Source organism: Micrococcus flavus (genome assembly GCF_014204815.1).
GTDB lineage: Bacteria > Actinomycetota > Actinomycetes > Actinomycetales > Micrococcaceae > Micrococcus > Micrococcus flavus.
Map to the genome: position 1 here is coordinate 444731 of NZ_JACHMC010000001.1, position 111195 is coordinate 555925.

Genomic DNA, 111195 nt, shown 5'->3' on the forward strand with positions numbered 1-111195 from the left:
GACGCGCGGGATCCCCAGGGTGGCACCCGTGGAGTCCGGCGCGGAGAGGATCAGCGGGTTGAGCACGATGATGTAGCTCATCGCCAGGAACGTGGCGACGCCGCCGCGCACCTCCTGGCCGGGGGTCGAGCCGCGCTCGGAGATGGCGAAGTACCGGTCGAGCCCGGAGCGGGCGGCGGGCGGGTGGGCGGCATGAATCGAGGGCCCCGGCGCGGGGACCCCGGCGGTGCGGGAGGACATGCCGCACAGCCTAGTGATCCCCCGGCCCCCGCCCGTCCTTCTGCACGGTCCGGGTCGGCGTGGGGCAGACTCGTCCGGGATGAACCGTCCTCGCCTGCCCGCGGCCCTCGCCGCCGCCGTCCAGATCTACGCCCCCTCCACCGTGTACGCGGTGGGCCTGGGTGCGATGACCCCGGCCATCGCCTCGGCCGCTCTCGCGCTCGGCCTCGGGGCGGCGCAGGCGGCCGCCGTCGTCGTGCTGGTGGGGCTGGGCTCGCTGCTGGCCAACACGCCGGTGTCCCTGCTGGCGGCGCGCGCGGGGGAGCGGCGGACTATGGTGCTCTCCGCAGCGCTCGGCACCCTGGGTGCGGGGCTGGCGTGGGCGGCCACCGCCCCGCTGACCGCCGGCGGCGTGCGCGCGGGGGGCCTCGACGACCCGGCCCGCCTCGCCGTGCTGCTGCTCGGCGTGCTCACGGTGGGCGCCGCCGGCGCCGGCTTCAACCTGGCGCGGCAGTCCTACCTGGCCGTGGCGGTCCCGGCCACGCACCGGGCCCGCGCGATGTCCACGCTCGGGGGCACCATCCGGATCGGCGTGTTCCTGGGCCCGTTCCTGGGCGCCGCGCTCCAGGCGCTGCTCGGCCTGAGCGGGGCGTTCGCCGCGGCCACGGCCATGATGGCCGCCGGTGCCGTCCTGTGCGTGCGGATCCGTGAGCTGTCCGCGCCCGACGACGACGGCGCCCCCTCCGCCTCGGGGGGAGCCCCCTCCGCCGCCGGCTCCGCCCGCCGACGACCCCGCCTGGCGGACGTGGCCCGGGCCCGGCGTGGCGTGCTGGCGACCGCGGGGTTCGGCGTGGTGGCCGTGGCCGGGGCGCGGGCCGCCCGCAACGCGGTCATCCCGCTGTGGGCGGCGCACCTGGGGATGACCCCGGCGGCGGCCTCGCTCGTGTTCGGGATCGCCGGGGCCGCGGACCTGCTACTGTTCTACCCCGCGGGCCGCCTCATGGACCGGCGCGGCCGCCGCGCGGTGGCCGTGCCGTGCCTGACGCTGCTCGGCGCCGGGTTCCTCGCGGTGTCCCTGACGTCGGAGCCGGTGGGGTTCGCCGCCGCCGCGCTGCTGCTGGGCGTAGGCAACGGGTTCGGCGCCGGGATCGTGATGACCCTGGGCGCGGACTTCTCCCCGCCGGACGCCCGCCCGGAGTTCCTGGGGCTGTGGCGCTCCATGTCGGATGCGGGCATGCTCACCGGCCCGCTGCTGGTCTCCGCGGTGACCGCCGCGGCGGGCCTGGGCGTCGGCGTCGGGGTCATGGCGGTGGTGTGCGCCGGCGGGGCCGCGGTGTTCGCCCGGGTCCTGCCGCACGGCCCCGGCCCGGTGGACGACCCGGCGCCCCTGGGGCGGCGCTGATCCGGCTCAGCCCGCCGCGGCGCCCTGCGTCGGGTCGTCCGAGGGCTCCGGCGGCAGGGTCTGGCCGGAGGCGTGGTCGTCGAAGATCATGTACGTCTGCGTGTCCACCACGGCCGGCAGCGGCTGGAGCCGTTCGAAGATCACGTGGCGCAGGTCCGCGGTGTCCCGGGCGCGGACCAGCAGGATGACGTCCATGTTCCCGCCCACCAGGGACACGTGCCACACCTCCGGGATCGCCAGCAGGGTGGCGCGCAGCTCGCGCCAGTCGTGCTGGCGCAGCTTGAGCATCACGTGCGCGGATGCCGTGAAGCCGGTCTTGACGGGGTCCACCCGGGCGGAGAAGCCGGTGATCACGCCGGTGTCCTGCAGGCGGTTCAGGCGGGAGTAGCAGTGGGCGCGGGAGACGTGCACGCGCTCGGCGAGCGCCGCCACGGACAGGCGGCCGTCCTGGGAGAGCTCGCGGACGATCGCGCGGTCCACGCGGTCGAGGGGGGACGGGGCCATGGCGGTCACCTCCGGGTCGGACCTGCGCGGGCCCGGCGGGGCGGGGCGCGTGCCGTCAGGACCCGACGCACCGTCCTCGTGACCCGGGTCACCTCGACAGGATGTCTCTCCAGGATGCCCGGAAAGAGCATCCTGTCCGGTGATTATCCCACATGCGGTGACGAAGTGTTGTCTCCGCTGCACACTGGTGCCCACAGATCGAGAGGACACCCATGACCAGCACCAGCCCCGCCGCGCCCGCGGGCGACGGCGCCCCCGCGCCCGACGCCGGCACGCGGGCGGCCGCCGCCGCCGCGTTCGGCATCTCGCTCGAGGAGTACCTGCTCCCGGCGTCCCGCCGCATCCAGCTGATCTCCGAGGACGGCAACGTCCTTCCGGTGGACCAGCAGGGCACCTCCCCGGGCCACGAGTACCCCCTGCCCTCGGACGAGGAGCTCCTGGCGGCCTACCGCCACCTCGTGATCGGCCGCCGCGTCAACGACCAGGCCTACGCGCTCGTGCGCCAGGGCCGCATGGCGGTCTACCCGTCCTCGCACGGCCAGGAGGCCTCCGAGGTCGCCGCCGCCGTGTGCCTGGGCGAGGACGACTGGCTGTTCCCCACCTACCGGGACACCGTGGCCGTCCTGGCCCGCGGCGTGGACCCGCTGCAGGTCATGGTCGCCTACCAGGGCACGTGGCATCAGGGGTACGACCCCAAGGAGCACCGCGTCTCGGTGCAGTCCACGCCCCTGACCACGCAGATGCTGCACGCGGTGGGCATGGCCAAGGCCGCGAAGCTGCGCGGCGAGGACGTCGTCACCCTCGCCATGGTGGGCGACGGCGGCACCTCCGAGGGCGACTTCCACGAGGCCCTGAACTTCGCCGCGGTGTTCAAGCTGCCGGTGGTCTTCTTCGTGCAGAACAACAAGTACGCCATCTCGGTGCCGTTCGCGAAGCAGTCCGCGGCGCCGTCGCTGGCGCATAAGGCCGTGGGCTACGGCCTGGCCGGCGAGCGCGTGGACGGCAACGACCTCGCGGCCCTCCTGGCCGTGCTCGGCCGCGCCGTGGACCTGTGCCGCGAGGGCAAGGGCCCGTTCCTGGTGGAGGCGGACACCTACCGCATGCAGTCCCACACCAACGCCGACGACGCCACGCGCTACCGCGAGGCCGCCGAGGTGGCGGAGTGGGAGGCCCGCGACCCGCTGCGCCGCATGACCGCGTACCTCACCTCCACGGGCGCCCTCACCGAGGAGCTCGCGGAGCGGTACCGCCAGGACGCCGACGACGTCGCCGCCTCCCTGCGCGACGCCATGAACGCGGAGGCCGAGCTGGACCCGCTCGAGCTCTTCGACCACGTGTACACCGTGCAGACCCCGCAGCTCGCCGCCCAGCGCGCGCAGCTGGCCGAGGAGCTGTCCCGTTCCGAGAACCAGGAGGCCTGAGATGGCGGCACTGACCTTCGCGGCCGCGCTCAACGCGGCCCTGGCCGACGAGATGGCGGCCGATCCCATGGTGGTGGTGTTCGGCGAGGACGTCGGCACCCTCGGCGGCGTCTTCCGCATCACCGATGGCCTCACGAAGCGCTTCGGCGAGGAGCGCTGCTTCGACACCCCGCTCGCGGAGTCCGGCATCGCGGGCCTCGGCGTGGGCATGGCCCTCGGCGGCGCCCGCCCCGTGATGGAGATGCAGTTCGACGCGTTCGCCTACCCGGCGTTCGAGCAGATCGCCTCCCACGCGGCGAAGATGCGCAACCGCACTAAGGGCGCCGCGCCCATGCCGCTGACCATCCGCATCCCGTACGGCGGCGGCATCGGCGGCGTGGAGCACCACTGCGACTCGTCCGAGTCCTACTACGCCCACACGCCGGGCCTGAAGGTGTACACCCCGGCCTCGGTCAAGGACGCCTACCTCATGCTCCGCTCGGCGATCCGCCTGGACGACCCGGTGATCTTCATGGAGCCCAAGAAGATGTACTGGACCAAGGCGGACCTCGACCTGGACGAGCTGCGCGCCGAGTTCGACGCGCAGTGGGCCCGTGTGGAGTCGGAGGCCGAGCACGGCGAGGCCTGGGCGCGCGCCGCCGTCGTCCGCCCGGGCACGGACGTCACCCTGGTCTCCTACGGCCCCTCCGTGCCCACGTGCCTGGCCGCCGCCGACGCGGCCGCCGAGGAGGGGTACTCGGTGGAGGTCGTGGACCTGCGCACCGTGAACCCGCTGGACGAGGACACGATGGCCGCGTCCGTGGCCAAGACCGGCCGCGCCGTGGTGGTCGCCGAGCCGCAGGGCTTCGCCTCCGTCGCCTCGGAGCTGGTGGCCCGCATCCAGCAGCGCTGCTTCCACTCCCTGGCCGCCCCCGTGGGCCGGGTGACCGGCTGGGACATCCCCTACCCGGCGCCCAAGCTCGAGGAGCACCACCTGCCGTCCGTGGACCGGATCCTGGACGCGATCGAAGACCTGAACTGGGACCTCGACGCCGAGGCCCCCGCCGCCGAGGAGGCCCGCGCATGAGCAGCACGTTCACCCTTCCGGACCTGGGGGAGGGCCTCACTGAGGCCGACCTCGTCCGCTGGCTCGTCGCCGAGGGCGACGAGGTGGCCGTGGACCAGCCGATCGTCGAGGTGGAGACCGCCAAGGCCCTCGTGGAGGTGCCCTGCCCCTACGCCGGCACGGTGCTGACCCTGCACGGCGCCGAGGGCGAGACCATGATCGTGGGCGAGCCCCTCATCACGGTCGGCTCCGCGGACGAGGTCGACGCCGCCGGCCCGGCCGAGACGCCCGCCGCGCCCACGGCGGAGAAGCCCGGCGCCCTGTCCTACCGCGAGGAGGAGCGCGCCGGGGTCATGGAGCCCGGCACCGCCCAGCCCGCCCCGGACAAGGCCCGCGGCGGCGACGGCGACGTGGCCGGCTCCGACGCGGAGGCCTCCGGCAGCGTCCTGATCGGCTACGGCACCTCCGGCCATGGCGCCAAGGGCCGAACGCGCCCGTCCAAGCGCGTGCGCGGCGGGGCCCCCGCGGCGGCCGCGACGACGCCGGCCGCCCCGGCCGACGGCGCCGCCCGCGCCCCGCGCGTGAGCTCGCCGATCGTCCGCAAGCTGGCGCGCGAGCGCGGCGTGGACGTGGCCGCCCTCACCGGCACCGGCCCGGACGGCCTGATCACCCGAGCGGACGTGCTGGCCGCGGCCGAGGGCGGGGTGGGCGCACCGGCGTCGCCCGCGGCGTCGGCGGCGCAGGACGCAGCCGCGGCCCCGTCCCCCGCGGCCGCCTCCGCGACATCGGCCGCCCCGGCGGCCACCGCCGGGGTCGGCGGGACGGACACCCGTTCCGGGCTGACCGTGGCCTCGCGCACCCCGCTGACGGGCGTGCGCCGCGTGATCGCCGACCAGATGGTGCGCTCGCGGACCGTGGTCCCGGACGTCACCGCGTGGCTGGACGTGGACGTCACCGGGCTGCTCGAGCTGCGCTCGGCGCTCAAGGCGAAGGGCCCGGAGAATGTGCCGTCCCTGCTGGCCCTGATCGCCCGCTTCACGCTCGCGGGCCTGCAGCGGTACCCCGTGATGGCCGCCCGCATCGAGCACGCTGAGGACGGGCGTGAGGAGGTCGTGGAGTTCGACGGCGTCCACCTCGGCCTGGCCGTGCAGACGGACCGGGGCCTGATGGTCCCGTCCGTGGAGCACGCCGAGCGCCTCTCCGCCGAGGAGCTCACCCGTGCGATCGGCGAGACCATCGCCCGGGCGCGCGAGGGCAAGTCCGCTCCGGCCGAGCTGACCCGCGGCACCTTCACGCTGAACAACTACGGGCCGCTGGGCACGGACGGCGCCACGCCGATCCTCAACCACCCCGAGGTGGGCATGCTCGGCATCGGCCGGATCATGGACCGCCCGTGGGTCGTGGACGGCCAGATCGTGGTCCGCAAGGTCGCCGAGATGACCGTCTCCTTCGACCACCGCGTCACCGACGGCGCCACCGCGAGCGCATTCCTCACGTTCGTGGCGGACTGCCTGAACGACCCGACGGCGGCCCTCGCCCGGATCTGACCGGGTCCGGGTCCGCCCGGTCCCCGCGGGCAGCCAGCCCCTGCACGACGGCCCCGCCGGCCCCCGCCGCCGGCGGGGCCGCGGTGCGTCCGGGGGCGGCGCGTCCGGAGCCTCAGCGGATGCGGCGGGCGTCCATGCGGCGCAGCAGGCTCAGCAGCAGCCCGACCAGCACGGCCGCGGGGGAGGCGCTGAGCAGCACCCCGCCGACCGCGGCCAGGGGGTGGGCGGCCCCGGCCACGGCGGGCGCCGACAGGGTCAGCGCGAGCAGCACCCCGCCCGCCGCGAGGCCGCCCAGGCCCGCCGCCCACAGCAGCGCCTCGACGGTCCGCTCGAGGGCCGAGGCCCGGCGTCGACCGGCCCGGAGGCCGCGCCGCCACGGGGCCACGAGGACGGCCCACAGTCCGGCCACGGCGACGGCCGCCGCCATGTCCGAGGGCCGGTGCCACGCCTCGAGGTAGGCGGCGGCGCCGGTGAACGCCGTGGCCGCGGCGCCGGCCACGGCCGCGGCGGGCCGCCACCGGGACGGCACCAGCAGCAGGACCGTGGCCGCGGCGGCGGCCACGAGGGTGGTGTGGCCGGAGGGCAGGGAGTTGCCGCCGGCCCACGGCACCCCGTTCTCCAGGGCGGGGCGCGGCAGGACGTGCTTGAGGACCTGGGTGGTGGCGTTGGCCCCCACCAGGGCCACGAGCGCGAGCACGCCGCGTCCCCGTGTCCGCCGGGAGGGCAGGCAGGCCAGCGCGGCGAGTCCCGCGCCCACGGCCAGCGCGGGCGGCAGCAGCCGGACGAGGCGCGGGGCGAGACCGACGGCCGGGACGCCCCAGCGGTCCTCGACCGCGGCGAACAGCTGGTACTCGAGCAGCTGGCCGGTGCTGGTGGTCACCAGCAGGGTGTACAGCAGGGCCACCGCGGCCGCGCAGGACGCCGCGGCCAGCGCCCACACGGGGTCCGCGCGGCGGGCGGGACGACGCGCGGGTGCGGCCGGGGCCGTCCCGTGGGGGTCGCGTGCGTCGTGGGGGTCCATGCCCCCATTCTGGCCGAGTCGGCGCGGTCATGCAGGCTCCACCGGGTGGTCACCGGACCGTCCCGCCCCCGTGGCCCCCGGGTGCCGGGCCGCCCCTAGCCTGGCCGCATGGACCGTCATCACCCCGCCCCCGGCGCGGCCGACGCACGAGCCCGTATCGTCCTCGACCCGCACGGGCTCGCCACGGCCCGCGCGGCGCTCGCGGTCTTCGGGCCCGTCCAGCGCCAGGAGCCCATCGAGTGGGCGGCCGAGGAGCCGCTCGCCCCGGACCTCGCCGACTTCTACCGACACGTGGGCCCGGAGTGGGTCGAGATCGACACCCTGGGGCTGCCCTTCCTCCTGTTCCCGCTCGAGCGGCTGTGGGACGAGCAGGCCGGGTACCGCTGGAGCCGACGCACCGGTGCGCTGCTGGCCGACTGGGACGAGGACTGGACGGTGGTGGCCACCCAGGGGGCCGATCCGTTCATCCACCAGGCCTCCACGGACCGCGTCCTCATGGCCCTCGGCGAGGACGGTTGGGAGGACCGCCTCGACGAGCCCGTCCCCGTGTTCACGGACGTCGTGGAGATGACCCTGGCCCTGTGCGCGGTGGGCGCCGCCTGGGCCGGGGCGGACGAGCCGTTCACCCCGGACTGGCACGTGCGCCCCGAGGTGACGGACGCCGTCGTCGCGGGCTTGACGGGGGTGCTGGGCACCGCCGAGCGGGCCGTCCCGCTCGCCCGCTCCCTCGGGTACCCGGCCGCGGGCTGACCGGCCCTTCGGGCCCCGTGGCGGGGCCCGTTCCTAGACTGTCCCGCATGGATCCCGCCGCCGCCCTGCCCCCGCTGCCCGGCTCGCCGGGCGGCCCCGCCCTCCCGGACGTGGAGGAGCTGCTCGAGCACGCCGTGGCCGTATCCCTGCCGATGTCCGTGCGGTTCCGGGGCACGGACGTGCGCCGCGCCCTGCTGCTGCGCGGCCCGGCCGGCTGGGCCGAGTTCTCCCCGTTCCCCGAGTACGGCCCGGTCGAGGCCTCCCGGTGGCTGGCGGCCGCCGTCGAGGCCGGCTGGCAGGGCTGGCCGGCGCCCGTGCGGGAGGCGGTGCCCGTCAACGCGACCGTCCCGGCGGTGGCCGCGGACGACGTCGAGGGCGTCCTGGCCCGGTACGGCGAGGGGATCGCCGCGGTGAAGGTGAAGGTGGCAGAGCACCGCCCCGGCGGCGGCCTGGTGCCCGGGTCCCACAGCGCGGACCTGGCCCGGGTGCGCCGGGTGCGGGAGCTGCTGCCGGACGCGGCGGTGCGCGTGGACGCCAACTGCGGGTGGACGGTGGCCCAGGCCGTGGCCATGCTCACCGAGCTGCAGGACGTGGGCCTCGAGTACGCCGAGCAGCCGGTGCCGGGCATCCGGATGCTGGCCCGGGTGCGGCGGATGCTGCGCGAGCGCGGGGTCGCCACCCCGATCGCCGCGGACGAGGCCGTGCGGAAGGAGACGGACCCGCTCGCCGTCGCCCAGGCGGACGCGGCCGACCTGATCGTCGTGAAGGTCCAGCCCCTCGGTGGGGTGCGCCGCGCCGCGGCGATCGTCGAGGCGGCGGGGCTGGACGCCGTCGTCTCCTCGGCCCTGGACACCTCCGTGGGCATCGCCGGGGGAGCGGCGCTGGCCGCGCACCTGCCCCGCCTGCCGCACGCGTGCGGCCTGGGCACCGCGGCGCTGTTCGCCGCCGACGTCGTCTCCCCGCCCTGGCGCCCGCGCGGCGGTGCCCTGCCCGCCCCGGGCGGGGTCGCGCCCGCGCCGGACCCGGACCTGCTCCGGCGCGTGCGGGACGACGCGGACGGGCAGCGGTGGTGGGCCGAGCGCGTCCGCGCGGCCCACGCCGTGCTCGCGGGCACGGCGCCCGACGGGACCCGAGGTGCGGGGGCCGACGGCGTCCAATAGGGCACGGCCCCGGGACTCAATGCCCTGGACGAGAGGAGTTCGGCTCCGATTCACCTCCGCGCCGTCGGACGCTTCCTCGGGTGCGCCACGGTGGGCGACGAGACGAGGCCCCCGGCCCGTCGCCGAGCGCGCCATCTCCCGTCGCTCCGCCCTCGCCGGCGGCACCGGCCTGGCCGCGGCGGTCGTGATCGGCGGCCAGGTGGCCCAGGCCCCCGAGGCGCTCGCGGACAACGGCCGCCCGCCCCGCGGCGGCGGCAAGCTCGACTTCGAGCCCATCGCGCCCGTGATGCGCACCGTGGACGACGTCACCGTCCCCGCCGGCTACGACTGGGGCACGATCATCCGCTGGGGCGACCCGCTGTTCGCCGACTCGCCCGAGTTCGACATCCGCCACCAGACCGGCGCGTCGGCCGCGGCCCAGTTCGGCTACAACAACGACTACCTGAACATCATCTCGGACGGCGGCAACGACCGCCGCGGCTACCTCGTGTCCCACCACGAGTACACGAACGAGTACATCATGTTCTCCCCGGAGTACATCGCCTCGAACCCCCAGGACGTCGTCGACGCCGGCATCCAGTCCCACGGCCTGTCCATCGTGGACCTGGAGCGCGCCGAGAAGGGCGGCAAGTGGGACTACGTGCGCGGCGGCCGCCGCAACCGCCGCATCACGGGCACCACGCCGTTCCGCGTCACCGGCCCCGCCGCCGGCAGCGACCTGCTGAAGACCGTGGAGGACCCCACGGGCACCCGCGTGCTGGGCACCCTGAACAACTGCGCCGGCGGCACCACCCCGTGGGGCACCGTGCTCTCCGGCGAGGAGAACTTCAACCAGTACTTCGTGGGCCGCGGCACCCCCGAGGAGGCGCGCTACGGCATCGGCACCAAGCCGACCTCCCGCGGCTAGGAGCGCCACTACGACCGCTTCGACCTCACCAACGAGGGCTACGAGAACGAGGCCCACCGCTTCGGCTGGATCGTCGAGGTCGACCCGGAGGACCCGACCTCCACCCCGGTCAAGCACACCCTCCTGGGCCGCTTCAAACACGAGGCCGGCACCGCGATCCTCTCCGAGTCCGGCCGCGCCGTGGTCTACTCCGGCGACGACGAACGCCACGACTACCTCTACAAGTTCGTCTCCGCCAAGACGTTCCGCAAGGGCGACAAGAAGCACAACATGACCCTGCTGGACTCCGGCACGCTGTACGTCGCCACGTTCCACGGCGACTCCCCGGCGCGCGAGATCGACGGCGTCGGCACCCTCCCCTCCGACGGCGCCTTCGACGGCCGGGGCGAGTGGATCGCCCTCGCCACGGACAAGAAGTCCCTGGTGCCCGGCATGTCCCTCGAGGAGGTCCTCGTCTTCACCCGCCTCGCCGCGGACAAGATGGGCGCCACCGCCATGGACCGTCCGGAGGACGTGGAGACCAACCCGGTCAACGGCAAGGTCTACATGGCGCTGACCAACAACACCAAGCGCACCGCGGTGGACGAGGCCAACCCGATCGTGGGCAACCGCGACGGCCACGTCATCGAGCTCACCGAGAAGCACGGCGACCACACCGCCACCCGCTTCGACTGGGTCATCCTGCTGCTCGCCGGCGACCCGGCGGTGTCCTCCTCGGCCTACTTCTCGGGCTACCCGAAGGAGCTCGTCTCCCCGATCTCCTGCCCGGACAACGTGGCCTTCGACTCGGAGGGCAACCTCTGGATCTCCACCGACGGCCAGCCGGGCACCATCGGCTACGCCGACGCCCTTCACAAGGTCACCCTGGACGGCCCGGAGCGCGGCCGCGTGCAGCAGTTCCTCGCCGTCCCGCGCGACGCCGAGACCTGCGGCCCGGTCATCCACGACCGCGACAACTCGGTGTTCGTCAACGTCCAGCACCCGGGCGAGGACGGCACCTGGGGCGCCCACACCTCCTACTTCCCGGACTTCCTGAACCCGGCCGGCCCGGTGCAGGTCGGCGACGAGGTCGCGGCCCCGCGTCCGTCGGTCGTCCAGGTCTTCAACGTGACCGGCAACAACGGCGTGGGCCAGGGCTCCGGCACGCAGAAGGGCGCCCAGGGCCACGGCAAGGGCAAGGGCGGCAACGGCGAGGGCAACTCCGCCTTCGGCCACGCCCAGGGCAAGGGCCCGAAGCGCTGATCCGGTGCGGATGACCGACCGCTCGCGACATCGCCGCCGTTCTGCCCGGCGGTGATGTCGCGCAGGCTGGGTCCTCCCCACGGGACCCCCTCGACGCCGCCGCGGCCGCACGCCGCGGCGGCGTCGCCGTGCCCGGGGCCCGCCTAGACTGGCGACCACCATGTCTTCCGTCGATTCGACCACCCTGGCCCGCACCGTGGCCGCCGCCCTGATCGAGGGCGGCATGCGGGAGGCCGTGATCTGCCCCGGCTCCCGCTCCGCCCCGCTCGTCTACGCGCTCGCGGAGCACGAGCGCGCCGGGCGCCTGCGGCTGCACGTGAGGATCGACGAGCGCTCCGCCGGCTTCCTGGCCCACGGCCTGTCCCTGTCCACCGGGCGCCCGGTGGGGGTGCTGACCACCTCGGGCACCGCCGTCGGGAACCTGCTGCCGGCCGTGATGGAGGCCTTCCACGCGGGCACGCGCCTCGTGGCGCTCACCGCCGACCGCCCCGCCGAGCTGCACGGGACCGGGGCCAACCAGACCACCGTGCAGGAGGGCCTGTTCGCCCGGCACACGCGGGCCGCGGCCTCCGTGGACGGGGACCCCGCTCCGGGAGTGCACGCCGACGAGCACCTGCGCGCCGTCTCCTCGGCCGTGCGGGGGGCGCTGCTGCGCGCGGACGGGTTCGCGGCCGCGGACGCCGCGGTCGCCGTCGCCGTGGCCGAGGCCCCCGCCGGACCCGTGCACCTGAACCTGCGCTTCCGCGACCCGCTCGTCCCGGACGCGGACCAGCTCGCGGAGATGGCCGCCGTCGTGCCCGCGGAGGACGCCGGCCCGGACGATCCGCGCCTGCCGTGGCGTGCCCCGGGGATGGACCTCTCGGGCGGGCCCGAGCTGGACGTCTCCCGCCGGGACGCCCGCTGCACCGTGGTGCTGGCGTGCCACGGGGCCGGCCCGGTGGCGGCCGCGTTCGCGGTGTCGCTGGGGCTGCCGCTGCTGGCCGAGCCCAGCTCCGACGCCCGGTTCAGCGTCAACGCGATCGCCGCCTACCCGCTGCTGCTCGGCCCGGGCGGGGGCACGAGCCCGCGGGCCCACCCGCTCGCGGCGCGCATCGAGCGGGTGGTGCTGTTCGGCCGGCCGACCCTCACCCGGCCCGTCACCGCCCTGCTGCGCCGCCCGGACGTGGAGACCGCGCTGTTCGCCCCCGAGCCGGCGCCGTGGTTCGAGCCCGGCCGGCGCGCCGAGCGCATGATCGCGGACCCCGCCGAGCTGGCCGCGTTCGCCGGCCAGGGCCGGCCCGGTTGGCTGGTCGCGTGGCAGCGGGCGTCCATGCGCGCGCAGGCCGCCCTCGAGGACGTGCTCGCCCGCCGGGACCGGGACCACGGCCTGAGCCCGCAGTCCGTGGCGCACGTGGTGCCGGCGGTGACCCGCGGGCCGCTGGTGCTCGGCTCGTCCTCCCTCATCCGGGACGTGGACCTGACCTGGCGCCCGCCGGCGGCCCCGGACGTGCAGGTGTTCGCCAATCGCGGGCTCGCCGGGATCGACGGGACGATCGCCACCGCGGCCGGCGTGGCCCTGGGCACGGGCCGGCGCACCGTGGCCCTCGTGGGGGACCTCACCGCCCTGCACGACTCCGGCGGCCTGCTGCAGGGGCCGGGGGAGCCGGAGCCGGACCTGGACGTGGTGGTGGTCAACGACGCCGGCGGTGCCATCTTCGCCGGGCTCGAGCACGGCCAGGTGGCCCGCGCCGAGGGCATGGCCGACACCGTGGAGCGGTTCTTCGGCACCCCGCACACGGTGGACTTCGCCGCGCTGGCCGCCGCCCACGGCCTCGCGCACGTGCCCGTGGACACGCGGGTGGGCCTCGTGCACACGCTCTCCGACCCGGTCCGCGGCCGGCGCCTCGTGGAGGTCCGGTGCGACCGCGCGGACCGACCCGGGGTCACCGCCGCGATCGCCGAGGCCGTCGCGGCCACGTTCGAGGCGGCGCCGGAGTGCCACCCGGACGATCTGGCCCTGACCGAGGAGGAGTCATGACCGAGCACCCCGACCCCACGGCGGCCCCGTCCGCGCCCCACCGCGCCCGCCGCGCGGACGTCCTGATCTCCGGGGCCGGTCCGGCCGGCGCCACCGCGGCGGCGCACCTGGCGGCGGCGGGCCTGGACGTCGTCGTCCTGGAGAAGGCCGCGTTCCCGCGGGAGAAGGTCTGCGGGGACGGACTCACGCCGCAGGCGGTGCAGGAGATCCGGAACCTGGGGATCGAGCACCGCGGCGGGCCCGGCGACGACGGCGGCTGGCAGGTGGTCCGCGGCCTGCGCCTGCGCGCCGGGGAGCGGTCCGTGGACGTGCCCTGGCCGGCGACGGCGAGCTGGCCCGACTACGCCCTCACCCGCACCCGGAAGGACTTCGACGCGCTCCTCGCGGACACGGCCCGCGAGCGCGGGGCCACGGTGCTGGAGCGACACGCCGTCACGGGCGTCACCCGGGACGAGGCCGGACGCGTGGACGGGCTCACGGCCGAGCTGATCGCCCCGACCGGTCGCAAGACGGGGGAGAGCGTCACATGGCACGCGCCGATCGTGCTGGCGTGCGACGGGGTCTCCGCCCGCGCCGCCGTCTCCCTGGACGTGCACCGACGGACGGACCGCCCGATGGGCGTGGCCGTGCGGGCGTACTACACCGCCGGCCCGGTGGGCGCGGACGGCACCGTCCCGCGTCCGCCCGGGGACCGCGGCGAGTGGATGGAGTCCTGGCTGCGCCTGCCGGACGAGGACGGGAACCCGCTGCCCGGCTACGGCTGGCTGTTCCCGCTCGCGGACGGCACCGTCAACGTGGGCCTGGGCATCCTGGACACCTCCCCGCTGTTCGGCAGGCTCGACTACCGCGCCCTGCTGCGGCAGTGGTCCGGCGCCCTGACCGAGGACTGGGGGATCTCCGAGGACACCCGCACCTCGAAGATCCTGGGCGCGGCCCTGCCCATGGCGTTCAACCGCACCCCGCAGCATCTCCCGGGGATGCTGCTGGTGGGCGACGCCGCGGGCATGGTCTCCCCGTTCAACGGCGAGGGGATCGGGTTCGCGATGGAGGCCGCGCGGATCGCGGCGGAGCTGTCCGTCGATGCGCTCGCCGCCGGCTCGCCCGCCGCGGCGGACGCCGTCCTCTCCCGCTACCCGGTGATCACCCAGCACCTGTGGGGCGCGCATTTCCAGCTCGGCGCCCGCTTCGCGCAGCTGATCGGCCAGCCGCGCGTGATGCGCGCGGCCCTCGCCACCGGGATGGCCGCGCCGCCGCTGTTGCGCACCGTGGCCCGCGTGATGGGCAACGTGGTGGACCGCTCCGGCGGCGACGTCGTGGACCGCGCGGTGCGCATCCTGGAGTCCGTGACGCCGTCGCTCACCACCGCCGACGAGCCCCGGCCGGGTAGGCTTGACCGGTGACCACGTCTGAGCCCGGCTTCGCCCTGCCCTCCGGATTCGACCTCCTGGCCGAGCACGGCCCGGTGGTCGAACCGGTCCTGACGGCGCTGGGACGGGTCGAGGAGCAGCTGACCGAGTCCCTGGCCTTCGACGACGAGTTCTCGCAGACGGCCACCCGTCACCTGGCCGCGGCCGGCGGCAAGCGCATGCGGCCCGTGCTGACCGTCCTCGCATCCCTGCTGGGGGACCCCGGCCTCGCCGCGGGCGAGGTCGGCGAGGTCGGCCCCGAGGTGCGGCAGGCCGCCGTCGTCATGGAGCTGACCCACCTGGCCACCCTGTACCACGACGACGTCATGGACGAGGCGCCCGTGCGCCGGGGAGCGCCGGCCGCGCACCGGCTGTGGGGCAACGCCCAGGCCATCCTGGCCGGCGACCTCGTCTTCGCCCGGGCCTCCCAGCTCATGTCCGAGCTCGGCACGCGCGCCGTGCGCATCCAGGCGGAGACCTTCGAGCGCCTCGTGCAGGGGCAGCTGTGGGAGACCCGCGGTCCCGCGGCGGGGCAGGACCTCCTGGAGCACTACTACCGGGTCCTCGGCGGCAAGACCGGCTCCTTGATCTCCGCGGCCGGCGTCCTCGGCGCGTTCCTCGGCGGCGCGGACGAGGCCGCCGTGCAGGTGATGGCGGACTACGGCGAGAGGGTGGGCCTGGCGTTCCAGCTGGCCGACGACCTGATCGACCTGACGAGCACCGCCGCCGAGCTCGGCAAGACCCCGGGGACGGATCTGCGCGAGCGGGTGCCCACCCTCAGCACCATCCTGGTGGGTCGCGCCGCCGCAGGGGACGGGCCGGACGCCGACGAGGCGCGCCGCGTCCTCGCGCTCATCGACGGCCCTCTGGACACGGACGAGCAGCTGGCCACGGCCGTCGCCGCCCTGACCGCCCATCCTGCCTTCACCGAGGCCGGGGCGGTGACCCGGCGCTGGGCCGAGGACGCGAAGACCGCCCTGGAGCCCCTGCCCGAGTCCGTGGTCAAGGACGCGCTCGCGGCGTTCGCCGACTACGTCGTCTCCCGCGCCGCCTGACCCTCCCCGCGCCGCCTGACCCTCCCCGCGCCGAAAGGGCCCCGACGATGACCCTCCCCTCCCGCCGTTCGCTCATCACCGGGGCCGCCGCCGTCGCTTGCGCCGCCGCCCTGCCCGCCGCCGCCTCCGCCGCCATGTCGGCGGAGGTCACCCTCGCCGTGTACCTCCGGGCCACCCCGACATGGGGCGCGGTCCGACTGCACGTGATCCCGCAGGGGGCCCTCGTGTCCCTGACGGGCCGCACGAGCGGCGGCTGGAACGAGGTCGTGCACCTCGGGCGCACCGGCTGGGTGGCGAGCATCTACCTCGTCCCGGCCGCGGGCGCGGCCACGCCCACGGACGAGACCACCCTGCACGTGTGGCTGCGGGCCACCCCGTCCTGGTCCGCCGCCCGGATCGTCGTGGTCCCTGCGGGGGAGTCCGTGGCACGCACGGGCCGGGTCTCCGGTGCCTGGGTCGAGGTCCAGTGGCAGGGGCGGACCGGCTGGATCGCGGACGACTACCTCCGGCCCCTGGCGACGACGGCGGCGGCGGACACGCGCCTGACGGCCTCCACCGTGCTGCACCGGACCTTCACGTCCGGCGACCAGTCCTCCGTCTACCACGTGTGGGCGGACGGCATCGACTGGTCGACGCCGGTCGGAGTGCTGTTCTACCTCGACGGCGACTACTTCACCCGGTCGACGTCCCGGATGCACAACCCCACCGCCGCCCCCCTCGCGGACATCGCGGCCGAGGCGAACCGCCGCAACCTGGTGTGCATCGCTGTCGACACCCCGGACGTCTACCGCACCGGCCTCGGGTACACGTGGTGGAAGGACAAGGCCCGGACCTCCGCGTACTTCCGCGCGTTCGCGGCGCACATGACGCGCACGTACCGGCTGGCCGCGGACCGGCAGTGGCTCTACGGCTACTCCGGCGGCGCGGAGATCATCACCATCAGCCTCATGGCGCAGGAGCAGGACGCGTGGGGGTTCGCCGGCGGCGGCGCCGTGATCCTGGCTGGCGGCGGCGTCCCGGCCACGTACAGCGAGACCCGCCTGACCCCCGCCTTCCGCGCCCTGCGGGCCACCTGGGTGGTGGGCTCGGAGGACACCGCGGGCGAGACCTACCCGCAGACGTGGTCGGCGCTGGGTGCGGCGACGGCGGGTCACCGGTTCTACGCCGACCGGGGCTTCACGCGGGCCCGGCTCGACGTCCTCCCGGGGCTCGGCCATCACGACTACGACCTCGCGGGCGTCCTGCAGGCCTCGCTGGACGCGGCCGGCGTCACGCGGCGGCGCTGAGCCCCCTGCGCCCCGCCCGGCCTCAGATCCGGGTGGGCCCCATGTCCAGGACGGCGGCGAGCTCGCGCGCCTTCGCGGCTCGGACCTCGGGCGCCACGGCGTGGCGCAGCTGCCGGTAGAGCAGGTCGTCCTCGTAGCGGGGGAAGACGTGCAGGTGGTAGTGCCACACGTGCTGGTTGCCGGCGGGCTCGTTGTGCTGGCGGGTGGAGACCCCGTCCGGCGCCCACGCCTCCTTCATGGCCAGGGCCACCTGCTTGGCGGTCAGGGCGATGCGCTGCAGCACCCGGGAGGGCAGGTCGTAGAGGTTCTCGTAGTGCTCGGCCGGGCACACCATGGCATGGCCCTCGTGGTCCCCGAAGCCGTCCACGGCGATCAGCACGATCACGTCCTCGTCCTGGTACACCGTGTCCGCGGGCTCGCAGCGGTTGCCCGGGTCGGCGGTGTCCCCGGCCACGAGCCCGCAGAACGGGCACACGTAGCCCTCGGGGGCGTGGGAGATCCGTGCAGAGGGGCCGGCCGGAGCGGTCATCGGTCCGCGGCCCCGTCGTCGTCCGCCTCGAAGGTCCACACCAGCAGGTCCGTGACGAACTCGCTGAACGTGCCGCCCTCGTCCTCCCACGTGCCCTCCTCGGCCTCGGCGCCCGTGGAGCGGCGGTGCACCAGCGGGTCCGGCAGGGACAGGTTCTCCACCGGCAGGCCCCACACCACGGTCTCCCCGGCGTCCTCGAGGAACATCAGGAACCCGTCCCTGACCTCGAGGTCGTCCGGGTCCCACACGTAGTGGTCCGTCTCCAGCAGGTCGCCGCAGTTGCCCAGGGCCCGGTAGAACTCCCGCAGCGCGGTGGGGAGCACGAGCTCCCCGCCCAGCTGGCCGGCGGCGGGGGCGGCGGCCAGGCGCGCGTCGATCTCGGCGTCGGTCAGGCCGTCGTCCTCCTGCCAGGGCTCGCCCAGCAGGTCCGGCACGAGCTTCTGGAACGCGGGCAGGTACACGGGGGCGGGGGGCTTGGGGGGCATGGCGTCAGTCTAGGCGGCGGCCCGCCGCCCGGCCCGGTCCGCCCGACGGCGCACCCGGCCCTCCCGGAGCTGGTCCAGCGTGAACACGGCCAGGGAGGTCCAGATCAGCCCGAAGCCGATCCACCGGGCGGCGGGCATGTGCTCGCCGAGCACCAGGACGGCCACGAGGAACTGCAGCATCGGGGCCACGTACTGCAGCATGCCGAGCGTGGTGAGCGTGAGCTCCTTGGCGGCCGCGGAGAACAGGATCAGGGGCAGCGCCGTCAGGATGCCGGAGGCGGCCATGAGCCAGAAGTGGCCGGGGCCCTCCGTCACCGTGGTCAGCGCGCCGGCGCGCGCCAGCAGCACCGTGCCGACGACGAACACGGGGGTGAGCACCGCGGTCTCCGCCGTCATGGTGGTCACCGGGTGCACCGGCACGGGGAAGCGCTTCTTCACGAATCCGTACAGCCCGAACGAGGACGCGAGCCCCAGCGAGATCCACGGCACCTGCCCCAGCGCCGCGGACATCACGACGACGGCGACCACCGCGATCCCCACCGCGGCCCACTGGCCGCGGCGCAGGCGCTCGCCGAGGAACACCACGCCGAGCAGCACGTTCACGAGCGGGTTCATGAAGTAGCCCAGCGAGGCCTGGAGGACGTTCCCGCTGGTGACCGAGAGGGCGTAGAGCAGCCAGTTCGCCGCGATCAGGGCGGCGGCCAGTGCCGTGGTGCCCCAGCGGACCGGCGTCCGCAGCGCGGTGACGAGCTCGGGCAGGCGGCGCATGAGCAGCAGCAGGACCAGGCAGAACAGCAGCGAGAACCCGATCCGCACCACCACGATCTCCACCGCGGAGGCCGGGTCCAGGGCCGCCATGTAGAGCGGCAGCAGACCCCAGATCAGGTAGGCGCCGAAGCCGTGGGCCAGGCCGCGGGGGGAGGAGGACTCCGCCGCGGCGCGGACGGTGGGCAGGGCCCCGGTGTCCGGGGAGGAGGGTGTGGGGGCGGAGGCGCGGCGGGTCACCCGATCAGGGTAGGCCCCGGGACGTCCACGCCCGGGGGCCCGCCCCTCCGCGGTGAGCGGACTCACGGCGGCCCGCGCGGGCGCGCGGGTAGACTCGGGGGCTGAATCCCAGGAACGGACGGGCCCCCGCGCGGCCCCGCGCCCCGGCGTCGCGCGCCCGCCGCGTCCTGCCTCCCCGACCGCCGTTGGAAGGACCCCCCGCCGTGACCGAACGCCCTGACCGCCCGCTGCGCATCGCCGTCGTCGGCGCCGGCCCCGCCGGCGTCTACACCGCGGACATCCTCACCAAGGAGGAGCGGGACTTCCGGGTCAGCATCGACCTGTTCGACCGCTACCCGGCCCCGTTCGGCCTGATCCGCTACGGCGTGGCCCCGGACCACCCGCGCATCAAGGGCATCGTGAACGCCCTGCACAAGGTCATGGACCGCGGGGACATCCGCTTCCTCGGCAACGTGGACGTGGGCACCACGGTGTCCCTCGAGGACCTGCGGCGGCTCTACGACGTCGTCGTCTTCACCACCGGCGCCGTCAAGGACGCGGAGCTGGACGTGCCCGGCGTCGAGCTGGAGGGCTCCTTCGGCGGCGCCGACTTCGCCTCCTGGTACGACGGCCACCCCGACGTGCCGCGCGAGTGGACGCTGGATGCGCAGTCCGTGGCCGTGATCGGCAACGGCAACGTGGCCCTGGACGTCGCCCGCATCCTCTCCAAGCACGCGGACGACCTGCTGGTCACCGAGATCCCGGACAACGTGTACCAGGCGCTGAAGGCCTCGCCCGTGACGGACGTGCACGTGTTCGGCCGCCGCGGCCCCGCCCAGATCAAGTTCACCCCGCTCGAGCTGCGCGAGCTGGCCCACTCCCGCGACGTGGACATCGTGCTCTACGAGGAGGACTTCGACTTCGACGCCGCCTCCGAGCAGGCCATCGAGGAGAACAACCAGGTCCGGACCATGGTCGGCACGCTGACCAACTGGCTCATGGAGCAGGAGGACCGCACCGAGCAGGCCTCCCGCCGCCTGCACCTGCACTTCCTCCAGGCGCCCGAGGCGTTCCTGGACGAGGACGGCGACGGCCGCCTGGACAAGCTCCGCATGCGCCGCATGGAGCTGGACGGCCAGGGCGGCATCACCGCCACGGACGACACCGTGGACTACGACGTGCAGGCCGTCTACCGCGCGGTGGGCTACTTCGGCTCGCCCGTCGAGGGCGTGGAGTTTGACGACGTCCGCGGCGTCATCCCCAACGCCGAGGGCCGCGTGCTCAACGCGCAGGGGCAGCCCGTGCCGGGCCTCTACACCTCGGGCTGGATCAAGCGCGGCCCCGTGGGCCTGATCGGCTCCACGAAGGGCGACTCGCTCGAGACGATCAAGCACCTGATCGAGGACGAGCCCGGCCTCTACACTGCCCAGGACCCGTCCGAGGACGCGATCCTGGATCTGCTGACCGAGCGCGGCGTGGAGTACACCACGTGGGAGGGCTGGCAGGCCCTGGACGCGCACGAGAGGTCCCTCGGCGCCGCCGCCACGCAGGCCGGCCCGGTGGAGCGCGAGCGTGTGAAGGTCGTGGACCGCGAGGAGATGACCCGCATCTCCCGTGCGGGCGCCGGCCTGGCCTGATCCGTCCGGCGGGCCGCATAGAGTGCTCCGGTGGCCCGCCTGCTGATCGACCTCACCCCACTGCGACGGTCGCCGGAGTTCCGACGGCTGTGGCTGGGGAACGTGCTGGCCTCGGTGGGGACGCAGCTGACCCTGGTGGCCGTCAGCCTCGAGGTGTTCGCCCTCACCGGATCGTCCTTCGCGGTGGGCCTGCTGGGCCTGGCGGCGCTGGTGCCGCTGGTGGTGGCCGGACTGTACGGCGGGGCGGTGGCGGACCGGTACGACCGCCGTCGGGTGGCCCTGGCCTCCTCCACCGTGATGTGGCTGACCGTCGGCGGCATCGCCGCGCACGCGTGGGCGGGGATCGAGTCCGTGGCGCTCCTGTACGCCCTGACGGCACTGCACTCGGCGGCGTCCGGCATCAACCAGCCCACCCGCGGCGCCATCATCCCCGCGCTCGTGGGCCCGGCCCTGCTGCCGGCGGCCAACGCCCTCGCCATGCTCACGTTCTCGGTGGCCATGATGGTCGGCCCCGTGCTGGGCGGGGTGCTCGTGGCCTCCGTGGGGTATGCGTGGACGTACTCGATCGACGTGGTCACGTTCCTGGCCGCGCTGTACGCCCTGTGGCGGCTGCCCGCCCTGCCCCCGGGTGCCGGGGACGGCGCGCCCGCGCCGACGGGCCGGGTGGGGCTGGCCTCCGTGGTGGAGGGGCTGCGCTTCCTGGCCACCCGACCGAACCTGCGCATGACGTTCGTCGCGGACATCGTGGCCATGGCCACCGCATTCCCGCGGGCGCTGCTGCCGGCCGTCGGCGGGCCGATCCTCGACGGGGGCGAGTCCGCCGTCGGGCTGCTCCTGGCGGGGATGGCCGCCGGGTCGTTCCTGGCCGGGCTGTTCTCCGGGTCCTTCACCCGGCTGCACGCGCACGGCTGGGGCGTGGCCGTGGCGATCGGCGTGTGGGGCGCCTCCGTGGCGGCCTTCGGCGGCGTCGTGTGGTGGGCGTCCACGCTGCCCGACGGCGACCCGCGCCTGGCCCTGGCGCTCGCCGTCGGCATCGGCTGCCTCATGGTGGGCGGCGCGGCGGACTCCGTCTCCGGGGTCTTCCGCAGCACGATCCTGCAGTCCGCGACCCCGGACCGGCTGCGCGGGCGGCTGCAGGGGGTGTTCATCGTGGTGGTGGCCGGCGGCCCCCGCGTGGGCGAGATGGTGACCGGCTCGGCCTCGCTGGTCCTGGGGGAGGGCCTCACCCTGGTGGTCGGTGGAGCGCTGTGCGTGGTCGGCGTCGTCCTGCTGATGTCCCGGCACCCCGACTTCCTCCGCTATGACGCGAGGAGCCCCACCCCCTGAGCGGGGGGCGGGGCTCCTCGGCGGACGGCGCGGCCGTCAGCGGCGGGTCACTCGGCGTCGATCGTCTCCGGCAGCGTGCCGCCCAGGCCGCGCCAGTGGGCGAGCAGCTCGCGGCGCGGAGCGGCCTGGAGGGCCTCGCGGGCGTCCTTCTCGGCCTGCTCGATCCGCTTGTCCAGGGCGCGCGGGGCGCCCTCGCGGACCACGTCGCGGTGGTGGCGCTTGACCGGCTCGTCCTCGGTGTACCGCTCGACGGGCTCGAGCTGCGCCGCGGTGGCGTCCTGGTTCGAGCGCTGGGCCTTGAGCGTGGCGGGCTTGAGCACCTGGCTGACCCAGCTGCCGTCCAGCAGGATCCCGCGCGGGGCGGCCAGGCCGTGGCGCAGGGCCAGGTCCAGGGCGTCGGCGGGGTCGATCTCGAGGCGGGCCGTGGTCAGGGGCACGTCGTCCACGGGTCGGCCGTCCACGCGCTGCCGGGCCACGGCCCGGGCGAGCGTGTAGTCGGACTGCCACACGGCGCCGCGCGGGTCGATCAGATAGAGCATGCGGACTCCTCGGTCGGCTGCGCCCGCCGGGCGGACGCGGGGGGCGGATCAGCGGAAGTTGATGAACTGCAGGTCGGCGTCCTCGAACTTCTTGAGCATCGCGATGACCTCCTGCAGATCGTCGCGGGACTTCGAGGACACGCGCAGCTCGTCGCCCTGGATCTGGGCCTTGACGGACTTGGGGCCCTCGTCCCGGATCAGCTTGGTGATCTTCTTGGCGGTGGGCTGGTCGATGCCCTCCTTGATGGAGGCCTCCAGACGGGTCTCCTTGCCGGAGGCGTAGGGCTCGCCCGCGTCGAGGGACTTCAGGGAGATGCCGCGCTTGACCAGCTTGGACTCGAACACGTCCAGCACAGCCTTCACGCGCTCCTCGGAGGAGGCCTTCATGAGGATCTTCTCCCCGGAGAAGTCGATCTCGGCGCCGACGCCCTTGAAGTCGTAGCGCTGGGCGATCTCCTTCTGCGCCTGGTTCAGGGCGTTGGACACCTCCTGCTTGTCCACCTTGCTGACGACGTCGAACGTGGAATCGCTGGCCATGGGTCCTCCTGGGTCTCGGGGCTCGGAATGCTCCGGCCAGCCTATCCGGCACGACGGGCCCGGGCGGAGGGCTCCGCGACGGTCACCGCCGCCGCGAGTGGCGGCCGGGCGCGGGAGTGCTGTACAGTCGACTCTCGCCTGATCGGTTGACCGTGTGATCCCACATGCATCGCCGACGCGGCGGCCCGGCAGATTACCCGAGCGGCCAAAGGGGGCTGACTGTAAATCAGCTGGCATTGCCTACGGGGGTTCGAATCCCTCATCTGCCACGGGAGCGAAGGCCCCGGGACCGGACACGGTCCCGGGGCCTTCCGCATGCCCGGGGCGTCTGATCCCGGGGAGGGGCTGGGCGCGGAGGGTCGTCTCGGGTAAGTTCTCGGACAGTCACCGGCTGTGATCCGCGCCACACGGAGGGGGTCCGGCCGCCTGCCACCGGACGACCAGGAGATCACCGTGAGCCCCACCCCCGACGCGTCCACCACCGACGTGTCCGCTGCCGAGTCCTACACCGCCGGTCCGCAGGACATCGACCTGCTGGACCAGACGCTCGCCCAGAACCTGGACGCCACCGCCGAGCGGTTCCCGGGCGCCGTGGCCCTCGACGAGCGCGTCACCGGCAGGCGGTGGACGTACGCCCAGCTCGCGGACGAGTCACGACGCGTGGCCAAGGCGCTGATCGCCGCCGGCTACGAGCGCGGCGACCGACTGGGCATGTGGAGCCCCAACGTGGCCGAGTGGGCCACCCTGCTCTACGGCGCCGCGCGGGCCGGGGTCATCCTGGTCAACCTCAACCCCGCCTACCGGGCGCACGAGCTCACCTACGTGGTGGAGCAGTGCACCATGCGCGGCCTCGTCGTCGCCTGCCCGGATGCGCGCACGGACCCGCCGCAGATCGCCCGGCAGGTGGCCCGGGAGGGCGCCCCCGCGCTGCGGCAGCTGATCCTCCTGCCCGCGGACGCGGACGCGGACGCGGATGCCGTGCCGGTCGGCGGGCCGGCCCCGGTCGCGCCCGAGGGGGCGGCGGCGGGCGGGGACGCCGTCGTCGCCGGCCGCGCGGGCGAGCCGGTGGCCGAGATCGGCTGGGCGGCCTTCCTGGCCGCCGGCGCCGAGATCAGCGACGCCGAGCTGGCCGCGCGCGAGGCGGAGGGCGGTCCGGACGACCCGGTCAACCTGCAGTACACGTCCGGCACCACCGGCTTCCCCAAGGGGGTGACCCTGACCCACCGCAACGTGCTCAACAACGGCTTCCACATCGGCGAGCTGCTGCGCTACACGGACGAGGACGGGGTGGTGATCCCCGTGCCGTTCTTCCACTGCTTCGGCATGGTGATCGGCCTGATCGCCGCCGTCTCCCACGGCACGGCCTCGATCCTCCCCTCGCGCTCCTTCGACCCCGCCGCGGCCCTGCGGGCGGTCACGGAGACCGGCGCGACGAGCCTCTACGGCGTGCCCACCATGTTCATCGCCATGCTGGCCCGGCCGGAGGTGGCCGACCTCGACCTCTCCACGCTGCGCACCGGCGTGATGGCCGGCTCCACGTGCCCCGTGGAGGTGATGGAGCAGGTCATCGAACGCCTCCACATGGCCGAGGTGGCCATCTGCTACGGCATGACCGAGACCGCGCCGGTGTCCACCATGACCCGGGCGGACGACTCGCTCGAACGGCGCACGCAGACCGTCGGACGGTCCATGCCGCACGTGGAGACGAAGATCGTCGACCCGGCCACGGGTGAGCCCGTGCGCCGCGGCGCCACCGGTGAGCTCTGCACCCGCGGCTACTCCGTGATGTCCGGGTACTGGGAGGAGCCCGAGCGCACCGCGGCCGTGATCGACGAGGACGGCTGGATGCACTCCGGAGACCTCGCCTCGATGGACGAGGACGGCTACGTGCGCATCGAGGGGCGCATCAAGGACCTGATCATCCGCGGTGGGGAGAACATCTCCCCGCGCGAGGTGGAGGAGTTCCTCTACCGCCACCCCGACATCCAGGACGTCCAGGTGATCGGCGTCCCGGACGAGCGGTACGGCGAGGAGCTGATGGCCTGCATCATCCTGAAGCCGGGCGCCGCCGCCCTCACGGCGGAGGACCTGAAGGAGTTCGCCGACGGGCGGATCGCCCACTACAAGGTCCCCCGCCACGTGAAGCTCCTCAGCGCGTTCCCCATGACCGTCTCCGGCAAGGTCCGCAAGGTGGGGCTGCGGGAGGAGGCCGCCGCCGAGCTCGCCGGGCGGTCCGGCGGGGGCGGCGCCGGCTGATCCTCCGGCGCGACCCGGCAGAGGGGCTCAGCACGCGGCCGGCAGCGGGTACACGTCCCACACCGTCCCCAGGCTGCCCGGCGCGGCCGCCCGCTGCAGGCGGTGCACGTGCCAGGCCCACGTGTTCGCGGACGAGCCCTCCGGTGCCGCCGGACAGGTGCCCCGGTGGTGCCACACCCCGTCCGCCCACACGAAGTCCAGGTGCGCGGCGATCCCCTCGTCCGTCTCGTCCGGCTCCTCGAGGACGAGCCCGGACATCTCCGCCACGGCGTACAGGCTCGTGGCGTCCGGGTCCAACACCAGGCCGCAGTCCTGCTCGAACGCGGTGATCCACGCGACCGCGTGGGCCATGCCCTCCTCGGCGGAGCCGGGCGGCGAGAGCACGAGCACGGAGCCGCGCTCGCCCGGGCGCAGCGTGGCGGGCGTCCCCGGCCCGTGGGGCTCGGCGGCGTCGGCGGTGGGGGCGGGGTGGTGCTGTGCGGTCATGGCTGTCCTCCGTAAGACTCGACGCCGGACCCGTCGGGTCCGGCGGGCGGGGTGGCGGCCGCCCCGGTCGGGACGGCCGTGGTCCACGTTCCCGGAGTGGGCACCGGTCCGCAGGTGGCGGATCGTTGCCGGGGGACGGCCGGGACCCGGCCGTCGCCTGTGCAGGAGCCGTCGGTCTTGCGACGCCGGCCTGGCAGCCCCGTGGCCCGGCGTCAGATCCGCCGGTGGTCGGCCGGGGTCAGCTTCGGTCCGAACGCCTGCTTCCGCTCACCCGAGAGCCCGATCAGCCGCACCACCCGCTGACGGTGCCCTGCCCAGGGCGCCAGCAGCCGCAGCATGCCGGCGTCGTCCGTGCGCCGACCCGTGAGCACCTGCCCCACGAACTGCGCCAGGTGGTAGTCGCCCACGGACACGATGTCCGCGGCGCCGTGGCTGCGCTGCAGGGCCTCGGCCGCCGTCCACGGCCCGATCCCGGGCACCCGCAGCAGCATCCGGGCCAGCCGGGCGGCCGCGGCCGCGTCCCCCGGCGGCGTCGCCTCGCCGAGGCGGTCCAGGGTCGACGCGCGGCGGGCCACCTCCAGCACCGCCCTCGACTGGGCGGGCTGCACCCAGGCGCGCGCATGCCAGTCCCAGGACGGCACGCGCAGCACCGCGTCCGGGGTCGGCGGCAGGAGCATGCCCGCCGGGGCGGGGCCGGGCGGCGTGGCGTCGTCGATCCGGTGGGACAGGCGCACGAGGGTGCGCCAGCCGTGCCGCGCCTGGTCGTGGGTGACCTTCTGCTCGAGCACCACCGTCATGAGCTGGCGGGCCAGCTGGCCGCCGGCCGGCAGGCGCAGGCCCGGCCGGCGTCGCCGGGCCTCCCGCACGTGCCAGGGGAGGACGGGCCGGCCCGAGTCGGGGGCGAGCAGCGTGTCGAAGGCGGCCCAGCCGTCGTCGTGCAGGCCCAGCAGGAGGTCTGCTCGGGCCGCCGCGAGCGCCGCGCCCGGGCCCCACGCGCGCGCCAGGACCCGCCCGCCGGCCTGCGGGGAGACCAGCAGCGTGGCGGGCAGGGTCCGGCCACGCCCGTCCGGCTCCCGGCGGGTCAGCCACACGCCCTCCGGGGCCGCCCGTACCGTGGGGTCCGCCGCGCCGCGCTGCAGGGGGCGCAGGGTGAGCGCCACGTCCACGGGCCCGGGGGGCTCCAGCAGGCGCGCGGCGTCGGGGTCGGTCATGGGGCGCACCGTACACGGCGCCCCGGACGCCGCACCGCGGGCCGGCGCCACATGGCCCCCGGTGTCCCGAGCCCGGCACGGCGTCCGCCCCCTCGCGTAGCGTGGTCACCGTGACTGACACGACCTCCTCCGCCCCCGGCGACCTGCGCTGCGCCCAGACCGTCCTCGACCTGATCGGGCACACCCCGCTCGTGAAGCTCAACCGTGTGACCGAGGGGGTGCAGGCCACCGTGCTCGTCAAGGTGGAGTACCTGAACCCCGGCGGCTCCGTGAAGGACCGCATCGCACTGCGCATGGTCGAGGCCGCGGAGCGGGACGGGAAGCTGGCCCCCGGCGGCACCGTGGTGGAGCCCACCTCCGGCAACACCGGCGTGGGCCTGGCGCTCGTGGCCCAGCAGAAGGGCTACCGGGCCGTGTTCGTCACCCCGGACAAGGTGGGCCAGGAGAAGCGCGACGTCCTCACGGCGTACGGCGCGGAGATCGTGGTGACCCCCACCGCCGTGGATCCGGCCTCGGAGGAGTCCTACTACGGCGTGGCGAACCGCCTGGAGCAGGAGATCCCCGGCGCCTACCAGCCCAACCAGTTCTTCAACCCGGCCGCCCCGGACTCGCACTACGAGACCACGGGCCCGGAGATCTGGCAGGACACCGCCGGGCGCGTGACCCACGTGGTGATCGGCGCCGGCACCGGCGGCACCATCACGGGAGTCGGCCGGTACCTGAAGGAGGTCTCGGCGGACCGTCCCTCCGGACCCGTGCGCGTGATCGGCGCGGACCCGGAGGGCTCCGTCTACTCCGGCGGCACCGGCCGCCCGTACTTCGTGGAGGGCGTCGGCGAGGACATCTGGGTGGGCAACTACGACCCGTCCGTGCCGGACGAGGTGATCGCCGTCTCCGACGACGAGGCGTTCGCCATGACCCGCCGCCTCGCCGCGGAGGAGGGCCTGCTGGTGGGCGGCTCCTCCGGCCTGGCCGTGGTGGCCGGCCTGCGTGTCGCGAAGGACCTGGGCCCGGACGACGTGATGGTGATCGTGCTCCCGGACTCCGGCCGCGGCTACCTGGCCAAGATCTTCAACGACGAGTGGATGGACGAGCGCGGCTTCCACCACGCCGAGCAGCCCACCGTGCTGCCCGGCTGGGCGCGCGGCCGCACCCGCTCCGCCGTGCCCGCCGCCCAGGACGGCGGGGACGGCCGCGAGGGCGCCGTCGGCGGTGCCGGCACGCCCGTCGAGGCGCTCGAGCAGGCGCGGGAGGAGACGCAGCACACCGTGGCGGACGCTTCCGCCCCCAGGACGACGCCGGCCGGCTCCCGCTGGGACGCCTCCCTCGCGGACGTGCTCGCGGACAAGGAGGACCTGTTCCCCGGCTCCGTGCCCACCCTCGTCACCGCGTCCCCGCAGACGACGGTGGCGGACGCCGTCGCCACCCTGAACCGGTACGGCGTGGACGGCCTGCCGGTGATCGCCGAGCCGCGCCACGACCTGCGCGTGGGCGAGGTGCGCGGCACCGTGTCCGCCGCCGCGCTCGCCGCCGGGCTCGCGGCCGGGCGCATCACCGGCGAGACCCCGGTGGGCGAGGCCATGGAGCCGGCGCTGCCCGGCGTCGGCGCCCGCACCGGTCTGCGCGCCGCCGCCCGCCGCCTCCAGGACGAGCGCACCCTGCTGGTCATGGACGCCGGCGTGGTGCAGGGCGTCGTGACGCTGCACGACGTCCTGGCCTACGTGACCGCCTGACCCGCACCCCGCCCCCGAACCCCGAGGAGGTCCCCTCGTGACCGAGCAGAACGTGAACGAGCAGCCCCATCCCACCGCCCCCGCCGCCGCGGCGGGCGACGCCGCCTCCGGGCCCCAGCAGGGCTTCGCCACCCGCGCCGTCCACGCCGGGCAGCACCTGGACGAGGTGTACGGGGCTGTGGTGCCCCCGCTGCACATCTCCAGCACCTACGCGCCCACGGCCATCGGCGAGCTGCGCCGCGGCTACGACTACGGCCGCGGCACGAATCCCACCCGTGACGCGCTCCAGGAGCAGCTCGCGGCCCTCGAGGCCGGAGTGGACGAGGACGGCACGCCGAGGGCCACCGGCCTGACGTTCGCCTCCGGCCTGGCGGCCGAGACCGCGCTCATCATGGGCGCCGGCGCGCCCGGCATGACCATCGTGATGGGCAACGACGTCTACGGCGGCTCCTACCGGCTGATCTCGAAGGTCCTCGCCCCGTGGGGCGTGCGGCACGCCGTGGTGGACATGGCGGACGCGGACCGGGTGGCCGCCGCCGTCGAGCAGGCCGCGGGGGAGGGGCCCGTGATGGTGTGGCTGGAGACCCCCTCCAACCCCATGATGAAGGTCTCCGACATCGCCGCGGTGGCGGACGTGGCTCACGCCCACGGCGCCCTGCTGGTCGTGGACAACACCTTCGCCACCCCGTACCTGCAGAACCCGATCGCCCTCGGCGCGGACGTGGTGGTGCACTCCACCACCAAGTACATCGGCGGGCACTCGGACGTGATCGGCGGTGCGCTCGTGATCCCGGACGCGGAGCTCGCCGAGAAGGTGAAGTTCCAGCAGTTCGCGGCCGGCGCCGTCAACGGCCCGTTCGACGCGTACCTCACCACGCGGGGGCTCAAGACCCTGGGCGTGCGCATGGACCGCCACCAGGCCAACGCCCAGGCGATCGCCGAGTGGCTCACCGGCCGGGCCGGCGTCGCGCAGGTGCTGTACCCGGGCCTGCCGGACCACCCCGGGCACGAGCTGGCGAAGACCCAGATGCGCGGCTTCGGCGGCATGGTGTCCGTCCGGTTCACCGGCGGCGCCGCGGCGGCCAAGCGGGTCGCCGAGGCCACCCGCCTGTTCCAGCTCGCCGAGTCCCTCGGCGGCATCGAGTCCCTGATGAACTACCCCGCGGAGATGACCCATGCTTCCGTGGCCGGCACCGAGCTGGCCGTCCCGAACGACCTCGTGCGCCTGTCCGTGGGCATCGAGGACGCCACGGATCTGATCGCGGACCTGGACCGGGCCATCGGCTCGCTCTGACCCCTCCTCGGTGGCGTACGGTGAAGTGATGAGCATCACCGCCTATATCAACGCCCATGTCGTCCCCGTGACCGCCGAGCCCTTCGACGGCACCCTGATCGTGGAGGACGGGAGGATCACCGCCCTCGGCCCGGACGTCGAGGCCCCCGCCGGGGCCGAGACGATCGACTGTGAGGGCCGGTGGCTGCTGCCCGGCTTCGTGGACGCGCACGTTCACCTGGGCATGCACGCCGAGGGCGAGGTCGGCGCCACCGCCGACGTCAACGAGATGACGGACCCGGTCATGGCCGGCGTCCGCGCGATCGACGCGATCGATCCGAACGAGCCCGGCTGGCGGGACGCCCTCGCCGGCGGCGTCACCACCGTCAACGTCAACCCCGGCTCCGGCAACCCGATCGGCGGGCAGGCCGTGGCCTTGCACACCCACGGCCGCACGGTGGACGAGATGGTCCTGCGCAGCCCCTCCGGACTGAAGTCGGCCCTCGGCGAGAACCCCAAGAACGTCTACAAGGAGAAGGGCCGGACCCCCTCCACCCGCCTGGGCACCGCGCTCGTGATCCGCCAGGCGTTCCAGAAGGCGCAGGGGTACATGGCGCGCCGCGCCGAGGCCGAGGCCGAGGGCAAGCCCTTCACCCGGGACCCCCACATGGAGGCCCTCGCCCTGGTGCTCGAGAAGAAGATCCCGTGGCGCCAGCACTGCCACCGCACGGACGACGTGGCCACCGCGCTGCGCCTGGCCGACGAGTTCGGCTACGACCTGGTCCTGGACCACGGCACCGAGGCGCACCCGATCGCGGACGTGCTCGCCGAGCGGGGCGTGCCCGTGCTGATCGGCCCCCTGTTCACCACGAAGTCCAAGCCGGAGCTGCGCGGGCGCTCGCTGCGCAACCCCGGCCGCCTGGCCCGCGCCGGCGTGGAGATCAGCATCATCACCGACCACCCGGTGATCCCGATCGACTTCCTCGTCTACCAGGCCGCGCTCGCGGTGAAGGAGGGCCTGGACCGGGACATCGCCCTGCGCGCCATCACGATCAACCCCGCGACGGTGCTCGGCCTCGACGGCCGCCTCGGGTCCCTCGAGACCGGCAAGGACGCGGACCTCGTCCTGTGGACCGGAGACCCGCTGGACGTCATGCAGCGCGCCCTGCGCGTGTGGATCGGCGGGCGGCAGGTCATGGAGTACGACGTCGACGCCCACCGGCCCGTGGTCGCCCCGGCCCGCCCTGTGGAGGACTGAGCGCTCAGCGGCGCACGCGGGAGCGCACGGGCGGCAGCCACAGGAGCACCGCGCCGAGCGCCATGACCAGGCCCAGCACGAGGAACAGCGCGTTGGGCCGGGTCGCCGCGGGGATGGCCAGCAGCACCGCGACGGTGGTGAGGGTGGAGATCGCCGAGCGGCGGCGGCGCAGGAGCCCGATCCAGCCCCACAGGGTGACGAGCGCGAGGGCGATCAGCACGCCGCCGAGGGTGTACTGGCCCGTGGCACCGCCGAGCGGGCCGACGGACTCCAGGCCGGTGAGCGGGTCGATGACCCTGCCGCCGCGGGCCTCCGCCCGGAGCCCGTTGGCGATGAACGTCCCGCCCAGGGCGGCCAGCAGCAGGCCCACGGCCAGCCACCACACGCGGGTCAGGCGCAGCAGCGGGTGGACGCGCCCGGCCTCGGCCGCGTCCCGTTCCTCGAGCTCGCGCGCCCGGCTCTCCCGCCGCTGCGCCCGCTGGGCCTCGTCCTCCTCCCGGACGCGGGTGCTCACCTCGGCGAGGCGCTCGGCGTCCCTCGCCTGCCCCTCGCGGAAGGCGCGTCCTGCCTCCCCGGCGGCGTGGCCCACGCGCTCGCGCACGGGCCCGACCCGCTCGGCGGCCTGCGCGGCGCGGTCCTTGAGGCCGGGCCGGTCCGCGGAGGGGGTGCGCCGAGCTCGCTCGTCACGTTCGGCGGTCTGGTTCTCACGGAAGGCCCGGGCGGCGCGGCCGGCGGCGCGGGCGATGCGGTCGCTGCTGTTCTCTGGCACGGCCCGAGCCTAACGGGCACGCCGCCCCCGGGGCCCGGGGCGGTCCGCGCGGCGGGGTGGGCGAGCGCACACCCGGCGAGGGCCGGGGGAGGCGGGACGTCGCGTAGACTGGGCGGACCGGATCCGGTCATTTCCCCCTGTGTTGAAGAGCGTGGACGCGTGAGCCATGCCGTTGGATGCAGATGTCGTGCAGATGTGTGTGAGGGGTCGCGAACGTCGCGGCCCGCGGGGGTTCTCCGGCTGGACGGTGCACCATTCCCAGCAGCCCCCGCGCCCCACGACGACGACCCGCGACCGTCGTCCTGGCGCGCGCCTGCGCATCCCCAGGAGGACGTCATGACGACCCAGAACGAGACCACCACCCCCGCCCCCGTGGAGGACCCCGAGCTCGTGGAGACCGAGGCCGAGGTCGATGCCGACGTCGAGACCCCCGAGCCCGCCGGCCCCACCTTCCTCTCCCTCGGCCTGGACGCCCGCGTGCTGGCCGCCGTCGAGGACCTCGGCTACGAGCGCCCCTCGCCCATCCAGGAGGCCACGATCCCGCTGCTGCTCGAGGGCCGCGACGTCGTCGGCCTGGCGCAGACCGGCACGGGCAAGACCGGCGCGTTCGCGCTGCCGGCGCTGTCCCGGCTCGCCGAGATCCAGGACGTCAACGGCCGCTCCGGCGCCCCGCAGATCCTGGCGTTGGCCCCCACCCGCGAGCTCGCCATCCAGGTGGCCGAGGCCTTCGACACCTACGCCAAGCACCTCGACGACGTGTCCGTGCTGGCCGTCTACGGCGGCTCGCCGTACGGCCCGCAGCTGTCGGCCCTGCGCCGCGGCGCCCAGGTCATCGTCGGCACCCCCGGCCGCGTGATCGACCACATCGAGCGCGGCTCCCTCGACCTGTCCCAGCTGCAGACCCTCGTCCTGGACGAGGCGGACGAGATGCTGCGCATGGGCTTCGCGGAGGAGGTGGACAAGATCCTCGCGGAGACCCCGAAGGGCAAGCAGACCGCGCTGTTCTCCGCCACCATGCCCCCGGCCATCCGCCGCATCTCCGCGCAGTACCTGAACGACCCGGAGGAGGTGGCGACGGCCCGCCAGTCCACCACCGGCACCAACATCCGGCAGCGGTACGTGCAGGTCGCGCACCAGTGGAAGTTCGAGGCCATGACGCGCATCCTCGAGACCGAGGACCACGAGGGCGTCATCGCCTTCGTGCGCACCCGCGCCGGCACGGACGAGCTCGCCCAGCGCCTGAACCAGGCGGGCTTCTCCGCGGTCGCCATCTCCGGCGACGTCGCGCAGAAGCAGCGCGAGAAGACCGTGGAGGACCTCAAGTCCGGGCGCGTGGACATCCTGGTGGCCACCGACGTCGCCGCCCGCGGCCTGGACGTGGAGCGCATCTCCCACGTGGTGAACTACGACATCCCCCAGGACGCCGAGTCCTACGTGCACCGCATCGGCCGCACCGGCCGCGCCGGCCGCACCGGCGACGCGGTGCTGTTCATGACCCCGCGCGAGCGCTTCCTGCTCAAGCAGATCGAGCGCACCACCCGCCAGTCGGTCGAGGAGATGCAGGTGCCCACCGTGGCGCAGGTCAACCAGGCCCGCCAGAAGGCCGTGGTCGCCTCGATCTCCCGCACCCTCGAGGAGGCCGACCGCGGCGATCTCGACACCTTCGAGGCGCTCGTCACGGAGTACGTGGACGAGCACGGCGTCAGCGCCGCCCGCGCCGCCGCGGCCCTGGCCCTGATGGCCCAGGGCGGCCGTCCGCTGCTCACCCCGGACCAGGAGATCCCCCAGGGCGGCGGCCGTGGTCGCCGCGACCGCGACGACCGTCCCGAGCGCGGCGGCCGCGGCGACCGGGCGGAGCGCCCCGAGCGCGACGGCGACGGTCGCGGCTCGCGCGGTCCGCGCCGCGAGCCGGCCGCCGGCAACGCGACCTACTGGATCGCCGTGGGCCACCAGGACCGCGTGCGCCCCGGCAACATCGTGGGCGCCCTCGCCAACGAGGTGGGCCTGCCGGCCTCCGCGATCGGCGCGATCGACCTGCGCGGCAACCACTCGCTCGTCGAGCTGCCCGCCGACCTGACCCCCGCCCAGCTGGAGGCCGCCGCGAACACCGAGATCGGCGGTCGCCGCCTGGGGCTGCGCAAGGACACCGGCCGCCCCACCCGCCAGGAGCGCGACGGCGGCCACGACGGCGAGCGCGGCGGGTTCCGCAAGGAGCGCGACGGGTTCCGGAAGGACCGGGAGGACCGTGGCGGCTTCCGGAAGAACCGGGAGGACCGCGGCGGCTTCCGCAAGGAGCGCGAGGAGCGCGGCGGATTCCGCTCCGACCGGGCCGGCCGCGGCGCCGGGCGCAAGCCGCGCTGGGGCGCCGAGGACCGCCGGGATCGCGGCCCGCGCCGCTGACCCGCTGCCCGGGAGATCGGGGCCGTGGCGGTCCGTCGGCGTGTGCCGCAAGTCGCCACGGCCCCGATTTTGCATCCGGGTGGAACGTGGTGTACAGTCTTACCTCGTTGCCCCGATAGCTCAGTGGTAGAGCGCCATCTTGGTAAGATGGAGGTCCCGGGATCGATTCCCGGTCGGGGCTCTGACGTGAGAGCCCGTTCTCTCGGCTTGCGCCGCGAGCGCGGGCGTTCTCATGTCGTGGCGGCGTAGCTCAGCTGGTTAGAGCGCACGACTCATAATCGTGAGGTCGAGGGATCGAGTCCCTCCGCCGCTACCACCAGGCGGAGGCCCGGACCAGTCGGTCCGGGCCTTCGTCGTCCCCCGGGCCCGGGCGTCCCGCGGGGCTCCCTAGACTGGCCCCATGTCCCGTCCCTCCCGCCCCCCGGCCTCCTCCGACGCCCGCCCCGGCTTCGTCTCCCCGTGGGAGAACGGCTCGCCCGTGTACCGCCGGATGGTGCTGGCGGGCTCGGGGCTGTTCCTCCTGGGGATCGTCCTGTCCGTGGTCGGCGCTCTGACCGAGCGGCTGCCGCTGTCCTGGGCGGCGCTGGCGATCCTCGCCGTCGGGGTCCTGGTGCATCTGACCGCGCAGACGGTGCGCCTGCGGGAGGCCGGCCGTCGGCAGGCCGAGGGGGAGCGCGGCCGGTCCCGCTGACGCAACCGGCCCGACCGATAGGCTGGGGCCCCGCCCGCCGCACGGGTCGGCGGACCCCTCGAGACCCAGGAGCACGCGTGAGCGACCCCCAGACCCTCGCCGGGCGCACCTATCCGCCGGCGCCCCCGTACCAGGTCGGCCGTGAGGCCGTGCGCGCGTTCGCGGACGCCGTGCAGGCCCGGCATCCCGCCCACCACGACGTCGAGGCCGCCCGCGCTCTCGGGCACGCCGACGTCGTCGCGCCCCCCACGTTCGCCGTGGTCGTGGCCCAGCGCGCCGAGGCGGCCGTGGTGGCGGACCCCGAGGCGGGGATCGACTTCTCCCGCGTGGTGCACGCGGACGAGCGCTTCGTCCACCACCGGCCGATCGTCGCGGGGGACGAGCTGACCGGCACCGTCCGCATCCACGCGGTCAAGGAGCTCGGCGGCAACCGGATGGTCACCACCGTCACGGAGATCACCGACGCCGGCGGCGCCCCCGTCGCCGACGTCACGTCCACCCTGCTGGTCCGGGGAGAGGAGTCCTGATGAGCGAGTCCACCGCCGCCCGTCCCGTCCTGGCCGAGCTGGAGAAGGGGCAGGCCATCGGCTCCCGCCGGGTCCCGCTGACCCGTGCGGACCTGATCGCCTACGCCGCCGCCTCGGGAGACCACAACCCCATCCACTGGAACCAGACCTTCGCCGAGTCGGTCGGCCTGCCGGGTGTGATCGCCCACGGCATGCTCACCATGGGCGCTGCCGTGCAGCTGGTCACCGACTGGGCGGGGGACCCGGGCGCCGTCGTGGACTACCAGACCCGCTTCACCGCCATGGTCCCGGTCGAGGACACCACGGGCCGCATCGGCGACGACGGCGCGCCCGTGCCCGGGTCCGTCCTGGAGGTCTCGGGCGTCGTGGGCGCGGTGGACGCCGCGGCCGGGACGGTGCGGATCGACCTCACCGTGAACGACCCCGCACAGGACAAGCCCCGCGTTCTGACGAAGGCGCAGGCCGTGGTGCGCCTGGCGGAGCCCGAGGAGACCGAGGAGGAGCACGCGTGAGCGAGCGCCTGGCCGACCACACCACCACCCGCGTCGGCGGGCCCGCCCGCGCGTGGGTGACCGCCCGCACCGAGGCCGAGGCCCTCGAGGCCGTGCGCGCCGCGGACGCCGCCGGCGACCCCCTGTTCGTCCTCGGGGGCGGCTCCAACACCCTGATGGCGGACGCCGGCTTCGACGGCACCGTCGTGCGTCTGGCCTTCGACGGGATCGAGGTGCTCCGCGAGGACGGCGGGGACGTCCTCGTCCGCGTGGCCGCCGGCCACGCCTGGGACGAGGCCGTGGCCTGGACCGTGGAGCAGGGCCTCGGCGGGGTCGAGGCGCTCTCCGGGATCCCCGGATCCGCGGGCGCCACCCCCGTCCAGAACGTCGGGGCGTACGGGGCGGACGTGTCCCAGGTGCTCGTGTCCCTGCGCGCGTGGGACCGGCAGGCCCCCGGGGGAGGGGCCGTGGTGGAGCTGGGCGCGGACGAGCTGCGCTTCGGGTACCGCGACTCGATCATCAAGCGCTCGATGGTGGAGGGCGGCGCCCCGAGTCCGCGGTGGATCGTCCTCTCGATCGACCTGCGTCTGCGCCGCGCCGCCGCCGGCGCCGAGCCCACGGCCCCCGTGCGCTACGCCCAGCTGGCCCGGGCCCTCGGCGTGGAGGAGGGCTCGCACGCCACCCTGCGGACCGTCCGGGAGCAGGTGCTGGCGCTGCGTGCGTCCAAGGGCATGGTGTGGGACGAGGCGGACCGGGACACGTGGTCCACCGGCTCCTACTTCACCAATCCCATCGTCCCCGCCGCGGTGCGCGCGTCCCTGCCGGAGGGCGCCCCGGCGTTCGCCGCCGGCACCGCCGAGGACGGCACGGAACTCGTGAAGCTGTCGGCCGCGTGGCTGATCGACCACGCCGGCTTCGGCAAGGGCTTCGGCCTGCCGGACGCGGAACCCCGCGAGGGGGACGTGGACGGCCGCGGCCCGGACGGCGCCGGCCTGGCCGGGGGCCGCGCGTCGCTGTCCACCAAGCACACGCTCGCCGTGACCAACCGGGGGGACGCGTCCACGGAGGACGTGCTCACCATCGCACGCGCGGTGCGGGACGGGGTGAAGGCCCGCTACGGCGTGGACCTGCACCACGAGCCGATGATCATCGGCACCGCCCTCTGACCCCACCCCCCCGTTTTCGTTCGGGAAACGGCGCACCCCGGGGCGTTTTCGTTCGGGAAACAGCACGTCCGGCCGGCCAATGGCACCGTTTCGCGAACGAAAACGTGCATTGCGCCGCCGTTTCCCGAACGAAAGCGCCGGGGGGTCAGAGGTTGCCGGTCGCGATCATGAGCATGCGGCGCAGCGGCTCCGCGGCGCCCCACAGCAGCTGGTCGCCCACCGTGAACGCCGAGAGGTACTCCGGGCCCATCTTCATCTTCCGCAGCCGCCCCACGGGGATCTGCAGGGTGCCGGAGGCGGCCACCGGGGTGAGGTCGCGCATCGACGCCTCCTTCTCGTTCGGCACCACCTGCGCCCACGCGGTGCCGTTCGCCACGATCTCGGTGATCTCGTCGATCGGCACGTCCCGGGTGAGCTTGAGGGTCAGCGCCTGGGAGTGGGAGCGCATGGCGCCCACGCGCACGCACAGCGAGTCGAACGGGATGCGCTCCTCCCCGCGCAGGCCGAGCACCTTGTTGGTCTCGTCGTAGGCCTTCTGCTCCTCGCGGGACACGCCGTTCCCGAGGTCCGCGTCGATCCACGGGATGAGTGAGCCCCCCAGGGGCACCCCGAAGCGGCTGGCGTCCAGTCCGCCGCGCTGCAGCTCGGTGACCTTGCGGTCGATCTCGAGGATCGCCGACGACGGGTCCGCCAGCTCCTCCGCCACGACGCCGCCCAGGGCGGCGTACTGGGTCAGCAGCTCCCGCATGTGCTGGGCGCCGCCGCCGGAGGCCGCCTGGTAGGTCATGGCGGTGCCCCACTCCACGAGCCCCTCGCGGAACAGCCCGCCCAGGCCCATGAGCATGCAGGACACGGTGCAGTTGCCGCCGATGAACTCCTTCACGCCGCCGGCCAGGGCCGCGTCGATCACGGGGCGGTTCACCGGGTCCAGCACGATCACGGAGGAGTCCTCCATGCGCAGGGTGGAGGCGGCGTCGATCCAGATCCCGTCCCAGCCGGCGGCGCGCAGCCGCGGGTACACGTCCTTCGTGTAGTCGCCGCCCTGGGCGGTCACGATGATCGGCAGGGCCTTCAGCACGTCCACGTCGAAGGCGTCCTGCAGGGCGCCGGGGTCCCCGGCCATGCCGTCGAAGGTCGGCGCGGGCCCGCCCGCGGCGGAGGTGGAGAAGAAGACGGGCCGGATCCGGGCGAAGTCGCCCTCCTCGGCCATGCGCTGCATCAGGACGGAGCCCACCATGCCGCGCCAGCCCACGATGCCCACGGTGGGCACGGCGGCCGGGTCGGCGGCGGTCACGGCGGCGGAGGCGGTGTCAGTCATGCCGTCCAGGCTACCGGTCGCCCGTCAGCGGCCGCGGGACCTCTTCCGCCGGTTCCAGGTGATGAGACCGCCCACCGCGGACAGCTGCGTGAGGACCAGCAGGAACACCAGACCGCCCACCGTCTTCCCCTGCAGCACGAGGATCAGGCCCAGCACGGCGCACGCGAACGCGAGCACCGGGAACGCCACGAGCGCCAGGAACGTCAGGGCCTGCGGGGTGAGCAGGCCGGGACCGTCGTCGTTCATGCGTCCCTCTCCCAGCGTTCGAAGCGATGCCGCAGGCCGTTGGAGGCGGTGTGCCAGTCGTCCGGGGCGGGGTCCGCCCCGACCAGGTGCCAGCGCGCGTCCAGGGCGGGAGCGTGGGTGTCGCCGTCGGCGTCCGTGTCGATCACGGTGACCTCGGCGAGCGTGGCCACGTCCAGGGCCTGCTCATAGAGGGTCGCCCCGCCGATCACCCACACCAGGTCCAGGCCGTCGGCCTCGTCGGCGGCGGCCAGGGCCGCGCCGAAGTCGGGGACGACGACGGCGCCCGCCGTCCGCGCGTCGGGCCCGTCCTCCGCCAGTGCGGCGAGGGTGCGGGAGACCACGATGTTGGTGCGCCCGGGCAGGGGGCGGAAGCGCGCGGGGAAGGACTCCCACGTGCGTCGGCCCATGATCACGGGGTGGCCGAGGGTGCGCGCCTTGAAGTGGGCGAGGTCCTCAGGCAGGTGCCAGGGCATGGTCCCGTCCCGGCCGATCACCCGCTCGGGGGTCTGCGCCCAGATCATGCCGACGGTCTGGCGGGGCGCGGCGTCGCGGGGGCCCATCAGACGGCTACCGGGGCGGAGATGGCGGGGTGGTGGCGGTAGTCGAGGACCTCGATGTCCTCGTACTCGTAGTCGAAGATCGACGCCGGGGTCCGGCGCAGCCGCAGCCGCGGGTACGGGTACGGCTCCCGGGAGAGCTGCTCGCGCACCTGGTCCTCGTGGTTGGCGTAGATGTGGCAGTCCCCGCCGGTCCAGATCAGCTCGCCGGGGGTCAGGCCCGTCTGCTCGGCGACCATCACGGTGAGCAGGGCATACGAGGCGATGTTGAACGGCACCCCGAGGAAGAGGTCCGCCGAGCGCTGGTACAGCTGGCAGGACAGGCGGCCGGGGCCGCCGTCGGGGTCCGGGGTGACGTGGAACTGGAAGAGCGCGTGGCAGGGCGGCAGGGCCATCTCGTCCACCTCGGCCGGGTTCCACGCCGTCACGATGTGTCGGCGCGAGTGCGGGTTCGCGCGGATCTGCTCGACGACCCTCGCGATCTGGTCGATGTGCCCGCCGTCGGGGGTGGGCCAGGACCGCCACTGCACGCCGTAGACGGGGCCGAGCTCGCCGTCCTCGTCCGCCCACTCGTCCCAGATGGTGACCCCGCGCTCCTGGAGCCAGCGCACGTTGGACTCGCCGCGCAGGAACCACAGCAGCTCGAGGGCCACGGACCGGAAGTGCACCCGCTTGGTGGTGATCAGCGGGAACGACTCGGCGAGGTCGAAGCGCAGCTGCCGCCCGAACACGCTGCGCGTGCCCGTGCCGGTGCGGTCGGTCGTGACGGCGCCGTTCTCCAGGACGTCGGCCAGCAGGTCCTCGTAGGGGGTGGGGATGCTCACCCGCGCCACTCTAGTCAGGACGGCGGGCGTCCAGCTCGTCCCGCACCGCGCTGTGGATCCGGTCGGTGTCCCAGCCCGCGGCGACGGCGGCGCGCACGGCCTGGGCCAGCGCCGCCCGCACCTCGTCCGCGGCGGGGGCGGGCGGGGAGTCCGCCACGCGGGTGCCGCGGCCGCGGAGGGTCCGCACGACGCCGGCCGCCTCCAACTGCCGGTACGCGCGCGCCACGGTGCCCGGCGCGATCCCGAGGTCCTGGGCCAGGGCGCGCACCGACGGCAGGGGGGCGCCCGGCGCCAGGTGCCCGGTCTGCACGAGGGCCGTGACGCCGGCCCGGATCTGCTCGAACGGCGGCACGGCCGAGCGCAGGTCCACCTCCAGTGCCGGTTCGCGCGCCGGCGTGGGGCCCGGGCCGCTCACGGCCGGTCCGTCCGCAGCACCCGCAGCGCCCGGGGCCGCCAGAGCACCAGGACCACCATGACGGTGAGGGTGAGCCACGGGCCCGCGGTGCCGAGGGCCTCGATCACGCGGGCCGCCCCACCCAGTGGCAGGGCGGACGGGTGGTCCGGAACGAACCGGGCGAGGACGTCTCGGGCGTCGCGGGAGGCGATGACCGCGTTGGCGGCGGCGACGATCAGCAGCCACAGCATCCACAGGCCCGTGCGCAGCATCCGGTGCGCGGCGACCTCGCGGGCGGCCCGGTCCTGCGCCGGGGTGAGCCCCTCGACGGCCCGCCGCCGGGCGGCTGCGCTCACCCCGGCGAGGACGGCCGCCAGGGTGGCCGCCCAGGCCAGCGCGAACCAGGGCAGCAGCTCGCGGCCTGCGGCGGTGGCGTGGTGGGCGAGCACGTCCGGGTCGGGGGTGCCCCGCCGCTCCACCGGCTCGATGAGCATCGGCGTGCTCGGCTCGGCGGCCAGCACGGCGAGCACCGCCACCAGTGCCGCCGTCAGCACCGCCGCTGCGAGGGCTGGGTCCCGCGGCACCAGCCGCCCGGCGGACCGGGGAGCCAGCGAGGCCCGCCGCACCACGCCCCGCGGCTCCGGGAACGTCAGCTGTCCTACCACGTGGACGGCCGCCACCATGAGCGGCCCGGCGAGCGAAAGCAGCCACGGACCCCACGCGGCCCACAGGGTCACGTCCACGGTCATCCACCCGCCGGCGTGCTCGGTCACCTGCCCGTTCGGGTCCGCGTGCAGGGTGCTGAAGATCAGCTGGTCGAGGCCGCCGGCGAACACCGTGAAGAAGAGGGCGGCCACCGCAGTGACGAGCCCGTGGATCCGCACGCCGCGCAGGGCGTCGGCGTGCAGCCGCCCCGAGGTGCGCAGGACGGCGTACACCACCGTCAGGACGAGGGCGGTGAACAGCGGGACGATGAGGGCGAATCCGGTCATGCGGGCCTCCGGGAGGACGGGGTCGGGCGGTCCCGACGCGTGTCACTGTATCAACACGCAGATACACCTGCCAGGGGTCCCCTCAGCCCTCCCATGCCCGCTTCATGGCCTCGAGCACGCGACTGCGGTCCCAGCCGGCCCCGCGCGCGAGGGCCACCGCACGCGCCACCGCGGCGTCCACCGCGTCCGCGCTCGCGGTCGGCGGCGCCGGCGCCACCACGGTCCCGCGTCGCCCGGCGGTCACCACGACGCCGTCGCCCTCCAGCTCCTTGTAGGCCCGGGCCACCGTGCCGGCGGCCAGGCCCAGGTCCGCGGCCAGCGACCGGACCGGAGGCAGGCGCGTGCCGGGCGTCAGGACGCCCTGGGCGACGCGGTCGGCGATCTGGGCGCGCAGCTGCTCGAACGGCGGGACGGGGGAGCGCAGGTCCACCTCGAGGGCGGCCCCCGCGGCGGCGGTCACGCGGCCGGCCCCGTCGCCGAGGGCTCCATGGTCCGGTGGGCTTCGACCTCCGCCCGGGACGGCTCCTCGCCCGCGGTCCGGCCGGTGCGCGGGTCCACGGACATCCCGGGCAGGAAGGCGAGGAGCAGGCCCAGTCCGAGCAGGAGCCAGGGCTGCTGCCACGTCTCGCCGGTCGCCCACCCCGGGGAGCCGGCGGCCACCACACGTGCCTGATGCAGCAGCGGCCAGGCCTGACCGGCGAACGCCACCACGGCGCCGGTGCCCAGGGCCAGGAACCGGTTCACGGCCGAGCGGCGCAGCACCGCGTCCTCGACGGCGTCGGCCCGGGTCAGCGGACCGCGTCGACCCGCCCCGTGCGCGGCCGCGAGGGCGAGCAGTGTCACCACCGCCACGGGCAGGAGCATGCCGGCGGCGGCCGCCGCGTCCACCCCGCGCGCCTGGACGTGGCCGATGACCAGGGGCAGCTGGTGGTGGGCCGTCCATGCCGCCGCCGGCACGGCCACGACGGCGGCCAGCGCCAGCAGGACCCGGCGCCACCGGGACGCGGCCCCCAGTCCGGGCCCGGCCGGCGCGGGAGTGGTGTGGTGGCGCCGCACCCGCACCTCGGCGGCCGCCAGCACGAGCATGCCCAGTAGGAATGGTCCCGTCGTGACCAGTGCCGACGCCGAGGTCCGGGCCGCCGCGCCGTCACCGGCAACCAGCAGGAACCCGCCCGTCGACAGGAGCAGGGTGCTCAGGAGCGTGAGGGAAAGAGCTGTCATGCCCGAGCGATCCCGCAGCGCCCGGACGGCCCGCGCCGTGCCCGGGGCTGCGGACGGGGCAGGCGTCCAGGGCCGCCCGTCCAGGCCTGCCGCGCCGGGGGCCTCGGCGAGGACGGCCAGCGCGGGGGAGCGCCACAGTGCGGCCGCGATCAGCGTCACGATCATCAGTCCCACGGCGGGGAGCGCGAGGGAGGAGACCGACGTCGAGACGCCGGCGACCGCCTGGGACGCCTCCGGCCATCGCTCCCCGGTGGGGTCGAGGGCGTGGCCGCGGGCGGTGCGCTCCAGGCGGTCCCACGTCCACACGACGCTGAGGCCGATGCCCACGACCGCCACGAGGGCGGTCCGCAGGATCCGGTTGACCGCCACGCGCCGCACGGCCAGGTCCGTGGCGGGGTGCAGTCCCGCGAGGACGGGGCGGCGCAGCACGGCCCGGACGGCCAGCACCGTCGTGGCCACCCATCCGGCCAGCACCAGGAGGAGGATTCCGGCGATCGCCGCGCCGGACTGGGCGCCGTCGACGGCGACCACCTGGGTCTGCCACTCGGCCGGCCCCGCAGGGAGCGCGTTCCCGGCCTGGGCGACGTCCACCTCCATGGTGATGCGCCGCGCGGGGACCGCCGCCAGGCCGGAGGCCGCCAGCGCCGCGACGGCGCCGGCGGACGCGAGGGTCGCCGCGGCGCAGGTCCACGTCAGTGCGCGGGGCAGGACGTCCCGGAGCTCGAGTGCGGTGAGGCGTCCCTGCCGGACGGGACCCGTGGACCGCGGCCAGGTGTGCTGGCCGATCCACCAGACCAGCAGGAACAGCGCGGCCGGCGCCAGGGCCGTCAGGAGGGGCCAGAGCGCCGGCTCGGGGAACGGCAGGGCCTCGACCCCGGTCACCCGGGTGACCAACGGGTCCAGCACCACCGCCCCCGGGCTGTCGGGCGCCGGCCTGTCGGCGCCGGCGTCGAGGACGCCGTCGGCGGGCTCCTGCCGCGGGGAGCAGCTCACCAGGAAGGCGATGAGCGCCACCATCAGGCCGTGGACGCGCGCCGAGCCCACCGGACTGGCGCCGCGCGGGGTCCAGGCGAACCAGCGCAGCAGCGCGTAGAGGACGGCGAGCCCGAGGCCGGCGGGCGCGAGCAGGGCGAGGGCTGCGAGGGGACTGACCGTGGACATGCGTGCGCCTCCGGGAACGGGGACACCGACGGCATCCGATGCGCCGAATGTACCGCCCGATCAATACAAAGAAAAGAGGGAGATCACAGCCGCGCCCGTGGAGCGGCTCAGACCTCGCGCACCATGTCCCGGTACTCGGGGTAGCGGCGCAGGTAGTCCTCCACGTACGAGCACTCGGGGGAGACCTTCTCGCCCTCGGCGCGCAACCGGTCCAGGACGATCGTCACCAGCGCGCGGGCGTAGCCCTGGCGGCTGTGGGCCTCGTCGATGATCGTGTGCTGCAGGCGGACCACGGTCTCGTCCTCGCCGCCATCGGCCGCGGGGACCTCGTCCTGGGTGTAGCCGAGGAAGCCGATGAACCGGCCGTCCTGGCGCATCTCGAACCGACCGCGGTCGGGGTCGCGGGTCACGGCGAGGCGCTCGTGGACGATCTTCTCGGGCTGCTGCGTCGATGCGGTGTCCATGACCCGAGCCTAGGCCCGAGGATGCGCGTGCTCAACGCCGCACATCCGGACCGGGGCGGGACTCAGTCGTCCCAGGGGTCGTAGACCTCCACGGCCACGACCGCGCCGTCCGCGTCGAGGCCCTGGTGGAGGACCAGGACGCCGCCGGGACGCAGGTGCGGGTCCTCGCGGGGCAGCGCCCGCAGCACATCGCCCGCCGGCCGGGCCGCCCACCCGTCGATCTCCGCCAGGAGCGCGGCGATCACGGGACGGTGCACGCACACCACGAGCGGCTGCCGGCGTCCGAGCAGGTCGCGCATCGCGCGGCGCGTCCGCTTGGGCTTCTCCCGCGCCGTCGTCTCGGTGAACGCGGACTTCGTCTTCAGGGGCAGGCGGGTGTGCTTCACCACCGGGGCGAGGGTCTCCACACAGCGCCGCCAGGGCGAGGACACCAGTCGCTCTGGTGCCCACACGCCCACCAGGTCCCGCACCGCCAGCGCCTGGCGCCGCCCCGTGGCGGCCAGCGGACGCTCCTGCTCGGCCCGCGACCACGAGGAGCGGGGTTTGGCCTTGGCATGACGCAGCACCAGCAGGGGCGTGGTCCGCAGGCGGCCTCGGCGGTGCAGCTCCAGGAGCGCATCGAGGGGCTCCGCGTCCGTCTCGTTCGTCAGGATCCCGCGCGCCGCGTCCGGGGACATCCAGCGGACCTCGTCCACCTCGTCCCCGTCCGGCACGGCCCGTTGGCCCGCCACCTCGGCGGCCCAGTACCAGACCTCCTTCGACACCTCGCCCTTGCCCTTGCGGGCGGGCAGGGTGTAGCGGGTGACCGCCAGGGGGACTCCGGGCCGCAGGTCGAGGCGCACCTCCTCTGCGAGCTCGCGCACCGCGCACTCGGGCAGGGTCTCACCCGGGTCCAGCTTGCCCTTCGGCCAGGACCAGTCGTCGTAGCGCGGGCGGTGGATCACCATGACCTCGAGCCCGTCGGCGCCCTGCCGCCAGGGGAGCATGCCGGCAGCCAGGACCTCGGCGGCGGGACCGGTCACGGCCCGGTCCTGCGTGGACCAGGCGGCCGTGCGGTCAGGGGAGTCGGTGGACATCAGCGAGCGGTTCCTCCAGCGCGGGTCCCGGCCGATGCCGGGGAGGGGCGGGACAAGGATATAGGGGACGGTCGGCGATCCCGCTCCCGCCTATCGGCCGGTCACCCCGCCGCGGGCCGGTACTGGACGTCCGCCGCGGCGAGCACGAAGCCCAGGGAGTCGTACAGCCGCACGGCCGGGACGTTGCCCGCGTCCACATACAGGTCGACGCCGGCCACCGACCGCTCCGCCATGTGGTGCAGGCCGGCCAGGGTGAGCGTCCGACCCAGCCCGCGACCCTGCGCGGCCGGGGACACCCCGACGGCGTACACCTCGCCCTCCGGCTCCCCGCCGGCGTCGTCGGTGACCTTGGTCCAGTGGTAGCCCACGGCCGTGCCGTCCTCGTCCTCGGCCAGCAGCAGCCCCTCCGCGGAGAACCACTCCTGGGCCATGCGGGCCTCGAGGTCCGCGCGGGTCAGCGAGCCCTGCTCCGGGTGGTCGGCGAAGGCGTCGGCGTTGAGCCCCAGCCACGTGTCCTCGTCCCGCCCCGGCGCGAACGGGCGGATCCGTACGCCCGCCGGCAGCACGGCCGGCGGCAGGTCCGCGAGGCCCGCGGCGTCGATCCGCATCCGTCGCAGCTCCCGCGCCGCCTCCAGGCCGTGCCGCCGGGCCAGCGCGGCGGAGCCGGGGAGGTCCCCGTGCGCCCACGCGCTGGTCTCCGCGCCCTCGTCGCGATCCCGGACGGCGCGGGCGGCGGCCGCGGCGAGCGCGCCCCCCAGCCCCGCGCGCCGGTGCGCGGGGTCCACGGCCAGCTCCACGACGCCGGGCCCGTCCTCCGCCGCCTCGGGCACCAGGGCGGCCGCCCCCGTCAGCGTCCCGTCGGCGTCGCGGGTGACCCCCCACCAGCGCTGGCCGCCCCGGGCCAGCACGGCACGGGTCTGGTCGTTCAGCGGCGGGTGCCCGTCCGCGGCCTGGACCCGGTCGGCGAGGGCCAGGACGGCCGGGACCTCCTCGGGGCGGGGGACGTGCACGGCGGGGGAGGCGGAGGTCTCAGGCATGCCGACAGCCTAGGTGGGGGAGCCGGCCGCGGTCTCGCCGGCATCGCCCCGCGGGGCGAACCGGTAGCCCACGTTGCGGACCGTCACGATCAGCTGCTCGTGATCTGCGCCGAGCTTGGCGCGCAGACGTCGCACATGCACGTCCACGGTGCGGGTGCCCCCGAAGTAGTCGTAGCCCCACACCTCCTGGAGCAGCTGCTCCCGCGTGAACACCCGGCCGGGACTCTGCACGAGGTGCTTGAGCAGCTCGAACTCCCGGAAGGTCAGGTTCAGGGAGCGCCCGTCCACGCGGGCCCGATAGCCTGCCGCGTCCACCTCGAGCCCGCCCGCCGTCAAGGGCCGGTCGTCCGGGGCCGGGCCCGGGCCCGCGCCGGGGACGCGCAGGAGTCGGATGCGGGCATCCACCTCGGCGGGTCCGGCGGAGGCCAGCACGACGTCGGCCAGGGACCACTCCGGTCCGACCGCCGTCAGGGCCCCCTCGGTCAGGACGGCCAGGACGGGCACCTGCGGGCACAGCGTGGACACGTCCCGGGCCACCGTCCGCGCGTCCGCCAGGGCCGCGGTGGCGTCGAGAAGGACCGCCTCGACATCGGGATGGGCGGGGACCAGGGCGGCGCGGGGCTGCGCCACGCGCACCTCGTGGGTGAGCAGGTCGAGGGCGGGCAGCACCTCGACGGCGCGGGCCGCCCGGGTGAGCATGAGCAGACGGGTCATCCCGCTCCTCTCCCCGGTCCACGGCTCCACGACGCGCGTGGGCGTCGTCGCCGAGCATAGCCTCGTTCGGTGCCCTGGCAGGATGGGGGTCGTGATGCGTCTGACCATGGCCCTGAGCGCCGCCCTCGCCGCCCTCGTGCTCGGCGGTGCGGCGCTGCTGGGCCCCGTTCCCGCCGCCGTCGCCGTCGTGGTGGTGATCGCCGTCATCGCCTGGGGATGGCCCCGGCAGATGGGCGCGCCGGCCCGCGTGTCCCTGAGCGTCACCCTGTTCACGGCGGGCGTGCTGGGCGTCGCGGTCATGCTCGCCTGGCCCCGCGGCGACGACGGCCTGCGGCAGTCCTGGGAGCTGTTCGAGCCGCTGGCCGTCCTGATGGCGTGGGGCACCATGGCCGCCTTCGTGGTCCAGCTCGTGCGCGGCACGGGCCGTCCGCTGCGCATCGAGTCCACCGTGGCCACGATGGGCGGCGTGCTGCTGTGCCTGTGCGCCGCGTGCTGGGTGCCGTTGGCCCGCTACGCGGAGGTGCCGCGCGTCGCCGGCCTGACGCTGACGCTCGCGCTCGCGGTCGCCGGCACGGCGCTCGTCGGTCTGACCCCGTGGATGCAGGGCCGTCCCCGCGTGCTGGCGCTCGTCATGATCCCGTCCAGCGGGCTCGTCGCGTGGCTGGTCTCCGTGCTCGTCGGCGCGTCCAGCGGGGTGGCCGTCGTCCACGTGGTGGCGGCGCTGGGAGCCGCCACCCTCGTGGCGCTGACCGCCGCCACCGCGCCCACCAGCCGGCCCCGGCCGGAGGACCGGCCCGTGGGCACCACGCTGCGGCCCCGACGCGCGGGCTACGCCCTCGCCATGGCGCCGGTCGGCGCGGCGGGGGTGGTGGGCCACGTCATGCTCGGCTTCCTGGCCTGACCAGGCTCCGCCCGGCGGGTAGGATGCGGGCCATGGACTCCCTTGTTGCTCTCGAGATCTTCTTCCTCGTCCTCGTCGTCCTCGCCGGCATCGGCATGGCGGCGGTCGCGGCCGTCGTCATCGGCGGCCTCTTCAAGGGCCAGCGCTGAGCAGCGCGGCCCCGCGGGGCCGCGCCGTGATCTCCCATGGCCACTGAACTCCCGTACGACCTCACCCCCGAGCTCGCCCCGCTGTCCTGGCTGATCGGCAGCTGGGAGGGGCAGGGCCGTCTCGGCGACGGCACGGAGGGGACCGAGATCTTCTACCAGCGCGTCGACTTCGTCGAGCACGGGCTGCCCTTCCTCGAGTACCGCGCCGAGTCGTGGCTCTGCGAGGCCGACGGCACCCTGGTCCGCCCGCTCACGGTGGAGTCCGGCTTCTGGCAGGTGGACCGGCCCCGGCAGGACGGCGACGTCGGCCCGGGCATGGTTCCGGCCGGCATCGTGCCCCCCTACCGCTCCGCCGAGGACGTCGAGGGGCTGCGCGGCGAGGACGACGCCTTCCGCATCACGGCCACGATCGTCCACCCCGGGTCCCTCGCCGAGCTGTACTACGGACGGATCAAGGGCCCGCAGGTGCAGGTCGTCGCCGACTCCCTCCTGCGCGGCTCCGCCGCCGGCGAGTACGCCCGCGCCACCCGCATGGCGGGACTCGTGAACGGCCAGCTCTTCTGGCGCTGGGACTCCTCGCCCGCCGAGACCGGCCCCCTGGAGGCGCACGCCTCCGCGATCCTCGACCGCATGCCGGACCCGTCCGAGGGTCGGCTCGCCCCGGGTGCGCCCCGTCCGCGGGGGGAGCGCGGGCAGAGCCCGGAGCAGTCGGCGTGAGCGGCGCACGGCGCAGCCCGCTGCTGGACGGCCCGGCCGCCGCGGAGGGGGGACCCGCCCACGGCGCCGTCGAGGCGGAGGGACATGACGCGGGCGTGGCCGCGCACTACGGCCGACCGCTCCCGGAGCAGCGGTCCCTCGCCCGCGGCCGCGCCCTCGTGGACCTGTCCACCCGGGCGGTCCTCTCGGTGTCCGGCCCGGACCGGCTGACCTGGCTGCACACCCTCGGCAGCCAGCACCTCGAGGGGCGCCCGCCCGGCTCCAGCACCGAGACCCTCTTCCTGGACGCGAACGGTCGCATCGAGGCCGCGGTGCACCTGCTCGAGGACGGCGCCGCCACGTGGCTGATCGCCGACGCCGCCCACGCCGCCACGCTGGCGTCGTGGCTGCGGTCGATGGTCTTCTCCCACCGGGTGACGCTGCGGGACCACTCCGGCGCGGTCGCCGTCGTCGGCGCCACGGCCCCCGTGCCGGGCTGGGAGGACCGCACCGTCTGGGTGGACCCCTGGCCGCACGTCGACGCCGGCGGCTGGGCGTACACGGCGGATCCCGACCCCGCCGCCCACCCCGGCGCCGACTGGTCCTGGCGGGAGTACCTGGTCACGCACGCCGACCTGGTGGCGACCGTCGGCCGCCTCGGCACGGGGGAGCTGGCCGGGTGGGGCCTCGCCGGCGCTCTGGCCGCCGAGGCGCTGCGGATCGCGGCGGGCCGTCCCCGCCCGGCCGTCGACGGCGACGAGCGCACCATCCCCCACGAGCTGGACCTGATCCGCACCGCGGTGCACCTCGAGAAGGGGTGCTACCGCGGCCAGGAGACCGTGGCACGGGTCCACAACCTGGGACGGCCGCCTCGTCGCCTGACGCAGCTGCTGCTGGACGGCTCCTCCCACGCGCTCCCGGCCCAGGGTGCGTCCGTGATCGTCCGTCCCGAGCCGGACACGGACGACGCGCGGGCCGCCGCACGGCCCGTCGGCACGGTCACCAGCGCCGCGCAGCACCACGAGGCCGGCGCCGTCGCCCTGGCGATGCTCAAGCGCGCGGTCCCGGCCGACGCCGTGCTGCTGGTGCGTGAGGACGCCGCCCAGGACGGCGAGCCGGCGTGGATCGCCGCGACCCAGGATCTGCTCGTCTCCCCGGACGCGGGCCAGGTCGTCGGCCGGCCGCGGGGGGTCGGCCGCCGCGGCTGAGCGTCGCCGGCGGACCGGGAGGGCCCGCCGGCGGCCGCCCGCACGGCCCGGGCGCCATGAGGCCGCGGCTCAGCGGCCGAAGAGGACCTTCGCCTCGTCGTAGCGCGCCTGCGGAACGGACTTGAGGCCCCTGAGGGCGGCGCGCATGGGGATGGAGATGATCTCCGTGCCGTTGGCCGCGACCATCTGGCCCCACCGCCGCTCCGCGACGAGGTCCACGGCCCCCATGCCGAAGCGGGTGGAGAGCACGCGGTCGGTGGCGGTGGGGGCGCCGCCGCGCTGGATGTGGCCGAGCACGGTGTTGCGCGTCTCGATGCCAGTCATCTGCTCGATCTCGCGGGTCACCCACTCGCCGATCCCGCCGAGCCGCGGGCGGCCCGAGGCCTCCACGCCGGCCTCGGACAGCGGGTCGTCGTGGCCCTCGGGGATGAAGCCCTCCGCCACCACCACGAGCGGCGAACGGCCCTTCTCGTGCACCTGGGAGACCCACTCGGCCACCTGCTCCATGGGGGTGCGGACCTCGGGGATGAGGATCGCGTGGGCGCCGGCCGCCATGCCGGAGTGCAGGGCGATCCAGCCCACGTGTCGGCCCATCACCTCGGCCACCATGCATCGGTGGTGGGACTCACCCGTGGTGCGCAGCCGGTCCATCGCGTCGGTGGCGATCTGCACCGCGGTGTCGAAGCCGAACGTGTAGTCGGTGCCCTGCAGGTCGTTGTCGATCGTCTTCGGCACACCGACCACCGGCAGGCCGTCCTGGGCCAGGCGGTCGGCGCCGGCCAGGGTGCCCTCGCCGCCGATGGCGATCACCGCGTCGAGGCCCAGCTCGCGCAGGTTGCGCAGCATGTTCTCCGAGCCGCCGCCGTCGGCGTCATAGGGGTGGGTGCGGGAGGTGCCGATGATGGTGCCGCCCTGCTTGGCGAGCCCGCGGACGCGGGTGCGGGGGAGCTCTTCGACGTTCTTGTCGATCAGGCCCGCCCACCCGTCCCTGATGCCCACCATCTCCATGTCGTGGGTCTTGATGCCGTGCAGCACGGCGGCTCGGATCACGGCGTTCAGTCCGGGGCAGTCGCCGCCCGAGGTGAGCAGTCCGACGCGCATGGGTGTTCCTCCTGGTTCGGGGTGCGGGGTCGGGGGCCGAGGGGCGCCCACGCCCACCCTAGCCAGGCCGGGCGCGGGACCGTCAGGCCTCGCGCACCCGGCCCGTGCCGGGGCCTCGGGTCACTCGGAGAGCAGGGCCCGGATGCGTTCCACGCCCTCGGCGAGGTCGTCGTCGCCGAGGGCGTAGGACAGGCGGAGGTAGCCGGACGGCCCGAAGGCCTCGCCGGGCACCACGGCCACCTCGGCCTGCTCGAGGATGAACGCGGCGAGCTCGGCGGAGGTCGTGGGGGTCACGCCTCCGCGGTAGGTGCGGCCGAGCGCCTCGCGCACGTCCACGTACGCGTAGAAGGCGCCCTCCGGCGTCGGGCAGGAGAAGCCCGGGACCGCGTCCATGGCCGCCACCATGGCGCGGCGCCGCCGATCGAACGCGGTCTTCATCTCGTCCACGGCGTCCAGGGGGCCGGCGACGGCGGCCAGCGCCGCCCGCTGGGAGACGTTGGCGACGTTCGAGGTGGCGTGGGACTGCAGATTGGTGGCGGCCTTGATCACGTCGACGGGCCCGGCCATCCAGCCCACGCGCCAGCCCGTCATGGCGTAGGTCTTCGCGACGCCGTTCAGGATGACGGCCTGGTCCGCGAGCCCGGGTACGGCCGCCACGATCGAGGTGAAGGGCATGCCGTCGTAGGTGAGGTGCTCGTAGATCTCGTCCGTGACCACCCAGAGGCCGCGCTCGAGGGCCCACTCGCCGATCGCCCGGGTCTCCTCGGGGGAGTACACGGCGCCGGTGGGGTTGGACGGGGACACGAAGAGGAGCACCTTGGTGCGCTCCGTGCGGGCGGCCTCGAGCTGCTCCACGCTCACCTTGTAGCCCGTGTCGGGGCCGGCGAACACGTCCACGGGCACGCCGCCGGCGAGCCGGATCGCCTCGGGGTACGTGGTCCAGAACGGGGAGGGGACGAGCACCTCGTCCTGCGGGTCGAGGAGCGCGGCGAAGGTGTTGTAGACGGCCTGCTTGCCGCCGTTGGTCACGAGGACCTGGGCGGGCTCCAGCGCCACGCCGGAGTCGCGGAGGGTCTTGGCGGCCACGGCCTCCCGCAGCTCGGGCAGGCCGGCGGCGGGGGAGTAGCGGTGGTTGCGCGGGTCGCGGGCGGCCTCGACGGCGGTCTCGACGATGTAGTCCGGGGTGGGGAAGTCGGGCTCGCCGGCGCCGAAGCCGATCACGGGCCGGCCGGCCGCCTTGAGGGCCTTGGCCTTCGCGTCGACGGCGAGGGTCGCCGAGGGGGCGATGGCGGAGAGCCGGGCGGACACGCGGTGGGCGGGGGCAGCCATGGGGACCTTCTTCGTCTGGGGCGGACTGGCGCGCGGGCGGCGCACGCCCGCGCGCCCCAGCCTACTGAGCGGGGCCGTGTTCGACATGTCCCGCGGGGATGGCGTATCCTGGATCCTCGGTACCGCGAGATCGGTCCCGGGCGTGCCCGGGGTGGATCGGCGGGCACCTAGGGTAGTGGCGCAATTGGTAGCGCAGCGGTCTCCAAAACCGCAGGTTGCAGGTTCGAGTCCTGTCTGCCCTGCTCGGTGCCGGACCTGTCGGTCCGGCACTGGACGTGCAGAGCGTTCCGGCGATCCGATCGAGTGAGGCCACGTGACTGAGATGGCGGCGACCCACGGGAGCTCGACTCCCGAGCCCGAGTCCCAGCGGCGTGGACCGTTCGGTCGGATCGTGCTGTTCCTGCGCCAGGTGGTCGACGAGCTCCGCAAGGTGGTCACGCCCACCAGCGAGGAGCTGATCCGCATGACCGGCGTCGTGCTCGCCTTCGTGGCCGTCATGATCCTCCTGGTCATGGGTCTGGACTGGGTGTTCGGCACCCTCGCCGGTCTGCTGTTCGGCGCGGGTCCCGCCTGAGCGGCCCGGCCGGCGGGAGCGGCGGCGCACGTCCGCATCGGCCCGCCCCGGGCAGTCCGCACCCCGTCAGCAGAAAGCAGGAAGTCGTGTCCGAGCAGGAACTGGATCGTCAGGACGTCGAGGAGTCGGCTGACACCACCACCGTGCAGGAGGCCGACCTCGCGATCGCCGAGGGTCAGACCGAGGCCATGACCGCCGAGGACGCCGAGGAGCAGCTCGAGGAGGCCCTCGCCGAGGCCGTGCAGGACGAGGACGCCCCGGTCGCCGAGGAGGCCGCCGCCGTCGACGCCGGCGAGGAGCTGCGCACCCGCCTGCGCCGCCAGCCGGGCGACTGGTACGTCGTCCACACCTACGCCGGCTACGAGAAGCGCGTGAAGACGAACCTCGAGGCCCGTGTCCAGACCCAGGACATGGAGGACGCGATCTACGAGATCGAGGTCCCCATGGAGGAGGTCGTGGAGATCAAGAACACCACGCGCAAGATCGTCAGCCGCGTCCGCATCCCCGGCTACGTCCTCGTGCGCATGGACCTCGACGACGCCTCGTGGGGCGTCGTGCGCCACACCTCCGGCGTCACCGGCTTCGTGGGCAACGACGCCCACCACCCGCAGCCGCTCACGCTCGACGAGGTGTACGACATGCTCGCCCCGTCCGTGATCCAGCAGGCCGCCCGCGAGGCGGAGAAGGCGGGCCTCGCCCCGCAGGCCACCGCCGAGTCCGGTGCCCCGTCCGCGCCCGCGATCCACGTCGACTTCGAGGTCGGCGAGTCCGTCACGGTCAACGACGGCCCGTTCGAGACGCTCCCGGCCACGATCTCCGAGATCAAGCCGGAGGCCCAGCAGCTGGTGGTGCTCGTCTCGATCTTCGAGCGCGAGACCCCCGTGACCCTGTCCTTCAACCAGGTGACCAAGGTCATCTGAGGACGCCCAGTCTTCCGCCTCCCGCCGGCCGCCTGCCGACGGGGGAGCGGTCCCGGCCGCCGCGCCACGGCGGCCACCGCCCACGGTGCGCTCCTGCGCCGCGGGTCCCCCAGTGAGAGAAGGATCCACTCATGGCTCCCAAGAAGAAGGTCGCCGGTCTGATCAAGCTTCAGATCCAGGCCGGCGCGGCCAACCCGGCCCCGCCCATCGGCCCGGCCCTCGGCCAGCACGGCGTGAACATCATGGAGTTCTGCAAGGCCTACAACGCGGCCACCGAGGCCCAGCGCGGCAACGTCATCCCGGTCGAGATCACCGTGTACGAGGACCGCTCGTTCACGTTCATCACCAAGACCCCGCCGGCCGTCGAGCTCATCAAGAAGGCCGCGGGCGTCCAGAAGGGCTCCGCCACCCCGCACACCGCCAAGGTCGGCACGCTGACCCAGGCCCAGTGCGAGGAGATCGCCCAGTCCAAGATGGAGGACCTGAACGCCAACGACGTGCAGGCCGCCGCCAAGATCATCGCCGGCACCGCCCGTTCCATGGGCATCACCGTCGAGGGCTGACGCCCACCCCCACCCCCTTCCAGTGGCAGGGCCGAGCGCGGCCCGAGAGACCACGACTGCACAAGGAGAACAGAGCAGATGGCACAGCGCAGCAAGGCATACAAGGCGGCCAAGGCCGCGATCGGGGACACGCTGTACTCCCCGTCCGAGGCGATCGCCCTCGCCAAGGAGACCAACCCCTCGAAGACCGACGCCACCGTGGAGGTCGCCCTCCGTCTGTCGGTCGACCCTCGCAAGGCCGACCAGATGGTGCGCGGCTCCGTCAGCCTGCCCCACGGCACCGGCAAGACCGCCCGCGTGGTCGTGTTCGCCACCGGTGAGCGCGCCGAGGCCGCCCGCGCCGCCGGCGCCGACGTGGTGGGCGACGACGACCTGATCGCCAAGATCTCCGAGGGCTGGGTGGACTTCGACGCCGCCGTGGCCTCCCCGGAGCTCATGGGCAAGGTCGGCCGCCTGGGCAAGGTGCTCGGCCCCCGCAACCTGATGCCGAACCCCAAGACCGGCACCGTGACCCCGGACGTGGCGAAGGCCGTGGCCGACATCAAGGGCGGCAAGATCGACTTCCGCGTCGACAAGCACTCGAACCTGCACTTCATCATCGGCAAGACCTCCTTCGAGGCCAAGCAGCTGGTCGAGAACTACGCCGCCGCGCTCGAGGAGGTGCTCCGTCTGAAGCCCGCCTCCTCCAAGGGCCGGTACATCTCCAAGGCCACCGTGGCCACCACCTTCGGCCCGGGCGTCCCGATGGACCCCAACGCCGTGGCCCCCAAGGGCGACGAGGCCTGATCCCCGCCTGGGCGCCACCGCGGTCACCCGACCGCCGACGACGGCCGGTCCCCTCCCGCACGGGAGGAGGCCGGCCGTCGTCGCGTTTGCAGGCCGGGGCCGGTGAGGGTATGCTGATCGGACCGAAGACCGCCGGTCACGGTGATCCCTGCCCTCGGGCGGGAGCACCGTCGAAGGCCCTCCCGACGGAGGCGGCCCGCGCAGGTGATGCTGAGCCCCATGCGCCCGTCCGTCAGGATGGAGCCGTCATGCCGCGCCCCGTGCACCTGCACGGGGCGTTTCTGTTTCCCGGGGGTCGGGCGGTCCCCCCCGAACCACCGAGAGGAGTGCCATGGCGACGTCCGCGAAGGAGTCGGCGGTGGCCGAGCTGGCGGACCTGTTCCGCAGCTCGAGCGCCGCTGTCCTGACGGAATACCGTGGCCTGACGGTGTCCGAGCTCAAGGAGCTCCGTGACTCCCTCCGTCAGGATGCGACCTACGCCGTGGCGAAGAACACGCTCGCCGAGATCGCCGCGAAGGACGCCGGCGTGGAGGGCCTCGAGGCCCACCTCGCCGGTCCCACCGCGATCGCGTTCGTGACCGGTGACCCGGTCAGCGTCGCGAAGGCGCTGCGTGACTTCGCCAAGGACCACGAGAAGCTCGTGCTCAAGGGCGGCTACATGGACGGCCAGCCCCTGGACGAGGCCGGCATCAGGCAGCTCGCGGACCTCGAGTCCCGCGAGGTGCTGCTGGCCAAGTTCGCCGGCGCGATGAAGGGCAGCATGTCCAAGGCCGCCGCCCTGTTCCAGGCCCCGCTGTCCAAGACCGCCCGCACGGTCGAGGCCCTCCGGGCCCAGCAGGACCAGGCTGCCTGACGCAGCCCCACCCGGGCTGCACGGCCCACCCACTTCCACACGTACCCACGTCGTACACGTAAAGGAGCCATCATGGCCAAGCTGACCACCGAAGAGCTGCTCGCCGCGTTCGAGGAGCTGACCCTCATCGAGCTGTCCGAGTTCATCGAGGCGTTCGAGGAGAAGTTCGACGTCACCGCCGCCGCCCCCGTGGCGATGGCCGCTGCCGGCGCCCCCGCCGGCGGTGCCGCCGAGGCCGCCGAGGAGAAGGACGAGTTCGACGTCGTCCTCGAGTCCGCCGGCGACAAGAAGATCGGCGTCATCAAGGAGGTGCGCGCCCTGACCTCCCTCGGTCTGAAGGAGGCCAAGGACCTCGTCGACGGCGCCCCCAAGCCGGTCCTCGAGGGCGTCAACAAGGAGACCGCCGAGAAGGCCAAGGAGCAGCTCGAGGGCGCCGGCGCGACCGTCACCCTGAAGTGATGCGCGCGGCCTGAGCCGCACCCCTCGTCCGCGACCCCCGTCCCGCTCCGGCGGCACGGGGGTCGCGGCGCGTCCACCCGCCCCGCCGAGCCACGGAAGGCCCGTGATGACCTCCGCCCCGACTGCTCCCGCGACGCCGCGACGCCCCGGGTCCCGACTGCAGGCCCTCGACGCCACGCGCCTGGCGGCCGCCCTGGCCGTGGTCCTCTACCACTGGACGGCCTGGCACCACGGCGAGTGGGACGGCGGGGACACCGTGGCGCTGGAGGTCTGGCCCGTGCTCGGCCGGCTGTTCAGCCTGGGCTCGCTCGGCGTGCAGCTGTTCTTCATGGTCTCCGGCTTCGTGATCCTGCTGTCGGCCCTGGGGCGGAGCCCGGCGCGCTACCTGGGCTCGCGTGTGGGCCGTCTCTACCCGGCGTACTGGGTGGCGGTGCTGATGGCGGGGTTCCTCCTCTTCGTGGTGTGGCCGGAGGCGGGGGAGGGGCACCACCCCGTCGAGGTGCTCACGAACCTCACGATGCTCCAGGGTGCGATCGGCGACGGCCAGCCGCACCTGGACGGCGTCTACTGGACCCTCTGGATCGAGCTGAAGTTCTACGCGACCGTGCTCGTCCTCCTCCTGCTGCGGTGGACCACGCCGGGCCGCCTGCTGGCCTTCGCGGTCCTGTGGCCGGCCGTCGGGTCGGCCCTGTGGTGGGCCGTCCGTGAGCACGTGCAGGCGTCGTCCGCCGTCTCGGACTGGCTCTTCCCCGAGTACTCCGCGCTGTTCGGGGTGGGCATCGCGCTGTTCCTCGTCCACCGGCACGGCCACAGTCCGGCCCGGTGGGCGGCCGTCACGGTGACCGCCGTCCTGGCGATCGGGTGGAGCACGCGCATCCAGACGCGGGAGACGCTGGCCACCACCGGACTGGCCGTGCCGTCCTGGGTCGTGGCCGGCGTCGTGGCCGCGATGGTGGTCTGGGTGGCGCTGGCGACCGTGGGCCCGCCGGCCCGCTGGCACGTGCCCGGGGCGGCCACGGCCGGGGCGCTGACCTATCCGCTGTACCTCCACCACCAGCTGTGGGGCTGGTGGCTGATCGGGCGCCTCATGCCCCACCTGGGTCCGCGGCCCACGCTGGCGGCCGTCCTCGCCCTCCTCCTGGTGTGGTCCTGGGTGGTGCACCGGTGGGTGGAGAGGCCGCTGGGGCCGCGACTGCGGGACGGGGCCACGCGCCTGTTCGCACGGGTCCCCGGCCTCGGGGCGGACCCGGCGCGGCCCGGAGGGCCTGACTCCACGGTCCGGCCCGCCTGACGGGGCCGGTGGACACCGGGAACGAGTCGGGTTAGGATGGTTCTTTGCACCTCCCCCGTCCCAGCGTGCCCGGAAACGGGTGCCGTGGGAGGGACTGCGCGGCCTTCATATAGCGGTGGGCCCGGTCCCGTCGCCCGACGCAGCGGGGGAGGCTGACCGGAACCCTGCAGTCCTGTGGAAGGATCCTACGTGGTCGCCTCGAGCACCTCCAACGAAACCGCTGCCGTCTCCCCCCGCTCCGCCGCCTCCGCCGGGCGCATCTCCTTCGCCAAGATCCACGAGCCGCTCGACGTGCCGGATCTGCTGGCGCTGCAGACGGAGTCCTTCGACCGCCTGATCGGCAACGAGCGCTGGATGGCCCGCGTGGACGCCGCCGTCGCGGCCGACGACCACTCGGTCTCGGTCACCTCCGGCCTCACGGACATCTTCGAGGAGATCTCCCCGATCGAGGACTTCCAGGGCACCATGTCCCTGTCCTTCTCCGATCCGGAGTTCGCCGACGCGAAGATGACGGAGGAGGAGTGCAAGGACCGCGACGCGACCTACTCCGCCCCGCTGTACGTCAAGGCCGAGTTCATGAACAACACGACCGGCGAGATCAAGCAGCAGACGGTGTTCATGGGCGACTTCCCGCTCATGACGCGCAACGGCACGTTCATCATCAACGGCACCGAGCGCGTGGTCGTCTCGCAGCTGGTGCGCTCCCCGGGCGCCTACTTCGAGCGGACCCCGGACAAGACCTCGGACAAGGAGATCTTCTCCGCGAAGATCATCCCCTCCCGCGGCGCGTGGTTCGAGCTCGAGGTGGACAAGCGCGATCAGGTCGGCGTGCGCCTCGACCGCAAGCGCAAGCAGCCGGTGACCGTGCTGCTCAAGGCCATGGGCTGGACCGAGTCCCGCATCCTCGAGGAGTTCGGCCACTACGACTCCATCCGCGCCACCCTCGAGAAGGACGGCACCGCCGACCAGAACGAGGCGCTGCTGGACATCTACCGCAAGCTGCGCCCGGGCGAGCCCGCCGCCGTCGACGCCGCCCAGAACCTGCTGAACAACCTGTACTTCACGCCCAAGCGCTACGACCTCGCCAAGGTGGGCCGCTACAAGCTCAACCGCAAGCTCGGCGTGGACGTGCACCTGGGCGATCCGAACGCCTCCGTGCTCACCGAGGACGACATCGTCCAGATGGTGCACTTCATCGCCGCGCTGCACGCCGGCGAGTCCACCATCCAGGGCACCCGCGACGGCGAGAAGGTCGACGTGCGCGTCGAGGTCGACGACATCGACCACTTCGGCAACCGCCGCATCCGCGCCGTGGGCGAGCTGATCGAGAACCAGATCCGCACGGGCCTGTCCCGCATGGAGCGCGTCGTGCGCGAGCGCATGACCACCCAGGACGTCGAGGCGATCACCCCGCAGACCCTGATCAACATCCGCCCGGTGGTGGCGGCGATCAAGGAGTTCTTCGGCACCTCGCAGCTGTCCCAGTTCATGGACCAGAACAACCCGCTGGCCGGGCTGACGCACAAGCGCCGCCTGTCCGCGCTCGGCCCGGGCGGCCTGTCCCGCGACCGCGCCGGCATGGAGGTCCGCGACGTCCACCCCTCGCACTACGGCCGCATGTGCCCCATCGAGACGCCGGAAGGCCCGAACATCGGCCTCATCGGCTCGCTGGCGACCTTCGGGCGGATCAACCCGTTCGGCTTCATCGAGACCCCGTACCGCCGCGTGGTGGACGGCCGGGTGACCGACGACGTCGACTACCTGACCGCCGACGACGAGCTGGGCTTCCAGATCGCCCAGGCCAATGCCCCGGTGGACGAGGACGGCCGCTTCGTCGAGGAACTCGTGCTCTGCCGCCAGCGCGGCGGCGGCGGCGAGCCCGTGCTGTCCGCCGTCGAGGACATCGACTACATGGACGTCTCCCCGCGCCAGATGGTGTCGGCCGCGACGGCCCTGATCCCGTTCCTCGAGCACGACGACGCCAACCGCGCGCTCATGGGCGCGAACATGCAGCGTCAGGCCGTGCCGCTGCTGCAGTCCCAGGCCCCCTACGTGGGCACGGGCATGGAGAAGTACGTGGCCGTGGACGCGGGCGACTCCGTCACCGCCACCGAGCCCGGCGTCGTGACCGAGGTGGCCGCGGACCTGGTGACCGTCATGAACGACGACGGCACCACCACCCACTACCCGATCATGAAGTTCGCCCGCTCCAACCAGGGCAACGCGTACAACCAGCGCGTGCGCGTGTCCGAGGGCGACCGCCTGGAGCGGCTGTCGGTGATCGCGGACGGCCCGGCCACGGACGACGGCGAGCTCGCGCTCGGCAAGAACCTGCTCGTCGCGTTCATGCCCTGGGAGGGCCTGAACTACGAGGACGCCATCATCCTGTCCCAGCGCATGGTCTCGGAGGACGTGCTGACCTCGATCCACATCGAGGAGCACGAGGTCGACGCCCGCGACACGAAGCTGGGCGCCGAGGAGATCACCCGGGACATCCCGAACGTGTCCGAGGAGGTGCTGTCCCAGCTCGACGAGCGCGGCATCATCCACATCGGCGCCGAGGTGGAGGCCGGCGACATCCTGGTCGGCCGCGTGACCCCGAAGGGCGAGACGGAGCTGACCCCGGAGGAGCGCCTGCTGCGCGCCATCTTCGGTGAGAAGTCCCGCGAGGTGCGCGACACCTCCCTGAAGGTGCCCCACGGCGAGTCCGGCACCGTGATCGGCGTGCGGATCTTCGACCGCGACGAGGACGACGACCTGCCCCCGGGCGTCAACCAGCTCGTGCGCGTGTACGTGGCCCAGAAGCGCAAGATCACCGACGGCGACAAGATGGCCGGCCGCCACGGCAACAAGGGCGTCATCTCCAAGATCCTGCCGCTCGAGGACATGCCGTTCCTGGCGGACGGCACCCCGGTCGACGTCGTGCTCAACCCGCTCGGCGTGCCCGGCCGCATGAACCTCGGCCAGGTCATGGAGATCCACCTCGGCTGGGCCGCCTCCCGCGGCTGGGACATCGAGGGCGAGCCGGAGTGGATCAAGGACCTGCCGGACTTCCCCCGGCAGTCCGGTCCGGTCAACGTGGCCACCCCGGTGTTCGACGGCGCCGAGGCGCACGAGATCACCGGCCTGCTGGGCCACGTCAACGTGACCCGCGACGGCGACCGCCTCATGGGCACCACCGGCAAGGCGCAGCTGTTCGACGGCCGCTCCGGCGAGCCGTTCCCGGACCCGGTGTCCGTGGGCTACATGTACATGCTCAAGCTGCACCACCTGGTGGACGACAAGATCCACGCGCGGTCCACGGGCCCCTACTCGATGATCACGCAGCAGCCGCTGGGCGGAAAGGCCCAGTTCGGCGGCCAGCGCTTCGGCGAGATGGAGGTGTGGGCGCTCGAGGCGTACGGCGCCGCGTTCACCCTCCAGGAGCTGCTGACCATCAAGTCGGACGACATCCACGGCCGCGTGAAGGTCTACGAGGCCATCGTCAAGGGCGAGAACATCCCCGAGCCGGGCGTGCCGGAGTCCTTCAAGGTGCTCATCAAGGAGATGCAGTCCCTGTGCCTGAACGTGGAGGTCCTCTCCGCCGACGGCCAGACCATCGAGATGCGCGACGCCGAGGACGAGTCGTACCGCGCAGCCGAGGAGCTCGGCATCGACCTGTCCCACGCCGAGCCCAGCTCGGTCGAAGAGGTCTGATCCTCCTCCCTCCCCAGACGTCCTCTGAGAACCACGGAACCAAGGAGTTCACCGGAGCATGACCACTGACAACTCTTTCGGCCTGATGCGCATCGGCCTGGCCACGGCGGACGACATCCGCCGCTGGTCGTACGGCGAGGTCAAGAAGCCCGAGACCATCAACTACCGCACCCTGAAGCCGGAGAAGGACGGGCTCTTCTGCGAGAAGATCTTCGGCCCCACCCGGGACTGGGAGTGCGCGTGCGGCAAGTACAAGCGCGTGCGCTTCAAGGGGATCATCTGCGAGCGCTGCGGCGTCGAGGTGACCCGCTCGAAGGTGCGCCGTGACCGCATGGGCCACATCGAGCTCGCCGCCCCCGTCACCCACATCTGGTACTTCAAGGGCGTGCCCTCGCGCCTGGGGTACCTGCTGGACCTGGCCCCGAAGGACCTCGAGAAGGTCATCTACTTCGCGGCGTACATGATCACCTCCGTCGACGACGAGGCGCGCCATCGCGACCTGCCGAACCTGCAGGCCGAGCACGACCAGGAGACCCGTGTCCTGGCCGACCAGCGCGACGCCGACATCGCCGCCGTGGCCGCCGACCTCGAGAAGGACCTCGCCAAGCTCGAGGCCGAGGGCGCCAAGGCCGCGGAGAAGAAGAAGGCCCGCGACGCCGCGGACAAGACCATGGCGCAGATCCGCAAGCGGGCCGACGCGGAGCTGGATCGCAAGGAGCAGGTCTGGGACCGCTTCAAGAACCTCAAGGTCGCCGACCTCGAGGGCGACGAGGGCCTGTACCGCGCCATGCGGGACAAGTTCGGCGCCTACTTCGAGGGCTCCATGGGCGCGGAGGCGATCCAGCGTCGCCTCCAGACCTTCGACCTCGAGGCCGAGTCCGAGCTGCTCCGCGAGACCATCAAGACCGGCAAGGGCCAGCGCAAGACCCGCGCCCTGAAGCGGCTGAAGGTCGTCAACGCGTTCCTGACCACGGTGAACTCGCCCGAGGGCATGGTGCTGGACGCCGTCCCGGTGATCCCGCCGGAGCTGCGCCCGATGGTCCAGCTGGACGGCGGCCGCTTCGCGACCTCCGACCTGAACGACCTGTACCGCCGCGTGATCAACCGCAACAACCGTCTGAAGCGGCTGCTGGACCTCGGCGCGCCCGAGATCATCGTGAACAACGAGAAGCGCATGCTGCAGGAGGCCGTGGACTCGCTGTTCGACAACGGCCGCCGCGGCCGGCCGGTGACCGGCCCGGGCAACCGTCCGCTGAAGTCCCTGTCCGACATGCTCAAGGGCAAGCAGGGCCGCTTCCGTCAGAACCTGCTGGGCAAGCGCGTCGACTACTCGGGCCGCTCCGTGATCGTGGTGGGCCCGCAGCTCAAGCTGCACCAGTGCGGCCTGCCCAAGCAGATGGCGCTCGAGCTGTTCAAGCCCTTCGTCATGAAGCGCCTGGTGGACCTCAACCACGCCCAGAACGTGAAGTCCGCCAAGCGCATGGTGGAGCGTTTCCGTCCGCAGGTGTGGGACGTGCTCGAGGAGGTCATCTCCGAGCACCCCGTGCTGTTGAACCGCGCCCCCACCCTGCACCGCCTCGGCATCCAGGCGTTCGAGCCGCAGCTGGTGGAGGGCAAGGCCCTGCAGCTGCATCCGCTCGTGTGCTCGGCGTTCAACGCGGACTTCGACGGCGACCAGATGGCCGTGCACCTGCCGCTCTCCCCGGAGGCGCAGGCCGAGGCCCGGCTGCTCATGCTGTCGAGCCACAACATCCTGAAGCCCTCGGACGGCCGCGCCGTGGCCGTCCCGGCCCAGGACATGATCATCGGCCTGAACCACCTCACCACGGTGCGTCAGGACGAGGCGGGCGCGGGCAACGCGTACGCCACCGTGGCCGAGGCGATCATGGCCTTCGACGCCGGCGAGCTGCACCTGAACGCCCCGGTGACGATCGGCGTCGAGGGCTTCGTGCCCTCGGAGGCGGTGCCGGCCCCGGAGGGCTGGACCGAGGGCCTGCTGGCCCCGATCGAGACCACTCTGGGCAAGGTGCTCTTCAACGAGCTGCTGCCGGCGGACTACCCGTGGCTGGACAGCCAGGCGACCAAGGGCACCCTCGGCCAGCTGGTCAACGACCTCGCCGAGCGCTACCCGATGGTGGTCACCGCGCAGACGCTCGACAACCTCAAGGACGCGGGCTTCCACTGGGGCACCTGGTCCGGTGTGACCGTGGCGATCTCGGACATTACGTCCGACTTCGACAAGGCCTCGATCATGCAGGGGTACGAGGAGCAGGCGCAGCGCGTCCAGGCCCAGTACGACAAGGGCCTGATCGCCGACGACGAGCGCCGCTCCGAGCTGATCGACATCTGGAACAAGGCCACTGACGAGGTCGCCGCGGCCATGAAGGACGGGCTCTCGGAGCTCAACACCATCAACCGCATGGTGTCCTCCGGCGCCCGAGGCAACTGGCTGCAGGTCCGCCAGATCGCGGGCATCCGCGGCCTGGTGGCCAACCCGAAGGGCGAGATCATCCCGCGCCCCATCAAGTCCTCGTACCGCGAGGGCCTGTCGGTGCTCGAGTACTTCTCCGCCACCCACGGCGCCCGCAAGGGCCTCGCCGACACCGCCCTGAAGACGGCGAACTCGGGCTACCTGACCCGTCGTCTCGTGGACGTGTCCCAGGACGTGATCGTCCGCGAGGAGGACTGCGGCACCGGACGCGGCCTGGCCGTGACCATCGCCGAGCCGAACGCGGACGGCGAGCTGCAGGCGCACGAGCAGGTCGAGAACTCGGCCTTCGCCCGCACGCTGGCCCAGGACGTCACGGGCGAGGACGGCACCGTGCTGGCCTCGGCCGGCGCGGACGTGGGCGATGTGCTCATCGGCGAGCTGGTGGCCGCGGGCGTCGCCGAGATCAAGGTCCGCTCCGTGCTGACCTGCGACTCCGCCGTCGGCACGTGCGCCAAGTGCTACGGCCGCTCGATGGCCACCGGTCAGCTGGTGGACATCGGCGAGGCCGTGGGCATCATCGCCGCGCAGTCCATCGGCGAGCCGGGCACCCAGCTCACCATGCGCACCTTCCACACCGGCGGTGTGGCCTCGGCGGACGACATCACCCAGGGTCTGCCCCGCATCCAGGAGCTCTTCGAGGCCCGCACCCCGAAGGGCGTGGCCCCGATCTCCGAGGTCGCCGGCCGCGTCACCATCGAGGACACCGACGCCTCGATCCGCCTGATCCTCACGCCGGACGACGGCTCCGAGGAGATCGCGTACCCGGTGCTGCGCCGCGCCCGTCTGCTCGTGCAGGACGGGGAGCACGTGGCCGTGGGCACGCAGCTGGTGGCCGGCGCCGTGGACCCCAAGCAGGTCCTGCGCGTGCTCGGCCCGCGGGCCGCCCAGCGCTTCCTCGTCGAGGAGGTGCAGGACGTGTACCAGTCGCAGGGCGTGGGCATCCACGACAAGCACGTGGAGGTCATCGTCCGGCAGATGCTGCGCCGGATCACCGTGATCGAGTCCGGCGAGACCGACCTGCTGCCCGGCGAGCTCACGGACCGCGCCCGCTTCGTGGCGGCCAACCGTGCCGCCGTCGCCGAGGGCAAGCAGCCGGCCTCCGGTCGTGACGAGCTCATGGGCATCACGAAGGCCTCGCTCGCCACCGACTCGTGGCTGTCCGCGGCGTCCTTCCAGGAGACCACCCGCGTCCTGACGCAGGCGGCCATGGAGGGCAAGTCGGACCCGCTGCTGGGCCTGAAGGAGAACGTCATCATCGGCAAGCTGATCCCGGCCGGCACCGGCCTGGACCGCTACACCCAGACGGCCGTGGAGCCGACGGAGGAGGCCAAGGCCTCGCTGTTCGCCTCCCCGGTGGGCTTCGCCGACTTCGACTACCCGGGCCTGGACCAGCCGCTCGGGGACGCGGAGTTCCACGCGGTCTCCCTGGACGACTACGGCCGGGGCGGGGACTTCCGGGCCTGACCCGTCCGGTCCCGCACACGCCGCGGCCCCCGTCGGATGACTCCGGCGGGGGCCGCGGCGTGTGCGCGTCGGGGCCGCTCAGCGGCGCGACATGTACAGGGTGAAGGCGTGGGTCAGGACCTTGTGCAGGGGGAAGTCCCACTCGCCGTGCGTCTGGACGATGTCCGCGCCCTGCGTGGTCTTGAACTCGGTGAGGCCGGTGATGCGGTCCTCGCCGTCCACCGACCCGGGCACCCCGCCGAGGTCCAGCCAGTGGCAGCCGTCGGCGAGGCCGGCGCGGATCTGCTCGAACTCGAGCAGGCGCGGGGCGTCACGCTTGCGCTCCTTCTGCGAGGACGCCGAGTAGGGGCGCCAGCACACGTGGCCCTGACGGAAGTGGAACGCCGCGGCCACGGGATCGCCCTCGAACTCGGCGAGGTAGTAGGTCACGTCGGCCAGCTCCGACCCGCCGAGCTCGGCGAGGACGCGCTCGAAGTACTCCTTCGGACGGCCGGTGAACCGGTCGCGCGCGGCGGTCTCGTGCTGCAGCTCGTCCCACTCGTCCAGGCGCTCCGGCCCGGCGGTGACCACGTCGAGGTCGCTGCGCATCGAGCGGCGCGTGCGCTTGCGGCTCGAGCCGGACATGCGGGCGAGGACGGCCTCCTCGTCGAGCCCCTCGAGGGGGATGCGCGCCTGGAACATCGGCTGGCCCGCGGAGAACCCGGGGAGGACCTCGGGGGCGATCCAGCCGGCCTCCCGCAGGCGCTCCTCGAGCGCGACCGCCGCCGGGTCCTCCTCCGCCGCGGGCAGGTCGGTGAGCATGCGGTGCTGCGGGTCGGTGAGGGACTTGCGCACGGTGTCCGCGTCCCAGCGGCGGACCACGCCGGGCGGCGCGACGCGCACCAGGAACGCGCCCTGGGCGTGGAGCTCGGCCACCAGGGCGGTCAGGGCGGCGAGGACGTCGACCCCCTCGTCGAGGACGGGTCCCTCGGCGACGTAGGCGAGGAAGGCGCGGCCGAGGACGGGGGTGCGGGCCGGCACGGGCAGGCGTCGGCCGAGCACGAGGGCGGCGCCGACGAGGCGGCCGTCCTGCTCGAAGCCGAGGGACTGGCCGGACCAGTCGGTCTTCACCCGCTGCCAGGCCGGGTTCTGGAGGAACGAGGCCCCCGGGTGGCGGCGCAGGACCTCGACGTGCTCGGCCTCGGTGATCGGACGGACCGTCACGGGGGAGTCGCTCCCGGCGGGGCGGTCGGCGGCACCGTCCCCGCCCGCGGCGGGGGAGGGGGAGGGCAGGGTGGTGGCGTCGGGGGAGGTGTCAGTCACGGCGCCCACTCTACGCCGTGGTCCCAGGCGGCCCGGGGCCGTGTGTTATGCTCGCTGAGATTGTTTTTCCAAGTGGCAGAGTGGACCCGGTCCGGTCGCGGGGTTGTTGCGCGACAGATGCCACACTTTTGCACGCCTGCGGCCTGTCGCTCCTCCCGGAGGGGCCCGCGGGCCGACGCAGAGTCGAGGAACGAGCAGCGCCGGCCCCCGGGTCGGCGCACCCCGTCAGCGATCACGACAAGGAAGGCTGGAGAGTGCCTACGATTCAGCAGCTGGTCCGCAAGGGCCGCTCACCCAAGGTCGTCAAGACCAAGGCCCCTGCGCTGCAGGGCAACCCCATGCGTCGTGGCGTGTGCACCCGCGTGTACACCACGACCCCGAAGAAGCCGAACTCCGCCCTGCGCAAGGTCGCCCGCGTCCGCCTCAACGGCGGCGTCGAGGTCACCGCGTACATCCCGGGCGAGGGCCACAACCTGCAGGAGCACTCGATCGTGCTCGTCCGCGGCGGCCGTGTGAGGGACCTGCCCGGCGTGCGCTACAAGATCGTGCGCGGCGCGCTGGACACCCAGGGCGTGAAGAACCGCGGCCAGGCCCGCTCCCGCTACGGCGCCAAGAAGGAGAAGAAGTAATGCCTCGTAAGGGTCCCGCCCCGAAGCGCCCCCTCGTCGTCGACCCCGTGTACGGCTCGCCCCTGGTCACGCAGCTGATCAACAAGGTGCTGATCGACGGCAAGAAGTCCACCGCCGAGCGCATCGTGTACGGCGCGCTCGAGGGCGCCCGCGCCAAGAACGGCGCCGATCCCGTGGCCACGCTGAAGAAGGCCATGGACAACATCAAGCCGGCCCTCGAGGTCAAGTCCCGCCGCGTCGGCGGCGCCACCTACCAGGTGCCCGTCGAGGTCAAGCCGGGTCGTGCCACGGCCCTCGCCCTGCGCTGGCTGGTCGGCTTCTCCAAGGCCCGCCGCGAGAAGACCATGACCGAGCGTCTGATGAACGAGATCCTGGACGCCTCGAACGGCCTGGGCGGCGCCGTGAAGCGCCGCGAGGACACCCACAAGATGGCCGAGGCCAACAAGGCCTTCGCCCACTACCGCTGGTGATCCCGTCGGCCCGGACCGCGTGAGCGCGGTCCGGGCCGCAGGCGCCTGCACCCCCGGGGCGCGCGCCGTCCGCCTCCGTCCCTCGAGACCCCCACACGACCACTCCGACCAAGGGAGACACCGTGGCACAGGACGTGCTGACCGACCTGAACAAGGTCCGCAACATCGGCATCATGGCCCACATTGATGCCGGCAAGACCACCACCACCGAGCGCATCCTGTTCTACACGGGTGTCAACCACAAGCTGGGTGAGACGCACGACGGCGCCTCCACCACCGACTGGATGGAGCAGGAGAAGGAGCGCGGCATCACCATCACCTCCGCCGCGGTGACCTGCTTCTGGAAGAACAACCAGATCAACATCATCGACACCCCCGGCCACGTGGACTTCACCGTCGAGGTGGAGCGGTCCCTGCGCGTGCTCGACGGCGCCGTGGCCGTGTTCGACGGCAAGGAGGGCGTGGAGCCCCAGTCGGAGACCGTGTGGCGCCAGGCGGACAAGTACGACGTCCCCCGCATCTGCTTCGTCAACAAGATGGACAAGCTCGGCGCGGACTTCTACTTCACCGTGGACACGATCGTGAAGCGCCTCGGTGCGAAGCCGCTCGTGATGCAGCTGCCGATCGGCGTGGAGAACGACTTCGTGGGCGTCGTCGACCTGCTGACCATGAAGGCCTTCGTGTGGCCGGGCGACGCCAAGGGCGACGTGACCATGGGCGCCGAGTACGAGATCCAGGACATCCCGGCGGATCTCGTCGAGAAGGCCGAGCAGTACCGCACTGAGCTCATCGAGGCCGTCGCGGACACCTCCGAGGAGCTCATGGAGAAGTACCTCGAGGGCGAGGAGATCTCCGAGGAGGAGATCGTGGCCGGCGTGCGCCACCTGACCGTGAACGCCGAGGCCTACCCGGTCTTCTGCGGCTCCGCCTTCAAGAACCGCGGTGTGCAGCCGATGCTCGACGCCGTCGTCGCCTACCTCCCGAACCCGCTCGACGCCGGCGCCGTGAAGGGCCACGCGGTGGGCGATGAGGAGAAGGAGCTGGAGCGCGAGCCCTCGAAGGAGGCCCCGTTCTCGGCGCTGGCCTTCAAGATCGCCTCGCACCCGTTCTTCGGCACGCTGACCTTCATCCGCGTGTACTCCGGCCGCCTCGAGTCCGGCGCGCAGATCCTCAACGCCACCAAGGGCAAGAAGGAGCGCATCGGCAAGCTGTTCCAGATGCACGCCAACAAGGAGAACCCGGTCGAGGAGGTCGTGGCGGGCCACATCTACGCCGTGATCGGCCTCAAGGACACCACCACGGGCGACACGCTGTGCAACCCGAACGAGCCGATCATCCTCGAGTCGATGACCTTCCCGGAGCCCGTGATCTCCGTGGCCATCGAGCCGAAGTCCAAGGGCGACCAGGAGAAGCTCTCCACCGCCATCCAGAAGCTCGTGGCCGAGGACCCGACGTTCCGCGTCAACCTCAACGAGGAGACCGGCCAGACCGAGATCGGCGGCATGGGCGAGCTGCACCTCGACGTGTTCGTCGACCGCATGCGCCGCGAGTTCCGCGTCGAGGCCAACGTGGGCAAGCCCCAGGTCGCCTACCGCGAGACCATCAAGCGCAAGGTCGACAAGGTCGACTACACGCACAAGAAGCAGACGGGCGGCTCCGGCCAGTTCGCGAAGGTCCAGCTCTCCTTCGAGCCCCTGGACACCGCGGACGGGGAGATCTACGAGTTCGAGAACGCCGTCACCGGCGGTCGCGTGCCGCGCGAGTACATCCCCTCGGTGGACGCCGGAATCCAGGATGCCATGCAGTTCGGCGTGCTCGCCGGCTACCCCATGGTGGGCGTCAAGGCCACGCTGCTCGACGGCGCGTACCACGACGTGGACTCCTCCGAGATGGCGTTCAAGATCGCCGGCTCGCAGGCGTTCAAGGAGGGCGTGAAGAAGGCGTCCCCGGTCATCCTCGAGCCGCTGATGGCCGTGGAGGTCCGCACCCCCGAGGAGTTCATGGGCGACGTCGTCGGCGACCTGAACTCCCGCCGCGGTCAGATCCAGTCCATGGAGGACGCCACCGGCGTGAAGGTGGTCAACGCCCTCGTGCCGCTGTCGGAGATGTTCGGCTACATCGGCGACCTGCGCTCCCGCACCCAGGGCCGCGCGGTCTACTCGATGACCTTCCACTCCTACTCCGAGGTCCCGAAGAACGTGGCCGACGAGATCATCCAGAAGTCCCAGGGCGAGTGAGCTGACGCTCACCGGTCCTGAGGGATCACACCTGCTCCGCGGGAGCGGCCGCCGCGCGCGGCCGCTCCGCGGGGCGCTCGTCCGGCGCCCGGCGCGCCGGACCGAGCACGGGACGCGTCAGGTCCGGTCCGCTCCGGCGGCCCCGCCGGCCTGGAGCCGGACCGATCCTCGACTCGCCGGATTTCCCCAACCCCGCACCATCCCAGTAGACTCACCGAGTTGTCAGCTCGTCACCCGTGGCTGAGCAGTCTTCTTGACGAGGAAACAAGTTCTTTAGGAGGAACTGTGGCAAAGGCAAAGTTCGAGCGGACGAAGCCGCACGTCAACATCGGCACCATCGGCCACGTTGACCACGGCAAGACCACCCTCACCGCCGCCATCTCGAAGGTCCTGTACGACAAGTACCCGGACCTCAACGAGAAGCGTGACTTCGCGTCGATCGACTCCGCCCCGGAGGAGCGCCAGCGCGGCATCACCATCAACATCTCCCACGTGGAGTACCAGACCGAGAAGCGTCACTACGCCCACGTGGACGCCCCCGGTCACGCCGACTACATCAAGAACATGATCACCGGTGCGGCCCAGATGGACGGCGCCATCCTCGTGGTCGCCGCCACCGACGGCCCCATGGCCCAGACCCGCGAGCACGTGCTGCTCGCCCGCCAGGTCGGCGTGCCCGCCCTGCTGGTGGCCCTCAACAAGGCCGACATGGTCGAGGACGAGGAGCTCCTCGAGCTCGTCGAGATGGAGGTCCGCGAGCTGCTGTCCTCCCAGGAGTTCGACGGTGACGAGGCTCCGGTCGTCCGCACCTCCGGCCTGAAGGCCCTCGAGGGCGACGCCGAGTGGGTCAAGTCCGTCGAGGACCTGATGGACGCCGTGGACGAGTACATCCCGGATCCGGTGCGCGACAAGGACAAGCCGTTCCTCATGCCCATCGAGGACGTCTTCACCATCACCGGCCGCGGCACCGTGGTGACCGGCCGCGCCGAGCGCGGCACCCTGGCCATCAACTCGGAGGTCGAGATCGTGGGCATCCGCGACCTGCAGAAGACCACCGTGACCGGCATCGAGATGTTCCACAAGCAGCTCGACGAGGCGTGGGCCGGCGAGAACTGCGGCCTCCTGCTGCGCGGTCTGAAGCGTGACGACGTCGAGCGCGGCCAGGTCGTCGTGGCCCCGGGCTCGATCACCCCGCACACCGGCTTCGAGGCGAATGTCTACATCCTGTCCAAGGACGAGGGTGGCCGTCACAACCCGTTCTACTCGAACTACCGTCCGCAGTTCTACTTCCGCACCACCGACGTCACCGGCGTCATCACGCTGCCCGAGGGCACCGAGATGGTCATGCCCGGCGACACCACCGAGATGTCGGTCGAGCTCATCCAGCCGATCGCCATGGAGGAGGGCCTCGGCTTCGCCATCCGCGAGGGTGGCCGCACCGTGGGCTCCGGCCGCGTCACCAAGATCACCAAGTGATCCGCTGATCACCGGCTGACCCGGTCCGGCTCCGGTCGGACCACCCGAAGGGCCCCCGCCGTACGGCGGGGGCCCTTCGGCATGCCCCGGTCCCGCGCCCCGGTAGGGTGGGCCGCATGGATTGGCTCATCGTGCTGCTCGTCGTGGTCGCCGTCGTCGTCGTGGGCGGCTGGGCGTACCGCACCTTCCGCCCCGAGATCGACCGGGCCCGGCGGATCCGCCGCGCGAACCGCGGCGGTCTGGAGCGGTGACCCCGCCCGCCCCGCGCCCGCTGTTCCGCGTGACCGCCCTCGCCGAGGCGGTCACCTGGACCCTGCTCCTCGTGGCCATGGCGTTGAAGTACACGGGGGTCACGGAGGCCCTCATGCCGCTCGCCGGGGGCGTGCACGGGTTCGTCTTCCTCTGCTACGCGGCCGTGTCCCTCGCCGTGTGGATCGACGCCCGGTGGTCGGTCGGGCGCGGGTTGCTCGCGCTGGGCGCCGCCGTGGTCCCGTACGCCACCGTCCCGGTGGAGCGCTCCTATGATCGCGCCGGCTTCCTGCCGGGTCGGTGGCGCCTCCGGGAGAGCCCGGAGAGCGCACGGGGTCCCGCGGACGGAGTCCTGAGGACCGTGCTGCATCGCCCCGTCCCCTCCGCGCTCGTGGTCCTGGCGCTCGTGTCCGTCGTCTTCGTGCTGCTGCTCCAGGCCGGCCCGCCCACCCAGTGGTTCTGACCGCGGCAGGTGCCGTGGGGGAGGGGCTGTGTCCGACCCCACGGCCCCTGGTTGGCAGCGGGGCTCGATGTCTGTCATACTGATTCGGTTGCTCAAGCGCCGATGCGCCGTCGCCCTCCAGTCTCGAGGCGGCTGCGTGGCCCAGATGTGACAGTCCCCTCCGCTCCGCCCTCGCGTGGACGCCCTCCAGCAGGGCGACACGCCCGACCGCGTGGACCGGAGGCCGACGGTGGCGAGGAACCCGGCTCGGCCGGATTCGCCCCGTGCGGACAGGAACAACAGGGCCGCCCCCGAGGGGGTGGCCGAACAGGGACGTAGAACAGCACACCCGACGAGAGAGGCGTGACGCCATGGCGGGACAGAAGATCCGCATCCGGCTGAAGTCGTACGACCACGAGGTCATCGACGTCTCGGCCCGCAAGATCGTTGACACGGTCACGCGTGCAGGCGCAACGGTGGTGGGCCCCGTGCCGCTGCCGACGGAGAAGAACGTGTACTGCGTGATCCGTTCTCCCCACAAGTACAAGGACAGCCGCGAGCATTTCGAGATGCGCACCCACAAGCGGCTCATCGACATCATCGACCCGACGCCCAAGGCCGTCGACTCGCTCATGCGTCTCGACCTGCCCGCGGATGTCAACATCGAGATCAAGCTCTGAGAGGGAGGTGCTGAGAGACTATGACCAACAACCTGAACGTGAAGGGCCTGCTGGGCACGAAGCTCGGCATGACCCAGGTGTGGGATGAGGACAACAAGCTCATCCCCGTCACCGTGGTCCAGGCCGACGCCAACGTCGTCACCCAGCTGCGCTCCGAGGAGACCGACGGCTACACCGCCGTCCAGATCGCCTACGGCCAGATCGACCCCCGCCGCGTGACCAAGCCGCTGGCGGGTCACTTCGAGAAGGCCGGCGTGACCCCCCGCCGTCACCTCGTCGAGCTGCGCACCGCCGACGCCGCCGAGTACTCGCTCGGCCAGGACCTGACCGTCGAGCTCTTCGAGGCCGGCCAGAAGGTCGACGTCGTCGGCACCACCAAGGGCAAGGGCTTCGCCGGTGCCATGAAGCGTCACGGCTTCTCGGGCGTGGGCGCCTCGCACGGCGCGCACAAGAACCACCGCAAGCCGGGCTCCGTGGGTGGCGCGTCCACCCCGGGCCGCGTGTTCAAGGGCCAGCGCATGCCGGGCCGCATGGGTGCGGTCCGTCAGACCACCATGAACCTGACCCTCCACGGTGTCGACGTGGAGAACAACCTCCTGCTGATCAAGGGCGCGGTGCCCGGCTCCAAGGGCCAGGTCGTGCTCGTCCGCAGCGCCGTGAAGGGAGCCTGAGACCATGGCTGAGAACTCCGTGAAGACCGTCCAGGTCGAGCTGCCCGCCGAGATCTTCGACGTGCAGGCCAACGTGCCGCTCATGCACCAGGTCGTGGTGGCCCAGCTGGCCGCCGCCCGCCAGGGCACGCACAAGACCAAGCGCCGTGGCGAGGTCTCCGGCGCCGGCCGCAAGCCGTTCAAGCAGAAGGGCACCGGTCGCGCCCGTCAGGGCTCGATCCGCGCTCCGCACATGACCGGTGGCGGCATCGTCCACGGCCCGACGCCGCGTGACTACGCGCAGCGCACCCCCAAGAAGATGAAGGCCGCCGCCCTCCGCGGCGCCCTCTCGGACCGCGCCCGCAACGGCCGTGTCCACGTCGTCGAGGCGCTCGTGTCCGGCCCCACGCCGTCCACGAAGGCCGCCAAGGCGGGTCTCGAGTCGCTGAGCACCGGCCGCCGCAACGTGCTGCTGGTGATCGACCGCGCCGACGATCTCACCGCCCTGTCCGCCCGCAACCTTCCGGCGGTCCACACGCTGTACGCCGACCAGCTGAACACCTACGACGTGCTCGTCTCCGACGACGTCGTGTTCACCAAGGTCGCCTACGACGCGTACGTGGCGCAGGCCTCCGGTGCCAAGAAGGAGGATGCCCAGTGAGCGGCTCCATCAACAAGGACCCCCGCGACGTGATCATCGCTCCCGTCGTGTCGGAGAAGAGCTACGGACTGATCGACGAGGGCAAGTACACCTTCCTCGTCGACCCGCGCTCCAACAAGACCGAGATCAAGCAGGCCGTCGAGCGCATCTTCGACGTGTCGGTCGCCTCGGTGAACACGCTCAACCGTCCCGGCAAGCGCCGCCGCACCCGCTTCGGGTGGGGCTCCCGCAAGGCCACCAAGCGTGCGATCGTCTCGCTGAAGGACGGCGCGACCATCGACATCTTCGGAGGTCCGCTCGCCTCCTGAGGCGCGGCGGAGACCACTTAATCGAGGAAGACACCCATGGCTATCCGTAAGTACAAGCCGACCACCCCGGGCCTGCGCGGCTCGTCCGTGGCCGACTTCGCAGAGATCACCCGGTCCACGCCGGAGAAGTCGCTTCTCCGTCCGCTGCACAAGACCGGCGGCCGCAACAACACCGGCCGCATCACCACCCGCCACAAGGGCGGCGGCCACAAGCGCCAGTACCGTCTGATCGACTTCCGTCGTCACGACAAGGACGGCGTGCCCGCCACGGTCGCGCACATCGAGTACGACCCCAACCGCACCGCCCGCATCGCGCTGCTGCACTACGCGGACGGCGCCAAGCGCTACATCCTGGCCCCGGCCCGGCTGAGCCAGGGCGACGTGGTCGAGGCCGGTCCCAACGCGGACATCAAGCCCGGCAACAACCTGCCGCTGCGCAACATCCCCGTGGGCACCACGATCCACGCGGTGGAGCTGCGCCCGGGCGGTGGCGCCAAGATGGCCCGCTCGGCCGGCGCCTCCATCCAGCTGGTCGCCCGTGAGGGCAAGTACGCCCAGCTGCGCCTGCCCTCCGGCGAGATCCGCAACGTCGACGTGCGCTGCCGCGCCACGATCGGCGAGGTCGGCAACGCCGAGCAGTCGAACATCAACTGGGGCAAGGCCGGCCGCATGCGCTGGAAGGGCGTCCGCCCGACCGTCCGCGGCGTCGTGATGAACCCGGTCGACCACCCGCACGGCGGCGGTGAGGGCAAGACCTCCGGCGGCCGTCACCCGGTCAACCCCAACGGCAAGCCCGAGGGCCGCACCCGCCGCCCGAACAAGGAAAGCGACAAGCTCATCGTGCGTCGCCGCCGCTCCGGCAAGAACAAGCGATAAGGGAGCTGAGAAGACATGCCTCGCAGCCTGAAGAAGGGCCCCTTCGTCGACCAGCACCTTTACCTCAAGGTGGTGGCCGAGAACGAGAAGGGCAGCAAGAACGTCATCAAGACCTGGTCCCGCCGGTCGATGATCATCCCGGACATGCTGGGTCACACCATCGCCGTGCACGACGGGCGCAAGCACGTCCCGGTCTTCGTCACGGAGTCCATGGTGGGCCACAAGCTCGGCGAGTTCGCCCCCACCCGGACGTTCCGCGGCCACGTGAAGGACGACAAGAAGGGCAAGCGTCGCTGAGCCTGACGGCACAGCACGCTTGACCTTCGAGAGAATCGAAAGAGAGAAGCAATGGAAGCCAAGGCAATTGCGCGCCACCTGCGCGTGACGCCGATGAAGGCCCGGCGCGTCGTCGACCTGGTCCGTGGCAAGCAGGCCACCGAAGCTCTGGCCATCCTGAAGTTCGCCCAGCAGGGCGCTTCGGAGCCGGTCTACAAGCTGGTGGCCTCCGCGGTGGCGAACGCCCGCGTCAAGGCCGACCGTGAGGGCCGGGCCTTCCACGAGGACGCCCTGTACATCACCGAGGCCTTCGTCGACGAGGGCCCGACCATGAAGCGGTTCCAGCCCCGTGCTCAGGGCCGCGCGTACCGCATCAACAAGCGCACGAGCCACGTCACCGTGGTCGTCGCGTCCAAGGACGAGAAGGGTGGGAACTGACAATGGGTCAGAAGATCAACCCCAACGGGTTCCGCCTCGGCATCACGACCGATCACGTCTCGCACTGGTTCGCCGACTCCCACAAGGAGGGTCAGCGCTACGCCGACTTCCTCAAGGAGGACGTCAAGATCCGCGAGCTGATGACCGACGGCATGGAGCGCGCCGGCATCTCCAAGGTCGAGATCGAGCGCACCCGTGACCGCGTGCGGGTGGACATCCACACCGCCCGCCCCGGCATCGTGATCGGCCGCCGCGGCGCGGAGGCCGACCGCATCCGCGGCGAGCTCGAGAAGCTCACCGGCAAGCAGATCCAGCTGAACATCCTCGAGGTCAAGAACCCCGAGACCGACGCCCAGCTGGTGGCGCAGGGCGTGGCCGAGCAGCTCGCCTCCCGCGTCGCGTTCCGCCGTGCCATGAAGAAGGCCATCCAGTCCGCCATGCGGGCCGGCGCCCAGGGCATCCGCATCCAGTGCGCCGGCCGTCTGGGCGGCGCCGAGATGAGCCGGTCGGAGTTCTACCGCGAGGGCCGCGTGCCGCTGCACACCCTCCGCGCGAACATCGACTTCGGCAAGTTCGAGGCGAAGACCACCTACGGCCGCATCGGCGTGAAGGTCTGGATCTACAAGGGCGACCTCACCGCCAAGGAGCTCGCGGCCAAGGAGGCCGCGCAGCCCTCCGGCCGCGGCCGCGGCGGCGAGCGTCGCGGCCCGGGCGCCGGCGGCGAGCGCCGTCGTCGCAATGACCGTGCCGAGCGCGCTCCCCGCCAGGAGAACGCCGGCGCCGGCGCCGAGACCCCGGCCGCCGCTCCCGTCGAAGGAGGCAACGCCTGATGCTGATCCCCCGTCGCGTCAAGCACCGCAAGCAGCACCACCCGAAGCGCTCCGGCATGGCCAAGGGCGGCACCACCGTCACCTTCGGCGAGTGGGGCATCCAGGCGCTCACGCCGGCCTATGTGACGAACCGTCAGATCGAGGCCGCGCGTATCGCCATGACCCGCTACATCAAGCGTGGCGGCAAGGTCTGGATCAACATCTACCCGGACCGCCCGCTCACCAAGAAGCCCGCCGAGACCCGCATGGGCTCCGGCAAGGGCTCGACCGAGTGGTGGGTCGCCAACGTCAAGCCGGGCCGCGTGCTCTTCGAGCTCTCCGGCGTGTCCGACGAGGTCGCCCGCGAGGCGCTGCGTCTGGCCATCCACAAGCTGCCGCTCAAGGCCCGAGTCATCCGTCGAGAGGGTGGTGAGTGATCCCATGGCCATCGGTACCAAGGATCTGAACGTCGAGTCCCTGGACGGGATGGACAACGCGCGCCTGCTGGAGGCCCTGAAGTCCTCCAAGGAGGAGCTGTTCAACCTGCGCTTCCAGGCCGCCACCGGCCAGCTGGAGGACTCCAGCCGGCTGAAGGCCGTCAAGCGCGACATCGCGCGCATCTACACGATCCTGCGCGAGCGCGAGCTCGGCATCCGTGGGGATGTCGAGGCGGCCGGCGCCGAGAAGAACGAGGAGGCTGCCAAGTGACCGAGCAGACCGCCGCTCCCGTCGAGGAGCGCAACTACCGCAAGGCGCTGCGTGGCGTCGTCGTCTCCGACAAGATGGACAAGACCATCGTCGTCGAGGTCGAGGACCGCAAGAAGCACTCGCTCTACGGCAAGGTGATGAAGACCTCCAAGCGCGTCAAGGCGCACGACGAGGAGAACACCGCCGGCGTGGGCGACCGCGTCCGCATCGCCGAGACCCGTCCGCTGTCCGCGGACAAGCACTTCCGCCTCGTCGAGATCGTCGAGCGCGCCAAGTGACCCGGCCCCGGGCCTGACCCGGGTCCCCCGGAGGCCGCCCCGTGCACTGGCATGGGGCGGCCTTTTCGGCTATCATCGTGTATTCGTGCGCCCTTTGTTGGCAGGACCATCCATCCTGCGTGCCGAGGGGAGACGCACGACCGTCCCGGATCCGCCTCGGCCCTGCCCTGTGCGCGCGTCCGCCGCGCGAGCCTCCCGCTGTCTGAACACGCGGGGCACGGCGAGCCCGAGCGGGGGAGCGCACGATGGGGGAGGGGTAAGCGTCCCCGGGATGACCGTTTCAACCGTTCCGCAAGGCTCGCCCATCAGGGGTGAGAACCGGCGCGACGCAAGGAGATACAAGTGATCCAGCAGGAGTCGCGGCTCAAGGTCGCCGACAACACCGGTGCGAAGGAGATCCTGACCATCCGTGTTCTCGGTGGTTCCGGACGCCGTTACGCAGGCATCGGCGACACCATCGTCGCCACCGTCAAGGACGCCATCCCCGGCGGCAACGTCAAGAAGGGCGACGTCGTCAAGGCCGTGGTGGTCCGCACCCGCAAGCAGTCCCGCCGCCCCGACGGCTCGTACATCCGCTTCGACGAGAACGCGGCCGTCATCCTCAAGAACGAGGGCGAGCCCCGCGGCACGCGCATCTTCGGCCCCGTCGGCCGTGAGCTGCGCGACAAGCGGTTCATGAAGATCGTGTCGCTCGCTCCGGAGGTGATCTGACCCATGGCCAAGATCAAGAAGGATGACCTGGTGCAGGTCATCTCGGGCAAGGACAAGGGCAAGCAGGGCAAGGTCCTGCGCGTGTTCCCGGCCGACGAGCGCGTGCTCGTCGAGGGCGTGAACCGCGTGACCCGTCACCTGCGTGCCGGCCAGAACAACAACGGCTCCACCGAGGGCGGCCTGCAGGTCGCCGAGGCCCCGATCCACATCTCGAACGTGGCCGTGGTGGACCCCGAGACCAAGAAGCCGACCCGTGTGGGCTACCGCTTCGAGACCGTCGAGAAGAACGGCGAGCAGACCACCGTCAAGGTGCGCTTCGCCAAGGCCTCGGGGAAGGAGCTGTGATGACCGAGGTGCAGCAGACCGAGAAGGTCACGCCCCGTCTGAAGGACAAGTACCGCGAGGAGATCCGCGCGTCCCTGCAGGAGCAGTTCCAGTACGGCAACGTCATGCAGGTCCCGGGTCTCGTGAAGGTCGTCGTCAACATGGGTGTCGGCGAGGCCGCCAAGGACTCGAAGATCATCGACGGCGCCGTGGCCGACCTGACCGCGATCACCGGCCAGAAGCCGATGGTCACCAAGGCCCGCAAGTCCATCGCGCAGTTCAAGCTGCGCGAGGGCATGCCGATCGGCACCCACGCCACCCTCCGTGGCGACCGCATGTGGGAGTTCCTGGACCGCCTGGTCACGCTCGCGCTGCCGCGCATCCGTGACTTCCGCGGCCTGTCCGACCGCCAGTTCGACGGCAACGGCAACTACACCTTCGGCCTGTCCGAGCAGACCGTGTTCCACGAGATCGACCAGGACAAGATCGATCGCGTGCGCGGCATGGACATCACCGTGGTGACCACCGCCACGAACGACGACGAGGGCCGCGCGCTGCTGAAGGCGCTGGGCTTCCCGTTCAAGACCGACAAGTAAGACCTCCACGCCACAGGTCCCCCACCGGTGAACCGGTGCGGGAAACCACGGCGAGAAAGGGCGGAAGCCCACATGACCATGACCGATCCCGTCGCAGACATGCTGACCCGTCTGCGCAACGCCAATTCGGCCTACCACGACACCGTGTCCATGCCGTCCTCCAAGCTGAAGGTCCGCCTCGCGGAGATCCTGAAGACCGAGGGCTACATCCAGGACTGGCGTGAGGAGGCCGCCGAGGTCGGCAAGACGCTGACCATCGACCTCAAGTTCGGCCCGCAGCGTGAGCGTGCGATCGCCGGCCTGCGCCGCATCTCCAAGCCGGGTCTGCGCGTGTACGCGAAGTCCACGAACCTGCCCCACGTGCTGGGCGGCCTCGGCATCGCCATCCTGTCCACCTCCTCCGGTCTGCTCACGGACCGTCAGGCGTCCCAGAAGGGCGTGGGCGGAGAAGTCCTCGCCTACGTCTGGTGACGGACGAGACAGAAGAAAGGCTGAACTGACATGTCGCGAATCGGACGTCTCCCGATCACCGTTCCCAGCGGCGTCGATGTGACCATCGACGGCGCCCGCATCTCCGTGAAGGGCCCCAAGGGCCAGCTGGAGCACACGCTGGCCGCGCCCATCACGGCCACCCTCGAGGAGGGGCAGGTCATCGTGGCCCGCCCCGACGACGAGCGTGAGTCCCGCTCCCTGCACGGTCTCTCCCGGTCCCTGATCAACAACATGGTGCTGGGCGTCACCGAGGGCTTCTCCAAGGCCCTCGAGGTCGTCGGCACCGGCTACCGCGTGCAGGCCAAGGGCCAGGACCTCGAGTTCGCCCTGGGCTACTCCCACCCGGTCCCCGTCACGTGCCCGGAGGGCATCACCTTCGCCGTCGAGGGCAACAAGGTGACCGTCTCCGGGATCGACAAGCAGAAGGTCGGCGAGACCGCCGCCAACATCCGCAAGCTGCGCAAGCCCGACCCGTACAAGGGCAAGGGCGTGCGCTACGCGGGCGAGCAGATCCGCCGCAAGGCCGGAAAGGCAGGTAAGTGATGTCTACTCTGAAGGTGAAGGGCAAGGGCAAGTTCAACGCCCGCACCCGCCGCCACCTCCGGGTGCGCAAGCGGATCTCCGGCACCACCGTCCGTCCCCGTCTCGTCGTCAACCGCTCCGCGCGCCACATGTTCGTGCAGGTCGTGGACGACACCCAGGGCCGCACCCTGGCGTACGCCTCCACGATGGAGGCGGACGTGCGCGGCCTGGAGGGCGACAAGACCGCCAAGGCCAAGCGGGTCGGCGAGCTCGTCGCCGAGCGCGCGAAGGCCGCCGGCATCGAGGCCGTCGTGTTCGACCGCGGCGGCAACAAGTACCACGGCCGTGTGGCCGCGGTGGCCGACGGCGCCCGAGAGGGAGGGCTGAAGCTGTGACCGAGACCAACAACGAGAAGGACACCCAGGTGAGCGAGACCACCGAGACCACCGTGTCCGAGACCTCCGCGGGCTCGGCCGGTCAGTCCACCGAGCGCAACGCGGGCGGCCGCGGCGGCCGTGACGGCGGCCGCGGTGGCCGTGACGGCGACCGTCGCGGCGGTCGCCGCGACGACCGCAACCGGCGCGGCGCCCAGGACGACGAGAAGGACCAGTTCCTCGAGCGCGTCGTGGCGATCAACCGCGTGTCCAAGGTCGTCAAGGGCGGCCGTCGGTTCTCCTTCACCGCCCTCGTGGTGGTGGGTGACGGCGACGGCACCGTCGGCGTCGGCTACGGCAAGGCCAAGGAGGTGCCCGCCGCGATCCAGAAGGCCGTGGAGGAGGCCAAGAAGTCCTTCTTCCGCGTGCCGCGCGTCGGCTCCACCATCCCGCACCTCGTGCAGGGTGAGGACGCCGCCGGCGTCGTCCTCCTGCGCCCGGCGTCCCCGGGCACCGGCGTGATCGCCGGCGGCCCGGTCCGCGCCGTCCTCGAGTGCGCGGGCATCCACGACGTGCTGTCGAAGTCCATGGGCTCCGTGAACGCGATCAACATCGTGCGCGGCACCGTGGACGCCCTCAAGCGTCTCGAGGAGCCCCAGGCCGTGGCCGCCCGCCGCGGCAAGGCCCTCGACGAGATCGCCCCCCATGCGATGCTGCGCACCATGGAGAACGATCGTGCCCAGAAGAGCGCGCAGAAGGCAGGTGCCTGATCATGGCTGAGCCCACCCGCAAGAACATCCAGCCCTCCGACGCCACCCTGGTGATCACCCAGACCCGCGGCGTCACGGGCTCCAAGCAGAACCATCGCGACACCCTGCGCTCGCTCGGCCTCAAGCGGATCGGCCACTCGGTCACCCGCACGGCCGACGCGGTGACCGTGGGCATGGTCAACACCGTGCCGCACCTGGTGTCCGTGGAGGAGGTCAACAATGGCTGACAACGACGCCATCAAGGTCCACGACCTGCGTCCGGCCCCGGGTGCCAAGACCGCCAAGACCCGCGTGGGTCGCGGCGAGGCCTCCAAGGGCAAGACCGCCGGTCGCGGCACCAAGGGCACCAGCGCCCGCTACCAGGTCCGCGCGGGCTTCGAGGGCGGCCAGCTGCCCCTGCACATGCGCCTGCCCAAGCTGCGGGGCTTCAAGAACCCGTTCCGCACCGAGTACCAGGTGGTCAACCTGGACAAGCTCTCGGCGCAGTTCCCCGAGGGCGGCGAGGTGTCCGTGGACGCGCTCGTGGCCAAGGGCCTGGTCCGCAAGGGCCAGCCCGTGAAGGTCCTCGGCGCCGGCGAGATCACCTCCGCGGTGCAGGTGAAGGCGCACGCCTTCTCCGCCTCCGCCGTCGAGAAGATCCAGGCCGCGGGCGGCTCGACCGAGACCGTCTGACCGCCTGGACCGCACTCACCAGGGCCCCCGGCCCGGGCTTCCGCCCGGCCGGGGGCCCTGGCCGTGTGTAGACTCGCACGGCGGGCCGGTCCGCCCGGACCGCTCCCCGGCGCCCTCCTCACGGGGGGAGTGCGCCCTCGACCCGACCCCCCCCTGCAGGAGGACACGTGTTCAAGGCCATCGCCCGGATCGCCCGGACGCCGGACCTGCGCCGGAAGATCCTGTTCACGCTCTCCCTGATCGCGGTGTACCGCCTCGGCGCGTTCGTCCCGTCCCCGGGAGTCGACTACGCCGCGGTGCAGACGTGCCTCGCCGCCGGGTCCACCTCGGGCGGCCTCTACTCGTTCGTGAACATGTTCTCCGGCGGCGCGCTCCTCCAGGTGTCGGTCTTCGCGCTGGGCATCATGCCGTACATCACCGCGTCGATCATCGTGCAGCTCCTGCGCGTGGTGATCCCCCGGTTCGAGCAGCTCCACCAGGAGGGCCCGCAGGGCCAGGCCACGCTCACGCAGTACACCCGCTACCTCACGATCGCCCTCGCGGTCCTGCAGGGGACCACGATGGCCTCCCTCGCCCGCACGGGCGCCCTGCTGAACTGCCAGCTGCCGCTGCTCCGGGACGACTCGATCGCCTCGGTGCTCATGGTCGTCCTGGTGCTCGTCACCGGCTGCGTGATCGTGATGTGGCTGGGCGAGCGGATCACAGAGCACGGCGTGGGCAACGGCATCTCGCTGCTGATCTTCGCCTCGATCGCCGCGTCCTTCCCCTCGGGCATCGCCCAGGTGTTCCAGACGCAGGGCTGGCGGGTGTTCGCGATCGTCATGCTCGTGGGCCTGCTGACGATGCTCGCGATCGTCTTCGTGGAGGAGTCGCAGCGCCGCATCCCCGTGCAGTATGCCAAGCGCCAGATCGGGACGCGGACGGTCGGCGGGTCCAGCACGTTCATCCCGATCAAGGTCAACATGGCCAACGTGATCCCGGTGATCTTCGCGTCCTCGGTGCTCATGCTCCCGGGCATCCTGATCCAGTTCAACACCCCCCAGGACGGCTCGGCGCCGCCGGCCTGGGTGAGCTTCCTGAGCACCTACTTCCAGGGCGGGGACCACCCCGTCTACATGGCCCTGTACCTGCTGATGATCATCGGCTTCACGTACTTCTACGTGTCCATCACGTTCAACCCGCAGGAGATCTCGGACAACATGAAGCGCTACGGCGGCTTCATCCCCGGGGTCCGCGCCGGACGGCCCACCGAGCGCTACCTGCAGTACGTCATCAGCCGCATCACGCTCCCGGGTGCGCTCTACCTGGGTATCGTGGCCATGATCCCGCTGATCGCCTTCGTGCTGATCGGCGCGAACCAGAACTTCCCGTTCGGAGGCACCTCGATCCTCATCATGGTCGGGGTGGGCCTGCAGACGGTGAAGCAGATCAGCGCCCAGATGGAGCAGCGCCACTACGAGGGCCTGCTGCGCTGAGCGCCGTCCCAGCCCGTCCACCCCGACAGTGAGGACCACACGATGACCCGCATGCTGCTGATGGGGCCCCCCGGCTCCGGCAAGGGCACCCAGGCCACCCGGATCGCCGACAAGCTGGGGATCGTCGCGATCTCCACCGGTGACATCTTCCGCCACAACGTCAAGAACATGACGGAGCTGGGCCAGGAGGCCAAGCGCTACATGGACGCCGGCGACTTCGTGCCGGACGAGGTGACCAACCGCATGGTCGCCGACCGCATCGCCCAGGCGGACGCCGCGAGCGGCTTCCTCCTGGACGGCTATCCGCGCACCGCGGGCCAGGTCGAGGCCCTCGACGCCATGCTGCGCGAGGCGGGCCTGGCGCTGTCCGCCGTCGTGGAGCTCGAGGTGCAGGACGCCGAGCTGGTGCAGCGCCTCCTCAAGCGCGCCGAGATCGAGGGTCGCGCCGACGACACGGAGGAGGTCATCCAGCACCGCCTCGACCTCTACCACCGGGAGACCGAGTCGGTCATCGAGTCGTACGCCGACCGCGGCATCGTGGCGCGCGTGGACGGCACGGGTCAGATCGACGACGTGACCGAGCGCGTCCTGCAGGCCGTGTACTCGGTGCGCGTGGCCACCGGGACCATGCCGGTCGTCACCCCGGACCAGCAGGCCTGACCGCGTGGTCGGCCGCCGCTCCCTGGAGCTGAAGACCACCCCCCAGCTGCAGAGCATGCAGCGTGCGGGGGTGGTCCTGTCCTCGGCACTGGACGCCGCGGTCGCCGCCGCAGCGCCCGGCGTCACCACCGCGGAGGTGGACGCGGTCTTCGCCCACGTCCTCGCCGAGCACGGTGCCACCTCGAACTTCCTCGGCTACCACGGCTTCCCCGCGTCCATCTGCGCGTCGGTGAACGAGGAGGTCGTCCACGGGATCCCGGGGGACCGGGTCCTGCAGCAGGGCGACGTCCTCAAGATCGACGGCGGCGCGATCGTCGACGGCTGGCACTCCGACTCGGCGCGCACGGTCATCCTCGGCTCGTCCGAGGCCGGCACGGCGGACCCGGAGGACGAGCGCCTCTCCGACATCACCCGGGCCGCCCTATGGGTCGGCATCGCCGCCTTCGCGTCGGCGAGGCACGTCGGCGAGATCGGCGACGCGATCGACGACTTCGTCACCGGGCAGGCGGGGGCCCCGCTGGGCATCCTCGAGGACTACGTGGGCCACGGGATCGGCTCCGCGATGCACCTGCCGCCCGACGTCTTCAACTACCGCACCGGCCATCAGGGCCCCAAGGTCCGGCCCGGCCTCGCCCTGGCGATCGAGCCGATGCTCGTGCGCGGGGGCATCGGGACCCGCACCCTGGAGGACGGGTGGACCGTGGTGACCACGGACGGCGCCCGCGCCAGCCAGTGGGAGCACACGGTGTGCCGGCACGCCGGAGGCGTGTGGGTGCTGTCCGCGCCCGACGGCGGTGCCGCCGAGCTCGCCCGGCACGGCGTCGTCCCCGTCCCTCCGGGGGAGTGACGCCGCCGCCGAGCGGCCGCCGCCCCGATGACGAGGTGGCCCGGCCCGCCCGGATGAGGTACCATCGAACGTTGACCGTGCCCGCTGCCCGTCGGGCGTCCCGGTGCGGTCGACCCCGTTCCCGTCGTGCGGCCGCCCCGTGTGCGCCGCACGGCATGACGATTGTGGAGGACATGGCTAAGAAGGAAGGTGTCATCGAGGTCGAGGGCACGGTCTCGGAGGCGTTGCCGAATGCGATGTTCCGAGTCCGTCTGCAGAACGAGCACGTCGTGCTCGCCACGATCTCCGGAAAGATGCGTCAGCACTACATCCGCATCCTCCCCGAGGACCGCGTGGTGGTGGAGCTTAGCCCCTACGACCTCAACCGGGGTCGCATCGTCTACCGCTACAAGTAAGAATCCCCGTCCAAGCGAACGCAGGAGGAGGAGCCGTGAAGGTTCAGCCGAGCGTGAAGCGGATTTGCGACAAGTGCCAGATCGTGCGCCGTCAGGGCCGCGTGCTGGTGATCTGCTCGAACCCGCGCCACAAGCAGCGCCAGGGCTGATCGCGTCCCCGGGGATCCGGGGGCCCGACGTCACGCGTTGACCACATCACAGAACCGGCCCACGAGGGTCGGACATCAGAGACAGCGCACCCTGACGGGTGCGAGACCTCCGGCCGCAGGGGCCGGGGACCGACGACGGCGACGCCGACGCCGCGGAGCACCACCGGACACTTCGCCGGTGCCGCGCGGGGCTCGCCGGGCCGCCCGCCGGCCGCGTCGCCGGGACGTCGCTGGTGCAGACCCCTGCTGCAGAAGGAATCAGGAGGACGGCCCATGGCTCGTCTTGCAGGCGTTGACATTCCGCGCGAGAAGCGCGTGATCATCGCACTCACGTACATCTACGGTGTGGGCAGGACCCGCGCTGAGGAGACCCTCGCGGCCACCGGGATCGACCGGGACATCCGCGTGAAGGACCTCTCCGACGAGCAGCTGGTGCAGCTGCGCGACCACATCGAGGGCAGCTACAAGGTGGAGGGCGACCTCCGCCGCGAGGTGGCCGCCGACATCCGCCGCAAGGTGGAGATCGGCTCCTACGAGGGCCTGCGCCACCGTCGCGGCCTTCCGGTGCGCGGCCAGCGCACGAAGACCAACGCCCGCACCCGCAAGGGCCCGAAGAAGACGGTCGCCGGCAAGAAGAAGTGATCTGCCGTCCGCGGTGACCCCGGCCCCGGCCGTGGGACCCGCGACGCCAGCACTCTCACCAGCAGCTTTCCCGCAAGGAGAACCCCATGCCCCCCAAGACCCGTTCTGCGGTCCGCAAGCCGCGTCGCAAGGACAAGAAGAACATCACCGTGGGCCAGGCCCACATCAAGAGCACGTTCAACAACACCATCGTGTCGATCACGGACACGACGGGCGCCGTCATCTCCTGGGCCTCGTCCGGCGAGGTGGGCTTCAAGGGCTCGCGCAAGTCGACCCCGTACGCCGCGCAGATGGCCGCCGAGCAGGCCGCCAAGCGTGCGCAGGAGCACGGCATGAAGAAGGTGGACGTCTTCGTGAAGGGCCCGGGCTCGGGCCGCGAGACCGCCATCCGCTCCCTCCAGGCCGCCGGCCTCGAGGTGGGGTCCATCCAGGACGTCACCCCCCAGGCCCACAACGGCGCTCGCCCCGCGAAGCGCCGCCGCGTCTGATCTGAGCGCTGTGTCCGCATCCGCCCCGCGCGGGGCGGGTGCGGACAGGTCGTCGACCTGACCCCACCCCCGTCCTCGTTTCCCCCCACCGCGTGCGTCATATGGCGGACGCTCGCCGAAAGGAAATGTCCGTGCTCATTGCACAGCGCCCCACGCTGACCGAAGAGGTCGTCTCCGACCGTCGCTCCCGGTTCGTCATCGAACCCCTCGAGCCCGGCTTCGGCTACACCCTCGGCAACTCCCTGCGCCGCACCCTGCTGTCCTCGATCCCCGGGGCCTCCGTGACCAGCATCCGCGTGGACGGCGTGCTCCACGAGTTCAGCACCGTCAACGGCGTGAAGGAGGATGTCACCGAGATCATCCTCAACATCAAGCAGCTCTCCGTCTCCTCGGAGAACGACGAGCCCGTGGTCGCGTACCTGCGCAAGCAGGGCGCCGGCGTCGTCACGGCCGCGGACATCACCGCGCCGGCCGGCGTCGAGATCCACAACCCGGACCTGCACATCGCGACGCTGAACGCGAAGGGCAAGTTCGACATGGAGCTGACCGTCGAGCGCGGCCGCGGCTACGTGACCGCCGCGCAGAACAAGTCCGCGGACCAGGAGATCGGCCGCATCCCGGTCGACTCCATCTACTCGCCGGTGCTGAAGGTGACCTTCAAGGTCGAGGCGACCCGCGTGGAGCAGCGCACCGACTTCGACCGCCTGATCCTGGACGTCGAGACCAAGGAGTCCATGGTCCCGCGTGACGCGGTGGCCTCCGCCGGCTCGACGCTCGTCGAGCTGTTCGGCCTGGCGCGTGCGCTGAACGAGGACGCCGAGGGCATCGATTTGGGCGACGAGCCCGCGCAGGCGGAGTCGTCGGCCGACCTCGCCCAGCCGATCGAGGACCTCGAGCTGACCGTGCGCTCGTACAACTGCCTCAAGCGCGAGGGCATCCACACCGTGGGTGAGCTCGTGGCCCGCTCGGAGGCCGACCTGATGGACATCCGCAACTTCGGTGCGAAGTCCATCGACGAGGTCAAGGAGAAGCTGTACGAGCTCGGCCTGTCCCTCAAGGACTCGCCGGCCGGCTTCGACCCCCAGGCGCACGCTCACCAGGACGACGACCCGTTCTCGGACTTCTGAGCCGCACCGCACCCCTGACATCTTCGACCCCGCGCCCGGAGCGGCGCCGGGTCCCACCCGAGGAGTAACACCATGCCCACCCCCACCAAGGGTCCGCGCCTGGGCGGCAGCCCGGCCCACGAGCGCATCATGCTGGCGAACATGTCCGCCCAGCTGTTCGAGCACAAGTCGATCACCACGACGCTCACCCGCGCCAAGCGCCTGCGCCCGCACGCCGAGCGCCTGATCACCATCGCCAAGAAGGGCGACCTGCCCGCCCGCCGCAAGGTGCAGGGCATCATCGCGGCGAAGTCGCGCACGAACAAGTCGATCGTGCACGAGCTGTTCACCGTGATCGCCCCGGCCATGGCCCATCGCAACGGCGGCTACACCCGCATCACCAAGATCGGCAACCGCCAGGGCGACAACGCCCCCATGGCCGTCATCGAGCTCGTGATGGAGCCCGTCTCCGGCCGTCAGGCCGTCGTGGCCGAGGCCGAGCGCGCCGCCGCGTCCGCCCCGGCGCAGGAGACCGCCCCGGTCCAGGAGTCGACCCCGGTCGAGGCCGTGGACCCGGCCGCCACCGAGGACGTCACGGTGGAGGAGTCCCGCGAGGCCGCCGCCGAGATCCCGGCCGCGCAGCCCACCAACGAGGACGGCTCCGCCCCCGAGGGCGCGTCCATCAAGGGCAACACCAGCTCGAAGAAGTACCACGTGCCCGGCTCGCGCTGGTACGACCAGACGACCGCCGAGGTTTGGTTCTCCACCGTCGAGGAGGCCAAGGCCGCGGGCTTCGAGCCCGCCGGCGGCGAGGCCGCCCAGAGGATCGCCGAGTGATCCGACGCCCGGCCGCCACGGCGGCCGGGCCGACGCGAGCGGGCCGTCATCCCACGGGGTGGCGGCCCGCTCGCGTGCGTGCGGGCGCGACGGGCACCTGGCCGGGCGGCTCCTACGATGGGGGACATGCCCGATTCCGCCGCCGACGTCCGCATCCGCCTCGACCTCGCCTACGACGGCGCCGGGTTCCGCGGCTGGGCCGCGCAGCCCGGTCTGCCGACGGTCCAGGGCGCGCTCGAGGAGGCACTCGAGCGGATCGTGCGGCGCCCGGTGCGCACGGTCGTGGCGGGGCGCACCGACGCCGGCGTCCACGCGCGCGGGCAGGTGGTGCACGCGGACCTCACGGCGGGGGAGTGGGAGGCGCTCGCCCGCGGGCGGGCCGGCGTCGACCCGGCCGAGGCCCTGCTGCGCCGGCTGGGCGGCGTGCTGGGGCCGTGGGACGGCGCCGTCGTCGTGCACGGGGTGCGGCGGGCCCCGGACGGGTTCGACGCCCGGTTCGGCGCCCTCTGGCGGGCCTACGAGTACCGGATCAGCGACCGTCCGCAGACCCGTGACCCGCTCACCCGGCACGGCGTCCACTGGCACGGGTCCCCGGTCGACGTGGTCCTCATGCAGGCCGAGGCCGACGTCCTCCTGGGCCTGCACGACTTCCTGTCCTTCTGCCGCCCTCGCGAGGGCGCGACCACGGTGCGGGAGGTCCTCGACGCGCGGGTCGAGCGCGGACCGGAGGGGCTCGTGACGGTGCGGCTGCGGGCGGACGCGTTCTGCCACTCCATGGTCCGGTCGATCGTGGGCGCGCTCCTGCAGGTGGGGGAGGGGCGACGGCCGCCGGGGTGGACGGCGGGGCGGCTGGCGGTCCCCGCGCGCGACTCGGAGGTGCGCCTCGCGCCGGCCCGCGGCCTCACGCTCGTGGAGGTCGCGTACCCGGAGGACCCCCGGGACCTGGCGGCCCGGGCCGAGGGGACCCGTGCCCGGCGTCCCGCCCTCGACGCCGGCTCCTGAGACCCCCCCCGTCCGTTTTGGACCGACATGGGCGGAGCCGGTAGCATGGGCGGACGTTGCGCATGCCCGCACCCGGATGCGTCGTGCCGCGAGTGGCTCAGTTGCATGGCCGTCATCTCGCGCCGCACCCCCGGGGCTCTCGGGCCCGGACGCCTTCCAGCCCTCACCTGGGGGACCGGCGCGCACGGAGAACTGAACAGCACGCCCCCGTCGGACTCACGCCCCGGCGTCGGCGGCTGTGACCGAACCGACCCTGAAGGCAGACAACGTGCGTACGTACACTCCCAAGCCTGGTGACGCCGACCGCCAGTGGCACATCATCGATGCCACGGACATCGTCCTCGGCCGCCTCGCCACCCACACCGCCACGCTCCTGCGCGGCAAGCACAAGCCGACGTTCGCCCCCCACATGGACATGGGCGACTACGTCATCATCGTGAACGCCGAGAAGGTGGCCCTCACCGGCTCCAAGCTCGAGAAGAAGCGCGCCTACCGCCACTCGGGGTACCCGGGCGGCCTGAAGTCCGAGTCCTACGCGGAGCTCCTCGAGAAGAACCCGGTCCGCGCCGTGGAGAAGGCCGTCAAGGGCATGCTCCCGAAGAACTCGCTGGCTGCCCAGCAGATGACCAAGCTGAAGGTGTACCGCGGTGCCGAGCACCCGCACGCCGCCCAGCAGCCCGCCACCTTCGAGATCGGCCAGGTCGCCCAGTGACCCTCGCGGTCGCCTGAGCAGACCTCTTCCAAGGAGAATCATGAGCATCAACCAGAACGACGACGTGGAGCTGACGAGCTACACCTCCGAGTCCTCCTCCGCCGCCGCCGACGCCCCCGCCGTCTCCGAGCGCCCGGCCCTGACCGTCCCCGGCTCCGCCGTGGGTCGCCGCAAGGAGGCCGTGGCCCGCGTGCGCCTCGTCCCCGGCTCCGGCCAGTGGACCCTCAACGGCCGCACCCTGGAGAACTACTTCCCCAACAAGCTGCACCAGCAGGAGGTCAACGACCCCTTCACCCTGCTGGAGCTCAACGGCGCGTACGACGTGATCGCCCGCATCCACGGCGGTGGCCCCTCCGGCCAGGCCGGCGCGCTGCGCCTGGGCATCTCCCGCGCGCTCAACGAGATCGATCGCGAGCACAACCGTCCCGCCCTCAAGAAGGCCGGCTTCCTCACCCGCGACGCCCGCGTCATCGAGCGCAAGAAGGCCGGCCTCAAGAAGGCCCGCAAGGCCTCGCAGTTCTCGAAGCGCTGATCCGCTCCGACGCCGGTCGGACCGCCTCCTGGGCGGCGCCCGTCCGTCGTCGCCCCCGTGGCCGGTCGCCCCTCTCCGGGGCGGCCGGCCACGGCCGTGTCCGGCGGTAGGATCGGAGGCGTCCGGACGACGTGGTCCGGGACGCAGACGACGAGGAGCCCCGATGGCGGAGAAGACCCCCGACGCCCCCCTGCCCGAGCACGAGCTGGAGGCCCCCGGCGAGGACCATCCCTTCGCGGTCACCCATGACTACGCCGCCGAGGTGGACGAGATCCGCGAGCTCGGGCGGACGCTGGGCGGGGACAGGGCGCTGCCGACCCCCGACCCGCAGGCCTGGCGTGAGGGGTACCCGTACAAGACGAAGCTCAGCCGCAAGAGCTACGAGCGCCGCAAGCGCGAGCTGCAGATCGAGCTGCTGAAGATGCAGCTGTGGGTCAAGGAGACCGGCCAGAAGGTGCTGATCATCTTCGAGGGCCGTGACGCCGCCGGCAAGGGCGGGGCCATCAAGCGCTTCAACGAGCACCTCAACCCCCGCGGTGCCCGGACCGTCGCCCTTGAGAAGCCGACGGACGCCGAGGCGTCCCAGTGGTACTTCCAGCGGTACATCCAGCACCTGCCCTCCGGCGGCGAGATCGTGATGTTCGACCGCTCCTGGTACAACCGCGCCGGCGTCGAGCGCGTCATGGGCTACTGCACGCCCCAGCAGTACCTCGAGTTCATGCGGGAGACCCCGGAGCTGGAGCGGATGCTCGTGAACTCCGGCACCCACATCATCAAGTTCTGGTTCTCCGTCTCCAGGAACGAGCAGCTGAACCGCTTCGCCGCGCGCGAGACCGACCCGGTGCGCCGCTGGAAGCTCTCGCCCACGGACCTGGCCTCCCTGGACAAGTGGGACGACTACACGAACGCCAAGGAGGCCATGTTCTTCTACACCCACACGGCCGACGCGCCGTGGACCGTGGTCAAGTCGAACGACAAGAAGCGGGCCCGCCTCGAGGCGATGCGCCACGTCCTGCACACCCTGCCGTACCCGAACAGGGACGAGCGGATCGTGCACGCCCCGGACCCGCGGATCTGCGCCCCGGCCGACGTGCTCTCCGAGGTGGACGAGTCCGCCGGCGGCTCCTTCCCGCGCGTGCGCTGAGCCGCGGGGGCCGACCGCCGGCCCACCCGACGACGGCGCCCCTCCCCGCGCGGGGAGGGGCGCCGTCGTCGTCCTGCCGGGCGGGCCGCGCTCAGCCGCCGGTGCGGCTGCGGTACTCCTTGTAGTTCTCGGTGTCGATCTCCGAGTCGTCGAAGAGGTTGTCCGCGCCGAAGCCCTCGGTCACGTGGTACTCGCCGGACTCGAGGGAGAGGCGGACGTCCTCGCGCAGCACGGGCAGCTTCGAGTAGAAGGCGTCGCCGCAGCAGCTCGTCTTCACGATGTCGCGGTGGCCGATGATGCGCGACGGCGGCAGCTCGTACTGCTGGCAGATGTAGGAGGCCAGCTTCACGAGCCCGGCGTAGAGGCTCTGCGGGGGCGGGTTGAGCATGTAGAAGCCCTCGCACTCGATCCCCAGGGCGTACGCGTTGAAGCCCAGGGCGTGCACGCCGAGCATGAAGTCCTGGCCGCCGTTCAGCGTGAACAGGGAGCCGTGGCGGCCCTCCAGCGGATAGCCGCCCCGCGACATCGTGAAGTGCTGGCCGGAGTCGCCCCATCCCTGGTTGATGTGCTGGCTCTGGACGCGCTGGGCGATGTCCACCGCGGCCTGACGGGAGCCGTCCGTGACGTTCGGGGTGGCCGTGTGGTGGATGACCAGGTACGAGGGACGCTCGTACAGCGTCTGCTGGTGGCCCTCGGGGATGCGCGCACCCCAGTCGATCGTGGAGAGGATCTCGGGCGCCTCCAGGCGGGGGGCCGCCGCGGTGGCCCCGTCCTCCTGGCCGGTGGCCGGGGCCGCGGACCCGTCGCCGTCGGCGCAGCCGGACACGACGCCGGCGATGGCGAGGCCGGCGCCGCCGAGCACGGCGCGGCGGGGCCACCGCGAGGAGGGGATCGGATGATCGGGCATGCAGGGGGTCCTTCAGATCGGAGCCGCGGGCGCGGCCCGCGAGGTGGTGACGGGACCGGCGGACGGTCGTCACCGGGGTGATCCTACCGGTCCCGATACGGGATCGTGACCTCCGGGGGCGGCCCTCCGGCCGTGGCGCCGGTACCGGAGCGGGGTGCGGATCGTAGACTCGGGCACCATGTCGAGATTGTTCGGAACCGATGGCGTCCGTGGCCTGGCCAACGAGACCCTCACAGTGGAGTTGTCCGTCCAGCTGGCCCAGGCGGCCGCGCCGGTGCTGGGGGCGGACGCGTTCGCCGCCGGCCGCCGGCCCGTGGCCGTGGTGGCGCGCGACCCCCGCATCAGCGGCCAGTTCATCAGCGCGGCCGTGCTGGCAGGGCTCGCGTCCTCGGGCGTGGACGTCTGGGACGCCGGCGTGCTCCCCACCCCGGCCGCGGCCTTCCTGGTGGGCGACCTCGGCGCGGACTTCGGCGTCATGATCTCGGCCTCCCACAACCCGGCGCCGGACAACGGCATCAAGTTCCTCGCCCGCGGCGGGCAGAAGCTCACCGACGAGCAGGAGGACGAGATCATCCAGCACCTGGAGGTGGAGCACCCGTTGCGCCCCACCGGCGCCGACGTGGGCCGTGTGCGCGTCTTCTCCGACGCGGAGGACCGCTACGTGGTGCACCTGCTGCAGACGCTGCCGCACCGCCTGGACGGGCTCACCGTGGTGCTGGACTGCGCGCACGGCGCGGCCTCCGGCTGCTCCCCGGACGCGTTCCGCGACGCCGGGGCCTCCGTGGTGGTCATCGGCGCGGAGCCGGACGGGCTGAACATCAACGAGGGCTGCGGCTCCACGCACCTGGAGCGCCTCCAGGAGGCCGTGCGTGCGCACGGGGCGGACCTCGGGATCGCCCACGACGGCGACGCCGACCGCTGCCTCGCGGTGGACGAGAACGGCGACGTCGTGGACGGGGACCAGATCATGGGGATCATGGCCCTGGCGCTCAAGGACCGCGGCGAGCTGCGCGACGACACCCTCGTGGTGACCGTCATGTCCAACCTCGGCCTGAAGCTCGCGATGCAGCGGGAGGGCGTCCGGCTGATGGAGACGCAGGTGGGCGACCGCTACGTCCTGGCCGGCATGAAGCTCGGCGACTACTCGCTCGGCGGCGAGCAGTCCGGCCATGTGATCTTCGCGGACCACGCCACCACCGGCGACGGCGTCCTGACCGGCCTGCAGCTGGCCGCCCGGGTGGCGCAGACCGGGACGCCCCTGTCGGGGCTCGCGGGCGTCATGGAGCGCCTGCCCCAGGTGCTGGTCAACGTGCGCGGCGTGGACAAGTCCCGCGCGGGGGAGGACGCCCAGGTGCAGGCCGCCGTGCTCCTGGCCGAGCAGCGGCTCGGGGAGACCGGGCGGGTGCTGCTGCGTCCCTCCGGCACCGAGCCCGTGGTGCGCGTAATGGTCGAGGCCCCGGACGAGGAGACGGCCCGTCGCGAGGCGGAGTCCCTGGCCGAGGTGGTCCAGCGCGAGCTGCGCCTGCACGACTGAGCCCGCCGGTCGAGCCCGCCGTGACCTCCTCCCCGCCTCCGCCTCCGCGGCCGCGCCGCTGGCCGCTGCTGGCCGCGCTCGCGGCCGCGATGGCGGCGCTCTGGATCCTCGCCCTGCTCGCGGTCCAGGCACCCACGTGCGAGCGGGACGGGTCGGTCGTGGACTGGCTGCCCTGCCTGGCCCAGGAGGAGGGCGGTCCGCGCTCGGGCTGAGCGCCCGGACGGACGACGGGCCCCGGTCCGCCTCGTGAGCAGGCGGGCCGGGGCCCGGGGGTGTGCGGGAGAGGGATCAGACGCGGGGGTCGGTGCCCGGGAGCGGGGCGCCGCCGCCGCGCTGGGCGGAGAGCAGGTCGCGGATCTCGGTCAGGAGCGCGACGTCCTCGGGGGTCTCCTCCGCCGTGGGGTCGATGCCGAGGCGGCGGTTGCGGCGCTCGATCATCGTGTTCATCGGCGCCACGATGAGGAAGTAGATCGCTGCGGCGACCAGGAGGAAGTTCACCAGCGCGGTGAGGACGACGCCGAACCTGATGTCGTTGCCGTTGAGGGTGACCAGACCGAACGAATCGACGTTCGGGGACTGGAACAGAGCGGAGATGAGCGGCATGATCACGGCCTCGACGAGCGCGGTGACGATCTTGCCGAAGGCGGCGCCGATGACCACGGCCACGGCCAGGTCGACGACGTTGCCCTTCATGATGAAGTCCTTGAATCCCTGAAGTATCGGACCAGTCCAGGTCCGGCAGAGGTTGACGCGGGCAGGAAGAGGCGTCTCCGACGTGTGATGTCCGCCACGCCCCCCCTGTCGGTCCGGAGCTCCGGTCACACCTTGCGCAGCAGCACGCGCGTGACCTCGTGCTGCTGGTTCTTCGTCAGCACGAGGCGCGCGCGGCTGCGCGTCGGCTGGACGTTCTGGACCAGGTTCGGTCCGTTGATGGCGTCCCAGATGGACTCGGCGGTGGCATGCGCCTCCGCGTCGGAGAGGCCGGCGTACCGGTGGAAGTAGGCCCCGGGGTCCTGGAACGCGCCCGAGCGCAGCCCCATGAACCGCTCCACGTACCACTGCCGGATCCAGTCGGCGCGGGCGTCCACGTACACGGAGAAGTCGAAGAAGTCGGAGACGGACAGCCCCGCCGTCCCGTCGGCCCGCACCCGCGGCGGGGCGAGGACGTTCAGGCCCTCCACGATCAGCACGTCGGGCCGGTGCACGGTCTGCCGCTCGCCCGCCACGATGTCGTAGGTGACATGGGAGTAGACGGGGGCGCTGACCTCGGGGACGCCGGACTTCACGTCCGCCATGAAGCGCAGCAGGGCGCGCCGGTCGTACGACTCGGGGAACCCCTTGCGGTCCATGATCCCGCGGGCGCGCAGCTCCGCGTTGGGATGCAGGAACCCGTCGGTGGTGATCAGCTCCACGCGGGGGGTGGACGGCCAGCGCCGCAGCATCTCCTGGAGCACGCGGGCGGTGGTGGACTTGCCCACCGCCACGGAGCCGGCCACGCCGATCACATAGGGGGTGCGCCCGGTGCGCTCGCCGAGGAAGTCGTTCGTGGCCCGGCGCAGGGCGCCCGAGGCCTCCACGTGGATCCCCAGGAGCCGGGACAGGGGCAGGTACACCTCGGCCACCTCGCGCAGGGACAGGGTCTCGCCGAGTCCCCGCAGCCGCTCCACGTCCGCCTGGTCGAACGGCTGGTCCAGCTGGTCCGCCAGCCGGGCCCACGTGGCGCGGTCCAGCTCCACGAAGGGCGAGGGGTGGGACTCGCCGACGCGGACGGCGGGGGCGGCGGCGCCTGGGAGTGCGGTGTCCATCACGGTTTCATCATGTCAGCATCGGCCCGAGCGCGGCGCATCGTCGTCGCGGGGGCGGTGCGTGACGCGTCCTCGTAGGATCGCGGTCATGCGTGTCCTCGTCACCGGCGGTGCCGGCTACCTCGGGTCCCACACCGTGACCACCCTGCTGGACGCCGGGCACTCCGTCCTGGTGCTGGACAGCCTCGTCTCCTCCTCCGAGGAGCCGCTGCGACGGGCCGCGCGGGTGTGCGGGGCGGAGCTCGGCGGGGACCGGCTCGACCTCGTGCGCGCCGACGTCCGCCGTCCCGCCGAGTACCGGGAGCGGGTGCTCGCGTGGCGCCCGGACGCCGTCGTGCACTTCGCGGGGCTGAAGTCCCCCACGGAGTCGCTCGCCGACCCGGGGGAGTACTACGCGGTCAACGTGGGCGGCACCGCGGAGCTCGCCCGGGTCACGGCCGACGCCGGCGTTCGGGTCCTGCTGTTCTCCTCCTCCGCCACGGTGTACGGGGACGACGCGCCCGTGCCCGTGGACGAGGACGCCCCGCTGGCGCCCGTGAGCCCCTACGGCCGGTCCAAGGCGATGGCCGAGCAGGTCCTCGCCGACGCCCATGCGGCCGCGCCGGCGCAGACCGTGGCCGTGCTGCGGTACTTCAACCCGGTCGGCGCGCACCCCTCCGGGCTGCTCGGCGAGGATCCGCTGGGGACCCCGGCGAACCTCATGCCGTTCGTCTCCCGCGTGGCGTCGGGGCAGTACGAGCAGCTGCAGGTCTTCGGCGCGGACTTCCCCACGCGGGACGGCAGCGCCGTGCGGGACTTCATCCACGTGATGGACCTGGCGGAGGCGCACGTGGCCGTGCTCGAGTGGATGGCCGCGCGGCCGGCCGGGGAGGCGGGCCTGCGCGTGTGGAACATCGGCCGCGGCGAGGGCGTGACCGTGTTCGAGATGGTCCGGGCCTTCGAGCAGGTCACCGGCCGGCGGGTGCCCCACCGCGTGGTGGGGCGCCGTCCCGGGGACATCGCCGAGTCCTGCGCGGACGTCGCCGCGATCGGCCGGGACGTCGGCTGGCGGGCCCGGCGGGACGTGACAGACATGGTCCGGGACCTGTGGGCCTGGCAGGCGGCCAACCCCGCCGGCTACCGCTGACCGCGCGTCGAGGACGAGCGGCGGATCCCCGGGAGCCGCGCCGTCGGTCGAGGTCCCCGGTGACCCGGTATCCTCGCTCCCATGTGTGGAATCGTCGGATACATCGGCCACCCGTCCGCGAGCCGTGAGCACGATGCTCTCGAGGTGCTCATGGAGGGCCTGCGCCGCCTGGAATACCGCGGGTACGACTCCGCGGGCGTCGCTGTCGTCGCGGACGGCGAGCTGCACCACCGGAAGAAGGCGGGCAAGCTGGCCAACCTGGCGGCCGAGCTCGAGGAGCGCCCCGTGCCCTCCGCGCAGGTGGGCATCGGCCACACCCGCTGGGCCACCCACGGCGGCCCCACGGACCTGAACGCCCACCCGCACACGGCGGACGAGGGTCGGCTGGCGATCATCCACAACGGGATCATCGAGAACTACGCCGAGCTGCGCGAGGAGCTGCTGGCCAAGGGCGTCGAGTTCCGCTCGGAGACGGACACCGAGGTGGCCGCCCACCTGCTGGCGGACGTCTACCGCACCGACGGCGAGCAGGACCTGACGCGCTCCCTGCAGCTGGCCTCGCGCCGCCTCGAGGGCGCCTTCACCATCCTCGCGGTGCACGTGGACCACCCCGACCGCGTGGTGGCCTCCCGCCGCAACTCCCCGCTCGTGGTGGGCGTGGGCGACGGTGAGAACTTCCTCGGCTCCGACGTCTCCGGCTTCATCGACTTCACCAAGGAGGCGATCGAGCTCGAGCAGGACCAGGTGGTGACCATCACGGCGGACTCGATCGAGATCACCGACTTCCAGGGCGAGGCGGCCGAGGGCAAGGCCTTCACCGTGGACTGGGACGCCTCCGCCGCCGAGAAGGGCGGCTTCGAGACCTTCATGGAGAAGGAGATCCACGACCAGCCGCAGGCCGTGCAGGACACCCTGCTGGGCCGCACGGACGCCTCCGGCGCCCTCGTGCTGGACGAGCTCCGGATCGACCCGGAGGAGCTCACGCAGGTCACCAAGATCATCGTGCTCGCGTGCGGCACCTCCGCCTACGCCGGCACGGTCGCCAAGTACGCGATCGAGCACTGGTGCCGCATCCCCGTGGAGGTCGAGCTCTCCCACGAGTTCCGCTACCGCGACCCGATCATCGACGAGGGCACGCTCGTGGTGTCCATCTCCCAGTCGGGCGAGACCATGGACACGCTCATGGCCGTGCGCTACGCCAAGGAGCAGGGCGCCCGCACCCTGTCCATCTGCAACACCAACGGGTCCACCATCCCGCGCGAGTCGGATGCCGTGCTCTACACGCACGCCGGCCCGGAGATCGCCGTGGCCTCGACGAAGGCGTTCCTGGCCCAGATCACCGCCGCCTATCTCCTGGGCCTGTACCTGGCGCAGCTGAACAAGAAGCTGTTCAGCGGCCAGATCAAGGACATCCTGGCCGACCTCGGTGAGATCCCCGGGAAGATCCGCGAGATCCTCGACGGGGCCGAGGACGTCAAGGAGCTCGCCCGCTCCATGGCCGACGCCACCTCCGTGCTGTTCCTGGGCCGCAACCTCGGGTTCCCGGTGGCCATGGAGGGCGCGCTCAAGCTCAAGGAGCTCGCCTACATCCACGCCGAGGGCTTCGCGGCGGGCGAGCTCAAGCACGGTCCCATCGCCCTGATCGACGACGGCCAGCCCGTCTTCGTCGTGATGCCGTCACCGATGGACCGCCACTCGCTGCACGCCAAGGTGGTCTCCAACATCCAGGAGGTCCGGGCCCGCGGCGCCCGCACCTTCGTCGTGGCCGAGCGCGGCGACCAGGCGGTCCGCCGGCACGCCGAGGTGGTCTTCGAGGTGCCCGAGACCCAGCCGGTGCTCATGCCGCTGCTCACCACGGTCCCGCTGCAGATCTTCGCGCTGGAGCTCGCCTCCGCGAAGGGCTACGACGTCGACCAGCCGCGCAACCTGGCCAAGTCCGTCACCGTGGAGTGACTCCGCGCCGATGCGCCGCGCCCGACGCCCCCCGCCGTTGCCGGCGGGGGGCGTCGTCGCGTCCGGGGCATGGGGCCCCGCGGGACGACGCTAGGGTGATGCCCATTACACCGCACTCCTCGAGCAAGGACACCCCCATGCACCCCTCCCGCCGGACCGTCACGCGCGGCCTCGCCGCGTCCCTCGCCGGACTCGCCCTGCCCGCCATCGGGGCCCCCACGGCCCTCGCTGCCCCGCGCGCCGTGACGGCCGACCCCCGCACCGCCCGGGTGCAGGCCGCCCTCGACGCCCTGGTGGCGTGGCCCGTCGTCGGGGCGGTCGGGGCGTTCGTCGCGGACGGGCGGGTGGTGGAGCTGGCCGCCGGCCGGCGCTCGGCCGCCTTCTCCGCCCCGGCCCGCCCCTCGTCCGTGGCCCGGGTGGCCAGCGTGACCAAGGCGATGACCGCCACCGTCGCCTTCCAGGAGATCGAGCGGGGGACCCTGCGGCTCGACTCGACCATCGGCGAGGTCCTGCCCGGCCTGTGGCCTGGACGCGAGGACGTGACCCTGGGCCAGCTGCTGAACCACACCTCCGGCATGCCGGACGCGATCTGGGTGCTGCTGCGGCATCGGGCCCTGTGGGACCTGCCCCTCGAGGACGTCCAGGAGATGGTGGCCCGGCACTACGGGCTGCGCGAGCTCGTGGAGATCGCCCGGCAGGACGCGTGGTGGTTCGAGCCGGGCACGGCGTGGGGCTACTCCAACACGGGCTACGTGGTGGCCCAGCTGATGGTGGAGGCCGTCACCGGCCGACCGCTGGCGAGGCTCATCCGCGAGCGCGTCTTCCGGCCGGCCGGCATGCACCGGTCCCGCCTCGAGGAGGGGACGCTGGTGCGCGGCGCGGAGATGGAGGACGCCGCGGTCCGGCCGGGGGAGACCGCCCGCTTCACCACCCTGGACCAATCCGTGTTCGCGGGAGCGGCCGCCGTGATCGCCACCGCCGGGGACGTGGTGCGCTTCTACCGTGCGCTCATGCAGGGCCGACTGGTGTCCCCGGCGTCGGTGGACCGGATGATCACCCCGGTCGGCGCGGCGGTCCCCGCCGGCTACGGGTACGGGATCTTCCTCGTTCCCGATCCGGCGCGGCCCGGAGGCCTCCTCTACGGGCACGACGGCGGCGGCTTCGGCTCCGCCTCCCTCGCCCTGGCCAGCCGTGACGGCGAGCGCGCGATGGCCTTCACGTTCGTGGGTCGCCCGTACTGGGAGGCCGGGGCCGCGGAGGTCTGGGAGCGCCAGCTGGCCGTGTTCCGCGCGGCGGTGGCGCTGCCGGGCGGCGTCGGATCGGGACGCGGCCCGGCCGGGGGCCTGGGACGCGGCGGAGGAGGGGCGGGCCGCCTCGGGTGAGCCGGGGGCGGGCGGTGTCCGCCCACTAGACTCGGGGGGACTGCGCGCCCGAACGCGGCGCGCCCCCCGAGACCCCACGGAGACACCCTCATGCACACAGTGGACATCGGCCAGCCGTACCCCTTGGGGGCCACGGTGGACGAGCACGGCACCAACTTCGCGATCGCCGTCGGACGCGAGGTGGAGGCCGTGGAGCTGTGCCTCGTGGACGCCGCGGGGGAGGAGACCCGCATCCCCGTGACGGAGCGGCACGACACCACCTGGCACGTCCACGTCGCCGAGGTCGGCCCCGGCCAGCGGTACGGCTACCGCGTGCACGGCCCATGGGAGCCGGCCCGCGGGCTGTGGCACAACCCCCACAAGATCCTCGCCGACCCCTACGCGCGCGCCTTCACCGGAGAGTACGCGTGGGGCCAGGAGCACCACTCGTACCGCTTCGACGATCCGGAGGCCATGGACACCCGGGACAGCCTGGCGACCTCGATGCTGGGCGTCGTGGTGGACGACGCCTTCGACTGGGGTGACGACGCCTCCCCGGCCACCGCGATGACGGACACGATCATCTACGAGACGCATGTCAAGGGCATGACGGCCACCCACCCGGACGTGCCCGCGGAGCTGCGCGGCACCTACGCGGGCCTGGCCCACCCGTCCGTGGTGCGCCACCTGACGGACCTGGGCGTGACCGCCGTCGAGCTGATGCCCGTGCACCAGTTCGTCCACGACGCGACCCTCCAGGAGAAGGGCCTGTCCAACTACTGGGGCTACAACACCCTCGGCTACCTGGCCCCGCATGCGGCGTACGCGTCCACGGACGAGGTCGGCGGCCAGGTCCGGGAGTTCAAGCAGATGGTCAAGGACCTGCACGCCGCGGGTCTCGAGGTGATCATCGACGTCGTCTACAACCACACGGCCGAGGGCAACGACAAGGGCCCCATGCTCAGCATGCGCGGCCTGGACAACGCCGGCTACTACCACCTGGTGGAGGGCGACGAGCGGCACTACATGGACTACACGGGCACCGGCAACTCCGTCGACCTCTCCAGCCCCAAGGCGCTCCAGCTGGTGATGGACTCCCTGCGGTACTGGGTCACGGAGATGCACGTGGACGGCTTCCGCTTCGACCTGGCCACCACCCTCACCCGCGTGGAGGGCGAGCAGGGCCCGGACATGCTCTCGAGCTTCTTCGACGTCGTCCGTCAGGATCCCGTGATGCGCACGGTCAAGCTGATCGCCGAGCCCTGGGACGTGGGCTGGGGCGGCTATCAGGTGGGCAACTTCCCCGGGATCTGGAGCGAGTGGAACGGCATGTACCGGGACACCGTGCGCGACTTCTGGCGCGGGGAGCCCGGCACCCTCGGCGAGTTCGCCACGCGGCTGACCGGCTCCGCCGACCTCTACGAGGGCGACGGGCGCAGCCCGGGCGCGTCCGTCAACTTCGTCACGGCGCACGACGGCTTCACGCTGCACGACCTGGTCTCCTACAACGAGAAGCAGAACCACGCCAACGGCGAGGACAACAACGACGGCGACTCCCACAACCGGTCCTGGAACCACGGCGCGGAGGGGGAGACCGACGACCCCGAGGTGCTCACCCTGCGCGCCCGCCAGACCCGGAACTTCCTGGCCACGCTCCTGGTCAGCCAGGGCGTGCCCATGATCAGCCACGGCGACGAGCTGGGGCGCACCCAGCGCGGCAACAACAACGTCTACTGCCAGGACAACGAGCTCGCCTGGATGGACTGGGACGCGGCGGACGACGCGCTGGTCGAGTTCACCCGCGACATGGTGGCGCTGCGCCGCGACCACGCCGTGTTCCGCCGTCGACAGCACTTCGACGGCCGTCCGGCCGCCCGCGACGTCGACGCCCCCCTGCCGGACATCGTGTGGCTCGAGCCGGACGCCACCGCCAAGACCGAGGACGACTGGGGGGCCGAGGCCCGGTCGATCGCGTTCTACCTCAACGGCCACGACCTGCCGCGCCGCGACGAGGAGGAGGAGCCGTACCTCGACTTCTACGTCCTCATGAACGCGTGGTGGGAGCCGGTCCTGTACACGCTGCCCGGCCCGTTCTTCCCGGAGGAGTGGGAGATCATGGTGGACACCTCGTCCCACGTGGCCCCGCACGGCACCCGTCCGCACGTGCACGCCGGTGAGATCCTCGAGGTGCCGGCCCGCTCCACGATGATCCTGCGGCAGGTGCCGCGGGGGTGACGGACGTGGGCGAGTGGACGCGGGCCCCGGTCGGCCCGCCGTCCCGGCGTGAGCGCCGCGCCCGCGAGGAGCCGGCCCGCTCCGGGCCCGCGCGCTCGCGGGCGGTGCGGTGGGCGCTCGCGGCGTGCGCCGCCGTCGTCCTGGTGCTCCTGGGGGTCGGCGCGGCCCGCGCGGCCTGGTTGACCACCCATCCCGAGCCGGAGCAGCCGGACCGGGTGGACGCCCTGCTGGTGCTGTACAGCCGCCCGGAGGTGTACGACGCGGCCCTCGAGCTGATCGACCGGGGGGTCGCCGAGCGCGTGTTCGTCTCGGCGCACCTGGGGCCGGACGGCTTCCAGACGCTGTGCGGACCGGAGGGCGTGCGCGACCCCCGGGCGGCGAAGGCCACGGTGGAGTGCTTCGCCCCGGACCCCGTGACCACGCAGGGCGAGGTCGTCCACGCGGCCGAGCGCATGCGCCAGCTGGGCCTGGAGCACTTGGGGGTGCTGACGTTCCCGCAGCACGTGGAGCGGGCCCGCATCCTGGCCGAGCGCTGCGTCCCGGCGGACGAGGGCACGGTGTCGATGCTGATGTTCACGCCCCGGGACACCTCGCGCCGGTGGCAGCTGCGGCAGGACGTCTACGGCACCCTCGCCTTCGCCAAGGTGGCGCTGACCCCCGGCTGCGCAGACGAGCTGCCGGGCCCGGTGCAGTGGCCCCTGGACGTGTACAAGCGCCTGCAGGGCCTGTCCACGGAGCCGGACCACCAGTGGAACCCGGAGGTGCGGCCGTGATCGTCGGCATCGGCGTGGACGTGGTGGACGTGCCCCGGTTCCGGGGCCAGCTCGAGCGCACCCCGACACTGCGGGAGCGCCTGTTCACCGCGCACGAGCGGGACCTGCCGCTGCGCTCGCTGGCCGCCCGGTTCGCCGCGAAGGAGGCGATCGCCAAGGCCATGGGCGCCCCGCCGGGCATGATGTGGCACCACTGCTGGATCCCGCGCCCCGACCATGGGGACGGCCGCCCGGAGGTGCACCTGACGGGCACCGTGCGGGCGCAGGCCGAGGCGCTGGGCATCACCCACTGGCACCTGTCCCTGAGCCACGACGGCGACGTGGCCACCGCCTACGTGGTGGCCGAGCGCCGCGACTGAGCCCGGCCGCGAGCCGGACCGAGAGGAGCGTCCATGCGCGCATTCACCGGCACCCAGGTGCGGGAGGCCGAGCGGCCCCTGCTGGCGGCGGGCCAGGGCCCCGCCCTGATGCGCCGCGCGGCGTGGGGGCTGGCCGAGCACGTGGCGGCGGTGCTGCGGGCACGGGGCCGGGTGTCCGGCGCCACCGTGGCCGCCCTCGTGGGCACGGGCAACAACGGGGGCGACGCACTGTGGGCGCTCGCGTTCCTGCGCCGCCGCGGGGTCGAGGCCGTGGCCGTGCCCGTGGTGCGGGACGACGACGGCGCCCCCCGCTGGCATGCCGAGGGCGCGGCCGCGCTGCGGGCCGCCGAAGGCCGGGTGGCGGACGCCGTGCCGGCGCGCGCCGCCGTCGTGGTGGACGGGATCCTCGGGACGGGCGCCCGGGGCGCCCTGACCCTGCCCGCCGCGGCCCGGGACCTGCCCGCCGGGGCCGTGGTGGTGGCGTGCGACGTGCCCTCCGGGGCGGACGCGGACACCGGAGGGGTGGCCGGCGAGGTCCTCGCCGCCGCGCACACCGTGACGTTCGGGGCCGTGAAGACCGGTCTGCTGCTGGGGGCCGGCGCCGCCGCGGCCGGGCGGGTGCACCTCGTGGACATCGGGCTGGGGCCACATCTGCCCCCGGAGCCGCGGACGGGACTGCACGGGGTGGACCGGGCCGCGGTGCGGCGACTGCACCCGGCACCCGCGCCGGACGCGCACAAGTACACCCGCGGCGTGGTCGGACTGGCCGCCGGGTCGCAGCGCTACCCCGGGGCCGCGGTGCTCGCGGTGGGCGGAGCGCTGGGCGCGGGGGCCGGGATGGCCCATCTGGCGGGCCCGGCGGCGGCGCAGGACCTCGTCCTGGCCGCCCATCCCGCCGCGCTGGCCTCCGCCGACGGGCCGGAGCCGGACCGGGCGGACGCGTGGGTCGTGGGGCCGGGCCTCGGTGCGGACGCCGAGGCCCGGGCCCGCCTGGAGCGCGTGCTGGACGCCGTGTCGGCGGCCGGGCGGGAGCCGGCCGGCGCCCCTGCCGTGGTCGTGGACGCGTCCGCCCTCGAGCTCGTGACCGCGGAGCAGCTGACGGCGCTCGCGGCCTCGGGCGCCCGCGTGGTGCTCACCCCGCACGCGGGGGAGTGGGCCCGGCTGCGCGACCGCCTGCCCGTGGCGGGGGCGAAGGACGCGGACGCCGGCGGGGCGGGCGAGCTCGAGCGGCTGCGGGCGTGGGCGGCCGCGCACCGGGTCACCGTCCTGCTCAAGGGGCCCCGGACGCTCGTGGCCGCCCCCGACGGCGAGGCATGGCTGATGCGCGACGGCGGACCGGCCCTGGGCACCGCCGGCACCGGCGACGTGCTCGCGGGGGTGCTCGGCGCGGTCCTCGCCGCCGACCGTGCCCGGGCCGTCCGGGCCGGCGGCCCGTCCCCCGCCGCAGGGCGCCCCTCGACGGCGGCGCTCGCGGCCGCCGCGGCCTGGCTGCACGCCCGCGCCGGGACCGGTCCGGCCGCCGGGCGTGGCGCCGTGGCGGACGCCCTGCCCGCCGCGGTCGGAACCGTGACGGCCGCGCTGTGGTGGGAGGATGACGGGCGTGAGTGAGACCCTCCCCGTCCCGTCCCGCCCGGCCGCCCCGCCCGCGGTCCCGCCGCTCGAACGCCGCGCCCGGGTGGACCTGGGCGCCGTGCGGCACAACGTCCGCGCCCTGCGCGCCCGCCTGACCCGTGCGGACGGGACCGCGCCGCGGCTCATGGCCGTGGTGAAGGCCGACGCCTACGGGCACGGCGCGGTCCCGGTGGCGCGCGCGGTGCTCGAGGCCGGGGCCGACCGCCTCGGTGTGGCGCACGTGGCCGAGGCGCTCGAGCTGCGCGCGGCGGGGATCGCCGCCCCTGTGCTGGCCTGGCTGCACACGCGGGACACCCCGTTCGCCGCCGCGCTCGAGGCGGACGTGGCCCTCGGCGTCTCCAGCGCGGCCGAGCTCGAGGCCGTGGCCGCGGCCGCCCGCGCCGTCGGACGCCGGGCCGTGGTCCACGTCAAGACGGACACCGGCCTGGGCCGCAACGGCTGCCTCCCGGAGGCCCTTCCGGCCCTCGCCGCGCGGGCCGCCGCGCTGCAGGCCGAGGGCCTCGTGGACGTCGAGGGCGTGTTCTCCCACCTCGCCGTGGCCGACGAGCCCGAGCGGGCCCAGGAGACGGACGCGCAGGCCGGTGCGTTCGCGGCGGCGGCGGGCGTCCTCGCGGCGGCCGGCGTGCCGGCGCGCGTGCGGCACCTGGCCAACACCCCGGCCGCGCTCACCCGCCCGGACCTGCACCACGACATGGTGCGCGTGGGCCTCGGTCTCTACGGGCTCAGCCCGTTCGCGGGCCGGTCCCCGGAGGAGTTCGGCCTGCGCCCGGCGATGTCCCTCCAGACCACGCTCGCCCAGGTCAAGCGCGTCGGCCCCGGCCAGGGCGTCTCCTACGGGTTCCGCTTCCGCACCACCGGGGACACCGTCCTCGGCCTGGTCCCGCTGGGCTACGCCGACGGCGTCCCGCGCGTGGCCGAACACGCGCCCGTCGCCGTCGGCGGGCGGCACGTGCGCGCCGTCGGGCGGATCGCCATGGACCAGTTCCTCGTGGACCTGGGCCCGGACGCGCGGGAGGAGGTCGGCGACCCCGTGGAGCTGTTCGGCCCGGACTCCGGCATCCCCGCCGACGCGTGGGCCGAGGCCGCCGGCACCATCAACTACGAGCTCGTCACCCGCATCTCCCCGCGCGTGCCGCGCGTGCACGTGGATGCGGCGGCCCCGGGGGACACCGGGGAGGGCCGCGCATGACCGCCCTCGACCGTCTCCCCGCCCCCCGCTGGACCGCCGAGGTCGAGCTCGACGGCGCGGAGGGCACCCGCACGTTCGGCGCGCGGCTCGCCGGTCTCCTCCGGGCCGGGGACGTGCTGATCCTCACCGGCCAGCTCGGGGCCGGCAAGACCACCTTCACCCAGGGCCTGGGCGCGGGGCTCGGCGTGCGCGAGGGGATCATCTCCCCGACGTTCGTGCTCGCCCGCATCCACCCCGCGCTCGCGGACGGCCCGGACCTGGTGCACGTGGACGCCTACCGGCTGCGCTCGGGCGGCGAGCTGACCGACCTGGACCTCGAGGCCACGGCCGACCGCTCCGTCACCGTGGTGGAGTGGGGCCGCGGCCTGGCCGAGTCCCTCGCCGGGTTCCCCGAGGACCCGGAGGCCTCCTGGCTGGACGTCGAGATCGTCCGCGCCCTCGGCGGCGCCGCGGACGGGCGGGCGGGGGCGCAGGACGGGGCGCGCGACGACGGTGCCGCCCCCGTGATCGTCACCGACTTCTCCGACGAGGAGGGCGAGGCCGCCGAGGAGGTGCGCACCGCGGTCGTGCGGGCGCACGGGCCGCGCTGGGCCGGCGTCGCCCTGCCCCGCGGCTGAGCGCTCCTAGACTGGTTCCCATGCTGCTGCTCGCCCTCGACTCCTCCGCCGCCGCGTCCGTGGCCGTCCTGCGGGACGGTGAGGAGCTCGCGCGCTGGGCCACGGACGACACCCACGCCCACGCCGAGGTGCTCGCCCCAGCGGTGCAGGCCGTGCTCGGCGAGGCCGGCGTCATCGGCACCGCGCTGGACGCGCTCGCGGTCGGTGTCGGCCCCGGGCCCTTCACGGGACTGCGCGCGGGCCTGGCGACGGCGGCCGCCCTCGGCCTGGCGTGGGACGTGCCCGTGCACGGGGTCCGCAGCCTCGACGCGCTCGCCCACGAGGCCGGCGTCGACGCCTTCCGCCACGGGATCGAGGAGTTCGTGGTCGCCACGGACGCCCGCCGCCGCGAGGTCTACTGGGCCCACTACGCGCAGGTCGGCGGGCAGCCGACCCTGCTGCACGGCCCCTTCGTCTCGCCCGCGGACGAGGTCACTCCGCTGCCCGTCTACGGCGCGGGGGCCGGGCTCTACCCCGAGGCGCTGCGCGCGGTGCCGGACTGGGAGACGGCCACGCCGTCCGCCGTCGGGGTGGGGCAGGTGGCCGAGCTCGCCCTGCGGCGCGGCCGCGGCCTCGTGCCCGCCGAGCCGCTCTACCTGCGCGAGTCCGACGCCAAGGTCCCCGGCCCCCGCAAGCGGGCGGGCGCATGAGCCCGGCCGAGCCGGCCCCGACCGGCGACGGGCGCCCCGCCGAGGACGAGCACGGGCTGCCGCCCGGGTACCTGCTGCGCCCCATGACCGTGTGGGACATCCCCGAGGTGCTCGCCCACGAGGCCACGCTTTTCCCGCTCGACGCCTGGCCCGCGCACTTCTACGAGGAGGAGCTCGCCCAGACCGGCCCCGCCGGCGGGCGGGACGCGCACGGCCGCCCGCCCACCCGGGACTACCGCGTGGTCGTCCGCGACGTGGCCGCGCCCGGCTCCGCGGACGACGACGGCCCCGCGCCCGGCGAGATCGTCGGCTACGGCGGGATCATGGTGGTCGGCGACGTCGCCGACGTGCAGACCGTGGGCACGGTCGCGGCGGCGCAGGGGCGGGGGATCGGGGCGGCCCAGCTGCGCTGGATGGCCGCGGAGGCCGCGGCGCGCGGCGCGAGCTCGCTCATGCTCGAGGTCCGGGCCTCCAACGCCGTCGCCCGGCGACTCTACGCGCGCCACGGATTCGAGGAGCTGCACGTGCGTCGCCGCTACTACCCGGGCGGCGACGACGCCGTGATCATGCGCAAGGCTCTGTGAGTGACGTTACAATGGGTACTGGTTGCGATAAGAAAGATGGAGAGTGGGAGTTCCAGGAAATGAGCAAAGATATTCCAAAGAGCGTCGGATTCCACATTGAGGGTGTAGACAATCTTGTGATGAGAAACAATAGCGCAATCGGATTCGAGACTGGGTACCTAATCAAGGACTCATCTAACGTGGAGGCGGATAACAATATCGCTTCACGATTCATTGACCCTGATTCAGTCGAGGATAATAAGAGTTGAGCTCCAGGCAAGAAGAATCCTTGGCTGCATTCATATTGGCTGTAGTTCCAACGGTTTTGAGTGTGGCTCTTCTCGTCTTGCCTGACGTAATCTGGCAATTGCGCGCTGGTGCGCTTGCCATAGCTGTAATGTCTATTACCTATTTTTGGCTGCGGCGACGGACAAGGCGTCAAAAGAGTTCTAATGGAAGGCCGGGAGCCTCTGTAGGTATGGTCGTCATTGGATCGCCGAGGGCAAGCATTTCTCGAAATCGAGTTAAAGATTTTGACGCTGGCTATGTAGTGTCAGACTCGGCGGAATCTGAAATTCATGGGAACCGGGCAGAGTAGCATCTCCCAGAAGGTAAATCCTCGCTCGGTACGTATCCAACCCGATTCCCGACCGCTCACTAGACTGGAGCCCATGCCCACCGCCACCGCAGCCCCCCTCGTGCTCGGCATCGAGTCCTCGTGCGACGAGACCGGCGTCGGCGTCGTCCGCGGCACCGCCCTGCTGGCCCACGAGGTCGCCTCCTCCGTGGAGGAGCACGTGCGCTTCGGCGGCGTGATCCCGGAGATCGCCGCCCGCGCGCACCTCGAGGCCCTCGTGCCCACGATCCGCCGCGCCCTGGACACCGCCGACGTCACCCTCGCGGACCTCGACGCGATCGCCGTCACCTCCGGCCCGGGTCTGGCGGGCGCCCTCATCGTGGGGGTCGCGGGGGCCAAGGCGCTGGCCACGGCCCTCGGCACGCCCCTCTACGGCATCAACCACCTCGTGGCGCACGTGGGCGTCGGCATGCTGGACGGCGTGCGGCCCGCGCAGTGGGACGACCTGCCCGAGGACCTGGGCGCGCTGCTCGTCTCCGGTGGGCACACCGAGATCCTGCGCGTGGGCCGGATCAGCTCCGAGGTCGAGCTGCTGGGCTCGACCATCGACGACGCGGCGGGCGAGGCGTACGACAAGGTCGCCCGGCTCATCGGGGCGGGCTACCCCGGGGGCCCCGTGATCGACCGGCTCGCCGCCCAGGGCGACCCGACGGCCTTCCGCTTCCCGCGCGGTCTCACCGCGGGCAAGTTCGTCGGCAGCGCCGAGGAGCCCGGCCCGCACCGGCACGACTGGTCCTTCTCCGGGCTGAAGACCGCCGTCTCCCGCGCCGTGGAGCAGTTCGAGGCCCGCGGCCTGGAAGTCCCGCGCGCGGACATCGCCGCCTCCTTCCAGGAGGCCGTCGCGGACGTGATCACCGCCAAGGCCGTCCGCGCCTGCCGGGAGCACGGGCTCACCCACCTCATGCTCGGCGGCGGCGTCGCGGCGAACTCGCGCCTGCGCAGCCTCCTCGCGGACCGCTGCCGCTCCACCGGGATCGAGCTCGTGGTGCCACCCGTGGGCCTCTGCACGGACAACGGGGCCATGGTGGCCGCGCTCGGCGCCCGACTTGTGGCCGACGGCGTCGCCCCCTCGGACCTGGCCTTCGGCGCGGATCCAGGCCAGCCGGTGGGC

The 111195-nt window shown here is 73.0% G+C and carries 115 protein-coding genes, 4 tRNA genes and 1 pseudogene (2 of these 120 only partly in view); 91 read left to right on the forward strand and 29 right to left on the reverse strand.

What is annotated here, in order from left to right; translation table 11 throughout:
- Positions 1-240, reverse strand: partial view of an NCS2 family permease gene (locus BJ976_RS02140; protein ID WP_135028894.1) — the beginning only. 1263 nt of this gene lie to the left of the window's left edge; 240 of the gene's 1503 nt are visible here — the first part of the coding sequence; the start codon lies at positions 238-240; its stop codon lies off the left edge, out of view.
- Between the two features lie 79 nt (positions 241-319).
- Between BJ976_RS02140 and BJ976_RS02145 the strand changes: the two genes are divergently transcribed.
- On the forward strand, positions 320-1621 hold the full coding sequence (locus tag BJ976_RS02145) for an MFS transporter (protein ID WP_135028892.1): 1302 nt from the start codon (positions 320-322) through the stop codon (positions 1619-1621).
- A gap of 6 nt (positions 1622-1627) precedes the next feature.
- On the opposite strand, the gene BJ976_RS02150 is transcribed toward BJ976_RS02145, so the two are convergent.
- Positions 1628-2125: an Lrp/AsnC family transcriptional regulator gene (locus tag BJ976_RS02150; RefSeq protein WP_135028890.1), complete on the reverse strand. Its 498-nt coding sequence runs from the start codon at positions 2123-2125 to the stop codon at positions 1628-1630.
- A 212-nt stretch (positions 2126-2337) separates the two neighbouring features.
- On the opposite strand from BJ976_RS02150, the gene BJ976_RS02155 reads away from it, so the two are divergent.
- From BJ976_RS02155 to BJ976_RS02165, 3 genes are read left to right on the forward strand one after another with little or no spacing between them, the layout of a single operon-like run.
- Complete coding sequence (locus tag BJ976_RS02155; RefSeq protein WP_135028888.1) at positions 2338-3546, forward strand: thiamine pyrophosphate-dependent enzyme; 1209 nt, start codon at positions 2338-2340, stop codon at positions 3544-3546.
- Position 3547: 1 nt separating this feature from the next.
- Positions 3548-4612, forward strand: a complete 1065-nt coding sequence (locus BJ976_RS02160) for an alpha-ketoacid dehydrogenase subunit beta (protein ID WP_135028886.1) — start codon at positions 3548-3550, stop codon at positions 4610-4612.
- Positions 4609-6138, forward strand: coding sequence for a dihydrolipoamide acetyltransferase family protein (locus BJ976_RS02165; RefSeq protein WP_135028884.1), 1530 nt, complete (start codon positions 4609-4611; stop codon positions 6136-6138). The genes BJ976_RS02160 and BJ976_RS02165 overlap by 4 nt, the downstream gene beginning before the upstream one ends.
- Before the next feature lie 112 nt (positions 6139-6250).
- Here the strand turns inward: BJ976_RS02165 and BJ976_RS02170 are convergent, their stop codons facing one another.
- A complete protein-coding gene (locus BJ976_RS02170) occupies positions 6251-7159 on the reverse strand; it encodes a phosphatase PAP2 family protein (RefSeq protein ID WP_135028882.1) in 909 nt (302 codons plus the stop codon).
- A 108-nt stretch (positions 7160-7267) separates the two neighbouring features.
- Here BJ976_RS02170 and BJ976_RS02175 point away from each other — a divergent pair, with 108 nt between their 5' ends.
- From BJ976_RS02175 to BJ976_RS02205, 7 genes and pseudogenes are all read left to right on the forward strand, one after another.
- Positions 7268-7909: a hypothetical protein gene (locus BJ976_RS02175; RefSeq protein WP_229667413.1), complete on the forward strand. Its 642-nt coding sequence runs from the start codon at positions 7268-7270 to the stop codon at positions 7907-7909.
- Between the two features lie 47 nt (positions 7910-7956).
- The gene (locus tag BJ976_RS02180; RefSeq protein ID WP_135028880.1) at positions 7957-9069 is read left to right on the forward strand and encodes an o-succinylbenzoate synthase; all 1113 of its coding nucleotides are present in this window, start codon (positions 7957-7959) and stop codon (positions 9067-9069) included.
- A 19-nt stretch (positions 9070-9088) separates the two neighbouring features.
- Positions 9089-11218, forward strand: a pseudogene (locus BJ976_RS02185) (PhoX family protein).
- Between the two features lie 160 nt (positions 11219-11378).
- Complete coding sequence (gene menD / locus BJ976_RS02190; RefSeq protein WP_135028878.1) at positions 11379-13235, forward strand: 2-succinyl-5-enolpyruvyl-6-hydroxy-3-cyclohexene-1-carboxylic-acid synthase; 1857 nt, start codon at positions 11379-11381, stop codon at positions 13233-13235.
- Positions 13232-14635, forward strand: coding sequence for a geranylgeranyl reductase family protein (locus tag BJ976_RS02195; RefSeq protein ID WP_135028876.1), 1404 nt, complete (start codon positions 13232-13234; stop codon positions 14633-14635). The genes menD and BJ976_RS02195 overlap by 4 nt, the downstream gene beginning before the upstream one ends.
- Positions 14632-15696 (forward strand): polyprenyl synthetase family protein, encoded by a 1065-nt coding sequence (locus BJ976_RS02200; protein WP_135028874.1) that lies wholly within the window; start codon positions 14632-14634, stop codon positions 15694-15696. The genes BJ976_RS02195 and BJ976_RS02200 overlap by 4 nt, the downstream gene beginning before the upstream one ends.
- Positions 15697-15743: 47 nt before the next feature.
- Entirely contained in the window at positions 15744-16982 is a 1239-nt protein-coding gene (locus BJ976_RS02205; protein ID WP_135028872.1) for an SH3 domain-containing protein, read from the forward strand.
- Between the two features lie 22 nt (positions 16983-17004).
- On the opposite strand, the gene BJ976_RS02210 is transcribed toward BJ976_RS02205, so the two are convergent.
- From BJ976_RS02210 to rarD, 3 genes are read right to left on the reverse strand one after another with little or no spacing between them, the layout of a single operon-like run.
- Positions 17005-17511: an HIT family protein gene (locus BJ976_RS02210; RefSeq protein ID WP_135028870.1), complete on the reverse strand. Its 507-nt coding sequence runs from the start codon at positions 17509-17511 to the stop codon at positions 17005-17007.
- Positions 17508-17996: a hypothetical protein gene (locus tag BJ976_RS02215; RefSeq protein ID WP_135028868.1), complete on the reverse strand. Its 489-nt coding sequence runs from the start codon at positions 17994-17996 to the stop codon at positions 17508-17510. The genes BJ976_RS02210 and BJ976_RS02215 overlap by 4 nt, the downstream gene beginning before the upstream one ends.
- A 9-nt stretch (positions 17997-18005) precedes the next feature.
- Positions 18006-19001 carry an EamA family transporter RarD gene (gene rarD / locus BJ976_RS02220; protein ID WP_135028866.1) on the reverse strand — a complete coding sequence of 332 codons (996 nt, stop codon included), beginning with the start codon at positions 18999-19001 and terminating at the stop codon, positions 18006-18008.
- A gap of 203 nt (positions 19002-19204) precedes the next feature.
- On the opposite strand from rarD, the gene BJ976_RS02225 reads away from it, so the two are divergent.
- Together BJ976_RS02225 and BJ976_RS02230 are read left to right on the forward strand one after the other, a co-directional pair.
- A complete protein-coding gene (locus tag BJ976_RS02225) occupies positions 19205-20617 on the forward strand; it encodes an FAD-dependent oxidoreductase (protein WP_135028864.1) in 1413 nt (470 codons plus the stop codon).
- A gap of 30 nt (positions 20618-20647) precedes the next feature.
- Complete coding sequence (locus tag BJ976_RS02230) at positions 20648-21943, forward strand: MFS transporter (RefSeq protein WP_135028862.1); 1296 nt, start codon at positions 20648-20650, stop codon at positions 21941-21943.
- A gap of 47 nt (positions 21944-21990) precedes the next feature.
- Here the strand turns inward: BJ976_RS02230 and BJ976_RS02235 are convergent, their stop codons facing one another.
- Entirely contained in the window at positions 21991-22482 is a 492-nt protein-coding gene (locus BJ976_RS02235) for a hypothetical protein (protein WP_135028860.1), read from the reverse strand.
- A 48-nt stretch (positions 22483-22530) separates the two neighbouring features.
- Entirely contained in the window at positions 22531-23019 is a 489-nt protein-coding gene (locus BJ976_RS02240) for a YajQ family cyclic di-GMP-binding protein (protein WP_167736904.1), read from the reverse strand.
- 187 nt (positions 23020-23206) lie between these two features.
- Here BJ976_RS02240 and BJ976_RS02245 point away from each other — a divergent pair.
- Together BJ976_RS02245 and BJ976_RS02250 are read left to right on the forward strand one after the other, a co-directional pair.
- Positions 23207-23288 (forward strand) — tRNA-Tyr (locus BJ976_RS02245).
- Between the two features lie 184 nt (positions 23289-23472).
- Entirely contained in the window at positions 23473-25275 is a 1803-nt protein-coding gene (locus tag BJ976_RS02250) for an AMP-binding protein (RefSeq protein ID WP_135028858.1), read from the forward strand.
- Between the two features lie 27 nt (positions 25276-25302).
- On the opposite strand, the gene BJ976_RS02255 is transcribed toward BJ976_RS02250, so the two are convergent.
- Together BJ976_RS02255 and BJ976_RS02260 are read right to left on the reverse strand one after the other, a co-directional pair.
- Complete coding sequence (locus tag BJ976_RS02255) at positions 25303-25761, reverse strand: hypothetical protein (protein WP_135028856.1); 459 nt, start codon at positions 25759-25761, stop codon at positions 25303-25305.
- Positions 25762-25973: 212 nt separating this feature from the next.
- Entirely contained in the window at positions 25974-26972 is a 999-nt protein-coding gene (locus BJ976_RS02260) for a DNA glycosylase family protein (protein ID WP_135028854.1), read from the reverse strand.
- A 143-nt stretch (positions 26973-27115) separates the two neighbouring features.
- Between BJ976_RS02260 and BJ976_RS02265 the strand changes: the two genes are divergently transcribed.
- Genes BJ976_RS02265 through BJ976_RS02275 form a run of 3 tightly spaced genes read left to right on the forward strand, consistent with a single transcriptional unit; the run spans position 27116 to position 31236 of the window.
- Entirely contained in the window at positions 27116-28705 is a 1590-nt protein-coding gene (locus BJ976_RS02265; RefSeq protein WP_135028929.1) for a pyridoxal-phosphate dependent enzyme, read from the forward strand.
- 37 nt (positions 28706-28742) lie between these two features.
- Positions 28743-29999, forward strand: a complete 1257-nt coding sequence (locus BJ976_RS02270) for a cystathionine gamma-synthase (RefSeq protein ID WP_135028852.1) — start codon at positions 28743-28745, stop codon at positions 29997-29999.
- A gap of 28 nt (positions 30000-30027) precedes the next feature.
- The gene (locus tag BJ976_RS02275; protein WP_135028850.1) at positions 30028-31236 is read left to right on the forward strand and encodes an amidohydrolase; all 1209 of its coding nucleotides are present in this window, start codon (positions 30028-30030) and stop codon (positions 31234-31236) included.
- A 4-nt stretch (positions 31237-31240) separates the two neighbouring features.
- Here BJ976_RS02275 and BJ976_RS02280 read toward each other — a convergent pair whose 3' ends face one another.
- Complete coding sequence (locus tag BJ976_RS02280) at positions 31241-32005, reverse strand: hypothetical protein (protein WP_221419384.1); 765 nt, start codon at positions 32003-32005, stop codon at positions 31241-31243.
- Between the two features lie 336 nt (positions 32006-32341).
- Here BJ976_RS02280 and BJ976_RS02285 point away from each other — a divergent pair, with 336 nt between their 5' ends.
- From BJ976_RS02285 to BJ976_RS02315, 7 genes are all read left to right on the forward strand, one after another.
- A complete protein-coding gene (locus BJ976_RS02285; RefSeq protein WP_135028848.1) occupies positions 32342-34405 on the forward strand; it encodes a DEAD/DEAH box helicase in 2064 nt (687 codons plus the stop codon).
- Between the two features lie 109 nt (positions 34406-34514).
- Positions 34515-34586, forward strand: a tRNA-Thr gene (locus BJ976_RS02290).
- Between the two features lie 58 nt (positions 34587-34644).
- Positions 34645-34721, forward strand: a tRNA-Met gene (locus BJ976_RS02295).
- An 84-nt stretch (positions 34722-34805) separates the two neighbouring features.
- On the forward strand, positions 34806-35096 hold the full coding sequence (locus tag BJ976_RS02300; protein ID WP_135028846.1) for a hypothetical protein: 291 nt from the start codon (positions 34806-34808) through the stop codon (positions 35094-35096).
- 77 nt (positions 35097-35173) lie between these two features.
- Positions 35174-35623, forward strand: coding sequence for an FAS1-like dehydratase domain-containing protein (locus BJ976_RS02305; RefSeq protein WP_167736903.1), 450 nt, complete (start codon positions 35174-35176; stop codon positions 35621-35623).
- Positions 35623-36135 carry a MaoC/PaaZ C-terminal domain-containing protein gene (locus BJ976_RS02310; RefSeq protein WP_135028844.1) on the forward strand — a complete coding sequence of 171 codons (513 nt, stop codon included), beginning with the start codon at positions 35623-35625 and terminating at the stop codon, positions 36133-36135. The genes BJ976_RS02305 and BJ976_RS02310 overlap by 1 nt, the downstream gene beginning before the upstream one ends.
- Positions 36132-37280: a UDP-N-acetylmuramate dehydrogenase gene (locus BJ976_RS02315; protein ID WP_135028842.1), complete on the forward strand. Its 1149-nt coding sequence runs from the start codon at positions 36132-36134 to the stop codon at positions 37278-37280. Before BJ976_RS02310 ends, BJ976_RS02315 begins: the two co-directional genes overlap by 4 nt.
- A gap of 145 nt (positions 37281-37425) precedes the next feature.
- Here BJ976_RS02315 and asd read toward each other — a convergent pair whose 3' ends face one another.
- The 12 genes from asd to BJ976_RS02370 form a co-directional block, all read right to left on the reverse strand.
- A complete protein-coding gene (asd, locus tag BJ976_RS02320; RefSeq protein ID WP_135028840.1) occupies positions 37426-38598 on the reverse strand; it encodes an aspartate-semialdehyde dehydrogenase in 1173 nt (390 codons plus the stop codon).
- Positions 38599-38622: 24 nt separating this feature from the next.
- The gene (locus tag BJ976_RS02325; protein WP_135028838.1) at positions 38623-38844 is read right to left on the reverse strand and encodes an NF038396 family protein; all 222 of its coding nucleotides are present in this window, start codon (positions 38842-38844) and stop codon (positions 38623-38625) included.
- Complete coding sequence (locus BJ976_RS02330; RefSeq protein WP_229667415.1) at positions 38841-39365, reverse strand: dihydrofolate reductase; 525 nt, start codon at positions 39363-39365, stop codon at positions 38841-38843. Before BJ976_RS02330 ends, BJ976_RS02325 begins: the two co-directional genes overlap by 4 nt.
- 38 nt (positions 39366-39403) lie before the next feature.
- Positions 39404-40234, reverse strand: a complete 831-nt coding sequence (locus BJ976_RS02335; RefSeq protein ID WP_135028834.1) for a thymidylate synthase — start codon at positions 40232-40234, stop codon at positions 39404-39406.
- 1 nt (position 40235) lies between these two features.
- Positions 40236-40640: a GntR family transcriptional regulator gene (locus tag BJ976_RS02340; RefSeq protein ID WP_167736902.1), complete on the reverse strand. Its 405-nt coding sequence runs from the start codon at positions 40638-40640 to the stop codon at positions 40236-40238.
- Positions 40637-41611 (reverse strand): hypothetical protein, encoded by a 975-nt coding sequence (locus BJ976_RS02345; RefSeq protein WP_135028830.1) that lies wholly within the window; start codon positions 41609-41611, stop codon positions 40637-40639. Before BJ976_RS02345 ends, BJ976_RS02340 begins: the two co-directional genes overlap by 4 nt.
- 82 nt (positions 41612-41693) lie before the next feature.
- Entirely contained in the window at positions 41694-42071 is a 378-nt protein-coding gene (locus BJ976_RS11890) for a GntR family transcriptional regulator (protein WP_167736901.1), read from the reverse strand.
- A complete protein-coding gene (locus BJ976_RS11895) occupies positions 42068-43993 on the reverse strand; it encodes a hypothetical protein (protein ID WP_167736900.1) in 1926 nt (641 codons plus the stop codon). The genes BJ976_RS11890 and BJ976_RS11895 overlap by 4 nt, the downstream gene beginning before the upstream one ends.
- A 107-nt stretch (positions 43994-44100) precedes the next feature.
- Positions 44101-44457: a GNAT family N-acetyltransferase gene (locus BJ976_RS02355; protein WP_135028828.1), complete on the reverse strand. Its 357-nt coding sequence runs from the start codon at positions 44455-44457 to the stop codon at positions 44101-44103.
- Positions 44458-44519: 62 nt separating this feature from the next.
- Positions 44520-45533 (reverse strand): NUDIX hydrolase, encoded by a 1014-nt coding sequence (locus BJ976_RS02360; protein WP_135028826.1) that lies wholly within the window; start codon positions 45531-45533, stop codon positions 44520-44522.
- A 101-nt stretch (positions 45534-45634) separates the two neighbouring features.
- Positions 45635-46570, reverse strand: coding sequence for a mycothiol synthase (gene mshD, locus BJ976_RS02365; protein WP_135028824.1), 936 nt, complete (start codon positions 46568-46570; stop codon positions 45635-45637).
- Between the two features lie 9 nt (positions 46571-46579).
- Positions 46580-47284 carry a winged helix-turn-helix domain-containing protein gene (locus BJ976_RS02370; RefSeq protein ID WP_135028822.1) on the reverse strand — a complete coding sequence of 235 codons (705 nt, stop codon included), beginning with the start codon at positions 47282-47284 and terminating at the stop codon, positions 46580-46582.
- A 94-nt stretch (positions 47285-47378) separates the two neighbouring features.
- Between BJ976_RS02370 and BJ976_RS02375 the strand changes: the two genes are divergently transcribed.
- The 3 genes from BJ976_RS02375 (at position 47379) to ygfZ (ending at position 50238) form a co-directional block, all read left to right on the forward strand.
- The gene (locus BJ976_RS02375) at positions 47379-48185 is read left to right on the forward strand and encodes a hypothetical protein (RefSeq protein ID WP_229667427.1); all 807 of its coding nucleotides are present in this window, start codon (positions 47379-47381) and stop codon (positions 48183-48185) included.
- Between the two features lie 185 nt (positions 48186-48370).
- Positions 48371-49051, forward strand: a complete 681-nt coding sequence (locus BJ976_RS02380; RefSeq protein ID WP_135028819.1) for a nitrobindin family protein — start codon at positions 48371-48373, stop codon at positions 49049-49051.
- A complete protein-coding gene (ygfZ, locus tag BJ976_RS02385; RefSeq protein ID WP_135028817.1) occupies positions 49048-50238 on the forward strand; it encodes a CAF17-like 4Fe-4S cluster assembly/insertion protein YgfZ in 1191 nt (396 codons plus the stop codon). The genes BJ976_RS02380 and ygfZ overlap by 4 nt, the downstream gene beginning before the upstream one ends.
- A 69-nt stretch (positions 50239-50307) precedes the next feature.
- Here ygfZ and BJ976_RS02390 read toward each other — a convergent pair whose 3' ends face one another.
- Both BJ976_RS02390 and BJ976_RS02395 read right to left on the reverse strand, forming a co-directional pair.
- Positions 50308-51339, reverse strand: a complete 1032-nt coding sequence (locus BJ976_RS02390; RefSeq protein ID WP_135028815.1) for a 6-phosphofructokinase — start codon at positions 51337-51339, stop codon at positions 50308-50310.
- A 120-nt stretch (positions 51340-51459) separates the two neighbouring features.
- On the reverse strand, positions 51460-52668 hold the full coding sequence (locus tag BJ976_RS02395) for a pyridoxal phosphate-dependent aminotransferase (RefSeq protein ID WP_135028813.1): 1209 nt from the start codon (positions 52666-52668) through the stop codon (positions 51460-51462).
- Between the two features lie 169 nt (positions 52669-52837).
- On the opposite strand from BJ976_RS02395, the gene BJ976_RS02400 reads away from it, so the two are divergent.
- From BJ976_RS02400 to BJ976_RS02445, 10 genes are all read left to right on the forward strand, one after another.
- A tRNA-Trp gene (locus BJ976_RS02400) sits at positions 52838-52910 on the forward strand.
- An 80-nt stretch (positions 52911-52990) separates the two neighbouring features.
- Entirely contained in the window at positions 52991-53242 is a 252-nt protein-coding gene (gene secE, locus BJ976_RS02405; RefSeq protein WP_135028921.1) for a preprotein translocase subunit SecE, read from the forward strand.
- Between the two features lie 86 nt (positions 53243-53328).
- On the forward strand, positions 53329-54162 hold the full coding sequence (gene nusG, locus BJ976_RS02410; protein WP_135028811.1) for a transcription termination/antitermination protein NusG: 834 nt from the start codon (positions 53329-53331) through the stop codon (positions 54160-54162).
- A 131-nt stretch (positions 54163-54293) separates the two neighbouring features.
- Positions 54294-54725, forward strand: coding sequence for a 50S ribosomal protein L11 (gene rplK / locus BJ976_RS02415; RefSeq protein ID WP_135028809.1), 432 nt, complete (start codon positions 54294-54296; stop codon positions 54723-54725).
- Positions 54726-54803: 78 nt separating this feature from the next.
- Positions 54804-55511, forward strand: a complete 708-nt coding sequence (gene rplA, locus BJ976_RS02420) for a 50S ribosomal protein L1 (protein ID WP_135028807.1) — start codon at positions 54804-54806, stop codon at positions 55509-55511.
- A 331-nt stretch (positions 55512-55842) separates the two neighbouring features.
- A complete protein-coding gene (gene rplJ / locus BJ976_RS02425) occupies positions 55843-56364 on the forward strand; it encodes a 50S ribosomal protein L10 (RefSeq protein WP_135028805.1) in 522 nt (173 codons plus the stop codon).
- Positions 56365-56436: 72 nt separating this feature from the next.
- Complete coding sequence (gene rplL / locus BJ976_RS02430; RefSeq protein ID WP_135028803.1) at positions 56437-56823, forward strand: 50S ribosomal protein L7/L12; 387 nt, start codon at positions 56437-56439, stop codon at positions 56821-56823.
- A gap of 106 nt (positions 56824-56929) precedes the next feature.
- Positions 56930-58114 carry an acyltransferase family protein gene (locus BJ976_RS02435; protein ID WP_135028801.1) on the forward strand — a complete coding sequence of 395 codons (1185 nt, stop codon included), beginning with the start codon at positions 56930-56932 and terminating at the stop codon, positions 58112-58114.
- A gap of 189 nt (positions 58115-58303) precedes the next feature.
- Entirely contained in the window at positions 58304-61810 is a 3507-nt protein-coding gene (gene rpoB / locus BJ976_RS02440) for a DNA-directed RNA polymerase subunit beta (RefSeq protein ID WP_135028799.1), read from the forward strand.
- Between the two features lie 58 nt (positions 61811-61868).
- A complete protein-coding gene (locus tag BJ976_RS02445) occupies positions 61869-65765 on the forward strand; it encodes a DNA-directed RNA polymerase subunit beta' (protein ID WP_135028797.1) in 3897 nt (1298 codons plus the stop codon).
- 78 nt (positions 65766-65843) lie between these two features.
- Here the strand turns inward: BJ976_RS02445 and BJ976_RS02450 are convergent, their stop codons facing one another.
- Positions 65844-67067, reverse strand: coding sequence for a lipid II:glycine glycyltransferase FemX (locus tag BJ976_RS02450; RefSeq protein ID WP_229667421.1), 1224 nt, complete (start codon positions 67065-67067; stop codon positions 65844-65846).
- Positions 67068-67321: 254 nt separating this feature from the next.
- On the opposite strand from BJ976_RS02450, the gene rpsL reads away from it, so the two are divergent.
- The 39 genes from rpsL (at position 67322) to ppk2 (ending at position 92704) form a co-directional block, all read left to right on the forward strand.
- A complete protein-coding gene (gene rpsL, locus BJ976_RS02455; protein WP_135028796.1) occupies positions 67322-67696 on the forward strand; it encodes a 30S ribosomal protein S12 in 375 nt (124 codons plus the stop codon).
- Entirely contained in the window at positions 67696-68166 is a 471-nt protein-coding gene (gene rpsG, locus BJ976_RS02460; protein WP_135028793.1) for a 30S ribosomal protein S7, read from the forward strand. The genes rpsL and rpsG overlap by 1 nt, the downstream gene beginning before the upstream one ends.
- A 122-nt stretch (positions 68167-68288) precedes the next feature.
- Complete coding sequence (gene fusA / locus BJ976_RS02465; RefSeq protein ID WP_135028791.1) at positions 68289-70403, forward strand: elongation factor G; 2115 nt, start codon at positions 68289-68291, stop codon at positions 70401-70403.
- Positions 70404-70688: 285 nt separating this feature from the next.
- Complete coding sequence (gene tuf, locus BJ976_RS02470; RefSeq protein WP_135028789.1) at positions 70689-71879, forward strand: elongation factor Tu; 1191 nt, start codon at positions 70689-70691, stop codon at positions 71877-71879.
- 116 nt (positions 71880-71995) lie between these two features.
- Positions 71996-72130, forward strand: a complete 135-nt coding sequence (locus BJ976_RS11945; RefSeq protein ID WP_260399190.1) for a hypothetical protein — start codon at positions 71996-71998, stop codon at positions 72128-72130.
- Complete coding sequence (locus BJ976_RS02475) at positions 72127-72591, forward strand: DUF3817 domain-containing protein (protein WP_135028787.1); 465 nt, start codon at positions 72127-72129, stop codon at positions 72589-72591. The genes BJ976_RS11945 and BJ976_RS02475 overlap by 4 nt, the downstream gene beginning before the upstream one ends.
- Positions 72592-72941: 350 nt before the next feature.
- Positions 72942-73250 carry a 30S ribosomal protein S10 gene (gene rpsJ / locus BJ976_RS02480; protein WP_002857463.1) on the forward strand — a complete coding sequence of 103 codons (309 nt, stop codon included), beginning with the start codon at positions 72942-72944 and terminating at the stop codon, positions 73248-73250.
- Positions 73251-73270: 20 nt separating this feature from the next.
- On the forward strand, positions 73271-73921 hold the full coding sequence (rplC, locus tag BJ976_RS02485) for a 50S ribosomal protein L3 (RefSeq protein WP_135028785.1): 651 nt from the start codon (positions 73271-73273) through the stop codon (positions 73919-73921).
- A gap of 4 nt (positions 73922-73925) precedes the next feature.
- Positions 73926-74561: a 50S ribosomal protein L4 gene (rplD, locus tag BJ976_RS02490; protein WP_135028783.1), complete on the forward strand. Its 636-nt coding sequence runs from the start codon at positions 73926-73928 to the stop codon at positions 74559-74561.
- Entirely contained in the window at positions 74558-74869 is a 312-nt protein-coding gene (gene rplW, locus BJ976_RS02495) for a 50S ribosomal protein L23 (RefSeq protein WP_135028782.1), read from the forward strand. The genes rplD and rplW overlap by 4 nt, the downstream gene beginning before the upstream one ends.
- Positions 74870-74905: 36 nt before the next feature.
- Positions 74906-75745 (forward strand): 50S ribosomal protein L2, encoded by an 840-nt coding sequence (gene rplB, locus BJ976_RS02500; RefSeq protein ID WP_135028780.1) that lies wholly within the window; start codon positions 74906-74908, stop codon positions 75743-75745.
- Between the two features lie 15 nt (positions 75746-75760).
- Positions 75761-76042: a 30S ribosomal protein S19 gene (rpsS, locus tag BJ976_RS02505; RefSeq protein ID WP_135028778.1), complete on the forward strand. Its 282-nt coding sequence runs from the start codon at positions 75761-75763 to the stop codon at positions 76040-76042.
- A gap of 51 nt (positions 76043-76093) precedes the next feature.
- A complete protein-coding gene (gene rplV / locus BJ976_RS02510; protein ID WP_135028776.1) occupies positions 76094-76459 on the forward strand; it encodes a 50S ribosomal protein L22 in 366 nt (121 codons plus the stop codon).
- 2 nt (positions 76460-76461) lie between these two features.
- On the forward strand, positions 76462-77289 hold the full coding sequence (gene rpsC / locus BJ976_RS02515) for a 30S ribosomal protein S3 (protein WP_135028774.1): 828 nt from the start codon (positions 76462-76464) through the stop codon (positions 77287-77289).
- Positions 77289-77705 (forward strand): 50S ribosomal protein L16, encoded by a 417-nt coding sequence (rplP, locus tag BJ976_RS02520; RefSeq protein WP_135028772.1) that lies wholly within the window; start codon positions 77289-77291, stop codon positions 77703-77705. The genes rpsC and rplP overlap by 1 nt, the downstream gene beginning before the upstream one ends.
- A 4-nt stretch (positions 77706-77709) precedes the next feature.
- Positions 77710-77976 (forward strand): 50S ribosomal protein L29, encoded by a 267-nt coding sequence (gene rpmC, locus BJ976_RS02525; protein WP_135028769.1) that lies wholly within the window; start codon positions 77710-77712, stop codon positions 77974-77976.
- Positions 77973-78254 (forward strand): 30S ribosomal protein S17, encoded by a 282-nt coding sequence (rpsQ, locus tag BJ976_RS02530; protein WP_135028767.1) that lies wholly within the window; start codon positions 77973-77975, stop codon positions 78252-78254. The genes rpmC and rpsQ overlap by 4 nt, the downstream gene beginning before the upstream one ends.
- 342 nt (positions 78255-78596) lie before the next feature.
- Positions 78597-78965: a 50S ribosomal protein L14 gene (rplN, locus tag BJ976_RS02535; RefSeq protein WP_135028765.1), complete on the forward strand. Its 369-nt coding sequence runs from the start codon at positions 78597-78599 to the stop codon at positions 78963-78965.
- Between the two features lie 3 nt (positions 78966-78968).
- Entirely contained in the window at positions 78969-79310 is a 342-nt protein-coding gene (gene rplX, locus BJ976_RS02540) for a 50S ribosomal protein L24 (protein ID WP_135028763.1), read from the forward strand.
- Positions 79310-79885 carry a 50S ribosomal protein L5 gene (rplE, locus tag BJ976_RS02545; RefSeq protein ID WP_135028761.1) on the forward strand — a complete coding sequence of 192 codons (576 nt, stop codon included), beginning with the start codon at positions 79310-79312 and terminating at the stop codon, positions 79883-79885. Before rplX ends, rplE begins: the two co-directional genes overlap by 1 nt.
- Before the next feature lie 72 nt (positions 79886-79957).
- Positions 79958-80356 carry a 30S ribosomal protein S8 gene (gene rpsH / locus BJ976_RS02550; RefSeq protein ID WP_135028759.1) on the forward strand — a complete coding sequence of 133 codons (399 nt, stop codon included), beginning with the start codon at positions 79958-79960 and terminating at the stop codon, positions 80354-80356.
- A gap of 30 nt (positions 80357-80386) precedes the next feature.
- Positions 80387-80920, forward strand: a complete 534-nt coding sequence (gene rplF / locus BJ976_RS02555; RefSeq protein ID WP_135028757.1) for a 50S ribosomal protein L6 — start codon at positions 80387-80389, stop codon at positions 80918-80920.
- A complete protein-coding gene (gene rplR, locus BJ976_RS02560) occupies positions 80920-81294 on the forward strand; it encodes a 50S ribosomal protein L18 (protein WP_135028755.1) in 375 nt (124 codons plus the stop codon). Before rplF ends, rplR begins: the two co-directional genes overlap by 1 nt.
- On the forward strand, positions 81291-82043 hold the full coding sequence (gene rpsE / locus BJ976_RS02565) for a 30S ribosomal protein S5 (protein ID WP_135028753.1): 753 nt from the start codon (positions 81291-81293) through the stop codon (positions 82041-82043). The genes rplR and rpsE overlap by 4 nt, the downstream gene beginning before the upstream one ends.
- 2 nt (positions 82044-82045) lie before the next feature.
- The gene (rpmD, locus tag BJ976_RS02570) at positions 82046-82270 is read left to right on the forward strand and encodes a 50S ribosomal protein L30 (RefSeq protein WP_135028751.1); all 225 of its coding nucleotides are present in this window, start codon (positions 82046-82048) and stop codon (positions 82268-82270) included.
- Positions 82263-82715, forward strand: a complete 453-nt coding sequence (gene rplO / locus BJ976_RS02575; protein WP_135028749.1) for a 50S ribosomal protein L15 — start codon at positions 82263-82265, stop codon at positions 82713-82715. The genes rpmD and rplO overlap by 8 nt, the downstream gene beginning before the upstream one ends.
- Positions 82716-82882: 167 nt before the next feature.
- A complete protein-coding gene (secY, locus tag BJ976_RS02580; protein ID WP_135028747.1) occupies positions 82883-84190 on the forward strand; it encodes a preprotein translocase subunit SecY in 1308 nt (435 codons plus the stop codon).
- Positions 84191-84232: 42 nt separating this feature from the next.
- On the forward strand, positions 84233-84850 hold the full coding sequence (locus BJ976_RS02585; protein WP_135028745.1) for an adenylate kinase: 618 nt from the start codon (positions 84233-84235) through the stop codon (positions 84848-84850).
- Positions 84851-84854: 4 nt separating this feature from the next.
- Positions 84855-85697, forward strand: coding sequence for a type I methionyl aminopeptidase (gene map / locus BJ976_RS02590; protein WP_135028743.1), 843 nt, complete (start codon positions 84855-84857; stop codon positions 85695-85697).
- Positions 85698-85870: 173 nt separating this feature from the next.
- Entirely contained in the window at positions 85871-86092 is a 222-nt protein-coding gene (gene infA, locus BJ976_RS02595; RefSeq protein ID WP_010080397.1) for a translation initiation factor IF-1, read from the forward strand.
- A 35-nt stretch (positions 86093-86127) separates the two neighbouring features.
- Positions 86128-86241: a 50S ribosomal protein L36 gene (rpmJ, locus tag BJ976_RS02600; protein WP_135028741.1), complete on the forward strand. Its 114-nt coding sequence runs from the start codon at positions 86128-86130 to the stop codon at positions 86239-86241.
- Positions 86242-86514: 273 nt separating this feature from the next.
- Complete coding sequence (gene rpsM / locus BJ976_RS02605; RefSeq protein WP_135028739.1) at positions 86515-86883, forward strand: 30S ribosomal protein S13; 369 nt, start codon at positions 86515-86517, stop codon at positions 86881-86883.
- An 86-nt stretch (positions 86884-86969) separates the two neighbouring features.
- Positions 86970-87371, forward strand: a complete 402-nt coding sequence (rpsK, locus tag BJ976_RS02610; protein ID WP_135028737.1) for a 30S ribosomal protein S11 — start codon at positions 86970-86972, stop codon at positions 87369-87371.
- 131 nt (positions 87372-87502) lie between these two features.
- A complete protein-coding gene (locus BJ976_RS02615; RefSeq protein ID WP_135028735.1) occupies positions 87503-88498 on the forward strand; it encodes a DNA-directed RNA polymerase subunit alpha in 996 nt (331 codons plus the stop codon).
- Positions 88499-88570: 72 nt separating this feature from the next.
- A complete protein-coding gene (rplQ, locus tag BJ976_RS02620; RefSeq protein WP_135028733.1) occupies positions 88571-89314 on the forward strand; it encodes a 50S ribosomal protein L17, sunset domain variant in 744 nt (247 codons plus the stop codon).
- Positions 89315-89440: 126 nt separating this feature from the next.
- Complete coding sequence (truA, locus tag BJ976_RS02625; RefSeq protein ID WP_135028731.1) at positions 89441-90316, forward strand: tRNA pseudouridine(38-40) synthase TruA; 876 nt, start codon at positions 89441-89443, stop codon at positions 90314-90316.
- Between the two features lie 268 nt (positions 90317-90584).
- Positions 90585-91028 (forward strand): 50S ribosomal protein L13, encoded by a 444-nt coding sequence (rplM, locus tag BJ976_RS02630; protein WP_135028728.1) that lies wholly within the window; start codon positions 90585-90587, stop codon positions 91026-91028.
- Between the two features lie 40 nt (positions 91029-91068).
- Positions 91069-91560 carry a 30S ribosomal protein S9 gene (gene rpsI, locus BJ976_RS02635; protein WP_135028726.1) on the forward strand — a complete coding sequence of 164 codons (492 nt, stop codon included), beginning with the start codon at positions 91069-91071 and terminating at the stop codon, positions 91558-91560.
- Positions 91561-91723: 163 nt separating this feature from the next.
- Complete coding sequence (gene ppk2 / locus BJ976_RS02640; RefSeq protein ID WP_229667422.1) at positions 91724-92704, forward strand: polyphosphate kinase 2; 981 nt, start codon at positions 91724-91726, stop codon at positions 92702-92704.
- A 91-nt stretch (positions 92705-92795) separates the two neighbouring features.
- On the opposite strand, the gene BJ976_RS02645 is transcribed toward ppk2, so the two are convergent.
- On the reverse strand, positions 92796-93611 hold the full coding sequence (locus tag BJ976_RS02645) for a peptidoglycan recognition protein family protein (protein ID WP_135028724.1): 816 nt from the start codon (positions 93609-93611) through the stop codon (positions 92796-92798).
- Between the two features lie 178 nt (positions 93612-93789).
- On the opposite strand from BJ976_RS02645, the gene glmM reads away from it, so the two are divergent.
- Both glmM and BJ976_RS02655 read left to right on the forward strand, forming a co-directional pair.
- Positions 93790-95145: a phosphoglucosamine mutase gene (glmM, locus tag BJ976_RS02650; RefSeq protein WP_184231809.1), complete on the forward strand. Its 1356-nt coding sequence runs from the start codon at positions 93790-93792 to the stop codon at positions 95143-95145.
- 20 nt (positions 95146-95165) lie between these two features.
- Positions 95166-95357, forward strand: coding sequence for a hypothetical protein (locus BJ976_RS02655; protein WP_135028720.1), 192 nt, complete (start codon positions 95166-95168; stop codon positions 95355-95357).
- A gap of 76 nt (positions 95358-95433) precedes the next feature.
- On the opposite strand, the gene mscL is transcribed toward BJ976_RS02655, so the two are convergent.
- Together mscL and coaA are read right to left on the reverse strand one after the other, a co-directional pair.
- Positions 95434-95865, reverse strand: coding sequence for a large conductance mechanosensitive channel protein MscL (gene mscL, locus BJ976_RS02660; protein ID WP_135028915.1), 432 nt, complete (start codon positions 95863-95865; stop codon positions 95434-95436).
- Positions 95866-95963: 98 nt separating this feature from the next.
- Positions 95964-96950, reverse strand: a complete 987-nt coding sequence (coaA, locus tag BJ976_RS02665; protein WP_135028914.1) for a type I pantothenate kinase — start codon at positions 96948-96950, stop codon at positions 95964-95966.
- A gap of 88 nt (positions 96951-97038) precedes the next feature.
- On the opposite strand from coaA, the gene galE reads away from it, so the two are divergent.
- The 12 genes from galE to tsaD form a co-directional block, all read left to right on the forward strand.
- The gene (galE, locus tag BJ976_RS02670; RefSeq protein WP_135028718.1) at positions 97039-98076 is read left to right on the forward strand and encodes a UDP-glucose 4-epimerase GalE; all 1038 of its coding nucleotides are present in this window, start codon (positions 97039-97041) and stop codon (positions 98074-98076) included.
- Between the two features lie 81 nt (positions 98077-98157).
- A complete protein-coding gene (glmS, locus tag BJ976_RS02675) occupies positions 98158-100029 on the forward strand; it encodes a glutamine--fructose-6-phosphate transaminase (isomerizing) (protein ID WP_135028716.1) in 1872 nt (623 codons plus the stop codon).
- A 137-nt stretch (positions 100030-100166) separates the two neighbouring features.
- Entirely contained in the window at positions 100167-101411 is a 1245-nt protein-coding gene (locus BJ976_RS02680; protein WP_167736899.1) for a serine hydrolase domain-containing protein, read from the forward strand.
- A 90-nt stretch (positions 101412-101501) separates the two neighbouring features.
- Entirely contained in the window at positions 101502-103625 is a 2124-nt protein-coding gene (gene glgX / locus BJ976_RS02685; protein ID WP_135028712.1) for a glycogen debranching protein GlgX, read from the forward strand.
- Complete coding sequence (locus BJ976_RS02690; RefSeq protein ID WP_135028664.1) at positions 103622-104398, forward strand: ElyC/SanA/YdcF family protein; 777 nt, start codon at positions 103622-103624, stop codon at positions 104396-104398. Before glgX ends, BJ976_RS02690 begins: the two co-directional genes overlap by 4 nt.
- Positions 104395-104757, forward strand: a complete 363-nt coding sequence (locus BJ976_RS02695) for a holo-ACP synthase (RefSeq protein ID WP_135028662.1) — start codon at positions 104395-104397, stop codon at positions 104755-104757. Before BJ976_RS02690 ends, BJ976_RS02695 begins: the two co-directional genes overlap by 4 nt.
- Positions 104758-104790: 33 nt before the next feature.
- Complete coding sequence (locus tag BJ976_RS02700) at positions 104791-106365, forward strand: NAD(P)H-hydrate dehydratase (RefSeq protein ID WP_135028660.1); 1575 nt, start codon at positions 104791-104793, stop codon at positions 106363-106365.
- Complete coding sequence (gene alr, locus BJ976_RS02705) at positions 106349-107578, forward strand: alanine racemase (RefSeq protein ID WP_135028658.1); 1230 nt, start codon at positions 106349-106351, stop codon at positions 107576-107578. The genes BJ976_RS02700 and alr overlap by 17 nt, the downstream gene beginning before the upstream one ends.
- Positions 107575-108195 (forward strand): tRNA (adenosine(37)-N6)-threonylcarbamoyltransferase complex ATPase subunit type 1 TsaE, encoded by a 621-nt coding sequence (gene tsaE, locus BJ976_RS02710; RefSeq protein WP_135028656.1) that lies wholly within the window; start codon positions 107575-107577, stop codon positions 108193-108195. Before alr ends, tsaE begins: the two co-directional genes overlap by 4 nt.
- A 20-nt stretch (positions 108196-108215) precedes the next feature.
- Positions 108216-108884 (forward strand): tRNA (adenosine(37)-N6)-threonylcarbamoyltransferase complex dimerization subunit type 1 TsaB, encoded by a 669-nt coding sequence (tsaB, locus tag BJ976_RS02715; protein WP_135028654.1) that lies wholly within the window; start codon positions 108216-108218, stop codon positions 108882-108884.
- Positions 108881-109468 carry a GNAT family N-acetyltransferase gene (locus tag BJ976_RS02720; protein ID WP_135028652.1) on the forward strand — a complete coding sequence of 196 codons (588 nt, stop codon included), beginning with the start codon at positions 108881-108883 and terminating at the stop codon, positions 109466-109468. Before tsaB ends, BJ976_RS02720 begins: the two co-directional genes overlap by 4 nt.
- 650 nt (positions 109469-110118) lie before the next feature.
- Positions 110119-111195, forward strand: partial view of a tRNA (adenosine(37)-N6)-threonylcarbamoyltransferase complex transferase subunit TsaD gene (gene tsaD / locus BJ976_RS02725; protein ID WP_135028650.1) — the 5' portion only. 18 nt of this gene lie beyond the right edge of the window; 1077 of the gene's 1095 nt are visible here — the first part of the coding sequence; the start codon lies at positions 110119-110121; its stop codon lies off the right edge, out of view.

Coding starts and splice junctions, on each gene's coding strand:
- BJ976_RS02345 (WP_135028830.1), bottom strand. CDS start 41,611: ATGACCGGATTCGCCCTCATCGTCCCGCTGTTCACCGCCCTCGTCCTG.
- rpsS (WP_135028778.1), top strand. CDS start 75,761: ATGCCTCGCAGCCTGAAGAAGGGCCCCTTCGTCGACCAGCACCTTTAC.
- BJ976_RS02645 (WP_135028724.1), bottom strand. CDS start 93,611: ATGCCCGATCATCCGATCCCCTCCTCGCGGTGGCCCCGCCGCGCCGTG.
- BJ976_RS02720 (WP_135028652.1), top strand. CDS start 108,881: ATGAGCCCGGCCGAGCCGGCCCCGACCGGCGACGGGCGCCCCGCCGAG.
- tsaB (WP_135028654.1), top strand. CDS start 108,216: ATGCTGCTGCTCGCCCTCGACTCCTCCGCCGCCGCGTCCGTGGCCGTC.
- BJ976_RS02275 (WP_135028850.1), top strand. CDS start 30,028: ATGAGCATCACCGCCTATATCAACGCCCATGTCGTCCCCGTGACCGCC.
- BJ976_RS02395 (WP_135028813.1), bottom strand. CDS start 52,668: ATGGCTGCCCCCGCCCACCGCGTGTCCGCCCGGCTCTCCGCCATCGCC.
- rplX (WP_135028763.1), top strand. CDS start 78,969: ATGGCCAAGATCAAGAAGGATGACCTGGTGCAGGTCATCTCGGGCAAG.
- rplK (WP_135028809.1), top strand. CDS start 54,294: ATGGCTCCCAAGAAGAAGGTCGCCGGTCTGATCAAGCTTCAGATCCAG.
- rplR (WP_135028755.1), top strand. CDS start 80,920: ATGTCTACTCTGAAGGTGAAGGGCAAGGGCAAGTTCAACGCCCGCACC.
- BJ976_RS02390 (WP_135028815.1), bottom strand. CDS start 51,339: ATGCGCGTCGGACTGCTCACCTCGGGCGGCGACTGCCCCGGACTGAAC.
- rplB (WP_135028780.1), top strand. CDS start 74,906: ATGGCTATCCGTAAGTACAAGCCGACCACCCCGGGCCTGCGCGGCTCG.
- glmS (WP_135028716.1), top strand. CDS start 98,158: ATGTGTGGAATCGTCGGATACATCGGCCACCCGTCCGCGAGCCGTGAG.
- menD (WP_135028878.1), top strand. CDS start 11,379: ATGTCTTCCGTCGATTCGACCACCCTGGCCCGCACCGTGGCCGCCGCC.
- rplV (WP_135028776.1), top strand. CDS start 76,094: ATGGAAGCCAAGGCAATTGCGCGCCACCTGCGCGTGACGCCGATGAAG.
- rpsM (WP_135028739.1), top strand. CDS start 86,515: ATGGCTCGTCTTGCAGGCGTTGACATTCCGCGCGAGAAGCGCGTGATC.
- rplO (WP_135028749.1), top strand. CDS start 82,263: ATGGCTGACAACGACGCCATCAAGGTCCACGACCTGCGTCCGGCCCCG.
- rplE (WP_135028761.1), top strand. CDS start 79,310: ATGACCGAGGTGCAGCAGACCGAGAAGGTCACGCCCCGTCTGAAGGAC.
- BJ976_RS02445 (WP_135028797.1), top strand. CDS start 61,869: ATGACCACTGACAACTCTTTCGGCCTGATGCGCATCGGCCTGGCCACG.
- BJ976_RS02370 (WP_135028822.1), bottom strand. CDS start 47,284: ATGACCCGTCTGCTCATGCTCACCCGGGCGGCCCGCGCCGTCGAGGTG.
- rplD (WP_135028783.1), top strand. CDS start 73,926: ATGGCTGAGAACTCCGTGAAGACCGTCCAGGTCGAGCTGCCCGCCGAG.
- BJ976_RS02205 (WP_135028872.1), top strand. CDS start 15,744: ATGACCCTCCCCTCCCGCCGTTCGCTCATCACCGGGGCCGCCGCCGTC.
- tsaE (WP_135028656.1), top strand. CDS start 107,575: ATGACCGCCCTCGACCGTCTCCCCGCCCCCCGCTGGACCGCCGAGGTC.
- rpsI (WP_135028726.1), top strand. CDS start 91,069: ATGAGCATCAACCAGAACGACGACGTGGAGCTGACGAGCTACACCTCC.
- asd (WP_135028840.1), bottom strand. CDS start 38,598: ATGACTGACACCGCCTCCGCCGCCGTGACCGCCGCCGACCCGGCCGCC.
- BJ976_RS02585 (WP_135028745.1), top strand. CDS start 84,233: ATGACCCGCATGCTGCTGATGGGGCCCCCCGGCTCCGGCAAGGGCACC.
- BJ976_RS02215 (WP_135028868.1), bottom strand. CDS start 17,996: ATGCCCCCCAAGCCCCCCGCCCCCGTGTACCTGCCCGCGTTCCAGAAG.
- rpsJ (WP_002857463.1), top strand. CDS start 72,942: ATGGCGGGACAGAAGATCCGCATCCGGCTGAAGTCGTACGACCACGAG.
- BJ976_RS02310 (WP_135028844.1), top strand. CDS start 35,623: ATGAGCGAGTCCACCGCCGCCCGTCCCGTCCTGGCCGAGCTGGAGAAG.
- ppk2 (WP_229667422.1), top strand. CDS start 91,724: ATGGCGGAGAAGACCCCCGACGCCCCCCTGCCCGAGCACGAGCTGGAG.
- BJ976_RS02145 (WP_135028892.1), top strand. CDS start 320: ATGAACCGTCCTCGCCTGCCCGCGGCCCTCGCCGCCGCCGTCCAGATC.
- rplC (WP_135028785.1), top strand. CDS start 73,271: ATGACCAACAACCTGAACGTGAAGGGCCTGCTGGGCACGAAGCTCGGC.
- rpsG (WP_135028793.1), top strand. CDS start 67,696: ATGCCTCGTAAGGGTCCCGCCCCGAAGCGCCCCCTCGTCGTCGACCCC.
- BJ976_RS02175 (WP_229667413.1), top strand. CDS start 7,268: ATGGACCGTCATCACCCCGCCCCCGGCGCGGCCGACGCACGAGCCCGT.
- truA (WP_135028731.1), top strand. CDS start 89,441: ATGCCCGATTCCGCCGCCGACGTCCGCATCCGCCTCGACCTCGCCTAC.
- rplF (WP_135028757.1), top strand. CDS start 80,387: ATGTCGCGAATCGGACGTCTCCCGATCACCGTTCCCAGCGGCGTCGAT.
- BJ976_RS02260 (WP_135028854.1), bottom strand. CDS start 26,972: ATGACCGACCCCGACGCCGCGCGCCTGCTGGAGCCCCCCGGGCCCGTG.
- coaA (WP_135028914.1), bottom strand. CDS start 96,950: ATGGACACCGCACTCCCAGGCGCCGCCGCCCCCGCCGTCCGCGTCGGC.
- galE (WP_135028718.1), top strand. CDS start 97,039: ATGCGTGTCCTCGTCACCGGCGGTGCCGGCTACCTCGGGTCCCACACC.
- BJ976_RS02330 (WP_229667415.1), bottom strand. CDS start 39,365: ATGATCTGGGCGCAGACCCCCGAGCGGGTGATCGGCCGGGACGGGACC.
- BJ976_RS02355 (WP_135028828.1), bottom strand. CDS start 44,457: ATGGACACCGCATCGACGCAGCAGCCCGAGAAGATCGTCCACGAGCGC.
- BJ976_RS02240 (WP_167736904.1), bottom strand. CDS start 23,019: ATGGCCAGCGATTCCACGTTCGACGTCGTCAGCAAGGTGGACAAGCAG.
- rpmC (WP_135028769.1), top strand. CDS start 77,710: ATGGCCATCGGTACCAAGGATCTGAACGTCGAGTCCCTGGACGGGATG.
- BJ976_RS02435 (WP_135028801.1), top strand. CDS start 56,930: ATGACCTCCGCCCCGACTGCTCCCGCGACGCCGCGACGCCCCGGGTCC.
- BJ976_RS02700 (WP_135028660.1), top strand. CDS start 104,791: ATGCGCGCATTCACCGGCACCCAGGTGCGGGAGGCCGAGCGGCCCCTG.
- mshD (WP_135028824.1), bottom strand. CDS start 46,570: ATGCCTGAGACCTCCGCCTCCCCCGCCGTGCACGTCCCCCGCCCCGAG.
- BJ976_RS11895 (WP_167736900.1), bottom strand. CDS start 43,993: ATGTCCACGGTCAGTCCCCTCGCAGCCCTCGCCCTGCTCGCGCCCGCC.
- rplA (WP_135028807.1), top strand. CDS start 54,804: ATGGCACAGCGCAGCAAGGCATACAAGGCGGCCAAGGCCGCGATCGGG.
- BJ976_RS02300 (WP_135028846.1), top strand. CDS start 34,806: ATGTCCCGTCCCTCCCGCCCCCCGGCCTCCTCCGACGCCCGCCCCGGC.
- secE (WP_135028921.1), top strand. CDS start 52,991: ATGGCGGCGACCCACGGGAGCTCGACTCCCGAGCCCGAGTCCCAGCGG.
- rpsC (WP_135028774.1), top strand. CDS start 76,462: ATGGGTCAGAAGATCAACCCCAACGGGTTCCGCCTCGGCATCACGACC.
- BJ976_RS02180 (WP_135028880.1), top strand. CDS start 7,957: ATGGATCCCGCCGCCGCCCTGCCCCCGCTGCCCGGCTCGCCGGGCGGC.
- rpsH (WP_135028759.1), top strand. CDS start 79,958: ATGACCATGACCGATCCCGTCGCAGACATGCTGACCCGTCTGCGCAAC.
- glgX (WP_135028712.1), top strand. CDS start 101,502: ATGCACACAGTGGACATCGGCCAGCCGTACCCCTTGGGGGCCACGGTG.
- rplL (WP_135028803.1), top strand. CDS start 56,437: ATGGCCAAGCTGACCACCGAAGAGCTGCTCGCCGCGTTCGAGGAGCTG.
- BJ976_RS02285 (WP_135028848.1), top strand. CDS start 32,342: ATGACGACCCAGAACGAGACCACCACCCCCGCCCCCGTGGAGGACCCC.
- BJ976_RS11945 (WP_260399190.1), top strand. CDS start 71,996: ATGGATTGGCTCATCGTGCTGCTCGTCGTGGTCGCCGTCGTCGTCGTG.
- BJ976_RS02155 (WP_135028888.1), top strand. CDS start 2,338: ATGACCAGCACCAGCCCCGCCGCGCCCGCGGGCGACGGCGCCCCCGCG.
- BJ976_RS02150 (WP_135028890.1), bottom strand. CDS start 2,125: ATGGCCCCGTCCCCCCTCGACCGCGTGGACCGCGCGATCGTCCGCGAG.
- BJ976_RS02255 (WP_135028856.1), bottom strand. CDS start 25,761: ATGACCGCACAGCACCACCCCGCCCCCACCGCCGACGCCGCCGAGCCC.
- rpmD (WP_135028751.1), top strand. CDS start 82,046: ATGGCTGAGCCCACCCGCAAGAACATCCAGCCCTCCGACGCCACCCTG.
- rplJ (WP_135028805.1), top strand. CDS start 55,843: ATGGCGACGTCCGCGAAGGAGTCGGCGGTGGCCGAGCTGGCGGACCTG.
- glmM (WP_184231809.1), top strand. CDS start 93,790: ATGTCGAGATTGTTCGGAACCGATGGCGTCCGTGGCCTGGCCAACGAG.
- infA (WP_010080397.1), top strand. CDS start 85,871: ATGGCTAAGAAGGAAGGTGTCATCGAGGTCGAGGGCACGGTCTCGGAG.
- BJ976_RS02165 (WP_135028884.1), top strand. CDS start 4,609: ATGAGCAGCACGTTCACCCTTCCGGACCTGGGGGAGGGCCTCACTGAG.
- BJ976_RS02375 (WP_229667427.1), top strand. CDS start 47,379: ATGCGTCTGACCATGGCCCTGAGCGCCGCCCTCGCCGCCCTCGTGCTC.
- rplP (WP_135028772.1), top strand. CDS start 77,289: ATGCTGATCCCCCGTCGCGTCAAGCACCGCAAGCAGCACCACCCGAAG.
- BJ976_RS02170 (WP_135028882.1), bottom strand. CDS start 7,159: ATGGACCCCCACGACGCACGCGACCCCCACGGGACGGCCCCGGCCGCA.
- alr (WP_135028658.1), top strand. CDS start 106,349: ATGACGGGCGTGAGTGAGACCCTCCCCGTCCCGTCCCGCCCGGCCGCC.
- BJ976_RS02235 (WP_135028860.1), bottom strand. CDS start 22,482: ATGCTCTATCTGATCGACCCGCGCGGCGCCGTGTGGCAGTCCGACTAC.
- BJ976_RS02210 (WP_135028870.1), bottom strand. CDS start 17,511: ATGACCGCTCCGGCCGGCCCCTCTGCACGGATCTCCCACGCCCCCGAG.
- BJ976_RS02680 (WP_167736899.1), top strand. CDS start 100,167: ATGCACCCCTCCCGCCGGACCGTCACGCGCGGCCTCGCCGCGTCCCTC.
- rpsK (WP_135028737.1), top strand. CDS start 86,970: ATGCCCCCCAAGACCCGTTCTGCGGTCCGCAAGCCGCGTCGCAAGGAC.
- rplQ (WP_135028733.1), top strand. CDS start 88,571: ATGCCCACCCCCACCAAGGGTCCGCGCCTGGGCGGCAGCCCGGCCCAC.
- BJ976_RS02195 (WP_135028876.1), top strand. CDS start 13,232: ATGACCGAGCACCCCGACCCCACGGCGGCCCCGTCCGCGCCCCACCGC.
- BJ976_RS02380 (WP_135028819.1), top strand. CDS start 48,371: ATGGCCACTGAACTCCCGTACGACCTCACCCCCGAGCTCGCCCCGCTG.
- BJ976_RS02160 (WP_135028886.1), top strand. CDS start 3,548: ATGGCGGCACTGACCTTCGCGGCCGCGCTCAACGCGGCCCTGGCCGAC.
- BJ976_RS02360 (WP_135028826.1), bottom strand. CDS start 45,533: ATGTCCACCGACTCCCCTGACCGCACGGCCGCCTGGTCCACGCAGGAC.
- BJ976_RS02325 (WP_135028838.1), bottom strand. CDS start 38,844: ATGAACGACGACGGTCCCGGCCTGCTCACCCCGCAGGCCCTGACGTTC.